The 88,195-nt window shown below is 69.1% G+C and carries 90 protein-coding genes and 1 pseudogene; 33 read left to right on the forward strand and 58 right to left on the reverse strand.

The genetic code is table 11. From position 1 onward, the window contains the following. Positions 1-26: 26 nt before the first annotated feature. The 3 genes from ACWIGI_RS35280 to ACWIGI_RS35290 are packed head-to-tail and all read right to left on the reverse strand — an operon-like array spanning position 27 to position 1,941. Positions 27-437 (reverse strand): arsenate reductase ArsC, encoded by a 411-nt coding sequence (locus ACWIGI_RS35280; RefSeq protein WP_454207810.1) that lies wholly within the window; start codon positions 435-437, stop codon positions 27-29. Further along, the gene (arsB, locus tag ACWIGI_RS35285; RefSeq protein ID WP_454207812.1) at positions 437-1,576 is read right to left on the reverse strand and encodes an ACR3 family arsenite efflux transporter; all 1,140 of its coding nucleotides are present in this window, start codon (positions 1,574-1,576) and stop codon (positions 437-439) included. Before arsB ends, ACWIGI_RS35280 begins: the two co-directional genes overlap by 1 nt. Further along, the gene (locus ACWIGI_RS35290; RefSeq protein WP_454207814.1) at positions 1,573-1,941 is read right to left on the reverse strand and encodes an ArsR/SmtB family transcription factor; all 369 of its coding nucleotides are present in this window, start codon (positions 1,939-1,941) and stop codon (positions 1,573-1,575) included. Before ACWIGI_RS35290 ends, arsB begins: the two co-directional genes overlap by 4 nt. Before the next feature lie 213 nt (positions 1,942-2,154). Between ACWIGI_RS35290 and ACWIGI_RS35295 the strand changes: the two genes are divergently transcribed. Then, the gene (locus tag ACWIGI_RS35295) at positions 2,155-3,102 is read left to right on the forward strand and encodes a helix-turn-helix transcriptional regulator (RefSeq protein ID WP_454207816.1); all 948 of its coding nucleotides are present in this window, start codon (positions 2,155-2,157) and stop codon (positions 3,100-3,102) included. Positions 3,103-3,259: 157 nt separating this feature from the next. Beyond that, on the forward strand, positions 3,260-3,943 hold the full coding sequence (locus ACWIGI_RS35300) for a PAS and ANTAR domain-containing protein (protein WP_454207818.1): 684 nt from the start codon (positions 3,260-3,262) through the stop codon (positions 3,941-3,943). A 36-nt stretch (positions 3,944-3,979) separates the two neighbouring features. On the opposite strand, the gene ACWIGI_RS35305 is transcribed toward ACWIGI_RS35300, so the two are convergent. Together ACWIGI_RS35305 and ACWIGI_RS35310 are read right to left on the reverse strand one after the other, a co-directional pair. Beyond that, on the reverse strand, positions 3,980-4,351 hold the full coding sequence (locus ACWIGI_RS35305; protein WP_454207821.1) for an ArsR/SmtB family transcription factor: 372 nt from the start codon (positions 4,349-4,351) through the stop codon (positions 3,980-3,982). Positions 4,352-4,355: 4 nt separating this feature from the next. Next, positions 4,356-5,600, reverse strand: coding sequence for an MFS transporter (locus ACWIGI_RS35310; RefSeq protein WP_454207823.1), 1,245 nt, complete (start codon positions 5,598-5,600; stop codon positions 4,356-4,358). A gap of 479 nt (positions 5,601-6,079) precedes the next feature. Here ACWIGI_RS35310 and ACWIGI_RS35315 point away from each other — a divergent pair, with 479 nt between their 5' ends. Then, positions 6,080-6,496 (forward strand): T6SS immunity protein Tdi1 domain-containing protein, encoded by a 417-nt coding sequence (locus ACWIGI_RS35315; RefSeq protein ID WP_454207824.1) that lies wholly within the window; start codon positions 6,080-6,082, stop codon positions 6,494-6,496. Between the two features lie 64 nt (positions 6,497-6,560). On the opposite strand, the gene ACWIGI_RS35320 is transcribed toward ACWIGI_RS35315, so the two are convergent. Both ACWIGI_RS35320 and ACWIGI_RS35325 read right to left on the reverse strand, forming a co-directional pair. Continuing rightward, positions 6,561-7,163, reverse strand: coding sequence for a GNAT family N-acetyltransferase (locus ACWIGI_RS35320; protein WP_454207826.1), 603 nt, complete (start codon positions 7,161-7,163; stop codon positions 6,561-6,563). Continuing rightward, the gene (locus tag ACWIGI_RS35325; RefSeq protein ID WP_454207828.1) at positions 7,160-8,488 is read right to left on the reverse strand and encodes a helix-turn-helix domain-containing protein; all 1,329 of its coding nucleotides are present in this window, start codon (positions 8,486-8,488) and stop codon (positions 7,160-7,162) included. The genes ACWIGI_RS35320 and ACWIGI_RS35325 overlap by 4 nt, the downstream gene beginning before the upstream one ends. A 478-nt stretch (positions 8,489-8,966) precedes the next feature. Between ACWIGI_RS35325 and ACWIGI_RS35330 the strand changes: the two genes are divergently transcribed. After that, positions 8,967-9,239 carry a hypothetical protein gene (locus ACWIGI_RS35330; protein WP_454207830.1) on the forward strand — a complete coding sequence of 91 codons (273 nt, stop codon included), beginning with the start codon at positions 8,967-8,969 and terminating at the stop codon, positions 9,237-9,239. Positions 9,240-10,116: 877 nt separating this feature from the next. Then, entirely contained in the window at positions 10,117-10,353 is a 237-nt protein-coding gene (locus ACWIGI_RS35335; protein WP_454207832.1) for a hypothetical protein, read from the forward strand. Between the two features lie 20 nt (positions 10,354-10,373). Here the strand turns inward: ACWIGI_RS35335 and ACWIGI_RS35340 are convergent, their stop codons facing one another. Both ACWIGI_RS35340 and ACWIGI_RS35345 read right to left on the reverse strand, forming a co-directional pair. After that, positions 10,374-11,615, reverse strand: coding sequence for an RNA polymerase sigma factor (locus tag ACWIGI_RS35340; protein WP_454207834.1), 1,242 nt, complete (start codon positions 11,613-11,615; stop codon positions 10,374-10,376). Then, on the reverse strand, positions 11,612-12,004 hold the full coding sequence (locus ACWIGI_RS35345; RefSeq protein WP_454207835.1) for a YciI family protein: 393 nt from the start codon (positions 12,002-12,004) through the stop codon (positions 11,612-11,614). Before ACWIGI_RS35345 ends, ACWIGI_RS35340 begins: the two co-directional genes overlap by 4 nt. A gap of 308 nt (positions 12,005-12,312) precedes the next feature. Here ACWIGI_RS35345 and ACWIGI_RS35350 point away from each other — a divergent pair, with 308 nt between their 5' ends. After that, complete coding sequence (locus ACWIGI_RS35350; protein ID WP_454207837.1) at positions 12,313-12,789, forward strand: hypothetical protein; 477 nt, start codon at positions 12,313-12,315, stop codon at positions 12,787-12,789. A 39-nt stretch (positions 12,790-12,828) separates the two neighbouring features. Here ACWIGI_RS35350 and ACWIGI_RS35355 read toward each other — a convergent pair whose 3' ends face one another. The 5 genes from ACWIGI_RS35355 to ACWIGI_RS35375 all read right to left on the reverse strand — a co-directional run bounded on the left by ACWIGI_RS35355 (position 12,829) and on the right by ACWIGI_RS35375 (position 19,268). Next, positions 12,829-14,547 carry a class I adenylate-forming enzyme family protein gene (locus ACWIGI_RS35355; RefSeq protein WP_454207839.1) on the reverse strand — a complete coding sequence of 573 codons (1,719 nt, stop codon included), beginning with the start codon at positions 14,545-14,547 and terminating at the stop codon, positions 12,829-12,831. 14 nt (positions 14,548-14,561) lie between these two features. Continuing rightward, positions 14,562-15,824 carry a MaoC family dehydratase gene (locus ACWIGI_RS35360; protein ID WP_454207841.1) on the reverse strand — a complete coding sequence of 421 codons (1,263 nt, stop codon included), beginning with the start codon at positions 15,822-15,824 and terminating at the stop codon, positions 14,562-14,564. A 12-nt stretch (positions 15,825-15,836) separates the two neighbouring features. After that, complete coding sequence (gene acuI / locus ACWIGI_RS35365) at positions 15,837-16,820, reverse strand: acrylyl-CoA reductase (NADPH) (RefSeq protein ID WP_454207843.1); 984 nt, start codon at positions 16,818-16,820, stop codon at positions 15,837-15,839. 165 nt (positions 16,821-16,985) lie between these two features. Beyond that, on the reverse strand, positions 16,986-17,768 hold the full coding sequence (locus ACWIGI_RS35370; protein WP_454207845.1) for an SDR family NAD(P)-dependent oxidoreductase: 783 nt from the start codon (positions 17,766-17,768) through the stop codon (positions 16,986-16,988). Between the two features lie 3 nt (positions 17,769-17,771). Further along, positions 17,772-19,268 (reverse strand): class I adenylate-forming enzyme family protein, encoded by a 1,497-nt coding sequence (locus ACWIGI_RS35375; RefSeq protein WP_454207847.1) that lies wholly within the window; start codon positions 19,266-19,268, stop codon positions 17,772-17,774. A 104-nt stretch (positions 19,269-19,372) separates the two neighbouring features. Here ACWIGI_RS35375 and ACWIGI_RS35380 point away from each other — a divergent pair, with 104 nt between their 5' ends. The 5 genes from ACWIGI_RS35380 (at position 19,373) to ACWIGI_RS35400 (ending at position 24,371) form a co-directional block, all read left to right on the forward strand. Beyond that, positions 19,373-20,551 (forward strand): CaiB/BaiF CoA transferase family protein, encoded by a 1,179-nt coding sequence (locus ACWIGI_RS35380; RefSeq protein ID WP_454207849.1) that lies wholly within the window; start codon positions 19,373-19,375, stop codon positions 20,549-20,551. Then, the gene (locus ACWIGI_RS35385; protein ID WP_454207851.1) at positions 20,551-21,438 is read left to right on the forward strand and encodes an HpcH/HpaI aldolase/citrate lyase family protein; all 888 of its coding nucleotides are present in this window, start codon (positions 20,551-20,553) and stop codon (positions 21,436-21,438) included. Before ACWIGI_RS35380 ends, ACWIGI_RS35385 begins: the two co-directional genes overlap by 1 nt. Next, complete coding sequence (locus tag ACWIGI_RS35390; protein WP_454207853.1) at positions 21,435-22,703, forward strand: acetyl-CoA hydrolase/transferase family protein; 1,269 nt, start codon at positions 21,435-21,437, stop codon at positions 22,701-22,703. The genes ACWIGI_RS35385 and ACWIGI_RS35390 overlap by 4 nt, the downstream gene beginning before the upstream one ends. Further along, positions 22,703-23,482 carry an enoyl-CoA hydratase/isomerase family protein gene (locus tag ACWIGI_RS35395; protein ID WP_454207855.1) on the forward strand — a complete coding sequence of 260 codons (780 nt, stop codon included), beginning with the start codon at positions 22,703-22,705 and terminating at the stop codon, positions 23,480-23,482. The genes ACWIGI_RS35390 and ACWIGI_RS35395 overlap by 1 nt, the downstream gene beginning before the upstream one ends. A 292-nt stretch (positions 23,483-23,774) precedes the next feature. Next, positions 23,775-24,371 (forward strand): hypothetical protein, encoded by a 597-nt coding sequence (locus ACWIGI_RS35400; protein WP_454207857.1) that lies wholly within the window; start codon positions 23,775-23,777, stop codon positions 24,369-24,371. A gap of 12 nt (positions 24,372-24,383) precedes the next feature. Here ACWIGI_RS35400 and ACWIGI_RS35405 read toward each other — a convergent pair whose 3' ends face one another. Both ACWIGI_RS35405 and ACWIGI_RS35410 read right to left on the reverse strand, forming a co-directional pair. Next, positions 24,384-25,616 carry an acyl-CoA dehydrogenase family protein gene (locus ACWIGI_RS35405; protein ID WP_454207859.1) on the reverse strand — a complete coding sequence of 411 codons (1,233 nt, stop codon included), beginning with the start codon at positions 25,614-25,616 and terminating at the stop codon, positions 24,384-24,386. 33 nt (positions 25,617-25,649) lie between these two features. Beyond that, positions 25,650-26,804, reverse strand: coding sequence for an acyl-CoA dehydrogenase family protein (locus ACWIGI_RS35410; RefSeq protein ID WP_454207861.1), 1,155 nt, complete (start codon positions 26,802-26,804; stop codon positions 25,650-25,652). 143 nt (positions 26,805-26,947) lie between these two features. Between ACWIGI_RS35410 and ACWIGI_RS35415 the strand changes: the two genes are divergently transcribed. Next, complete coding sequence (locus tag ACWIGI_RS35415; RefSeq protein ID WP_454207863.1) at positions 26,948-28,246, forward strand: cytochrome P450; 1,299 nt, start codon at positions 26,948-26,950, stop codon at positions 28,244-28,246. Then, complete coding sequence (locus ACWIGI_RS35420; protein WP_454207865.1) at positions 28,243-28,431, forward strand: ferredoxin; 189 nt, start codon at positions 28,243-28,245, stop codon at positions 28,429-28,431. Before ACWIGI_RS35415 ends, ACWIGI_RS35420 begins: the two co-directional genes overlap by 4 nt. 407 nt (positions 28,432-28,838) lie before the next feature. Here ACWIGI_RS35420 and ACWIGI_RS35425 read toward each other — a convergent pair whose 3' ends face one another. From ACWIGI_RS35425 to ACWIGI_RS35435, 3 genes are all read right to left on the reverse strand, one after another. After that, entirely contained in the window at positions 28,839-29,657 is an 819-nt protein-coding gene (locus ACWIGI_RS35425) for an NAD(P)-dependent oxidoreductase (protein WP_454207867.1), read from the reverse strand. Beyond that, positions 29,657-30,634: an alpha/beta hydrolase gene (locus ACWIGI_RS35430; RefSeq protein WP_454207869.1), complete on the reverse strand. Its 978-nt coding sequence runs from the start codon at positions 30,632-30,634 to the stop codon at positions 29,657-29,659. The genes ACWIGI_RS35425 and ACWIGI_RS35430 overlap by 1 nt, the downstream gene beginning before the upstream one ends. Positions 30,635-30,697: 63 nt before the next feature. Then, a complete protein-coding gene (locus ACWIGI_RS35435; protein ID WP_454207871.1) occupies positions 30,698-31,405 on the reverse strand; it encodes an SDR family NAD(P)-dependent oxidoreductase in 708 nt (235 codons plus the stop codon). A gap of 106 nt (positions 31,406-31,511) precedes the next feature. Here ACWIGI_RS35435 and ACWIGI_RS35440 point away from each other — a divergent pair, with 106 nt between their 5' ends. The 4 genes from ACWIGI_RS35440 (at position 31,512) to ACWIGI_RS35455 (ending at position 36,677) form a co-directional block, all read left to right on the forward strand. After that, positions 31,512-32,978, forward strand: a complete 1,467-nt coding sequence (locus tag ACWIGI_RS35440) for an aldehyde dehydrogenase family protein (RefSeq protein ID WP_454207873.1) — start codon at positions 31,512-31,514, stop codon at positions 32,976-32,978. After that, positions 32,975-34,183, forward strand: a complete 1,209-nt coding sequence (locus ACWIGI_RS35445) for a CaiB/BaiF CoA transferase family protein (RefSeq protein ID WP_454207875.1) — start codon at positions 32,975-32,977, stop codon at positions 34,181-34,183. Before ACWIGI_RS35440 ends, ACWIGI_RS35445 begins: the two co-directional genes overlap by 4 nt. Before the next feature lie 161 nt (positions 34,184-34,344). After that, on the forward strand, positions 34,345-35,523 hold the full coding sequence (locus ACWIGI_RS35450) for an OB-fold domain-containing protein (protein ID WP_454207877.1): 1,179 nt from the start codon (positions 34,345-34,347) through the stop codon (positions 35,521-35,523). After that, positions 35,520-36,677 carry a thiolase family protein gene (locus tag ACWIGI_RS35455; protein WP_454207879.1) on the forward strand — a complete coding sequence of 386 codons (1,158 nt, stop codon included), beginning with the start codon at positions 35,520-35,522 and terminating at the stop codon, positions 36,675-36,677. Before ACWIGI_RS35450 ends, ACWIGI_RS35455 begins: the two co-directional genes overlap by 4 nt. A 64-nt stretch (positions 36,678-36,741) precedes the next feature. Here ACWIGI_RS35455 and ACWIGI_RS35460 read toward each other — a convergent pair whose 3' ends face one another. The 7 genes from ACWIGI_RS35460 to ACWIGI_RS35490 all read right to left on the reverse strand — a co-directional run bounded on the left by ACWIGI_RS35460 (position 36,742) and on the right by ACWIGI_RS35490 (position 43,351). Further along, on the reverse strand, positions 36,742-37,608 hold the full coding sequence (locus ACWIGI_RS35460; RefSeq protein ID WP_454207881.1) for an esterase/lipase family protein: 867 nt from the start codon (positions 37,606-37,608) through the stop codon (positions 36,742-36,744). A 168-nt stretch (positions 37,609-37,776) separates the two neighbouring features. Next, positions 37,777-38,370, reverse strand: coding sequence for a QsdR family transcriptional regulator (locus ACWIGI_RS35465; RefSeq protein WP_454207882.1), 594 nt, complete (start codon positions 38,368-38,370; stop codon positions 37,777-37,779). 124 nt (positions 38,371-38,494) lie between these two features. After that, positions 38,495-38,890 (reverse strand): hypothetical protein, encoded by a 396-nt coding sequence (locus tag ACWIGI_RS35470; RefSeq protein ID WP_454207884.1) that lies wholly within the window; start codon positions 38,888-38,890, stop codon positions 38,495-38,497. Positions 38,891-39,022: 132 nt separating this feature from the next. Beyond that, positions 39,023-39,322: a hypothetical protein gene (locus tag ACWIGI_RS35475; RefSeq protein ID WP_454207886.1), complete on the reverse strand. Its 300-nt coding sequence runs from the start codon at positions 39,320-39,322 to the stop codon at positions 39,023-39,025. Positions 39,323-39,332: 10 nt separating this feature from the next. Next, positions 39,333-40,589 (reverse strand): amidohydrolase family protein, encoded by a 1,257-nt coding sequence (locus ACWIGI_RS35480; protein ID WP_454207888.1) that lies wholly within the window; start codon positions 40,587-40,589, stop codon positions 39,333-39,335. A 144-nt stretch (positions 40,590-40,733) separates the two neighbouring features. Beyond that, a complete protein-coding gene (locus ACWIGI_RS35485) occupies positions 40,734-42,173 on the reverse strand; it encodes a FadD3 family acyl-CoA ligase (protein ID WP_454207890.1) in 1,440 nt (479 codons plus the stop codon). Continuing rightward, complete coding sequence (locus ACWIGI_RS35490; protein WP_454207892.1) at positions 42,170-43,351, reverse strand: amidohydrolase family protein; 1,182 nt, start codon at positions 43,349-43,351, stop codon at positions 42,170-42,172. The genes ACWIGI_RS35485 and ACWIGI_RS35490 overlap by 4 nt, the downstream gene beginning before the upstream one ends. Before the next feature lie 257 nt (positions 43,352-43,608). Between ACWIGI_RS35490 and ACWIGI_RS35495 the strand changes: the two genes are divergently transcribed. The 3 genes from ACWIGI_RS35495 to ACWIGI_RS35505 all read left to right on the forward strand — a co-directional run bounded on the left by ACWIGI_RS35495 (position 43,609) and on the right by ACWIGI_RS35505 (position 46,452). Beyond that, positions 43,609-44,169 carry a hypothetical protein gene (locus ACWIGI_RS35495; RefSeq protein ID WP_454207894.1) on the forward strand — a complete coding sequence of 187 codons (561 nt, stop codon included), beginning with the start codon at positions 43,609-43,611 and terminating at the stop codon, positions 44,167-44,169. A gap of 118 nt (positions 44,170-44,287) precedes the next feature. Continuing rightward, positions 44,288-45,565 carry a cytochrome P450 gene (locus ACWIGI_RS35500; RefSeq protein WP_454207896.1) on the forward strand — a complete coding sequence of 426 codons (1,278 nt, stop codon included), beginning with the start codon at positions 44,288-44,290 and terminating at the stop codon, positions 45,563-45,565. 50 nt (positions 45,566-45,615) lie between these two features. Beyond that, positions 45,616-46,452: a mycofactocin-coupled SDR family oxidoreductase gene (locus tag ACWIGI_RS35505; protein ID WP_454207897.1), complete on the forward strand. Its 837-nt coding sequence runs from the start codon at positions 45,616-45,618 to the stop codon at positions 46,450-46,452. A 174-nt stretch (positions 46,453-46,626) separates the two neighbouring features. Here ACWIGI_RS35505 and ACWIGI_RS35510 read toward each other — a convergent pair whose 3' ends face one another. Continuing rightward, complete coding sequence (locus tag ACWIGI_RS35510; protein ID WP_454207898.1) at positions 46,627-47,247, reverse strand: TetR/AcrR family transcriptional regulator; 621 nt, start codon at positions 47,245-47,247, stop codon at positions 46,627-46,629. 129 nt (positions 47,248-47,376) lie between these two features. Here ACWIGI_RS35510 and ACWIGI_RS35515 point away from each other — a divergent pair, with 129 nt between their 5' ends. Continuing rightward, positions 47,377-47,817 carry a hypothetical protein gene (locus tag ACWIGI_RS35515; RefSeq protein WP_454207900.1) on the forward strand — a complete coding sequence of 147 codons (441 nt, stop codon included), beginning with the start codon at positions 47,377-47,379 and terminating at the stop codon, positions 47,815-47,817. 87 nt (positions 47,818-47,904) lie between these two features. Beyond that, a pseudogene (locus tag ACWIGI_RS35520) lies at positions 47,905-48,774 on the forward strand (LysR family transcriptional regulator); the annotation flags it as partial. Positions 48,775-48,795: 21 nt separating this feature from the next. Here the strand turns inward: ACWIGI_RS35520 and ACWIGI_RS35525 are convergent. From ACWIGI_RS35525 to mftA, 8 genes are all read right to left on the reverse strand, one after another. Further along, on the reverse strand, positions 48,796-49,290 hold the full coding sequence (locus ACWIGI_RS35525) for a DoxX family protein (RefSeq protein WP_454207902.1): 495 nt from the start codon (positions 49,288-49,290) through the stop codon (positions 48,796-48,798). A gap of 63 nt (positions 49,291-49,353) precedes the next feature. Continuing rightward, positions 49,354-50,100, reverse strand: a complete 747-nt coding sequence (gene mftE / locus ACWIGI_RS35530) for a mycofactocin biosynthesis peptidyl-dipeptidase MftE (RefSeq protein WP_454207904.1) — start codon at positions 50,098-50,100, stop codon at positions 49,354-49,356. Next, on the reverse strand, positions 50,097-51,419 hold the full coding sequence (mftF, locus tag ACWIGI_RS35535) for a mycofactocin biosynthesis glycosyltransferase MftF (protein WP_454207906.1): 1,323 nt from the start codon (positions 51,417-51,419) through the stop codon (positions 50,097-50,099). The genes mftE and mftF overlap by 4 nt, the downstream gene beginning before the upstream one ends. Continuing rightward, on the reverse strand, positions 51,416-52,207 hold the full coding sequence (locus tag ACWIGI_RS35540; protein ID WP_454207908.1) for a mycofactocin-coupled SDR family oxidoreductase: 792 nt from the start codon (positions 52,205-52,207) through the stop codon (positions 51,416-51,418). Before ACWIGI_RS35540 ends, mftF begins: the two co-directional genes overlap by 4 nt. Then, positions 52,207-53,379 (reverse strand): pre-mycofactocin synthase MftD, encoded by a 1,173-nt coding sequence (gene mftD, locus ACWIGI_RS35545; RefSeq protein WP_454207909.1) that lies wholly within the window; start codon positions 53,377-53,379, stop codon positions 52,207-52,209. Before mftD ends, ACWIGI_RS35540 begins: the two co-directional genes overlap by 1 nt. Before the next feature lie 30 nt (positions 53,380-53,409). Then, positions 53,410-54,585 (reverse strand): mycofactocin radical SAM maturase, encoded by a 1,176-nt coding sequence (gene mftC / locus ACWIGI_RS35550; RefSeq protein ID WP_454207911.1) that lies wholly within the window; start codon positions 54,583-54,585, stop codon positions 53,410-53,412. A 20-nt stretch (positions 54,586-54,605) separates the two neighbouring features. Then, entirely contained in the window at positions 54,606-54,896 is a 291-nt protein-coding gene (gene mftB / locus ACWIGI_RS35555; RefSeq protein ID WP_454207913.1) for a mycofactocin biosynthesis chaperone MftB, read from the reverse strand. Continuing rightward, complete coding sequence (mftA, locus tag ACWIGI_RS35560) at positions 54,886-54,993, reverse strand: mycofactocin precursor MftA (protein ID WP_454207916.1); 108 nt, start codon at positions 54,991-54,993, stop codon at positions 54,886-54,888. Before mftA ends, mftB begins: the two co-directional genes overlap by 11 nt. 74 nt (positions 54,994-55,067) lie before the next feature. On the opposite strand from mftA, the gene mftR reads away from it, so the two are divergent. Further along, the gene (mftR, locus tag ACWIGI_RS35565; protein ID WP_454207918.1) at positions 55,068-55,691 is read left to right on the forward strand and encodes a mycofactocin system transcriptional regulator; all 624 of its coding nucleotides are present in this window, start codon (positions 55,068-55,070) and stop codon (positions 55,689-55,691) included. Positions 55,692-55,728: 37 nt separating this feature from the next. Here the strand turns inward: mftR and ACWIGI_RS35570 are convergent, their stop codons facing one another. The 8 genes from ACWIGI_RS35570 to ACWIGI_RS35605 all read right to left on the reverse strand — a co-directional run bounded on the left by ACWIGI_RS35570 (position 55,729) and on the right by ACWIGI_RS35605 (position 63,977). Continuing rightward, positions 55,729-57,294, reverse strand: coding sequence for an SMI1/KNR4 family protein (locus ACWIGI_RS35570; RefSeq protein WP_454207920.1), 1,566 nt, complete (start codon positions 57,292-57,294; stop codon positions 55,729-55,731). A 170-nt stretch (positions 57,295-57,464) separates the two neighbouring features. After that, positions 57,465-58,865, reverse strand: a complete 1,401-nt coding sequence (locus ACWIGI_RS35575) for an amidohydrolase (protein ID WP_454207922.1) — start codon at positions 58,863-58,865, stop codon at positions 57,465-57,467. Further along, a complete protein-coding gene (locus ACWIGI_RS35580) occupies positions 58,862-59,848 on the reverse strand; it encodes a CoA transferase (protein WP_454207924.1) in 987 nt (328 codons plus the stop codon). The genes ACWIGI_RS35575 and ACWIGI_RS35580 overlap by 4 nt, the downstream gene beginning before the upstream one ends. Positions 59,849-60,114: 266 nt before the next feature. Next, positions 60,115-60,687 carry a TetR/AcrR family transcriptional regulator gene (locus ACWIGI_RS35585; RefSeq protein ID WP_454207926.1) on the reverse strand — a complete coding sequence of 191 codons (573 nt, stop codon included), beginning with the start codon at positions 60,685-60,687 and terminating at the stop codon, positions 60,115-60,117. Between the two features lie 380 nt (positions 60,688-61,067). Then, on the reverse strand, positions 61,068-61,199 hold the full coding sequence (locus ACWIGI_RS35590; protein WP_454207927.1) for a hypothetical protein: 132 nt from the start codon (positions 61,197-61,199) through the stop codon (positions 61,068-61,070). A gap of 178 nt (positions 61,200-61,377) precedes the next feature. Beyond that, positions 61,378-62,184 (reverse strand): TetR/AcrR family transcriptional regulator, encoded by an 807-nt coding sequence (locus ACWIGI_RS35595; RefSeq protein WP_454207929.1) that lies wholly within the window; start codon positions 62,182-62,184, stop codon positions 61,378-61,380. Positions 62,185-62,365: 181 nt separating this feature from the next. Then, positions 62,366-63,493, reverse strand: coding sequence for a phosphotransferase family protein (locus tag ACWIGI_RS35600; RefSeq protein WP_454207931.1), 1,128 nt, complete (start codon positions 63,491-63,493; stop codon positions 62,366-62,368). 37 nt (positions 63,494-63,530) lie between these two features. Beyond that, entirely contained in the window at positions 63,531-63,977 is a 447-nt protein-coding gene (locus ACWIGI_RS35605) for a hypothetical protein (RefSeq protein WP_454207933.1), read from the reverse strand. Between the two features lie 188 nt (positions 63,978-64,165). Here ACWIGI_RS35605 and ACWIGI_RS35610 point away from each other — a divergent pair, with 188 nt between their 5' ends. Continuing rightward, on the forward strand, positions 64,166-64,975 hold the full coding sequence (locus ACWIGI_RS35610; protein ID WP_454207935.1) for an NAD(P)-dependent oxidoreductase: 810 nt from the start codon (positions 64,166-64,168) through the stop codon (positions 64,973-64,975). A 32-nt stretch (positions 64,976-65,007) separates the two neighbouring features. On the opposite strand, the gene ACWIGI_RS35615 is transcribed toward ACWIGI_RS35610, so the two are convergent. Both ACWIGI_RS35615 and ACWIGI_RS35620 read right to left on the reverse strand, forming a co-directional pair. Further along, positions 65,008-65,394 carry a DUF427 domain-containing protein gene (locus ACWIGI_RS35615; protein ID WP_454207937.1) on the reverse strand — a complete coding sequence of 129 codons (387 nt, stop codon included), beginning with the start codon at positions 65,392-65,394 and terminating at the stop codon, positions 65,008-65,010. Positions 65,395-65,437: 43 nt separating this feature from the next. After that, positions 65,438-66,349 carry an acyl-CoA thioesterase gene (locus ACWIGI_RS35620; RefSeq protein WP_454207939.1) on the reverse strand — a complete coding sequence of 304 codons (912 nt, stop codon included), beginning with the start codon at positions 66,347-66,349 and terminating at the stop codon, positions 65,438-65,440. A gap of 150 nt (positions 66,350-66,499) precedes the next feature. Between ACWIGI_RS35620 and ACWIGI_RS35625 the strand changes: the two genes are divergently transcribed. Beyond that, positions 66,500-68,038 carry an AMP-binding protein gene (locus tag ACWIGI_RS35625; protein ID WP_454207941.1) on the forward strand — a complete coding sequence of 513 codons (1,539 nt, stop codon included), beginning with the start codon at positions 66,500-66,502 and terminating at the stop codon, positions 68,036-68,038. 34 nt (positions 68,039-68,072) lie between these two features. Continuing rightward, positions 68,073-69,266: an amidohydrolase family protein gene (locus ACWIGI_RS35630; protein ID WP_454207943.1), complete on the forward strand. Its 1,194-nt coding sequence runs from the start codon at positions 68,073-68,075 to the stop codon at positions 69,264-69,266. 44 nt (positions 69,267-69,310) lie between these two features. Here the strand turns inward: ACWIGI_RS35630 and ACWIGI_RS35635 are convergent, their stop codons facing one another. Further along, the gene (locus ACWIGI_RS35635) at positions 69,311-70,156 is read right to left on the reverse strand and encodes an LLM class flavin-dependent oxidoreductase (protein ID WP_454207945.1); all 846 of its coding nucleotides are present in this window, start codon (positions 70,154-70,156) and stop codon (positions 69,311-69,313) included. Between the two features lie 105 nt (positions 70,157-70,261). Between ACWIGI_RS35635 and ACWIGI_RS35640 the strand changes: the two genes are divergently transcribed. Further along, the gene (locus ACWIGI_RS35640; protein ID WP_454207946.1) at positions 70,262-70,609 is read left to right on the forward strand and encodes a hypothetical protein; all 348 of its coding nucleotides are present in this window, start codon (positions 70,262-70,264) and stop codon (positions 70,607-70,609) included. 35 nt (positions 70,610-70,644) lie between these two features. Continuing rightward, positions 70,645-72,294: a thiolase C-terminal domain-containing protein gene (locus tag ACWIGI_RS35645; protein WP_454207948.1), complete on the forward strand. Its 1,650-nt coding sequence runs from the start codon at positions 70,645-70,647 to the stop codon at positions 72,292-72,294. Here ACWIGI_RS35645 and ACWIGI_RS35650 read toward each other — a convergent pair whose 3' ends face one another. After that, positions 72,295-72,738, reverse strand: a complete 444-nt coding sequence (locus tag ACWIGI_RS35650; RefSeq protein ID WP_454207950.1) for an SRPBCC family protein — start codon at positions 72,736-72,738, stop codon at positions 72,295-72,297. A gap of 414 nt (positions 72,739-73,152) precedes the next feature. Then, positions 73,153-73,878, reverse strand: a complete 726-nt coding sequence (locus tag ACWIGI_RS35655; protein ID WP_454207952.1) for an SDR family NAD(P)-dependent oxidoreductase — start codon at positions 73,876-73,878, stop codon at positions 73,153-73,155. 106 nt (positions 73,879-73,984) lie between these two features. Here ACWIGI_RS35655 and ACWIGI_RS35660 point away from each other — a divergent pair, with 106 nt between their 5' ends. Next, on the forward strand, positions 73,985-74,824 hold the full coding sequence (locus tag ACWIGI_RS35660) for a LysR family transcriptional regulator (RefSeq protein ID WP_454207954.1): 840 nt from the start codon (positions 73,985-73,987) through the stop codon (positions 74,822-74,824). A 39-nt stretch (positions 74,825-74,863) separates the two neighbouring features. Here the strand turns inward: ACWIGI_RS35660 and ACWIGI_RS35665 are convergent, their stop codons facing one another. After that, complete coding sequence (locus ACWIGI_RS35665; protein WP_454207956.1) at positions 74,864-75,556, reverse strand: winged helix-turn-helix transcriptional regulator; 693 nt, start codon at positions 75,554-75,556, stop codon at positions 74,864-74,866. Positions 75,557-75,649: 93 nt separating this feature from the next. Here ACWIGI_RS35665 and ACWIGI_RS35670 point away from each other — a divergent pair, with 93 nt between their 5' ends. Further along, positions 75,650-76,594, forward strand: coding sequence for an enoyl-CoA hydratase/isomerase family protein (locus ACWIGI_RS35670; protein ID WP_454207957.1), 945 nt, complete (start codon positions 75,650-75,652; stop codon positions 76,592-76,594). Between the two features lies 1 nt (position 76,595). Here ACWIGI_RS35670 and ACWIGI_RS35675 read toward each other — a convergent pair whose 3' ends face one another. The 3 genes from ACWIGI_RS35675 to ACWIGI_RS35685 all read right to left on the reverse strand — a co-directional run bounded on the left by ACWIGI_RS35675 (position 76,596) and on the right by ACWIGI_RS35685 (position 79,048). Then, positions 76,596-77,243, reverse strand: a complete 648-nt coding sequence (locus ACWIGI_RS35675) for a TetR/AcrR family transcriptional regulator C-terminal domain-containing protein (protein ID WP_454207959.1) — start codon at positions 77,241-77,243, stop codon at positions 76,596-76,598. 6 nt (positions 77,244-77,249) lie between these two features. Beyond that, positions 77,250-78,311 (reverse strand): NAD(P)H-dependent amine dehydrogenase family protein, encoded by a 1,062-nt coding sequence (locus ACWIGI_RS35680; RefSeq protein ID WP_454207961.1) that lies wholly within the window; start codon positions 78,309-78,311, stop codon positions 77,250-77,252. A gap of 179 nt (positions 78,312-78,490) precedes the next feature. After that, complete coding sequence (locus tag ACWIGI_RS35685; protein WP_454207963.1) at positions 78,491-79,048, reverse strand: helix-turn-helix domain-containing protein; 558 nt, start codon at positions 79,046-79,048, stop codon at positions 78,491-78,493. 75 nt (positions 79,049-79,123) lie between these two features. On the opposite strand from ACWIGI_RS35685, the gene ACWIGI_RS35690 reads away from it, so the two are divergent. Then, complete coding sequence (locus ACWIGI_RS35690; protein WP_454207964.1) at positions 79,124-80,752, forward strand: FAD-dependent oxidoreductase; 1,629 nt, start codon at positions 79,124-79,126, stop codon at positions 80,750-80,752. A 108-nt stretch (positions 80,753-80,860) separates the two neighbouring features. Here ACWIGI_RS35690 and ACWIGI_RS35695 read toward each other — a convergent pair whose 3' ends face one another. From ACWIGI_RS35695 to ACWIGI_RS35715, 5 genes are all read right to left on the reverse strand, one after another. Then, complete coding sequence (locus ACWIGI_RS35695; RefSeq protein WP_454207966.1) at positions 80,861-81,514, reverse strand: TetR/AcrR family transcriptional regulator; 654 nt, start codon at positions 81,512-81,514, stop codon at positions 80,861-80,863. A 211-nt stretch (positions 81,515-81,725) separates the two neighbouring features. Continuing rightward, entirely contained in the window at positions 81,726-82,853 is a 1,128-nt protein-coding gene (gene dnaN, locus ACWIGI_RS35700; protein WP_454207968.1) for a DNA polymerase III subunit beta, read from the reverse strand. Next, entirely contained in the window at positions 82,850-83,224 is a 375-nt protein-coding gene (locus ACWIGI_RS35705) for a hypothetical protein (RefSeq protein WP_454207970.1), read from the reverse strand. Before ACWIGI_RS35705 ends, dnaN begins: the two co-directional genes overlap by 4 nt. 258 nt (positions 83,225-83,482) lie before the next feature. Next, positions 83,483-83,956: an adenylate kinase gene (locus tag ACWIGI_RS35710; RefSeq protein ID WP_454207972.1), complete on the reverse strand. Its 474-nt coding sequence runs from the start codon at positions 83,954-83,956 to the stop codon at positions 83,483-83,485. A 102-nt stretch (positions 83,957-84,058) separates the two neighbouring features. Further along, on the reverse strand, positions 84,059-85,201 hold the full coding sequence (locus tag ACWIGI_RS35715; RefSeq protein ID WP_454207973.1) for an epoxide hydrolase family protein: 1,143 nt from the start codon (positions 85,199-85,201) through the stop codon (positions 84,059-84,061). Positions 85,202-85,264: 63 nt separating this feature from the next. On the opposite strand from ACWIGI_RS35715, the gene ACWIGI_RS35720 reads away from it, so the two are divergent. Further along, on the forward strand, positions 85,265-86,218 hold the full coding sequence (locus tag ACWIGI_RS35720; RefSeq protein WP_454207974.1) for a helix-turn-helix transcriptional regulator: 954 nt from the start codon (positions 85,265-85,267) through the stop codon (positions 86,216-86,218). Between the two features lie 165 nt (positions 86,219-86,383). Here ACWIGI_RS35720 and ACWIGI_RS35725 read toward each other — a convergent pair whose 3' ends face one another. After that, the gene (locus ACWIGI_RS35725; protein ID WP_454207975.1) at positions 86,384-87,616 is read right to left on the reverse strand and encodes an MFS transporter; all 1,233 of its coding nucleotides are present in this window, start codon (positions 87,614-87,616) and stop codon (positions 86,384-86,386) included. An 83-nt stretch (positions 87,617-87,699) separates the two neighbouring features. Here ACWIGI_RS35725 and ACWIGI_RS35730 point away from each other — a divergent pair, with 83 nt between their 5' ends. Next, complete coding sequence (locus ACWIGI_RS35730) at positions 87,700-88,158, forward strand: winged helix-turn-helix transcriptional regulator (RefSeq protein WP_454207976.1); 459 nt, start codon at positions 87,700-87,702, stop codon at positions 88,156-88,158. Positions 88,159-88,195: the final 37 nt, after the last annotated feature.

Consider the following 88,195-nt stretch of genomic DNA (forward strand, 5'->3'; position numbering starts at 1 on the left):
CGCCATGTCGGTGCCCGCCCGCTCGCTCACTCCCGCCCCGGCACCAGCTCGGCGATCAATTCCGCTACCCGAGTGCGGATTTCATCGCGGATCGGTCGCACCGCCTCGATGCCCTGCCCGGCCGGATCGTCGAGCTTCCAGTCCCGGTAGTCCACACCCGGGAAGTACGGGCACGCGTCCCCGCAGCCCATGGTGATCACCACGGTCGAGGACTCGACGGTGTCCGGTCGCAGGACCTTCGGAGTCTGGCCGGTGATGTCGATGCCGACTTCGGCCATCGCGGCGACCGCGGCCGGGTTCAAGGACTCGCCCGGAGCGCTGCCCGCGGAGCGGACCTCGATCGAGTCCCCGGCGAGTGCGGCCAGGAACCCCTGCGCCATCTGTGAGCGGCCGGCGTTGTGCACGCACACGAACAACACACTCGGCTTGGAAATCATCAGCCTGCACGGCCTTTCGGAGAGGGGACGGTTTCGCCGGCTCGGTGGGTAGATCCCGTCGGTGTCCCGCTCGAGACCGCACCAACCCCGCCGTCGCGGAACCGGTCACGCAGGGCGAGGGAGACGTACACGAGCACGACCAGAACCGGGACTTCGATCAGCGGGCCGACCACCCCGGCGAGGGCCTGCCCCGAAGTCGCGCCGTACGTCGCGATGGCCACCGCGATGGCGAGTTCGAAGTTGTTGCCCGCGGCGGTGAACGCGAGGGTGGTGGTGCGCGCGTACCCGAGACCGAGAACCGCGCCGAGTAGGTAACCGCCGCCCCACATCACCGCGAAGTAGATCAGCAGCGGGATCGCGATCCGCACCACGTCCAGCGGCTGGGAGGTGATCTGCCTGCCCTGCAGGGCGAACAGGATCACGATCGTGAACAGCAAGCCGTACAGCGCCCACGGGCCGATCCTCGGCAGCAGCGTCGATTCGTACCAGTCGCGGCCCTTGGCGCGTTCGCCGAGTACGCGGGTCGCGAATCCCGCGAGCAGCGGAATGCCGAGGAAGATGACCACGGACTTGGCGATCTGCCAGGGCGAGGCGTCGATGGTGGTCTGCTCCAGGCCGAGCCAACCCGGCAGCACCGACAGGTAGAACCAGCCGAGCACGGCGAACATGATGACCTGGAAAACAGAGTTCAAGGCCACGAGCACCGCGGCGGCTTCGCGGTCGCCGCAGGCGAGGTCGTTCCAGATGATGACCATGGCGATGCAGCGCGCCAGCCCGACGATCATCAGACCGGTGCGGTATTCGTGCAGGTCCGGGAGCAGCAGCCAGGCCAGGGCGAACATCAGGGCCGGGCCCAGGACCCAGTTCAGGACCAGGGAGCTCAGCAGGAGTTTGCGGTCGCCGGTGACGGAGTCGAGACGGTCGTAGCGCACCTTGGCCAGCACCGGGTACATCATGATCAGCAGCCCGATCGCGATCGGCAGCGAGATGCCGTCGATCTCGACCGCGCTCAGCGCGTCGCCCAGGCCGGGGATCAGTCGCCCAAGCAGCAGACCCGCGGCCATGGCCACACCGATCCATACCGGCAGGAATCGATCCAGGGTGGATAGTCTGCCGACCACGCCGTCCACACCGCTCATGCGGAGGCTCCGGCGGTGTCATGCGCCAACGCCTGCGAAAGGCGTTGGAATGCTTCGGGAACCACGCGGTAGTACACCCAGGACGCGCGGCGTTCACTGGTGAGCAGCCCGGCCTCGCGCAACACCTTGAGGTGGTGGGAAATGGTCGGCTGGGTCAGGTCGATGCCCGCGGACAGGTCGCATACGCACGCCTCCTGGCCGGCGCGGCTCGCGATCGAGGACAGCAGGCGCAATCGCATGGGGTCCGACAGCGCCTTGAACACGGCCGCCAACTCGGCGGCGGCTTCGGCCGACAACGGCTCACGAACGAACGGTGCGGGATCGCACGCGGCGACGAGCGGGATCTCGACCGGTGACTTAGACATGTGTCGATATTGACAGATATCGAATCCGGAGGACAAACGAACCCCCGGTGAACTCTGCGGCCCGGGGAGATGGTTGCGAGCTGCTCGGCTGCCGGATCTACCTGTCGCGCCGGGAGCGCGGGGCAGTAATTTGGTCAGCCTGATGATGGGTGGCCGGATCGGGTCGCGGTGGTGCGCGGCCCGCACAAGTGGAGGTGCGTTGTGCATGCGCCGGTGCGTTCGGGGTTCGATACGCGCAACCGGGAGGAGGGGGAGGCGCTGGTCGCCGCCGCGTACGCCGAGAACCGGCTGCGGGTCACCGGCGGTAGCGACGGATTTCGAATGACCCAGGACCGCATCGATATCGGTGAGATCCAGTTCGACCACTACTCCAACACCCTCACGCACGACTTCGACGTGGATCCGCTCGAGACCCTGACCGTCCTTCGAGTGCTCGAGCGAACGGTGTCGATCGACACCGCCGCGCACTCGGCGCGTGCCTGCCCCGGTGACGTCATGCTCCTGACGCTGCCGGGGGAGTCGTACCGCACGGTGGTCGACGGCGCGCGAACGCAGGCGACGCTGCTGAGTTTCGGTCTGCTCGATCAGGTCGGCGACGAACCCGGCGCGGCCCTGGCACGTCGCTACCGGACAGATCCGATCGCGCCGGCCGCGGCCAAGCAGTGGGTGCGCACCGTCGACTACATCACCGAGACCGTGCTGTCCGCCGACGCGATCACGACGCCGCTGGTGCTCGATGCCGCGAGCCGCATGCTGTCGGCGACGTTCGTCGCGGTCTTCGATCCCGAAGCCGGGACCGTGCGCTCCGAAGATCGAGTCGATGCCGTCCCCGCGGCCGTGCGGCGCGCGACCGCGTTCATCGAGTCCAATCCGGACCTGGAGATCGGGGTCGCCGACATCGCCCGTGCCGCACATGTTTCGGTGCGCTCGCTGCAGCTGGCGTTCCGCCGCCACTTGCACACCACGCCGATGCGCTATCTGCGCAGAGTCCGCCTCGAGCTGGCCCGCGCCGATCTGCTGCGCGCGGTCGCCGGTGACGCGACGACGGTGACCGGGGTCGCGCTGCGGTGGGGTTTCGCGGATATGAGTCGTTTCGCGGCGGACTATCGCGCGGCCTACGGCGAACCTCCCCACCACACCCTGCGTCGGCTGGGCCACTAAACCCCGGCAGTTCGTTTTTCGCGTACCCACCTTGCGTGAAAGCCGGTAGACCGCACCCGTTCCCGATCGAGAAGCTGACTGTGATTGTCAACGACACGTCTGCTCCGTCGAATCGACGGGCCGTGAGCAGACCAAAGCCGGCCGAAAAAGGGGTGCAATGACCGACTTCGCTGTCGAGCCCACCACATCGCAAGGGCAGAACGCACCGGCGGTCGTGACCGGCCCGGGCTTCGGCAGCTTCCGGTTCTGGTTCGCCACCAAGCGCTGGGAGTGGTCCCCGGAGGTGTACCTGATGCACGGGTACGTCCCCGGTCAGGTCGAGCCCACGACCGAATTGCTGCTCTCGCACAAACATCCGGAGGACCGGGCCGTGGTGGCTGAGGCGATCACCCGGTCGCTGAACAACGGCAAACCGTTCTCGAGCAGGCACAGGTTCGTCGACACCCACGGCCGGATCCATCCCGTGCTGCTGATCTCGGACGGCATCACCGATCCCGACGGCAAGGTGGTCGGCACCACCGGCTACTACATCGACCTCACCGACACCCTGGCCGCGGCCGAGAAGGACACCCTGGACAGCGTGCTGCCCGAACTCCTCGAGGCGCGGGTGGTGATCGAACAGGCGAAGGGCGCGCTGATGGGCATCTACCGCATCACCGAGACCCAGGCGTTCGAGGTGCTGCGCTGGCGCTCACGCGAGACGAGCACGAAGCTGCGGGATCTGGCTCAGCAGTTGCTGTTCGACCTAACCCAGACGCCGGGGGCACCGGCTGATTGGGTGACCAGGGTGGATCACTTGTTGCTCACGGTGCATGAGCGCGTGGACCGCACGCGGTCGTGATCGTCGAGTTCCGACGTGAACCGAACTATCCGCCGATCAGCCGTGGGATGGTTCGCCGGTAACGATGTGGTCGGCCAGGTTCAGGCCCTCGTGGATGAGTCGTGCGAGGTGACCGTCGCGGATTTCGTAGATGATGTGCCGGCCTTCGCGGCGGGTCGTGACCATGCCGGTGAAGCGGAGTTTGGCCAGGTGCTGGCTGACGGCGGTGCGGGAGGCGCCGCAGGCTTCGGTGAGGGCTGTGACGTCGGCTTCGCCGTGGGTGAGCAGCCACAGGATGTGCAGGCGGGTGGGGTCCGACAGCATGCGGAACGCGTCGGTGGCCGCGGTGAGGCGAGCGTCATCGACCTCGAAACTGTGCTCCAGACTCGCGTGCGCGTCTGCAGCGGGGATCCGGCCGCTCCTGCCCATCCAGCTACCTCCCTGTCGCGGTCGTCGCCTCGATTCCCGAGGGAGTATCGACCGGCCACGCCTGTGCGGCGGTCAATCCGGCCAGTGTAGCCAGCAGGCTCGCGATGATCGCCGCGACGAGCTGGCCCATGCTCGCGCCGACCCAGCCCGCGATGGGGTAGGTGAGCAGGAAGCAGGCGTGCGACAGGGAGAACTGAGCGGTGAACACTGTTGTACGAGTGTCGGTGTCGGACTGAGCGCGCAGTAGCCGCGCGGACGGGGTGTTGATCAGGGAGGTGCCCGCGCCCAATGCCATCCACGCCCCGGCCAGCAGCGTCCAGCCCGCGATGGGCGCCGGGTCGAGTGCGGGGATCAGCGCCGCGGCCGCCAGCCCCGCCGGCAAAATCGCGCAGCCGGTGAGCATCAGTTGCCGGTCGGGCACGATGGTCAGCAGGCGGGGTACCCCGAGCGCGACGATCATCGAGCCCGCCCCGTAGCAGCCCAACGCGAGCGCGACCGCGGATTCGGGTCCGTGCAGCAGATCGCGCACGTACACGACGGTGTTCACCACGACCAGCGCGGTCGCTGCGGCCACCGCCAGATTCATCGCCAGCAAACCGCGTAGGACCGGGCGCGCGAACATGATTCGCGCGCCCTGGCTGATGCGCCGGACCAACGGAACCGAACGATCGGCCGGTGCCGGCCGGGGCAGCGGGGTGCCGAGCACCATGATCGCCGAAACGACGAATCCCGCGGCGGTGCCGACGAACAACAGGTTGTAGCTGATCAGCGTCAGCAGGGCGGCCGCGAGCACCGGGCTCAGCAGCGATTCCAGGTCGTAGGCCAGGCGCGAGAGCGACAGGCCCTTGGTGTACTGCTCCTCCCGCACCAGGATCGAGGGAATCACCGCCTGAAACGCCGGGGTGAAGGTCGCAGACGCCGCCTGCAGCACGAAGATCAGGACGTAGATCTGCCACACCTGAGCCACGAACGGGAGCGCGAGCGCGATCACCACGCGAATCGCGTCGGCGGACACCAGCAGCACGCGGCGAGGGACACGGTCGGTGAGCGCCGAGATCACCGGCGCGACAACGACATAGGCGATCATCTTGATTGCCAGCGCGGTACCGAGCACCGCGCTGGCGTCGCTGCCGGCCAGGTCGTAGGCGAGCAGGCCCAGCGCCACGGTGAGCAACCCGGTCCCGATCAGTGCCACCACCTGGGCGGTGAACATCCGGCGGAACCGCTGATGCCGCAGTACCTCGATCACGCTGGCCTCCCTGAGACAGCACCCGACCCCGCCACCGCGTGTCAATGGGTGCGCAGTTATGCACGTATAGTGGGCCGTCGTGTGCTTCCGGTCCTCGCACCAACCATCTCAGTTAGGTGCACAAGTACGCAACTATTGACCCGATAGTGCGTCGGACGACATCCGCCGCAGTCCTCACGCTCGTACTCCTGCCCGGTGAAAGAGGCTCTCGTTGCTGAAACCCAGCCCGAACCGACGACCCGCGCGATAACACGATGCAAAGAGCCGACGCGGGACTAGCTCGGCTCGTTGATCTTTGCTCCCGGGTTGGTCAATGCGATCAGCGCGCACAGCGGCGTGTGTGAATGTCGCTCGATGCGGCTCGGTGTCGAGCGTCTACAGGGACGAAGCTCCGTCGAACTGTGGCCCGTCCCGGGCCTCTAGATCGAAATCTGTTGCCTCGCATGCTTGAATGGCCTGTGACCGGCGACTGTTTCCGAATGATCGAACCCACTGCGATGGCCACAGCCATGCCACGTTGGGTACCGCACTTCCCCCAGTTCGACACGGTCGTGGGGTATTCGGATCTGGGTCATGTCTTCGTCGTCAATCGCGCAACCGGTGAACACGGCGTGTTGTATCCATACGACGCTGCCGGGAAGAACTACGGAGTGTTCCCCACGACGACGGAGTTCGTCGACACGATCGTGCGCGATTCCTATTTCACGTCGGTCATCCTGTTGTCCGGCCATGTCGGGAAGATCCGGAGAATTCTCGGTCCTCTCGATGATGAACAGGTCTACATCGCCACGCCGTACCCGTTTCTGGGCGGTAGCGAGGAGCCGGACACGTACGAGATCGGCGATATCTGGGTCTTTCTGGACGTCGTCGCACAGTTCTTGCTCGCGGAGGAGTGAAAGCCGAAGCGGCGCTGATGGTCATGCCGCGGATGGCCCAGCCCGGTGCGGTGTCGTCCAACGCCTATCGGCATGGGGATGCGTTGGGCGACACGAGACTACGAACCAGAACGTCGAAAGTGGGTGCGTCCGGCCAGTCCGGTCGCATCGTGCCGACTTTCCGCCAGCCCCAGCGCGAATAGCGTTCGTACGCGCGTGCGTTCTGCGGGTCGACGAGCAGTGTCGCGCGTTGTTCTCCACGGCCGCCGAGTAACTCGTCCTGTAGTGCGCGTGCGATCCCGCGCCCCGCGTATTCGCTGCACACCATGATCTCGCTCAACGCGAAAGTTCGGTCACCGGTTTCGGTGATGAATGCGGCCAGGTCGTCGTCGGCGATCTCGAGGCGAGATATCCTCCACCACACCGTGTCCGGTACCAGCGGCCAACCCCACGTTTGTCCTACGGCTTTGCCATCGAGGTAGGCGAACACGAGCTCGAAGTCACCCGCGCGCGTGGGGTTGGTGTACGCGTCGAAGCGGCGCATGAACTCCGCCGGCGCCTCGAACGGGTCACCGGCGTCGATCGCCTCCACGTACGAGCGGCGAAACACGTCCTCGACGGTTTCGCTTTGCTCCCGCGCTCGGGCAGCGGTCAGGTGCTGAAATCGCAGGCCCTCGGGCAGTGTCATGCGGTGATCACTTTCTCTGCCAGGGTGTCGAATTGGTGCCGGAAGTCTCCGCCGATCGCGAGCCGATCGACGGCGTGCCTGACAGGTTCGAGAACCCTCAGTGTTCGCGGCGAGGACAGATCCGCGAAGTCCGTGACAACGGGCAGGGCGTGATTCACCGCTTCGGTGAGATCGCCCCGGCGGACGTGGGTGACTGCCGTCCAGGCGCGCAGGTTCGCGTCGTTGCGGTCGTTGCCCTGTTCGGCGGCGACCGTGTCGAACAGTGTGAACGCGCGATCGAAGTCGCCGAGATCCGCGGATCCGCGGGCTTCGTGTCCGAGGATCTCCTGGTGATCGACGAACCGGAGCCACTGCGGGCAGGCATCGATCGGTTCGTGTGCGATCGCGTAGTCGAGTTCACGCCATGCCGTTCCGATCGCGCGCTCGAATGCGGGCCGATCCAGTAGCGCGGCGTATGCCTGCGCATCGCGAACGGCGATCAGTGCGTGGACGCGGCCCGGTGGCCCGCCGCGCACCAGGTTTCGGGCACGGTCGATGAGTTTGAGGGCGTGGAAAGGGCTTCCGGCGCCCGTGCGCGACAGTGTGATCATCTGCGTGGCGGAGGACAGGCAGGCGTGGGTGATGACGTTGGTGTCGTTCGCTTCCGCGCCCAGTGCGAGGGCGTCCGAGTAGCAGCGTCGCGCGACCCCGTGCCGGTCGGCGTCGTAGGCGAGCCAGCCTGCTTGGGCGGCGAGTTCGCCTACGGCGCTGGTATATGCGTTGCCCGTGGCGATGTCATAGGACCCGGTATCGAGCAGATGTTTGGCCTTGGATAGCTGTTTCAAAGCGAAGTCGACCAGTTGTCCGCCGCCGATGCGCTGATCTTCCTGGGTGAGAGCGGCAACGGCGTCCATGAGCCGTTGCACATCCGATCGGCCGATGTGGGGGGTATCGCTGCCGATAAAGGTCGTCGTGGCGCCGGCCGCGACCAGCTTGCCGAATTCCCGTCGCTTCACCGCGTCCCCGTCCTCACCCTGTGGGAGATCGAGCTCCTGAACACTCACTACGAGGTTGCCATCGATCGGGCTGGGACGCGTCTCCATCCGCAGCGGGAGCGAAATCGCCGCGGAGAACCGAGCGAGCTGCGCGGGGTCGAGCCGGGCCAGGATCGTGTCCAGCGCTTCGGCGGATCGGCCTGTAACCGGCCGACTTTCGGTTGAGCGCTCCCACTTCTTCACCGTCGGCGTGACATACCCGACGGTGTCGGCGAACTCCTCCTGGGTTTGCCGCAGTGCCGCCTTACGCAAGGCCCGGACCTCGGTCCGGGTCCACTGGTGCACGATCATCGCCACTCCCGCCTCGTGGCCGCAATGGTCTGTGTGCGAAGCGTATTCCTTCTGTACACCCGCCATGGCTGGGATAGCGAACTCGGTTTCGGGACCCTTGAATCAGGTTCGCCGTCGGACGGTTTCGACCGTTTCGTCCGAGTATTTCCGGCGGCGCGATTGGTGGAAGGTCGTGAGTCATGAGGCGGGAGCCGACAGCCCTGGGGTATGTGAACGACGATGTGACGGCCGCCGTTGGCTGGGATGAGGCGCAGTGTCGCAGACTCGCGCGCCGACTCGGGTATCAGTTGATCTGGGTGCCCGGGTACTGCGTCCTCGGTCTGGTCGAGACGGTGCGTGGGGCCGATGTGGACGCGGTGATCGTGCCGTCGAGTGCGCACCTGGACGAGTTGACCCTCGACCGGCTGATGCACTGCTGCGATGTGGAAACGGTTGCGCCTCGCCGGACCTATGCCCGGTATTTCGGTGGGAGACATGGATGCCCAGCGTGACGCCCTTGGCGCTGCTCGATTACGCGGTCCTGGGCGCGGTGAACGCGGCAGGTACCGCCGAGTCCGTCGACAGCCTGGCCGCCATGGTTGCCGCACCGGAACAGGGACCCGGTCTCTATCTGAGCCCGGAATCGGTGTGTCGCATCGTGACTCGGTTGCGGGCGCGCGGGTTGGTCGAGGACTGCGCCGAGGGCGGCTGGCGGCTGACGCACCGGGGGCGCGTGTTGTGGGCGACGAAGGGCGAGCGTTTCACGCTGTGACCCAGGAGTCTTCGCCTGGCTACAGAGTGCTTCGGTGCCGATGATTTCCAGGGCCGCGTCGATCCGGTCCTGGAGATCGGTCGCGCGCGCCGTCAATCTGCCCGGCGCGCACGGCAGTCGAACTCATGCAGGGTCTCGCACGGCTGTGCGGGATGGGCGGCCACTATCGGATAGCTCCCCCGAGATTGCCGCTGAACCCGCACTTCGGGCCGGTGCACCCGAGGGCACCACCGATTCCCGCACCGGCACCGCCGCCGCCCGCGACAGCACCACCACTCAACCCGCAGTTCGGGCCGGAGCAACCCATGCTGCCACCGATGCCGGCACCGCCCCCTGCGGAGCCCCCGAGACTGCCGCTCAACCCGCAGTTCGGGCCCGAGCACCCCAGGCCGCCGGAGAGTCCGAGGGACTGGGCGGAGGCCACGGACCCGCCGCCGATACATACCGCAGCCGCAACCACCACCGCGCCGATCCATCGTGAACACGTACTCATGTCGAACTCCTCACGTTGAAAACCATGTATGAGGCCAATCGAGTCGGCAAACGTGCTCGTTACCCGGAATTTCCCCGAGAAAACTGCTCTGAACTGTGAGTATTTAGAGACCTCGCGCTGATCTTCAACTGTCCGGAACCACTTAGCAAACACCCGCCTTGTTGGGATGCGCTGGTGAGCGGAACGCACCATATTGCCGCGTACCGCGCTGACCGAACCAGCCGGCGCTGAGCCCGCGAAAGGTCTAGCGGCCGTGCCGGTCCGAGGCCGGTGGAACGTCCGGAGCCGCCGAATATGGCTCTCACGGTGGCGAACACGATCGGTAACGCCGGTCAATAGCGCGGTGATACGGCAGGTGAACCCTCACGGTGATGGAGCATTGGGATGTCCGACCAGGCCGTAATGCATAGGCGGCGTATGTTTTACGCGTATCGGAAGGTCAGAACCCTGCTCGGTCTGATTGCCTCGATTTACAACCGGGTGCTCGAACTCTGCGCGCTCTACCTCTTGGGTATGGTCTTGGGATTCGCACTTCTCTGGTACTTCGGTGAGTTGCCGACCGAGCCCGTCAATCCAGAGCTTCCTCCCATTACCTCACCCCTGGCGCCTGCGCCTCGCTGAACGAAAACTTCTGAGAGCGGTCAGGTTTCGGTGGTGAGGCGGCGCACGCGACCGTTGAGGTAGCGCTGCTCGGGGACGCTCGTCGCCAATTGCGCGGCCCGGCGGTAGCTGTCCAGCGCGGCGGGATCGCCGCCCAGCATCTCCAGCAGGTGGGCGCGGACCGCGTGGGTGCGGTGGTGGCGGCGCATCGACGGGTTGTCGAGCAGGGGCGTGAGGAGGTCCAGGCCCTGTTGGGGGCCGAACGCCATGCCCACGGCGACGGCGCGGTTGAGGGTCACAATGGGGCCGGGGGCCACGCGGTCGAGCATCGCGTAGAGGATGCTGATCTGAGGCCAGTCCGTGTCTTCCCAGGTGGGGGACTCGGCGTGCACCGCGGCTATCGCCGCTTGCAGCTGGAACCGGCCGACGTGGCCGCGCGGTAGTACACGTTCCAGGATGGCGACACCTTCTGCGATCAGGTCGCGATCCCACTGCGACCGGTCCTGTTCGGCGAGCGGTACGAGGTCGCCGTCGGTCGTCCGGGTCGCCGCGCGAGCGTGGGTAAGCAGCATCAGGGCGAGCGCCCCGGACACCTCGTCGTGATCGGGTATCGCGCAATGCAATTGGCGGGTGAGCCGGATCGCCTCCTCGGTCAGCGACCAATCCGTCAGGTTGGCACCGGTGGAGCGGGTGTGGCCCTCGGTGAACAGCAGATGGCACACATCGAGAACCGCGGCGACCCGGTCGGGCAGATCAGTCCGGTTCGGCAGCTCGAACACCGCGCCGGTCGCGCGCAGGGTGAAGCGTGCTCGGGTCAGGCGCTGGGTCATGGTGCGCTGCGGAACGAGATAGGCAGCGGCGATCTCGGCGGTGCCCAGACCGCACACGGCATGCAGAGTAAGGGCCACCTGCGAGGGGCGGCTCAGGCTCGGGTGGCAGCACAGCACGAGCATGCGCAGCATGTCGTCATCGTCGGTGGCCGGCTGGTCCGCCGCGGGCGAGGTGTGCGCGTCACTCGGCTGTGCGACGGCGACGGCTTCCTCCCGTCCCACCCGGGCGCGGTCGGCCCGCATTCGGTCGATCATGCGTCGCGACGCCACGGTGATGAGCCAGCCGCGCGGATCCGAGGGAACCCCGTCGCGAGCCCATTGGACCGTTGCCGCCTCCGCCGCTTCCTGGGCCGCGTCCTCGCAGTCGCCGAAGTCGCCGTGCCTGCGCAGCAGAGCGGCCAGGACGTGCGGCGACTCACGCCGCCACACGTCCTGCACCACCCGGTCGCTCACTGGTCGTCGCCACCCGGCCACATCGCGGGCCGCAACTCGACCGTCTCTCCGGGACCGGCGAACTGCGCTGCGATCTCCTCCGCGCGAGCGTGGTTCTCGACGTCGATCAGGAAAAGTCCCGCCAGGTGTTCCTTGGACTCCGAGTACGGTCCGTCGGTCACCAGCGGCTTGCCGTCGCCCCACCGGTACAGCCGCGACGATTCCGGTGCTCCGAGCGCCTCGCCCGTCACCAGCTCGCCCTTCTCCTGCATCTCGCCGAGCAACTTCTCGAAATCGGAGTTCACCCGGTCCCGGTCCGCCTGCGACATCTCCCGGTACTCGGGCAGAAAGTCGCTCGTCGGATGACCCCACGGCTGCGGGTTGGAATGAATCAGGATCACGTACTTCATCACGGCTCCTTCGCCATCGCGGATGCGCCCGACCGACCCATCCTCACCTGAAACGTCGGAGCCGACACCCGGATGTCGACATCCGGGGTTTCTGGATCGCGAACTCGCGCCGGGCCAGGATCGAGCGCTCGTCGGGGCGTGCCCGATCGCGCGGTGCACGGGCGGTCACGTTCGAACTCGCCGGGTACTGCCCGAGCCGCGCCAGCGACTCTGGGGTCTTCGCAGGACAGCGGCGTATTGCTAGCTTCCGGTGTGGCCGGCGTCGTTCGACTTGAACGGTGGACTGTGTTGCGCCAATAGGGGATTCAATGACGCACGATGACACCGACGGATATGAGGACTGGTATCCGGTGGGTATCCAGGTCTGCACCACCCAGGGGGACGCTCGGACGTGGACGGTCAAGGTCGGCTGTCATGCAAGCCGCCGGGACTACCTGGTGTTCCTCGACGACGGCCGCGAGGGTGAGTGGCGAGGGGTCGGATTCAACGTGTTCGAGGCGTTCGCCGCCGCACGTTCCGAGCCCGAGGGACTCGGATTCCGATTCCTGGTCGTAGGCGCGCGACCGGAGTTCTGGCCCTCGGGCATGAGCAGCGACATGGGCGGGGGTGTCCTGCTCTACCGGCACTACCCGTCGGTGGTGCGCCGTGTCGTGGGCGAGCTCACCGATCTGGTGTTGCGGCGCAGCCCCCTCCACCACATGTTCGATCCGGCACCGCTGTCCAGAGTCGCGACGGCTGCGGAACAGAGGGCCTTCCGCGATGGAGGGAAGATGCCTCTCATCTGAGGGCGAGAACGCTCGGACGTGACGCCGTGCTGTTCCGCCCTACTCGGCCCCCGTCCCCGTCCGCAGGCGGGCGGCCGCCAGCTCCCGGAGGTCGGCGGTCTTGATCTTGGCGCTGCCAGTTAATTCGAAGTCGGTGTCGGCGAAGAACAGGACCTCGCGGGGGACCTTGTAGCTGGCCAGGTGTTCACGGAGGTACGTGCGGAGGGTTTCGGGGTCGGGGGTGTGGCCGGCGTGGGGAACCACGCAGGCGACGACGATCTCGCCGAGGGTTTCGTGTGGAATACCTACCGTGCGGGCTACTTTCACCTCGGGGTGGGTGGTCAGGGCCTCGTCTATCTCCAGGGGAGAGACGTTCGCGCCGCCGGTCTTGATGATGTCGGTCAGGCGGCCCTCCCAGTGCAGGCGGCCGGACTCGTCCAGGTAGCCGCCGTCACCGGTGCGGAAGAAACCCTCGGCGTCGAGCGTCTCGTCCAGGGGAGTGCCGAGGTAGCCGAGCATCAGGGTGGGGCCCTTGATGCCTATCTCGCCGCTCTCGCCGCGGGGGAGGATCTCGCCGGTCAGCGGGTTCACGATCTTCACGGTCACGCCGGGGAGGGCCTCGCCGCTGCTGCCGGCGATCACGTCCTCGGGGGTGTTCGCGGGGAAACACGTTGTGATCGTGAAGGTTTCGGTGCTGCCGTAGGCGTGGCCGGGTTCGGTGTACGTCGTGGTGACCGTGGGATGGGTGGCCGCGGGCAGCGAGCGGTCCACGAAGCGCAGGGCGCTCAGGTCCGTGGTCGGCCAGGTGGGGGCCGATTCGAGTTGAGCCCACTGGTGGGGCCAGGCCACGGGGAAGTTCACGCGCTCGGACTGCATCAGCTCGAGCGCCTCCTCCGCGTCGAAAGTCGGTTGCAGGACCAGGGATCCGCCCGCGGCCAGGGTCGCACCCAGCGCCATGCCGAAGTTGCCGGACCAGAAGAACCCGTTGGCCGTCCAGCAGCGCACCGCGTCGTCCGGGCCGAAGCCGTACATGCGGCGGAAGCGCCACATCTGCACGGCCACACCGCGATGCGCGCTGCGGATGCCCTTCGGCTTGCTCGTGGTGCCGGAGGAGAAGAAGACCACCGCGGTGTCACTCGGCGTCACCGCGGCCGCCGTCGCCTCGACGAGTTCGGCCGGTTCGGACCAGCCGCGGGCCAGGAACCCGGCCCAGCCCTCGATGACACCGCCCCGGACCGGCTCACCGATCATCGAAAGATGCCGCAGGAAGGGGTATTTCGCCGAGCGCAGCCCGCCCGGAGTCGAGAAGCCGATCGCAGGTTCGAGGTCGGTCAGCACCGCGGCGAAATCCCGTTTGGCCACCGACCGCTCGAACAGCAGCACCGACACCCCGGACACCCGGAGCAGATGATCCAGCTCGGCCGGCGTGGAGAAGGTGCTCAGCGTGACCGCCACCCCGCCCGCCATCCCGATCCCGAAGACCGCCGCCAGCCACTCGGGCCGGTTGGTCATGAGCACCCCGACCCGGCTGTCCTTACCGACCCCGCACGAGCGCAACGCTCGGGCCACCATGAGGGCGCGCTCGCGCAGATCCGTGTAGGTCCAGCGCGTCACCTCGCCGGCGGACCGGAAGACCAAAGCCTCACGGTCGCCGTATTTCTCGGCCACCTCGTCGAGAAATCCGGGCAGCGTCAACGCGCCCAGACCCGGCTCCTCGGACAGGGGCGGCCCCGTCGCGATCGCCGGTCGGGTGGTCACGTCGTGGGTCTGGGTGCTCATGGCGATCCGTTCGATCAGTACGGCAGTTCGACCTCGGCGGTGCAGTCCACCAGCACCCCGTTGTCCTGATTGGTGAGCCGGACCCGGACCTGCACCAGCGGCACGCCCCAGACCGAAGCCGGTTCCTTGCCGATGACCTCGGCGTCGAAGTAGGTCACATCGCCTTCGAAGGCGGGCAGCCGGAAATCGGCCTTGGTGTGCCGCACCATGCCGTCGTGCCCGGCCCAGTAGGAGAGATAGTCGGTGCACCACGCGCCCATGGTCGCGCCGTAGCCGTAGGCGCGCGCCATGCCGACCTCGTCGGCCTTGTCGCCGTCGATGTGCCCGCGTGAAGGCCCGACATACAGGCCGTCGCGTTTGCGCGGGTCGATCCGCGCGCCCTCCTCGTCGAACCCGAATCCCTCGGTCCAGCCCGGATCCTGGTTGATCCACGGATCAGCCACCCCGGCGGGCGCGGTCCAGTGGAAGGTGCCCCAGATGTTGAACAGGAAAGCGCGGTACTCGGTGGTGAAGGAGGCGATGCTGTGCGGCCCGATCACCCGGCGCGGCAATGTATCGCCGACCTTCACCTCGTCGAAATGCGGTGAGACACCGGCGCGATTGGACATCAGCCAGTCGTGCCGGAGCTGCTCGACCTCGAGCAGTTCGGCGGTGGTCCACTTCTTCAGTTCGCCGTACTGGTTGTTGTAGAAGCCGCGCTTGCGCGCCTCCTCGGCCAGATACCGCACGGCCGTGGATCGTTCGCGCGCCACCAGCACCCCGTGCTGATTGGTGTGCACGGTGTCACCGCGCGAGAGCATGGTGGGACCGGCGAACTTCGACTCCACGATCTTGTAGTCGTGAAAACGCCGTTCCTGCAACAGCTTGTCGCCGGGCCGGACCGGGCAGCCGTAGAACCACCACTCCTCGCCGCCGAAGATCAGGTGACTGCCGGGGATCCGCCCGACACAGGCGGGCTGGGCGCCGTGCCCGTAATCGAGCGCGACGGCGATCGATTGGGGCGCCACGATCCCGCCGAACCGCGTCTCGCGGGCGTATTCCTCGTCCCAGTGCAGGGGATTGGCGTAGTCCATCGCCATCACCCAGCGCCGGATGTCGGAGGAGCTGCACGGATCCCACAGCTGGCCGCCGCCGACCGGCTTGCCGACCCGATGGTCGACATCGGAGAGGTCCAGGGTCACCGCGGATTCCACGGCAGTGGCGCTCGCGGCCTTCTTCGCCGCACCGTTCTTCTTGGCCGCCGCGGCCTTCTTCGTCGCGGTCGCTTTCTCGCTCATCGCCGCTCCCGTTCAGCCGTTGACGTCGACGACCAGGCGACCGCGCACGGTCCCGTCGATCAGGGTGCCCGCGGCCTCGATGGCCGCGCCGAGGGTGATGTCCCGGGCGATGGCCTCGATAGCGCCGGCGTCCAGATCGCGGGCCAGTCGCGCCCAGGCGTCGAGTCGGCGCTGCTTGGGCGCCATGACGCTGTCCACGCCGAGCAGCGCGACCCCGCGCAGGATGAGCGGCGCGACCGAGCCCGGCAGATCCATGCCCTGGGCCAGACCGCACGCGGCGACCGCGCCGCCGTAGCGGGTCTGAGCCGCGGCGTTGACCAGCGCGTGGCTGCCGAGCGTGTCCACCACGCCCGCCCAGCGCTCCTTCTGCAGCGGCTTGCCGGGCGCGGTCAGCTCGGCCCGGTCGATGATCGTGCTCGCGCCCAGGCCCTTCAGATACGCGGCCTCGCCGGGCTTTCCGGTCGCGGCGGCCACGCCGTATCCCGCCTTGGTCAGCAGAGCGATGGCGACGCTGCCGACGCCGCCGGTCGCACCGGTCACCAGCACCTCGCCCTGATCGGGGGTGATGCCGTGCGCGAGGAGCGCGTCCACGCACAGGCTCGCGGTGTATCCGGCGGTGCCGATCGCCATCGCCTGGCGTGAGGTGAATTCGGCCGGGCGCGGCACCAGCCAGTCGCCGTTCAGCCTGGCCTGCTGGGCGAGTCCGCCCCAGTGGGTTTCGCCGACACCCCAGCCGTTGAGGACGACTGCGTCGCCGACGGACCAGTCCGCGTGCTCGCTCGCGGTGACCACACCCGCCAGGTCGATGCCCGGGACCATGGGGAACTTGCGCACGACCGGCGACTTTCCGGTAATGGCCAGGGCGTCCTTGTAATTGAGCGTGGAGTAGTCCACGGTCACGGTGACGTCACCCGCGGGGAGCGCGGTGTCGTCCAGTTCGGTCAGCGCGACCTTCGGGCCCGCGTCGCCCTTCTCGATGAGGATTGCCGAGAACATTCGGAGCGATTCCTTTCCGGCCCGGAGCGCGAGCCGACGCGTGCACAATTGGAGAATAGCATTCTCCAATATTGGAACGGATGTTTCCACGCACCTGTGACGCTGTCAACAGATTGTGATGGGAACGGGTAAGAAGAGTTGAAAAAGCTTGGGGGACAGCGGCACTCAGTGCGCCGTCCAGCCGCCGTCCACGACGATCGTCTGTCCCGTCACATAGCGCGCGGCATCGCCGGCGAGCCAGGCGATCGCGCCGACGAGATCCTGGGCCGTGCCTTCGGCGGGCAGCGGGATATTGCGCCGCAAATACGCCGCCCCCCGTTCGCTGTCGTAGAGGCTGTCGGTGATCTCGCTGCGGAAGAACCCGGGAGCCACGGTGTTCACCCGGATCGAATGCCGCGCCCACTGCACCGCTAATTCGGCGGTCAGTCCCGAGAGCCCGGCCTTGCTCGCGGCGTAGGACGCCTGCGGGATGCCCGGCACGCCGACCCGGCCGCTGATCGAGGACACGTGCACGATCGCCCCGCGCCCCACGGTCCGCATGTGCGGGAACACCGCCTGCGAGAGGCGCAGCGGCGCGACGAGATTCAAGTCCAGGGTGCGATGGATGTCCGCGAGCGGCTCGTCCTCCGCGCGCTCGGTGGTGAAGCGGTTGCCCGCGGCGTTGATCAGGATTTCCGGCGGCCCGAGGGCGCCGAGTACGGCCGGGATCACCGCGTCCACCTCGGCCGAGACGGCGAGATCCGCCGCGACGGCCACCCCGTCCAGTTCGGCCGCCAGGTCGGCGAGCCGGTCCTTGCGCCGCGCGACCAGCGCCACGCGCGCGCCCAGTCCCGCGAGCGTGCGGGCCACTTCGGCGCCGAGCCCGGAGGACGCGCCGGTCACGATGGCGACCCGCCCGGCCAGGTCGAACAGGCGCAGTGCGGGCGGTATCGGAGTCGGATCGGTCATGGCTCAGCCCTCCGCGACAGCCGGGGATCCGGTCACCAACTCGGTGAGCCGGGTGCGTTCGATCTTGCCCATGGCGTTGACCGGCAGCGCCGGTACCAGCCGCCAGATCTCGGGCACCTTGTAGCCCGCCAGCTCGCGCCGGCACAGGGCCGCCAGTGACTCCATATCCACAGTCTCCGAGGCGCTTTCGATGACCGCCGCGACCCGGTGCCCGAGTCGTTCGTCCGGCACCGCGCAGACCGCCGCCTTGGTGACGTCCGGGTGGGCGGCCAGGACCCGTTCCACCTCCAGGGGGTAGACGTTCGCGCCGCCGCGGATGATCACCATCTTCTTGCGGTCCAGCACGCGCAGCCAGCCCGCCTCGTCCACGGTCCCGATATCGCCGGTGGGGAAGGAGCCGGGTTCGATCGGACGCACCCGCCCCGCCTCCCAATACCCCAGCAGTGGCCGCCAGTCCCGGGCCCACGCGCCGGATTCGGCCGCGTTCAAGCGCAATTCGCCCAGCTCGCCGGGCGGGAGCTGGCGGCCGGAGTCGTCGTAGGCGGCGACCTCGTACTGCGGCAGCACCCGCCCGCTCGTCCCCGGCCGCCACTCCGTGCCGGGCGGGTCGATGGCCACCACCGTGGGCGCCTCGGACAGCCCGTAGGTGGCCCGCACCGAGATGCCGTGCGCGGCGGCGAAATCCCTGCGTACCTGGTCGGGGGTATCGCTGCCGCCGCTCCACACCTCGTGCAGCGAGCTCAGATCCGCGCCGGGACGGCGGGCCAGGTCGTAGAGCTGCGCGGGCGCGCCGTTCCACACCGTCACCCGATGCTCGCGAATCCAGTCCGCGACACCGTCGACATCGCGGCGGTTCATGATGATCGAACAGCCGTGGGCCTGTGCGGTCAGCAGCGTGGACAGCACCATCATGTTGAGGATGGTCAGCGGGAAGCTGTCGCCCTTGCGAAGTTCGGGCCCCCAGCCCCGGTTGGCGACCAGCACCGCGCCGGGCAGCAGCAGATTGCGCTGACTGTGCACGACCGCCTTGGGCCGGCCGGAAGTGCCGCTGGTGAAACCGATTCCGGCCGGCGCGTCGATATCGTGCTCGATCTCCGGCGGTGCGTCCGCCGCGTCGAGCAGCCGAGCCCAGCGGTCGGGATCGACACGACCGGCGGTGCTCAGCAGGCAGCGGGGGCCCGCCAGCACCACCGACGGTTCGCACTGGTCGTACAGCCCACGCTGCTCGGACTCGCTCAGCGCCTCGCCGATGCCCAGCCAGATCGCGCCGATCCGTTGCGCGCCATGGAAAGCCGCGACGATGTCGAGGTCGTTGGGCAGGCACGCGGCGACCCGATCGCCGGGCCGAACGCCCAGCGACCACAGCGCCCCGGCGGCCCGCCGGGCGTGTTCGTCGAGTTCGGCGTACGTCCACGCACCGGACGCGGCCACGATCGCTGGGGCCTCGGGGCGCGAGGCGAGGGCCGAATCCAGCACTCCGGCAATGGTGAGACTGTCCACGACCTCTTTGATAGCACTATCCTTGCAAAGATTCATCAGATAGGCTCGCGAACGCTGATCAGCGGGGTGATTTCATGAGCCGGAACCGGCCGAAAGGCATGCCGATGCGACACAGGGGTCCTTTGACCGGCGTGCGAATCGTGGATCTGACCGCCATGGTCATGGGCCCGTACTGCACCCAGATCCTCGCCGACATGGGCGCGGACGTCATCAAGATCGAGCCGCCGGGCGGCGACGACACCCGCCGGATATCGATCGGTCCCGAACCGGGCCTGGGCGGGGTGTTCGTGAACGTCAACCGGGGCAAGCGCAGTGCGGTACTGGACCTGCGGACCGAGGACGGGTGCGCCACCCTGCGCGGCCTGATCGCCGAGGCGGACGTGTTCATCCACTCCATGCGCGCCGGGGCGATCGCCCGGCTCGGATTCGACTACGCCGCGGTCGCCGCGCTCAATCCCGCCATCGTCTACACGAATTGCTACGGCTACGGCCGGCGCGGTCCCGACGCCGATCGCACCGCCTACGACGACACCATCCAGGCCGAGTGCGGGCTGCCGTTCGTGCAGGAAAAGCTCACCGGCACACCGGGTTACGTCGGCAGCATCGTTGCCGACAAGATCGCCGGGCTGACCGCGGTGTACGCCACGATGATGGCGCTGTTCCATCGCGAGCGCACCGGCGAGGGCCAGGAGGTCGAGGTGCCCATGTTCGAGACCATGGCCGCGTTCATGCTCGTCGAACACGCCAACGGCGCCATGTTCGACCCGCCGCTCGCCGCAGCCGGCTACCCCCGCGCCGTGACGCCCGAGCGAAAGCCGTACCGCACCAAGGACGGCCACCTCTCCGCGCTGGTCTACAACGACAAGCAGTGGAACGCGTTCGTGACGGCCGTGCGCCCGGCGTGGGCGGGGCCGCAGTACGCCACCCTCGCGCAGCGCGCGGCCCGGATCGACACCGTCTACGCCCTGCTCAGCGACACCTTCCTGGAGCGGACCACGGCCGAGTGGCTGGAACTGCTGCGCGCCCTGGACATTCCCGCCGCGCCCGTGCGCACCCTGGACGAACTCTTCGACAACGAGCACCTGACCGCCTCGGGGTTCTTCGAAACCGTGGACACCCCCTACGGGAAGGTGCGTTTCCCCGGACCACCAACGTGGTTCTCCCGCACACCCGGCGGGATCGCCGGGCCCGCGCCCCGACTCGGCGCCGACACCGACGAGATCGTGCACGAGTTCGGCCCCGCCACACCCGGCGGCGAACTCATCGACCATCTGGAGACGTAATGACCCACAGCGGCCGCCACGCGCGATCGTGGCTGTTCGCCCCCGGCGACAGCGAACGCAAGATGACCAAAGCCGCGGCGGGCCCGGCCGACATCGTGCTCATCGACCTCGAGGACGCCGTCGCCGAGAGCGCCAAACCCGCGGCCCGGCACGGCACCGCGGAATTCATCGCCGGACATCCCGACGCCGACCGCGGTCGGCTGTGGGTGCGGGTCAACCCCCTGGACGGACCGCACACCCTCGCCGATCTCGCCGCGGTCATGCCCGCGCGACCCGGCGGCATCATGGTGCCCAAGACTCGCGGTGGCGCAGACGTCGTGATCGTGGACCACTACCTGTCCGCGTTCGAGGCGGCCCACGGCATCGCACCGGGCAGCACCGAGATCATCGTGCTGTGCACCGAGACCGCCGAGGGCATGTTCACCACCGGAACCTACGGCGGGCTCCCGCGGTTGAGCGCGATGACCTGGGGCGCGGAGGATCTCGCGGACGCGGTCGGGGCGGCCTCGAACACCCGGCCCGGTGGTGGCTACGACTTCACCTACGAGCTCGCGCGCAGCCTGTGCCTGCTCGGCGCGGCCGCCGCCGGGGTGAGCGCGGTCGACACCATCCACGGGGACTTCCGCGACTCGGACGGCCTGCGGGAGCGGGTCGCGAAGGTGCGCCGCGACGGCTATCGCGGCATGCTCGCCATCCACCCGGACCAGGTCGAGATCATCAACGCCGGATTCACCCCCACCGCGGCGGAATTGGCGCAGGCCCGGGAGATCGTGGACCTGTTCGCCGCCAACCCGGGAGTCGGCGCTATCGGCCACAACGGGGCGATGCTGGACCGGCCGTACCTGGCCCGGGCGCAGGCGCTGCTGGCCGCGGGCGGGCGCGCGTGACCGTCATCTGCCCGCCCGGCGACCTGGATCTGACGCGGATCCTGCGCCGCGGCGACCGCATCGTGGCCGGGCAGGCATGCGGCGAGCCGAGCACCCTGCTGGAGGCTCTGCTCGAACAGGGCGAGAAGGTCGGTGAACTCGCGCTTTTCATCGCGACCAGCTTCTCGGGGCTCCTGACGGGGGAGTCCGGCGCCTTCACGCTGTCGAGCATGGGGGCGATAGGCGCCCTGCGCACCGCGGCCCGCGCCCACCGGCTGCGGGTGATCCCATGCCACGTGAGCCGCATCGGACCGATGATCGAGGACCGCACCCTCGGGTGCGACGTGGCCTTCGTCCAGGTGAGCCCGGCCGACGGCGAGGGCAGGCACAGCCTCGGGCTCATCGCCGATCACGTGCGCGCGGCTGTGAGCGTGGCGCGCACCGTGGTGGCCGAGGTCAACGATCAGGTGCCGTACACCTTCGGCGAGACGCTGCATGTCTCCGAAATCGACTACCTGGTACCGGTTTCGCGGCCGCCCGTCCAGGTTCCGGCCGGCGTCCCCGGCCCGGTGGACACCGCGATCGCCGCGCACGCCGCGCCCTACATCGGCGACGGCGCGGTCCTGCAGGTCGGCATCGGCGCGGTGCCGGACGCGCTGCTGGGACTGCTCGGTGATCGCACCGACCTCGGGGTGCATTCCGGCATGATCGGTGACGGGCTGGTGGACCTGGTCCAGGCGGGGGTGATCACCAACGCGCGCAAGAACATCGACCCCGGCGTCTCGATCACGGGGGCGCTCATAGGCACCGACCGCCTGTATCGATTCGCCGATCGCAATCGGGCCGTGCGCCTGCGCCCGGCCGCCTACACGCACGACCCGGCGGTGCTGGGCCGCCTCGACAACCTGGTGACGCTCAACTCCGCGCTCGAGGTCGACCTGACCGGTCAGGTGAACGCCGAACAGAGCGGCGAGTCCTACCTGGGCGGCACCGGGGGACAGGTCGATTTCGTGCGCGCGGGAGCGCGTTCCCCCGGCGGGCACGCGCTCATCGCGCTGCCGGCGACCGCCAAGGGCGGCACGCTGAGCCGCATCACCGCCGCGCTGTCCGGTCCGGTCACCACCGCGCGCACCGACGTCGATGTCATCGTCACCGAATTCGGCGCGGCCGAACTGCGCGGGCGCACGCTGGCCGAACGCGCCCGCCGGCTGATCGAGATCGCGCATCCGGATTTCCGCGAGGAACTGGCGCGCACCGCGCACGATATCGAGCGAAGAGGGTACTGATGGACGAAACAGCGAATGACGCGGTGCTTTTCGAGGCACGGCCGGACGGCATCGCGATCATCACCCTGAATCGGCCCGAGACCCGCAATTGCCTGTCGAAAGACGTGCGTGCGGGCCTGTTCGCGGCGTGGGATCGCTTCGAGCACGACCCGGCGCTGCGGGTCGCCATTCTGACCGGTGCGGGGACGAAGGCATTCTGCGCGGGCGGGGACCTCAAGGAAATGGTGGACACCGCCATGACGGTGCCGCCGCGCGAGATGTTTCCCGTGCCCTACGACACCATCGAATTGTCCAAACCCACCATCGCCGCGGTCAACGGCGTCGCGTACGCGGGCGGCTGGATGCTCGCGCAATCCTGCGATCTGTGCGTGGCCGCCAGCACCGCGCGATTCGCGGTGACCGAGGTCAAGGTGGGCCGCAGTTCGCCGTGGGCGGCGCCGCTGATCCACATGATTCCGCAACGGGTGATGATGGAGATCCTGCTGACGGGCAAACCCATCGACGCCGCGCGCGCGTACGAGATCGGTCTGGTCAATCGGATCGCCGACCCCGAGGCGCTCCTGCCCGCGGCGATCGAACTGGCCACCGAGATTCTTGCCGGATCTCCACACTCGGTACGGGCCGCCAGGGATACAGTGATGCTCGCGACCGAAATGGGACGGTCCGCCGCGCTGCAGGCCGCCCGGTTCGCGGCGGTGAGCTGCTATGAGAGCGCCGACGCGCAAGAAGGCCCGAAAGCTTTCGCGCAGAAGCGAATTCCGCGATGGCAGGGTCGATGAACCCGCTCCGAATCTTTCCGCTGGAACAACAGTTAGATCCACTGTTGACCTATCGGGAATGCGCGTGTTAACTATCTCACAGCACGTGGAACCGAGCGGTTGTTCGGTTCCCGACCATGTGTGGAACACGGTGCTAACAGCCCTGGCCCGAATTCCGCGAGGAGATCTTCCGTGTCCGAGTTCGATGTGACGTCCGGCGCCGATCTGCGATGGCGACGCACGGCACCACGGAATTTCGCCGCGGTAGACCATCCGTCGGGTCAGGTTCTACTCGTCAACGGGATGGACATTCATGACTGCTCGATACCTCGACACCCTGGACACGCCTGAAGACCTCGACGCCGTCGCGGCGTCGTTCGCGCATGCCCGCCAGCACGAACTGAGGTACAAGGTGGCCGTGGGTGCGCGAAATCCCGCCGAGGTCGTGCGTTTCGCCGGCGGCTGGCTCTTCGATCGCGTGCACGCCGGATGGGATGTGACCGTGGTGGTTTCCGAACACGGCGACACCCGGCCCCTGCAGATCCTGGGCGCGAACGTCCTGCACCTGGACGAATGTCTGGCCTGGGGTGCGTACGACCAGTGGCCGCACCTGCTGGTCCTGGACACCGCGCTGTTCGCCGCCGACCCGCGGGTGGCCTCGATCGTCATGGGCACCGTGGATTCCGGGCGCTCGGACGTCATGCTCTGGGGTGAGGTCGTGCCCGACGAGCTGAGCCGCCGAATGGGCTCGGTGAATCACCGATTGAGTTCGGCGGCAAAGGCTTTCAAGGCGCGCGCCTGTGCGGCCGCCGCCGTGCCGGCGGGCTCGGCCGAGCAGGAGGAGGTCTTCCGGATCGCCGCCTGGCCGGTGCTGGAGTTCCCGCGCGCCGACATCGGGCGCACGGGATAGCCCCGGCGGTCCTCAGCGGCCGCGCCGCACCTCGTTGAACGGCACGTCCCGGTCGGCGGCGAACTCGCGCGGCATGCCGAGAACCCGTTCGCCGATCACGTTGCGCGCCATTTCGGTACTGCCGCCGGCCAGACTCCACGCGGCGCGGAAGAGATAGTCGGTGGCGACGCGTTCGGTGTCGGCCGCGTCGCCGGGGCCGTGGGTGGCCACCGCCGCGCCCGCGATCCGCACCGCCAGATCGTTCTGCAGCCAGGCGTTCTCCGCGGTGAACAACCGGGCCAGCGCTCCCGCCGCGGGCGGGAGCGCCCCGGTGCCGATCGCGTGCCCGACGTGGTCGATGAGCTGATCGCGCACCACGTTCATCGCCCGCGCCTCACCGATGTCCTCCCGGACCCGGAAGTCGTCGAGTTGCCCGGTGGCCCGCGCCAATTCGAGCAGCACGGAGGCTTCGCCGCCCAGATGCGGGCGGGCGCCGCTGGTGTAGGGCGAGGTGCCGCCGAGCGCGGCCCGCTCGTGGAACAGCAACCGGGAGGCGGCATCCCAGCCACCGTCCACCTGCCCCAGCACCGCGTCCGCGCCGAGTTCGACGTCGTCGAAGAACTCCTGGCAGAACTCGGTCGAGCCGGTCACCTGCTTGATGCGCTGCACGGTGACCCCGGCCGCGCGTACCGGCACCAGGAACATCGTCAGCCCGCGGTGTTTGGGCACATCCCAATTGGTGCGGGCCAGGCACAGGCCGTAGTCGGCGGCGTACGCGCCCGAACTCCAGATCTTGGAGCCGTTGAGCAGCCACCGTTCACCGTCGAGATCGGCGCGCGTGGTCAAACCCGCCAGATCCGAGCCGCCGTTCGGTTCGGACAGGAACTGCGCGAGAACGGTATCCCCGCGCAGCACCGCGGGCAGGTGCGTGCGCTTCTGTTCCTCGGTGCCCAGGTCCAGCAGGGCCGCGGCGCAGATGGCCAGGCTCGGCACATTGAGCAGCAGCGGCATCGCGTAGGGCAGTGACTCCTCGGTGAAGGCGCGCTGGTGGGCGGCGGTCAACCCCAGTCCGCCGTACGCGGCCGGGAATCCGATGCCCGCGAAACCGGCGTCGTACAGCGTGCGCTGCAGCCGGCGGGCCTGCTCCCAGGCCGCCTCGCTGTAGTCCTCCTTGGCCTCGGGCGGGGGAGCGGGCGGCAGGTTCTCGCGCAGCCAGGCGCGGGCCCGTTCGCGGAAGGAATCGACGGATTCGGAGTCGGTGCTCATGACGGTGTTCTCCCAACGATCTCGGTACGCCCCTCAGGCGGCGTCGCGCTCGAGCAGGTCGGTGATGTGGCGGCGGTGTTCCTCGGGGGTGCCGTACAGCGCGCGGCCCAGCACGACCCGGCGCAGGTACAGGTGCAGATCGTGTTCCCAGGTGACCCCGATGCCGCCGTGCAGCTGGACGCAGTCCTGGACGATCACCGGGGTCTTCGCGCCCACATAGGATTTCGCGACGCTGACGAACTCGGCCGCGGTCTCGGGCTTCGCGTCGCGCGCGGCCGCTGCGGCGGTGGCCGTGGCGCGGCAGGCCTCGAGCCAGGTCTTGTTGTCCGCCATGCGATGTTTGAGCGCCTGGTACGACGCGAGCGGGCGGCCGAAGGTGTACCTGTCGGCCAGCCAGGTCTGGGTCGCGGTCAAGGCGCGATCGGTGGCGCCGACCGATTCGGCGGCGGTCAAGGTAGCCGCGGTCTGCCATTGCGCCCGCACCGCCGCGCTCGCCGCGGACCCGAGGTGCGTCACCGCTTCCTCGTTCACCGTGACGTCGGCGAACGAGACCTGCGCGGTGCGCCGGGTGAGGTCGAGGGTCCACGCGGAAGTGACTGTCACGCCGGGCATTTCGGCGGGAACGAGAATCTGGATGAGCCCGTCCGGGCTGTCCGCGGTGACCAGGAACAGATCGGCCTGATCGCCGGCCTCCACCCGATCCTTGACGCCGTTGAGCCGGTAGCCGCCGTCCACGTGTTCGGCGCACACCTCCGGGCGGGGGCTGCCGACGGTGTCCGCGGACAGGGCGTCGAAGCCGTGGCCCGGTTCGTAGACCGCCCAGGTCGCGATCGTGTCCCCGGCCAGGATCGAGGCGACGACCTCGCCGAATCGCGCCGGAGCAGTGGACAATCCGGCGAGTACGGCGTTCGTCGTGACGAAAGGTCCCGGCGCGCAAGCGCGTCCGAGTTCGGTGGCCACGAGAGCGAGTTCGGTGAGCGGGCGCCCGGAGATCGAGCCGCCGCCCAGCTCCGGCGCCACCAGCATCGCGGTCCAGCCGAGTTCGGCCGCGCGCCGCCACCACTCGCGGTCGAAGCCGCTGCCGCTATCGCCGAGCGCGCGAACCTGCTCCACGGTCATGGTCTCGGCCAGGAATTCTCGCGCCGTGGAGTGGAAAAGCCGCTGGTCGGCGGTGAGGTCGGGAGTCATGGGCGGTCCCTTCTGTTGACGCGCGGCACCCATTGTGGAAATCTCATACTCACAGATGAGAGTCATATTCTCAATCATGGAAGTGAACCGGCCGAATTCGGCTGTCGCGCAGCGTGCGGGCCGGATATCGAAGGGACCGTCGAGTGGTGGACAACCTCCAGGATCTGGACTTCTTCCTCGGGCAGGAATTGATCGCCGATCCGTACCCGTACTTCGACGCACTGCGCGCGCAGTGTCCGGTACTGCGGGAGAAGCATCAGAAGGTGATGATGGTGACCGGCTACGAGGAAGCGCTCGAGGTCTACAACGATGTCGGGCGGTTCTCCTCCTGCATCGCGGTGACCGGGCCCTTCCCCGGCTTCCCGGTGCCGCTGGCGGACGCCGAGGACGTCGACGCGCTGATCGCCGAGCATCGGGACTCACTGCCGATGAGCGATCAGCTGCCGACGCTCGACCCGCCGGTGCACACCGACCATCGGGCGCTGCTCATGCGGCTGATCACCCCGAAACGCTTGAAGGAGAACGAGGAAGCCATGTGGTCGATCGCCGACCGCATGCTCGACACCTACCTGGCCAACGGGCGCGGTGACTCCATCCGCGACTTCGCCGGCCCCTTCACGCTGTACGTGATCGCCGATCTGCTCGGGGTGCCGCCCGCCGACCAGGAGGAGTTCCTGCAGGCGCTGCAGCGCGGCCCGCACCGGGAGGGCTCGAGCGTCGGCAGCACCGACGGCGAGAACATGTCGCACAACCCGATCGAGTTTCTCTACGAACGGTTCTCGACCTATATCGAGGACCGCCGCCGGGAGCCGCGCGACGACGTGCTCACCAGCATGGCCGCGGCGACCTTCCCGGACGGGCGGGTGCCGGAGGTACTCGACGTGGTGCGGGTGGCGGCCAATCTGTTCTCGGCCGGCCAGGAAACCACTGTGCGCCTGCTGAGTTCGGCGTTCCGGACCATCGCCGAGAACCCGGAGATCCAGGCGTATCTGCGCGCGGATCGCAGCCGGATCCAGAACTTCATCGAGGAGTCGCTGCGGATGGAGAGCCCGGTCAAGGGTGACTTCCGCCTGGCCAAGACGACCTCCGAGGTCGGTGGCGTGCAGGTGGAGCAGGGCGATGTGCTGATGGTGGTCAACGGCGCGGCCAATCGCGACCCGCGCCGCTTCGACGACCCGACCACGTTCGATCCCGCGCGCTCGAACGCGCGCTCGCACCTGGCGTTCGGCCGGGGTGTGCACACCTGCCCGGGCGCTCCGCTCGCCCGGACCGAGGCGCGCGTCGCGATCGAGCGACTGCTGGACCGCACCACCGACATTCGGATCGACGAGTCCGTGCACGGCCCGGCCGACGCCCGCGACTTCCGGTACCTGCCGACCTTCATCCTGCGCGGGCTCACCCACCTGCACCTGGAATTCGACAGCAAGGAGAACGCCCGATGAAGGTCACCGTCGACGCCGACCGCTGCCGAGGCTTCGGCGTCTGCGTCTCGATCTGCCCCGAGGTCTTCACCCTCACCGAGTGGGGCTACGCCGAGGTCTCGAATCCCGATGTCCCCCCGGACCTCGAGGGCGCGGTGAGCGAGGCCATCGCCGCGTGCCCGGAACACGCGATCGAGACCCAGTAGCCCGGGATCGCCCGCGCGGCGGCACGGTCTCCACGTCGAACCCCCTCTGCGACATGGAGAACACCGTCGGCCGCCGTGCGGGCGAGTTCCCGGATCGCCGGTACGCGGGCCGGCTCCACGTGTGGCGCTTTCGTACGCGGCTGCTCGCCCCATGATCCGGTGCTGCCGAACCGATGTGCGCGCACGGCTGAAAACGCTGTGCGCGGCGCGAAATCGAGCCCGTTGCAACCGAATCCGAGCTATCTGGCTTCTTCTGCCACCGGCGAACCCGCACCTCCGAGACTCAGCTCGGCCGGCACGACCGGCTGCTGAAACCTGTGGCCCGGGACCCCCACACGGGGTCTCCGGGCCACAGTGACGTTCGGACCATCGTTGCGCCCGAAGCATAAGGGGCGCAACGGCATCGATCAGCGCGAGCGGTCCATCATGCTCAGGGTGGCGTCGGCGGTGCCGAGGACGACGCCGGGGACGACGCCCGCCTGGGAGGCCAGATCGGCGACGAGGCCGACGTCCTTGCGCAGCAGATCGCCCGCGTGCGCGGCCAGGCGCGTGAGGGTGCCGTCGCCGGCGACCAGGCGGCCCAGGGCGAAGCTGTTGGCCGTGCCGTGGGAGATGACCTCGCCCAGGCGTTCCGGGCTGATCCCGAGTTCCCGGCCCAGGGTCAGGGTGCTGACGGAAGTGGCCAGATTGGCGGTGAACAGCAGATTGTTCAGGAGCTTGGTCGTCTGGCCCGCGCCCACCCCGCCGAGGTGCACGATCGGGTCGGCGAACGTGCCGAAGACCGGGCGGCAGCGGTCCACCGCGTCGGCGGGCCCGCCCGCCATGACCAGCAGGGTGCCCGCCGCGGCGGCCGGACCACCGCCGCTGACCGGCGCGTCGATGAGCGTGACCCGCTGGGCGGCAGCGGTTTCGGCGAGCTCTCGGCACGTGTCCGGGTGCACGGTGGCGTGTACGGCGAGGATTCCGCCCGGGGCCAGGCCCGCCAGAATGCCCTGCTCGCCGAGCACCACCTGCCGCACGTCCGCGTCGCCCACCACGCACAGGCAGACCAGATCGCTCGCGGCGGCCAGGGCGGCGGGGGAGTCGGCCGTGGCGGCCGCGGTGTCCGCGAAGGGTTCCAGGCTCGCGGATCTGCGCGCCCACAGCGTGGTTCGATAGCCCGCCTCGATGATCCGGCGGGCCATGGGCCCGCCCTGGCTGCCGAGTCCGATGAATCCGACACGCATCAGCGGTGTCCCTCCGTCTGCGGCGCCGCCTCGGCGAAGCCGTCGAATTGTGTTGCCGGAGCGGAGAACGCGGCGTCGGCGCGGGCCGCGACGCACTCCTCGGCGAAGGCCAGCAGGCTCAGGTGGTAGGCGGCGGCGGTGTATCCGACGCTCAGGTTGTGCCCGGTGTTGGGGCGGTGGCTCAGCACCACCCGGGGCGCGGAGCGGAACATCGCGCCCACGGCGGTCAATTCCTCGGCGTCACTGCGCCATACGCGCTCGTGGTCGCCGATGGTGAACCGCACCGGAATCGGCACGCGCGCGGCCAGCAGCGGGAACTCGTGCTCGGCCCAGTGGGCCACGGTGCTCGATTCCAGGCGCGCACCCGAGGCCGCGATGCTCGCGCCGTACCGCACGTCGGGCGGATACAGCCGTTCCGGTCGCCACAGCAGATCGCCCAGGCCCGGTGGTCGTGTCCCGCCGTCGGAGTCCGGGCCCCACAGGGTTTCCTGCGCGAACGGCGGATGGTGGCGGCCGGTGCCGGCCAGTTCGACGCCGAGCAGTCCGGCGCCGCGCTCGTCGGCGGCCATTCGCATGATCATTTCGCAGCCCGCCGAATGCCCGACGAGCAGGATCCCGGCGCCGCGGTCGCGCGTACCCAGGTGCGCGTCGATGGCCCCGAACATCAGGTCCAGGCGCTGTTCCGGGGTCGCGAGGTCGGCGGCGAACGGGGTCGAGGCCCCGTAGCCGGGCCGATCCAGGGCGAGCACGGTGTAGCCGAGTCTTCGGCCCAGTCGCAGCAGCGAGAGCTCCGGGTGGCCGGGGCAGTCGTAGTAGATCGAGCTCGTGGAACCCCCGTGCAGGGCCACCAGGGTCGCGCGTGGCTCGCGCGTCGCGGCGAGCAGACCCGAGACGGGAATCCCGCCGACCTCGGCCAGGACCGGGATCGGCGCGGAATCGTCGTCCAGGGCGGCCAGTTCGGATTCGATGAGCGTCATGACGATCGGCCGATCGGGATCCGGCCGCGGGGTGCGAGGGTTGTCACGGGTGGCCCTTTCGGCTCAGGTGTTGCGGCCGCCGTTGACCCCGAGGATCTGGCCGGTGATGTACCCGGCTTCCTCCGAGATCAGGAACGAGCAGGCCGCGGCGATATCGGCGGGAGTTCCGATGCGCCGCACCGGCGTCCGCTCGATGTGGTCCTCGACGGTCCCGCCGAGCAGCCCCTTGTCCTCGGATTTGCGCAGCATCGGGGTGTCGATGAAGCCCGGGGGCACCGCGTTCACGGTGATGCCGGCCGGACCCAGTTCCAGCGCAAGGGATTTGGTCAGCCCGTTGATCGCGGATTTGGCCGCGACGTAGTGCGCCATGAACGGCTGCCCCGAATGCGCGCTCGAGGACGAGATATTGACGATGCGGCCCCAGCCCGCGCCGATCATGTCCGGCAGCACCGCCTGCACGCAGTGGAACGTGCCGTGCAGGTTGACGTCGATGACCCGCTGCCACTTCTCGAAGGTCAGCGCGGTGAAGCGCTGGAAGCCTTCGAGTCCGGCCGCGTTCACCAGGACGGTGACCGGACCGAAGCGGGCGCGGATCGCGGTGAGCGCGGCGGCGATCTGATCGGGCGCGGTGATGTCCGCCCGGTATTCGAGATCGTCGTTCTCGGGATTGTTCAGGTCCAGGGTGGCGACGGTGAATCCGTCACTGCGCAGGCGCTGGGCGATGGCCAGCCCTATGCCGGAGGCGCCTCCGGTGACCACTGCGGTCTTCACGACCGGATCTCCTCTCCAGCAAGGATTCTTGCTACCGTTCGCGGAATTGAATGTATCATTCTCGCCTAGTGAGAATGATGTTTCCACAATAGGGTGAGGAGCCGGGATGTCAACGCGGGAACAAGCGGTGAAGGTCGCGCGGCGACTGCTCATCGACGGGCAACTGGTCGAGACGGGACGCACGGTCGACTCGCTCAACCCCGCCACCGGCGAGGTGTACGGGCACGCGCCCGAAGCCGGAATCGCCGAAACCGACGCGGCTATCGCCGCCGCGCGGCGCGCCTTCGACACCACCGACTGGTCGACCAACGTCGAGCTGCGCATCCGGTGTCTCGACCAGCTGTATCAGGCCCTGCGCGACAACGTCGAGGACCTGCGCGAGGTGACCATCGCCGAGGTCGGGGCCACCCGGTTGCTCACCCAGGGCAACCAGCTCGAACAGCCCATCGAGATCGTGCGCTACTACGCGAACCTGCTGCGCGAGTACTCCTTCACCGAGGAGTACGGCGCGGTGGAGATCCGGGGCGCGCAACACCATCGCTGGACCGAAAAGGAAGCGACGGGCGTGGTTTCGGCCATCGCGGCCTACAACTACCCGCACCAGCTCGCCCTGGCCAAGCTCGCGCCGGCGCTGGCGGCCGGGTGCACCGTGGTGCTCAAGGGCGCGCCCGACACCCCGCTCGCCACCCTCGCGCTGGGCGAGGTCATCGCGAAGCACACCGACATTCCGGCGGGCGTGGTGAACGTGCTGACCTCCTCGGATATCGCGGTGGGCGAACGCATGACCACCCATCCCGATGTCGACGTGGTCAGCTTCACCGGCTCCACCGTTGTTGGCCGCAAGATCATGGCCGCGGCCGCGGGCTCGCTCAAGCGGGTGTTCCTCGAGCTCGGCGGCAAGTCGGCGATGATCCTGCTCGACGACGCCGATTTCACCCTGTCCGCGCTGTTCGCGGCGTTCAGCATCGTCACCCACGCCGGTCAGGGCTGCGCGCTCACCACGCGAATCCTGGTGCCGCAGAGCGAACACGACAAGCTCGCCGAACTCATCGCCGCCAACTTCGCCAACGTGTCCTACGGTGACCCCAACGACCCGAAGAACTACATGGGCCCGCTGATCAGCGAGCGCCAGCGCGAGAAGGTCGACGGTCTGGTCCAGCGCGCGGTGGCGGCCGGGGCGAAGCTGATCACCGGTGGCACCAAGACGGATCCGGGCTTCTTCTACGCGCCGACCCTGCTCGCGAACGTCGATCCCGACAGCGAGATCGCGCAGGAGGAAGTGTTCGGGCCCGTGCTCGCGCTCATCCCGTACGGCGACATCGACGAGGCCGTCGCCATCGCCAACAACTCGATCTACGGTCTGTCCGGCGCGGTGTTCGGCGCGGACGCCGAGCGCGCCAAAGCGGTCGCCAAGCGCATCCGCACCGGCACCATGAGCATCAACGGCGGCAACTACTTCCAGCCCGACGTGCCCTTCGGCGGCTACAAGCAGTCCGGCATCGGCCGGGAGATGGGCCGGGCCGGGCTCGAGGAGTTCCTCGAGACCAAGACCGTCGCGGAGGTGCGCGCATGAGCGGGCCCCTGGCCGGCATCACCGTCCTCGAGGTCGCCATGTACGGGTTCGTACCCTCGGCGGGCGCGGTGCTCGCCGACTGGGGCGCGAACGTCATCAAGGTCGAGCACGCGATCACCGGCGACCCGCAGCGCGGACTGCGCCAGGTCGGCCGGTTCAAGGTCGAGGGCGACGCCAATCCCAATGTCGAGCACGCCAATCGGGGCAAGCGCAGCATCGGGGTGGACATGTCCACCCCCGAGGGGCGCGAGGTGATCCACGATCTGGCTCGCACCGCCGATGTGTTCCTGACGAGCTTCCTGCCCGGCGCGCGCGCCAAGTTCGGCATCGACGTGGACGACATCCGCGGTGTGAATCCGTCGATCGTGTACGCACGCGGCAGTGCGCTCGGACCGCGCGGGGTCGAGTCCGATCGCGGCGGCTACGACATGACCGCGTTCTGGTGCCGCGCGGGCATCGCGGCCAGCCTCACCCCCGAGGGCATCGAGGGCATGATCAATCCGCCGGGACCGGCGTTCGGGGACACCATCTCCGGCACCAACCTCGCCGGCGGTATCGCGGCCGCCCTGCTCAAACGCGAACGCACCGGCGAAACTTCGGTGGTGGACGTGTCGCTGCTGGGCAGCGGACTGTGGTCGATGGGCCACGGCATCGCGCTGTCCGCGCACGTGGGCGAACCACTGTCCGCGCCCGCGCCGGGCGTGCACGGCGCGCCGACCAATCCGCTGTCCGGTCTCTACGCCACCTCCGACGGACGCTACCTGTCCTTCGTCATGCTGCAGCCGGGCAAGTTCTGGGCCGACGTGTGCCGGCACATCGAGCGGCCCGACCTCATCGAGGATCCGCGGTTCGCCGACGCCGCGCAGCTCAGCGCGAATACCGCGGCGGCCGTGGCGATTCTGCGCGAGGTGATCGGCGCCCGGCCGCTGGCCGAGTGGACCGAACGCTTCGCCACCCTCTCCGGGCCGTGGGCCCCGGTCCAGGACACCCGCCAGCTCGGGCAGGACGCCCAGGTGCGGGCGAACGAGTACCTGCTCACCGCGGGTGAATTGGAGCTGGTGTCCAGTCCCGTCCAATTCGACGTCGGTGCGCCGGAACTGCGCCCTGGGCCGGCGTTCGCCGCGCACACCGAGGAAGTGCTGCTCGAACTGGGGCTGGACTGGGATCGCATCATCGAGTTGAAGACCGCGGGCGCGATCTCCTGACGGTGGCGGGCGGCATCGCGTGCAAGGCCGCCAGCACTGCCGAAATCGGGTCCGGGGGCGCGTGATCGCGTCGCTCGTACCGAATCGTTGCCCTGCTCGCACCGAGATCGGCGCACCAGTCGCACGAAAACCTTTGCACCGCTCGCACAGAAAGGCGGCCCATGCCGTACATCGCGTCGATGGGGACGTACCTGCCGTGCTGGGGTGCGCCGCGTGCCCGGGTGGCCGGGGATGACGAGGACGCCATCACCCTGGCGGTGGCGGCGGGCCGGGCCGCGCTCGACCCCGGCGAGCCGGTGGAGCGGGTGGTGGTGGTCAGCCGGGATCTGCCGCTGACCGACACCAGCAACGCCGCGGTGCTGCTGGCCGGGCTCGGGCTGGATCCGGAGCTCGAGGTGATCGAGCGACTCGGCGGCGCACCGGCTGCCCTGGACGCGCTGACCTCGGCGCGACCGCGCACCCTCGTCATCGGGGTGGATATCGACCCCTCGGCGGGCGCGGCCGCGGCCCGGGTCTCCGATCACGGTCTGCACGTGCGGATCGCGGCCCGGGTGGCGCGTAGCCTGCCCGCGCGCACCCGCAATACCACCGGGGCCGTGCACGATTACGGTGATCCGCGGCTGCTGCACGAACGCGGTCCCGTCGCCTCGCTCTCGGCGGCCTGGCTCGACACCCCGACCGCGGTGGCGGGAATCGACCACGCCCAGGCCGAACGGCTGTGCCTGGGCCGCCCGCCCGAACTGCCGACGCTCGGCGCCGCCGCCGGGCTCTTCGCGCTCGCGGCGATGGCCGAATGGGATACCGCGGGACTGCTGGTCGGGGTCGAGCAGGCGAACCTCTCCGGGTTGATCGTCGCGCCCGGACCGGTGCGCGTGCGGCGCTGCGAGCCACCCGCGCGCGAACCACTCGAACGCGCCGAGACACCTGCCGCCGACCTGCCGCTGTCGCTGGCCGCCTACGAGCGGGCCTTCGAGGCCAAGGTGCGCTGGGAAGCCGGACAGCACAGCGGCAGTACCGAATTGGACTTCCCGCCGCGCTATCGGCTCGGGCCCGACGGCACCCTGCACACCGACTACACGCCGGTTCCGCTGCCGCGCACCGGCACCGTGTACACCGAGACCACCGTGCGGTTGCCGGTGCCCGGGCAGCGCACGCCGTACTCGCTCGTCGTGGTCGAGCTCGACGACGTCGGGGTGCGGGCGCTCGCGCCGGTCACCGGCGTCGACCCGGGCACCGTGGCCATCGGAGCGCGCGGCCGAATGGTGCTGCGGCGGGTGGCTTTACGCGCCGGGGTCCCGGACTACGGATACGCGTTCGAACCGGATCTGGAGGCATCGTGAGAAACGTCGCCGTTGTCGGCGCGGGCATGACGCCCTTCGCCGAGCACTTCGCCCTCGGCGTGAAAGACCTGCTGCCCATGGCGTTCGCGGCCTGCGCGGCCAGCGTCGACAAGGGCGTGCGCACCGCCGAGCTGCGCGCCGCCTGGTTCGGATCCACCGGTGCGACCGACGGGTTCCCGGCCGGCGTACTCTCGGACGCCCTCGGCCTGCCGGAGCTGGCCGTCACACATATCGACAACTCCTGCGCCACCGGCAACGACGCGGTCCGCAACGCGGTCTTCGCGATCGGTTCCGGCGCGGTGGATATCGCGCTGGTCATCGGGGCGGACAAACTCCGCGAGACCGCGCAGAAGGACCTGCTGCGCGAATGGGAGGCGATGGCCGGGGACAAGGTCTGGGACTACCCGCTGGGGTTGTTCGCGCCCGCCGGCTTCGCCCTGCACGTCAACCGCTACCTGCACGAAAGCCCGGCCACGCGTGAGCATCTGGCCATGGTGGCGGTCAAGAACCACCGGCACGGCGCGCGAAACCCGAAGGCGCGACTGCGGTTCGAGATCACCATGGATCAGGCCCTGAACGCGCCGATCGTGGCCGACCCCTTCGGCGTCTACGACTGCGTCCCCCAGAGCGACGGCGCGGCGGCCCTCCTACTGGCCGCCGAGGACGTGGTCGACCGCTACACCAACCGCCCCGTCTGGATTCGCGGCGTCGGCCTCGGCCTGGATTCGGTGATGCACCAGCACAAACGCGATATGACGACCTTCCCCGCGACCGTGCGCGCCGCCCAGCACGCCTACGCGATGGCGGGCCTGACCCCCGCCGACATAGACGTGGCCGAGGTGCACGACTTCTTCACCGGCATCGAGCTGATCAGCTACGAGGACCTCGGCTTCGCTCCGAAGCTGGAGGGCTACCGCCTGGTCGAGTCGGGCGCCACGACCCTGGGTGGGAGCCTGCCGGTCAACCCTAGCGGTGGCCTCAAGTCCAAGGGCCACCCACCCGGCGCGACCGGCATAGCCCAGTGCGTGGAGCTGTTCGAGCAGCTCCGTGGCACCGCGGTGAATCAGGTCCCGAATCCTCGCTACGCCCTGGCCCACAACATAGGCGGACCGACCGCGGTCGCCGCGGTCACGATTCTCGAAGGGCCCCGGTAGTTTTCGCCGCGGCCGTCGCGACAGGCCGGATGGCCCGCTCGGAAAGCCGAGCGGGCGGCGGCACTCAGATGCCCGGACCGTACCCGGTGCAAGTCGGGCGGAACCCAGGATCGTTGGGGCCCAGCAGGTTCACGATGTTCTGCATCGTGGGGCCGTCGTTGTACATGCCGATGTGGCCGACCGGGTCGGCGGGGCACTGGTCCTGCAGCAGGATGTTCGTGACGTTGTCGCCTTGGAGGAAGGCGTTGGTGTACGGGGTGATGACCGCGTCGTTTCTGGTTTGCACGACCGCGTAGCGCACCCCCGGCACGGTGTCGCCTTCGCTGTACACCTCCACCACGAGCGGTGCGGCGACGGACTGCTGGGCGAAGGCGGGGGTCTGCAGGACCCCGAACAGGTTGGCCACGGGGTCCACCAGGCCGAGTGCGGAGGCGAGGGTCGCGAGCCCGAAGGTGGTGGTGCCGTGGTTACTCGGCGCGATCGCGATCAGGGCGGCGACCTTGGCCGCGCCACCGAGGCGTTCGAGGTAGTAGTGCGGCAGGATTCCGCCACCCTGGGAATGCCCGACCACGTCGACCTTGTCGGCGCCGGTGGCGGCCAGCACCTGGTCCACGAACGCGGCCATCGTGTGTGCCGACGCGGGAATGTCGCCCAGGCCCTTGAAGATTCCGAGGGACGTCGCTGTTTCGCCGTAGTCGAAGGCGAACACGCAGTAGCCCTCCCGTGCCAGCAGCGGCGCGAGCGTGACCCAGTTGCCGGCGGCCGAACTTCCGGTGCCGTGCACCAGGACGACCGGGCGGGGATGGTCTCGGGTCGGCGTGCAGGACCAATCGTTCGCGTTCGGGGGAGCGAGGTCCGCGTGGGCGGGGGTGCAGAAGGCGAGGCAGGCGAGGGCGAGGGACGCGGCCAGCGCGCCGGTTCGGCGTTTCATGTTTTCTCACGGGGTGATCGCGGCCGATTCCGGGCGAGCGGAACCGGTCTGATTGACGACCGCACCGCGGGCCCTCGGTATGGTCTGGGTCACTCTATGAAACACATCCGGGATGTGTTTCACAAGAGGGCGCGATCGGATCCGGTTGCCCCCGAACGCCGCTCGGCGCTAGCGCGGAATCTGCACGGTCCCCTCGACGAGCTGCTGCAACAGCAGGGTTACCTTCGGAAAGTGCTCGGTGTGGCCCGCCATGATGTCCGAGTAGAACAGCGCGTCCGCCAGCCGGACGACGGCGAACGCCAGGGTCTCGAGATCGACCAGGGGGCTCAGCCCGGCGTCGGTGACATCACGGGTGAGCAGGTCCAGATGCGCGGCGATCAATCCCGGCTGTACGGCGCCTTCCGGATCCGTGAGCACGCGCATGGCGGTGAGGTGATCGTTCTCGAGCAGCCACGCGAAACCCTTGTCGCGCATGATCGCCAGGCCGTACTGCTCGAGGATCCACAGATACCGCAACCGCCCGGCGTCGTTGCGCACGACGCTACCGAATTCCCGCTCCCATCGGCTGCGCGCCCGGCCCAGCGCCCCCTGCGCCAGCCACCACAGTGCCGCCCCCATCAACGCCTCGCGATTACCCACCCGCCGGAACAGGGTCGAACGCGAGATCCCGAACCTGGCCGCGATCTCACGTGTGTCGAGCCGCTCGCGATCCTGGATGAGACCGGCGGCGTACTGAACGATCTCCTCGGCTGAAGCCTGCACCACCGCACCCTACGGCGTGGGTGCGGCAGGAGAGGACCGGCTTCGCGGCACCGCGGTGAACCAGGTCCCGCACCCCCGCTACGTCCCGGCTCACAACGTAGGCGGTCCGACCGCGGTCGCCGGGTCACGATTCGCGAAGGGCCCTGGTAGGTTTCGCCGCGCCGCCCTGGCCGTCCTCGGCAAGCTGCCCGGCTCGGGACTGCCGCAGGCTCTCCGGGGTGATGGTCGATTCGTCGCCGATCGGCTCGCCCTCTGCGTCGACCGGCGTGTAGTCGACACTGCAGTCCAACCCGTCGGCCACGGCGATCCGCACCAGGCCGGTCAACCGCTCGACCGGGTTCGCGTCAGAGGTTTCGATCACGCCCTCGACGAGGTAATAGGACCGGTACTCGCGACCACCCTGCGCCTCGTGGCAGTAGACATAGATCGAGTCGTCCTCGTAGGTCAGCTCGAATCCGAACATCCGGTCTTTGGCCTTGACCGCCGTTGTTCCCAACCACCGGGTGATGACGGCGGCCATTCGTGCGCTGTCACAGTGATCGAAACTGCCACAGAAGGATGTGCGATCCACCGTGCCGATTCTAAAGCCGTGATCGGTGGGGCGCGGCCACTCCGCCACGCCCCACCGATCACGCTGTCTCAGTGCGGGTTTCTACAGCTGCTGCCAGACCGTCATGCGCAGGCGCTGGGGATCGACCGAGGGGTTGAGGCGGAGGCGGCCGTCGGCGGAGCGGGCGCCTATCTCCTTCAGCACGGCGAGGGGGTCGCCGTCGACGTCGTAGACCGCGAGGTACTCCAGGTCCTCGGGGTCGGTGGGGTTCAGGCGGCGGTGGCGGGTGCAGGAACGGACGCCGGGAATCTCGAGCATGTCGGCGATGTGGATGTTCTCGTACCACTCGTTGTATTCGGCATCCATCCCGTCGCGCGGGGTGGAGAAGACCAGGATCGGCATGTGGGGACCTTCAGTGTGCGCGCCGGGCGAACGCCTCGGCGTATTCCTTACGGGACTTGGTGGAGGTGTCGACGTCGGCGGCCTTGGCGCGCAGCGCGCCGACGGTCGCCTGCTCCTTCGGGATGTGGGCGAAGGGGTCGAACCCGGTGAAGCGCAACGCGTTCTGCCACGTGATCTTGTCGATGTCGGTGTCGTCCGCGCCGGCCGCCTGCAGCTCCTCGAGCACGAACTCCGGTGCGTTGGGCCAGATCGAATCCGAATGCGGGTAGTCGCACTCCCAGGCGATGTTCTCGATCCCGATCTCGTGCCGGAACTTCAGCGAGGTCCGGTCGGTGACGTAGCAGGCCAGCACGTGCTCGCGGAACACCTCGCTGGGCAGCTTGCCGCCGAAGTCGCGGCGCAGCCAGCGCTGGTTGGTGTAGTGCCGGTCCGAGCGATCCAGGAAGAAGGGAATCCACCCGACCCCGCCCTCGGACAGCGCCACCTTCAGCTTCGGGAACGTGCGAAAAGCCGGTCCCCACAGCAGATCCTGGGCCGCGACCAGCGAAATGCTCGGCGCCAGCACCATGAGATTGTCGATGGGCGCGTCCGGGGCCAGGCGCAGCACGCCGAAACCCTGTCCGATGTGCAGGTTCATGACCATGTCGTGATCGGACAGGGCCGCGAAAACCGGTGCCCAGTAGTCGATGTCGTGATAGCTCGGCAGCCCGTCGATGTGCGGCAGCTCCGGCATCGTCACCGAGAAACAGCCCTTGGCCGCGACCCGCTCGATCTCGGCCACCGCGAGCGCGGGATCCCAGGTCGGCAGGATCGCGATCGGAATGAACCGGCCGGGATAGGCTCCCGCCCAGTCCTCGATGTGCCAGTCGTTGTACGCCGAGATCATCGCCACGGTGATCTCGTCCTGCCCGCCGCGACTCAGGTGACCCGCGCTGAAGCCGGCGAAGGTGGGGAAGCACATCGAGGCGAGCACGCCGTTGACATCCATGTCGCGCACCCGGTCGTGCACATCCCAGACCGCGGGCCGCATCTCGGCGTACCCCGCCGGATCGCGGCCCCACTCCTCGGGCGGCCAGGAGACGACGGCGTTGAGCCCCGCCACCCCGGTCGGGCGATCCCGGTAGATCCACCGGTCGACACCGTGCTCGTCGACGACGACCTTGGGTGCGAGATCGGCCCACTTCTTGGGTACGTGGCCGTCGAACATGTCGAGCGGTTCGACCACGTGGTCGTCGATGCTCACCAGGATCATGTCGTCGATGTTCACGGGTTTCCTCGCTGTTCCTGAGGGGCCGGACCCGGTCCGGCGCACTGGAGAGTATTGATCTCCAATCAAGAGAATCACACTCTCGTCTGGGTTGAAGATACACCGGGCGCGAAGCCGGGTCGACCGAACCCGCGCCCGGAGCAGTCAGTCGCCGGCGGGCAGCCGGTCCTTCATCACCTTCCCGGTGGCGTTCAAGGGCAACTCCGCCAGGAACCGCACCGAACGCGGAACCTTGTAGCCCGCCATGCGATCTCGGCTCCACGCGATCAATTCCGCTTCCGACACAGGCTCTTTCGCGACCACGAAGGCCATGCCGATCTGCCCCATCCGATCGTCGGGCACCCCGACGACCGCCGCCTGGGCCACGGCGGGATGCTCGAGCAGGAAGCCCTCGATCTCCGCCGGATAGGCGTTGAAGCCGCCGACGATGAACATGTCCTTCTTGCGGCCGATGATGCGCAACCGGCCGCCGTCGTCCAGCTCGCCGAGATCGCCGGTGTGCAGCCAGCCGTCGGGGTCGACGGCCTCGGCGGTCGCGCGCGGATCATCGAGATATCCGCGCATGACGCTGTACCCGCGCACGAGTACCTCGCCGTCCGCGGCGATCCGCACCTCGACCCCGTCGCACGGCCGGCCCACCGTGGTGGCGATCTGTTCGAAGGTGTCCCCGGGCCGGGACGCGGTCGCGGTGCCGGCCTCGGTCAGCCCGTATCCGGTCATGATGGTCTCGAACGGCAGTTCCTCGCGGATCCGCCGGATCAACTCCACCGGAATGTCCGCCGCACCGGTCACCGCGGCCCGCAACGAGGACAGATCGTGCGCGCCCCGAGCCTGCAGCAGCGAGTGATACAGGGTCGGCGGCCCGGGCAGCATGGTCACCCGCTCGCGTGCGACCAGCTCCAGCACCCGATCGACCTCGAACACCGGCACCGGCAGCATGGTCGCGCCGCGAATCAGCGAGGCTACGACACCGGCCTTGTAGCCGAAGGTGTGGAAGAAGGGATTCACCATCAGGTAGCGGTCGCCGGTCCGCAGATCCGCCAGCGCGCACCACTCCTCATAGAGCCGCAACGTCTGACGATGATTCATCATGACGCCCTTGGGTTTTCCGGTGGTGCCGGAGGTGAACACGATGTCGGCGATCGCGTCGCCGTCGACGTCGCGTTCGAACGGCGTTCCACCGGAGAGGAATCGGGACTTCAGGTCGATCACCGGCACGCCGGCGGGCGCGGAGTACTCCGCGCCCAGGAAACCCTGTTGCGCCAGCACCATCCGCGCGCCGCTGCGCGCGATCACATCGTGGGCCTCGGCGGCCTTGAACCGGGTGTTGACCGGAACCAGCACCCCGCCCGCGGTCACCAGCCCGCATGCGGCGATGATCCATTCGGCCGAGTTGGGAGCCCAGAGCGCGACCCGGTCACCCGCCTCGACCCCGGCGCTCGCGAACGCGCCGGCGGCGCGGCGGACCCGGTCCGCGAGTTCGGTGAAGCTCAGCCGCAGCTCGCCGTCGACGATGGCCTCCGCGTCACCGAAACGCGTTGCCGCGGAGGCGACCAGCTGCGGCAGGGTCTCCCACTCGCTCATACCGACAGCAGCCGTGCGAGGTTGCCACCCATGATCAGCTTCTGGTGTTCGAGCGGCATGTCCTTGATCTCGTTGACGTAGCGGGCGGGCTCGGCCAGGCCCTCCGGATGCGGGTAGTCCGAACCGAACAGCACCCGCTCCACGCCGATGAGGTCGGCGAGTGCGGCCAGATCCTCCTCCCAGAAGGGGCTCACGTGCACGCTGTTCTTGATCGCCGCCACCGGATCCTTGAATCCGAAGCCCTCGGGGGCCTTCTTGTAGACGTCGGCCAAGCCTTCGAGCAGCGGCGGGAGCCAGCTCGCGCCGTTCTCGATGACGGCGATCTTGAGCTCCGGGAACCGCAGCAGCGCACCGTGACACACCCAGGAGGCGACCGCGTCCTGAATGGGCCGCCACTCGTTGAGCATGCGGTAGGTGTTGGTCTGGAACGGCAGCATCTCGTCGCTGTTGCCCTCCCAGTCCGAGGAGTACTTGGCGTACCCGCTGTCCGAGGAGTGCATGGTGACCAGCACGTCCAGCTCCACGACCCGCTTCCAGAACGGGTCGAACTCCGGCAGCGCGAACGAGCGCGAACCGCCCAGGCCCGGAACCGGCGCGGGCCGCACCAGGATGGCCTTGGCGCCGCGCTCGACGCACCACTCGAGTTCCTCGATGGCCCGGTCCACGATCGGCAGACTGACCACCGGCACGGTGTAGATCCGGTCCTTGTAGTTGAACGACCAGGTCTCGTGCAGCCACTGGTTGAGCGCGTGGATCACCGCGTGGATGAGCTCGGGATTGTCGCTCATGCGCTCTTCGATGAGGCTCGCGAGCGTCGGGAACATCAGGGTGCGATGGATGTTCAGCTCGTCCATGAGCTCGAGCCGGGGCGCGGGCTCGCGGAACGCCGGGGTGGATTTGATCGCCGCGCCGAAGATCTCGCGCCGGCTCTTGCCTTCGGGGTTGCCGTTCTTGAAGTACTCCTCCATCGCGCCGGGCCGTGCCACGACCTCGAAGGTGGGATTCGGGATGTACTCGCTGATCTGACCGCGCACCGCGATCTTGGTGCGGCCGTTGACCTCGACGTACTGGATGGCGTTGGCGTACTTCTCCGGGAGGTACTTGGTCAGCGCCTCCTTGGTCTCGTACAGGTGGTTGTCGGCGTCGAAGAGTTGGTACGGCAGCTCCTGCTTACCCATGAGATCCTCCTTGTCGAATTGTGAGAATGATATTCTCGCAACCGTGCGCGGACAACCCTGCCGAGCTGAGAGCCGGAATCGGGTGGGGCGGCATGGGAGTCGCGCCGATCTGCCGGACAGGGGGATCGGCAACCCGCTGCTGCGAATGTCGTTTTTGTGTATGGTGAGATCGATCTCACAGAAAAAGAGAATCTCGTTTCCGTAGCGCGGGTGGGTACCTCGGCGCGTGGCGCGATTCCGTCAGGGAGGGAGCCCCGATGGCCGGGCAGTCCGCCGTTTCCAGCGATTTCGACTCCGAGGTGCCGGGCGCGCTTCCGCTCTCCGGCTGGCGGGCCAAGGCCCGTCGCCGTCCCATGCGATACCGGGTGGTCGTGGTCGCACCCCGGGCGGCCGACGTGGTGCGCTACGCCGGCGGCTGGCTCTTCGATCATGCCTCGGCGGGCTGGGAGGTGAGCGTGCTGCTGTCGGACCTGGAAGATGTTCGCGCCCTGGAGATTCTGGGCGCGACCAGCATGGATCTGCTGCCCGCGCGGCCACCGGCCGAGCCGGAGATCTGGCCGGACGTCATCGCCGTGACGGTCGAGGCGTACCTGGCGGACGAGCGCGTGCGCGCCGGCGTGCTGTCGTGCCTCGAGCGCGGCAGGTCTCGCGTGTTGCTCTGGGGTGCGGAGGTGCCCGAGGAACTGGCGGGCCGGATGCACCCGGGCGAGCACCGGGTGAGCACGGCCGCTCGGGCGTTCAAATCCTGTGCGCTGCGGGCCGCCGGATGTCCGGGGGAGTCCCCGGCGGCGGCGGAAGCCATGCTGGTCGGTCACTGACCTCGCGTCTCCGGATCCGGGCGATGGCCCATGCCTATCGGAGAACGCTATTCTCGTGAGAGAAGATCGCAATTATCATTCAGAGTGAATTCTCTAACCACGGCAGGAGCTGTCCAGGATGACTGACTTCGACACGGTCGACTACTTCACGGACCAGGCGCTGGTGCCGAATCCGCACCCGTACTACGACCACCTGCGCTCGAAGTGCCCGGTGACCGGGCTGCCGCACCACGGGGTCGTGGCGGTGACCGGATACGAGGAGACGGCCGAGGCCATGCGCAACGGGGACGCGCTGTCCTCGGTGATCGCGGTCGGCGGCCCGTTCCCGCCGCTGCCGTTCGAAGTCGAAGGCGACGACCTGGGCGCGCTGATCGCCGAGCACCGGCACAAGATGCCCATGTACGAGCACATGGTCACCATGGATCCGCCGGACCACACGGCGGCTCGATCCCTGCTCAACCGCCTGCTCACCCCGGCGCGGTTGAAGGAGAACGAGGAGTTCATGTGGCGGCTGGCCGACGCCCAGCTCGACGAGTTCGTCGCCGACGGCGCGTGCGACTTCCTCGCCGCGTACGCGAAACCCTTCTCGCTCCTGGTCGTCGCCGATGTGCTCGGCGTTCCGGAGGAGGACCACCAGCAGTTCCGGGTGGTGCTGGGTGCGGAGCGGCCCGGCGCGCGCGTCGGCGCCCTCGACGACGACATCGTCTCGAGCAACCCGCTCGAGTTCCTGGACGAGAAGTTCAGCGCCTACATCTCCGACCGCCGCGCGAACCCGCGTGACGACGTGCTGACCCAGCTCGCGCTGGCCAAGTACCCGGACGGGTCGACCCCCGAGGTCATCGACGTCGTGCGCTCGGCGACCTTCCTCTTCGCCGCCGGGCAGGAGACCACCGCCAAGCTGCTGACCTCCGCGCTCAAATTCCTCTGCGACACACCGGGTCTGCAGGAGGAGCTCCGGGCCGACCGCAGCAAGATCCCGGTGTTCATCGAGGAGACCCTGCGCATGGAGGCTCCCGTGAAGAGTCTGTTCCGACTGGCCAAGCAGGCCACCCAGCTCGGTGAGACCGAGGTGCCGATCGGAACCACCATCATGCTGTGCCCGGGTGCGGCCAACCGCGATCCGCGCCGCTTCGAGGACCCGCACGATTTCCGCCTCGATCGCCCGAACTCCCGGGAGCACATGGCTTTCGGGCGCGGCGTGCACACCTGCCCGGGCGGGCCGCTCGCTCGAGTCGAGGGCCGGGTGTCGATGGAGCGCATCCTCGATCGGATGCTCGACATCCGCATCGACGAGAACGAGCACGGCCCGATCGACGCGCGGCGCTACGACTACGAGCCCACCTACATCTTGCGCGGCCTGCAGAAGCTGCAGCTCGAATTCACCCCCAAGTCCTGAGTTCCCTACTCGGGCATGCCGATTCGGCGAACCAATGAAGTGAGGTAGTGATGACCGGACGGGTCGAAGGAAAGGTCGCATTCATCACGGGTGCGGCCCGCGGTCAGGGCCGCGCGCACGCGGTGCGCCTGGCGCAGGAGGGCGCCGACATCATCGCGATCGACGTCTGCAAGCAGCTGGACAACGTGCCGTTCGCGATGTCCACCCCCGAGGATCTGGCCACGACCGCGGAACTGGTCAAGGGCCTGGGCCGCCGCGTGGTCACCGCCGAGGTGGACGTGCGCGACTACGACGCGATGAAGGCCGCGGTGGACGGCGGCGTCGAACAGCTCGGCCGCCTGGACATCGTCGTGGCCAACGCCGGCATCGGCAACGAGGGCGGTCTGCTGACCGACCTGAAGGAAGAGCTGTGGGACGACATGATCGGGGTGAACCTCGGCGGCGTCTGGAAGACCGTGAAAGCCGCTGTCCCGCACATCGTCTCGGGTGAGCGCGGCGGCTCGATCATTCTCACCAGCTCGGTCGGCGGCCTCAAGGCGTACCCGAACGTCGGCCACTATGTCGCCGCCAAGCACGGCGTGGTCGGCCTCATGCGCACGTTCGCCGTCGAGCTCGGCCACCACTCGATCCGCGTGAACTCGGTGCACCCCACCCACGTGAACACCCCCATGGTGATGAACGAGGGCACCTACAAACTGTTCCGCCCCGACCTCGAGTCCCCCGGCCCCGCCGACCTGGAGCCGATCTGCCGCATGTTCCACACCCTCCCCGTGCCGTGGATGGAGCCCGAGGACATCAGCAACGCGGTCCTGTTCCTGGCCTCCGACGAGGCCCGCTACATCACCGGCGTCCCCCTCCCGATCGACGCGGGAAGCATGCTGAAGTAGTAACGCGCGCAACCCCTCTCGGCGTCAGCGGATGATCCGCTGACGCCGCGGTCGTTTCCGGGTGATGTCGCGTGCCCGGTTCGCCGGATCGAGACGCGCACCCCGGGTACGCCGCCCACGGTGATGACCGGGGCCCCGCTGATGACGAAGCCCGGTGCCCGAACGGGCGGCAGACTACCGCGTCAGCTCGAGCGCGCCCGGCACGGCGGCGAAGGCGTCACGCAGACCGTCGAGCAGGCCGGTGCGCCCACCCGCCCCGTCGGCGGCAACCCAGGCGCGGCCCGCGGTGCTCCAGGCTGTGGTGGTCATCTCCGCGAGAATGCGCGGGCGCAGGTCGCCGTCGGAGAGGGCGAGCTCAGCCGACAGGTGCTGGGCCACTTGGGTTTCCACGCGTGACCGCGAGTACTCGACGTGGCCGAGCAGACTCGGCGCGGTCAGCACCAGGCGGCGGGTGGCGATGTAGCGCTCGTCCCAGTCGTCGGGGAGCGCGGCGGCCGCGCCGGCGAGGGTGTCGCGCAGCGCGTCGAGGATCGGCCCGGTCAGTGCGTGCTCGGCCAGGGCGTCGAGATAGCCCGTCCACAACTCGGTTTCGGCCTCGATCGCCACGGCCTCTTTGGTGGGGAAGGCCCGGAAGAACGTGCTGCGTGAGACCTCCGCCGCGTCGACCAGTTCCTCCACGGTGGTGGCGGCGAAGCCCTTCTCCGTGAACAGCCGCAGTGCCACGTCCGCGAGTGCGCGGCGGGTGCGTATCCGTTTGCGTTCACGCAGCGGCAGTGCGCGGTCGTCTCGAGGCATGCCGAGATCCTACCCCCAAGCGAGCCTCAGGCACGAAAGATACTCAGTCGAAATTGACACTTGCGCATTTCTGGAACTGAGTGTCAGAATCTAACTCGTCACCGAGCACCACCGAACGAGGAGATCGCAATGACCGCCACCACCCAGCCCACCCTGAACCCCGCGATCGTCGGCCAGGCCGAGAAGCACCACGCCGCGATCCTGAACCGCGCGCTGGCCGGCACCACCCTCGACGAGCATCAGTGGATCGTGCTCAACCAGGCCCTGGCCGCCGGCGAACCGGTCGAGCCGGCCGCGTACATCGCCCGGATCGCCCGGATGACCCGGTGGAATCCCGCCGACGTCGAGACCGCGATCGACGCGCTGCTCGGCAGCGGTCTGCTCGCGACCACCCCGGAAGGCTCGGTCGAACCCACCGCCGCCGGCACCGCCCTCGCGGGCAGGATCCGCGCCGAGTCCGGTGCGATCGTGTCGGCCGCCTACGGCTCCGTCTCTCCCGAAGACCTGGCGATCGCGGCCCGCGTGCTGGCCACTGTCACCGCCCGCATGGCCGAGGAACTGGCCCGCTGAGCCGCGTGCGCCCGGCCATCGATCAGCCCGCTACCATGCCCGAGCCGCGGGAACGACCGGGACGGCCGCACGAGACGAGGATGAGCAATGCTGGAACGGTTGGAGCTCGAGGCCTTCCTCACCCTTGCCGAGGAACTGCACTTCGGCCGGACCGCGCAACGCCTGCGGGTGACGACCAGCCGGATCAGTCAGCTCATCCGCAAGGTCGAACGACAGGTCGGCGCGCCGCTCTTCGAGCGCAACAGCCGGACGGTGGCCCTGACGGTCGTCGGCGAACAGCTGCGCGACGAGCTGCGCCCCGCCTACGACCGGATCACCGCCGGACTCGCCGCGGCGAGTCTGGGCAACGCGGTGAAACCCGCCATCACGGCGGGGTTCTCGGCCCCATGGTGTGGAAATGTGATGGTGCGGGCGGCAGATCGGCTCCGCGCCCGCTATCCGGGGAGCGTCGTGCGGGTGGAGGAGATCCACATCGGCGATCCGCTGGGCCGGATGCGTTCGGGCGCAGTCGATCTGCAGCTCACCGAGTTGCCGATCGCCGAAGCCGACATCACGACCGGGCCGGTCCTGTTCTCCGAGCCACGAGCGTTGATGGTGCCCGAGGGGCATCCGTTCGCCCGCCGGGACTCGGTGTCCCTGGAGGATCTGGCCGACGCCACCCTGATCACCGTCGCCGGCGACCTCATACCGCGCTACTGGCTGGACCATTATTTCCCGCGCCGGACGCCGTCGGGACGCCCCGTGCCGCACGGGTCGGCGACGGCCTGCTGGTCCGAGATGCTCGTGCACGTGAGCCAGGGGATGGGCGTCGGTCCCGTGGCGGCGCGCGCGGACCAGTTCTTTTCCTATCCGGGCCTGGTCTTCGTGCCGTTCCGCGACGCACCGCCGATCGACTACGGCCTGATGTGGCCGACCGGCGGTACGAATCCGCTGCTGGCCCCGTTCATCTCGATGATCGAGGAGGCGGCCCGTCAGCCGCTACCGGGCTCCCGGGCGCCAGAACACCGCGAGCAGGCCGCCCGTCGCGACGACAGCCGCCCCGAGCGCGAGACCGCCGCCCGCCCAGCCGGTGATCTCGCTGCCCACGGCGTGGTCGAGTGAGATGCGGCCCGGGCCGAGCAGGGCCAGCGCCAGCGCCGTAGCCCCCAGGGCCAGAACGTATTCGTAGCCCTCCTTGAAGACGAAGAAGCCGTTGGCGCGATGCGCCAGCAGCCCGGCGACGAGCATGATCGAGATGGTGGCGGCGCAGGCCAGGGGCGTGAGCAGCCCCGCGATCAGCAGCACGCCCGCGCCGATCTCGGTGAGCACGCTGAGCCAGGCCTGCAGCACGCCGTTGCGCAGGCCGAGGCCGGTGAACCAGCGCGCGGTACCGGCGATCTTGCCGCCGCCGATCCAGTGGTTGACCCCATGGGCGATCATGATCGCGCCCAGAACCAGGCGGATCAGCAGGGTGGCGGCGTCGATGGGGTGCATGGATCTTCCTCCCGGGCCGGATGGCCGCGAATCACTGTGGGGGACAAGGGTGGCCGGAGCGGCTCAACCGGATATGGCGGTCGCCCCGTCCGGAACCGGGTCGTGCGGCGCCGGGCCGGGGCGGGGGAAATGGCGGGCGGTCTGCTCGGCGAGGGCGGTGGCCCAGCGTTCGAGCAGGCGTTCACCGTCCTCGGCGGTGGCTCGGGTGGGATCGCCGAGGACGCCGTTGGCGCTGACCGCCGCGACGCCGTGCCGGCGCAGTTGATCGATGATCTCACCCAGCGGACGGGTGTCGCCTGGTTCGAGTCGTTCCAGGGCAACCGATTCCGGGCGCAGGCGCAGCATCACCGAGGTCTCCGCGTGTCCGGCGTGACTGTCCCCGGGGTCGCCCGCCGGTGACCAGGCCAGTACGTCGCGACCCTCGTAGCGGGCGATGCGGGCCGCCGCGTGCAGCGAATCGAGGTTGCCGCCGTGGCCGTTGACCAGGATGACGCCCGCGAATTCGTCCGCCGAGCGCACCAATTCGACCAGCAGCACCCGCAGTGCATGCCTGCCGATGGACAGCGTGCCCGGGAAACCGGAGTGCTCGCCACTGGATCCGAACGGGATGGCCGGTGCGACAACGACATCCGGAACGCGCGCGGCCAGCCGATGGCACAGCTCGACCGCGATGGCGGTGTCGGTGTCCAGCGGCAGGTGCGGGCCGTGTTGTTCGGTCGCGCCCACCGGGACGGCCAGCAGCAGGCGCGGGCGCGCGCCGACCTCGGGGGAGCGGTGCGCGACGAGTTCGGCGGGCCACGGGCCGGTCATCGGCGGACTCGATCGGTCGAGCGAACCAGGCGCGGGAGCAGCGGCCGCGTGGTCGGCGTGCGCGCGCATCCGGCCCAGACGCCGAGCCCGTACGCGAAGTCGTCGGCCAATCGCAGTGCCGGATCGGTGTTCTCGGCGACCGCTTCCAGGGCGGCGACCGCGCAGGCCAGCCGCAGCACGGTGCGCCCGCGCGGGCTCCACAGCAGCAGCGGCCACCAGGTGCGGCGGATCGCGGCGGCCCACTGCCGCACGAGCGTGAGCTGCCCGGTCGCCACCAGTTCCGCCGCGACCGGAACAGGAACACCGCCCCGGAGCAGCACCCGCAGGGTCGTGGCGGCGGTGAACAAGCTCGGCGCCAGGGCCGCGGCCGGGAAGCCGCACACCGCGATGACCACCTGCGCCAGCGTGATCGGGGTCAGCACGGCGGGCGCGAGCAACTCCGGATGCCGGGTCGACAGCGGCCCGGCGGAGGTGCCGTAGTCGAAGCGCTGGCGCAGGAACTCGCTCAGGCTCGCGCGCGGTTCGTGGTGCACCGTCGACTCCGGTTGGTAGCGCACCGTATGTCCCGCGGCCAGCAGTCGCCACACCAAGTCGACGTCCTCACCGAAGCGCAGGCGCTCATCGAACCCGCCGACCGCGCGCAACGCGTCCACACGCACGACCAGCGCCGCCGAGGGGACATAGCGCACATGCCCGTCGGGGCGGACGGTCGCGGGCCGCCCACCCATGTCCAGGGCGGATCGGCGCTCTTCGTAGCGCCCGATCGGGCCGGTGGGCAGGCTGCGCACGCGCGGTGCGACCGCCGCCACCGCGGGATCCTCGAACAGCGGAACGATGGTGTCGAGCCAATCGGGAGCCGGGATCGTATCGGAATCCAGGAACGCCACCAGTGCGGTGTCCACACCGCGCAGGCCGGTATTGCGCGCCGCCGCCGGGCCGCGGGGGATGCGATGGCGCACGGTGGCATCCGGCAGCGGCGGCAGCGACCCGTCGTCGACGATCACGCATCGCGAGTCGCCGACGGTGGTCGAGGTCAAACGCGCCAGCCCGGCGGCGTTGTCCCGCACCGGGATGACGATCGTCACCGCGTGCCGCGCGCGCCGATCCGGTTCCGGCGCCGGGTGCACGATTCCGGCGTCCAACAGCCGCCGGGCCAGCGCACGGTGCGCCGGATCTCCGCCGACACCGGACCCCGCGAGCCAATCATCCAGCACGCGTGCGCCGTTCGCGCCCAGGCGCAGCAGTCGCGTCGGCGAACCGCCGAGCAGTCCGCGCCCGTCGGCGAACCGCCGCCCGCGTGGATCCAGGAGCACTCTCACGGCAGGAACCCTCCGTCGGCGTGTACGACAGTGCCGGTGACACAGGCGGATTCGGGCGCGCACAGCCACGCCACCACCCCGGCGACCTCCTCGGGCTCGAGGATCCGGTCCAGCATCTGGTGCGCGGCGAACGCCTCGACCGAGTCCAGGTCGTAGAGCCGAGCCGATTCGGCGAGCAGCGCGGTGCGGGTGCATCCGGGCGACACCGCGACCGCGGAGACGCCGGTGCCGCGCAGGTCGTGCGCGAGTCCGGCGACGAGCCCGACCACCGCGTGCTTGGCGGCGTTGTAGCCCGCCAGCCGCCACATTCCGTGGTGCCCGGCCGCCGAGGCGAGGGCGATGAAACGTCCTGCGCCCGTGCCTGTTCGGCGCAGCATGGCCGGAACGGCGGCTCGCGCCAGGTTCGCCACCCCGTGGACGCAGATGTCGAACATCGCGGTGTGGTCGCCGGCGTCCGTTTCCCACAGGGCCCGCCCGCCCCCGGTGATCACGCCAGCGGCGGCGACGGCGGCATCGACCCGTCCGAAGCGTTCCTCGGCCAGGCCCACCGCCGCCGCGAGCGCGTCGCGGTCGCGCACGTCGGCAACGACCGGCAGCACCGAATCGTCGTATTCCGCAGCGAGCGAATGCAATTGATCGAGCGTGGCGAGCGGGTACGGCACGGCCGGGTCGTCGGCGCAGCGATCGATCGCGACGACACCCCAGCCCCGCCCGGCCAGGGCGCGCACGGTCGCCGCCCCGATGCCGCGTGCGGCGCCGGTCACCACGGCGACGGGGGCGGTGTCCATCACAGGCCCCGGGTGAACCCGTCCGGCATGATCACATCGTCCCGGCCGAGGTCCGCGATGCTCGCGTGCCCGAGCCCGTAGAGCGTGGAATCGATGCCCTGGCGCAGGACTTCGAGCACGTTGTGGACCCCGCGTTCGCCCCCGGCGGCCATGCCCCACAGGTAGGGCCGCCCGATCATGACCGCCCGGGCGCCCAGCGCGAGCGCCTTGACCACGTCGCTGCCGCGCCGCACCCCGCCGTCGAGCAGGATTTCCACCTGCCCGCCCACGGTATCGACGATGCTCGGCAGCAGCCGGATGGAGGCGGGAGTCGAATCGAGGTTGTTGCCACCGTGATTGGACACCGAGATGGCGGTGGCGCCGACGTCCACGGCGCGCTTGGCGTCGTCGGGCCGCGAGATGCCCTTGATGAGGAAGGGCCCGTCCCACTGCTCGCGCAGCCAGGCCAGATCGTCCCAGGTGGGCGGCGGGGTGCCCATCCACTCGCCGTACGCGCCGAAGAAGGTAGGGCCGGTTTCCCCGCGGGCCACCAGGTTCGGGGTGCTCAGGTCCGGGAGCGCGCCCGATCGCGCGAAGCGCCACAGCCAGCCGGGCCGGGCCAGCACCTGGGGCGCGAACTTCACGGCCGTCTTGAAATCCACCCGTTCGGGCAGGGCGGGGCTGCCCCAGTCGCGGGCGGTGGCGAAAATCCAGTCCAGGGTGACGATCACGCCTTTGGCCCCGGCCTCGCGCGCCCGGTCGAGCCGGGCGACCATGGCCTCGCGGCTCCCCAGCCAGTACACCTGGAAGAAGGTCTTGTCGTTGGCGGCCACGACCTCCTCGATCGGTTTGGACCCGAACGAGGACAGCCCGAGCGCGGTGCCCGACTGTGCCGCGCCGCGGGCGACGCCGATCTCCCCGGCCGGATCGACCGCCTGCACCCCGGTGGGTGAGCAGATCACCGGCAGCGAAATCTCCTGTCCCAGCACGGTGGTGGACAGATCGCGGGTCGCGGGCAGGTCGGCGATGTGCGGGCGCATGCCGAGTTCGGCGAACGCGGCGGCGTTGTCATCGAGGGTGACCCCCGCCTCGGACCCGGCCAGCAGGGCCAGATACACGGCCTTGGGAACGCGCTTCTTGGCGCGGCGCTGGGCCTCGGCGACGGATTCGAACCAGTCGCTGGTGCTTGCCATCGTGTGGATATCCTTGTCTGGTAACGCGATTCAGCGCAGTCCGGCGAGCGGGCTGGTGTCGCAGGCGCGGTCGGGCACGGTGGCCCGGGCGAGGGTGGGGATGCCGAGCGTCACGGCCGAGCGCCGCTTCCGCGAGTGATCCTTGTCCGGGGTCGGCCGCTGCCCGGGCGTCGCGAGCCCGGATTCGGCGTTCCCGCGCACGCATTCGGGGTCGGGACCGTCCAGCGGCAGGCCGGTGAAGAACTTGGCCGCCATGCAGCCGCCGCGGCAGGCGTCGAAGGCCGAGCATTGCGCGCACGCGCCGGCGGCCTGGGGTTCACGCAGGCGGGTGAACAGGTCCGAACCGCGCCAGACGGTGTCGAAGCCGCCGGGGTCGCGCACGTTCCCGGCCAGGAATTCATCGTGGATGGCGAACGGGCAGGCGTAGACATCGCCGACCGGGTCGATCAGGCACACCACGCGGCCCGCGCCGCACAGGTTCAATCCCGGCAGCGCGGTGTCGCCGAGAGCGTTGAGGTGGAAGAAGGAATCACCGGTGAGCACCTGTTCGCCGTTGGCGACGAGCCAGTCGTAGATGGTCAGCTGTTGCTCGGCGGTCGGGTGCAGCTCGGGCCACACGTCCGCGCCGCGGCCGGACGGCCGCAGGCGGGTGATGCGCAGCTGCGCGCCGAAATGGTCGGCGATGGCTTTGAATTCGTCCAGCTGGCCGACATTGTGCCTGGTCATGACCACCGAGAGCTTGAAGCCGGTCTTGCCCGCGTCGGCCAGGTTCTGCATGGCGTTCCAGGCCGTGGCGAAGGACCCCGCACCGCGCACCGCGTCGTTGACCTCGGCGGTCGCGCCGTCCAGGGATATCTGGACATCGACGTAGTCACTGGCGGCCAGCACGCGGGCGCGGTCGGCGGTCAGGCGAATGCCGTTGGTGGAGAACTTCACCCCGACGCCGTGGTCGACGGCGTAGTCGATCAATTCCCAGAAGTCCGGGCGCACGGTGGGTTCGCCGCCGCCGATGTTGACGTAGAACACCTGCATGCGCTGCAGCTCGTCGATGACGGCCTTGCACTCGGCGGTGCTCAATTCGCGTGGGTCGCGGCGGCCCGAGGACGACAGGCAGTGTGTGCACGCCAGATTGCAGGCGTAGGTCAGCTCCCAGGTCAGGCAGATGGGGGAGTTGAGTCCGTGTTCGAAGTGGTCGACCAGTTTCATGGTTGCTCCCGGTTCGGGGCTCAGCCGCCGTGGCGCGGTGCGATGGTGCCGGAGGCGGCCAGTCCGGCCAGCGCATCCAGATAGCGCGAATGATCGGCCGCCGGAACCCCGGCGGCGACCAGGGTGGCGTGCACGTCGGGCTGGTACTCGAGCAGGCCGACGACCTGCACCAGCAGTGGGGTTTTCAGGAAGGACAGCCTGCGGGTGGCGTAGTCGTAGACCAGCGCGCCGAAGGGCTCGGGCCGCAGCGAGACCGACTCGGCCAGGCGATGCGGCCGGGCCGGGTCGAAGCCCGCGAGGTCAGTAGACACCGCACATGCCGTCGATCGAGACCTCTTCCACGAGCAGGTCTTCTTCGATGAGCACGCCGTCGTCGGCAGTGGGGGAACCGGCAGTGGTGGCAATCATGACTCTCCTCGGATGAGAATGGCATTTTCAGTCACGGACAGCATAATGGCACCGGGTGCCGAAAAGGAAGACCGATGACCGTGAAATCAGCCGCCACGCAGCCGAGTTCGACCGGCCCCGGCCGGCGGCGCTCCACCACCGCCCTCGCGCTCGAGCGCGCGGCTTTCGAACTCTTCGACCGGCACGGCTTCGATGCCACCACGGTCGAGGACATCGCACACGCCGCGGGCATCGGCCGGCGAACCTTCTTCCGCTACTTCGACTCCAAGAACGACGTGGTCTGGGGCGATTTCGACGCCCACCTGCGCACGATGCGCGAACGCTTCGCGGCCGTCGCCCCCGACGAGCACCCGATGGACGCGCTGCGCACGGTGGTGGTGGAGTTCAACCGCTTCGATCCCGCCGAGATCCCCTGGCATCGAGATCGGATGCGCCTGATCCTGGGCGTGCCGGCCCTGCAGGCCCACGCGGCGCTGCGCTATCGCGCGTGGCGGGCGGTGGTCGCCGACTTCGCGGCCGAACGCCTGGGCGGCCCGGCGTCGGATCTGGTGCCCCGGGCCCTCGCCCATGCCGCCCTCGGTGTCGCGATCGCGGCCTACGAGCACTGGCTCGCCGACGAGAACCGGGAGCTGACAGTCATTCTCGACGAGGCGTTCCGCAACCTCGCCGCGGGCTTCCGCGTCGAGGCGCGCGGGTGACGGACGCGGGCCGTGCGCTGTTTCGGGAGTCGGAAGGCTATCGACAGCTGTCGAGCCGGCGCTGACCCTCCCGGTGGGCTTCCCCGCGATCGCGCCACCGTTGTCCGGCAACGGCATTCAGCTGGTCGAAGACCTCACCGAGCCGGTCGGCGGCCACGGCGAGCGCGCACAGGCGTTCGGCGAGGCCGGGCGCCGGGGTGTCATCGGCGTGGAGCGCCCGGGTCAGCAGGACGGTGAGCGCCGTCCGATCCGATGCGGACGGGTCGGCGGCGAGCAGGGTGTCGAGGGCGTCCGGGGTGATGTCGATCGTGGCGATCTCGAGCAGCGGGGCGAGTTCGGCGGCGTCGGTCTCGGGGAGCAGGGTCACGAAGCGCCGCCGCAGGTCGGGCTCGGCCGGGGCGAGGGCGTCGAGCACCGCCCACCGGTCGAAGCCGGTTCGCTGCGGGCTCGCCGCGCCGGTGGCCGCCTGGAAACTCGGCTCGGTGTCGAGCATGGTCGCCGCGAGCGCCAGATTGACGGCGCTGCGGTCGGATTCGGGGAAGGCGCTCAGTTCGAAGTCGATCAGTTCCCGCCACCGCCGGGCGAGAATCAGCGCTACCGGCACGCCGGTCGGCGGCAACAGCGCGGACGCCCGTTCGAGGATCCGGTCGCCCGCGGTGGGTGCGGCGCCGAGCAGTTCGTCGCGCATCAACCGGCCGATGTAGCGCGTGAACTTCCCGTATCGGTGTCCCCTGGGATACCCGAAGTCGTGCGGTGCGTCCAGTCGCTCGCGCGCCTCGATCAACGTGGCGAGATCCAGCCCGTCGCAGATCTTTTCGGCCTCGGCCTGCCGCACCCGGTGTCGTAGCCATTCGATGGTCAGGTCCAGGAAGTCGCCGGGAGCGGGATCCAGCGGGCCGGCGGGCGCAGGCGGGAACCAGGCGGTCCCGGTGAGCGGCAGCCATTCTCCCGCGTCGAAGAACTCCCCGCGGGTGTCCCGGTAGCAGTACTCGCCCTCGGCCGGTTCCAGCAGAGCGCCGTCGTAGCCGGAGCTGTCGAACCACACCGACCCCGCCCACGGCCCGTTGATCACCAGCCGGGCGATGATGTGGCTGCGCGTGGCGCCCAGATCGACGGTGCCGTCCGTCGCTTCGGCGCCCGCGGGCAGATCGAAGAACGCGTCTCGCGGGTCCTCGAACTGCCCGTAGAACTCCCCGGGCCCGCAGTCGAAGAAGTCCTCGCCCTCCTCGTCTTCCCATTCGCTGATCTGCTCGGTCCATCCCGCCCACGGCCGGTCCAGCACGAACGGCTCCCCGGACCGCTCCCCGGCCTGCTCCGCGAAAGGCGTGGGCCCGTAACCCATCAGCCCGTGCGCGGGCTCCCCGAACTCGAGCAGATACCGCCGGTATCCCTCCGGCAGCCGCGAGCCCAGCCGCTGTTCGAGCTCGGCGACGACGTGTTCGTCGACCGGCGGCCAACAGCTCCGCCACGCTCGGGGGTCGCTGGGCCGCAATGCGGCCCACCGATCCAGGAGTTCCCGGATCAGCCCGATCCGCTCGTCGATCCGCCCGCTCTCCAGCGGCCGCCGCACACTGACGGGCTCGACCGTCGCACCTTCACGCACGGCGCGAATCTACTACCGCCGCATGGGGGTACGAGGACCAGCCCGTCCGGTCCCGGGACGCGGGCGCGCACCCGGAGGCGGCAGCGACCGGCCAGCCGTCGAGATTGCCACAGGAGACTGCGGGCCGGTGCGGCGGCGGCCGGAGCACTCCGCGCTCAGAGCCGTCGGAGTCAGTGGCGGGTCGTGTGCCAGCGGCCCTCGATCACGACCCCGCGTACCGCTGTGCCGTCGAGTTGTTCGAGGGCTGCCGACAGCGGGACGTCCAGGAGGCACAGGTCGGCGGGGGCGCCGGGGGTGACCGTGCGTGGGGGGCCGCCCGGATCGGAGGGAGCGCCGAGGTAGGCGGACAGGGCCGTTTTCGGGGACACCCGTTCGGATTTCGCCAGCACCTTCCCGGTGCGGGTTGTGCGGTCTACCGCGGCACGCATGTTCGCCCAGGGGTCCAGGGGGCCGTGGGGTGCGTCGCTGGACAGGGCCACCGGAACGCCCGCGCGGAGCAGGCGGGCGTGCGGGTAGAGGTGCTCCAGATCGTCGGGGGCGACCTCGCGCCGGTAGTGGTCGCCGCGATCGTGGAGGAAGCCGGGCTGGGTCACCACGGCCACGCCCAGGGACGCCATCCGGGCGGCCACGCCCTCGGGCACCACCGCCGCGTGCTCGATGCGATCTCCGGGCACGGTGCCGACATCGTCGAATACGGCCAGGGTCAACAGGAGTGAGATTCGGGTGACGCAGTGCACCGCGACGGGACGACCGATTCGGTGTGTGGCAGCGACCGTGGCGGCGAGCGAGTCGTAGTCGGGCAGGTCGTGGTCGCGCAGCAGCAGTTTGCGTGGACCGACCGTGAATCCCGGTCCGGTTGCCCGGTCCGTGCCGAGCAGCGTAACCTGTTGCGGCAGTGCGCTGTCGGCGCGGGCGGCGGTGAGAATCGTGAGGGCATCCGAGTCCAGATCGGGTGTCGCGTCGGTGACCCCGGTGATCCCCGCGCGGGTGAGCGCCCGCCCGACCGCGTGCAGCGCGGGTGGATCATCGGGGAGCGCCGCACGCAGGCGTCCGTCGTAGCGCCAGAGCCTGCCGGTGGGCTCTCCGTTCCCGTCGCGTTCCACGTCCGGAGAGTCGTCGAGCACGCCCGCCACCCGCTGCAGCGCAAGCGAGTTCAGCATCCACAGTGCCCCGCTGCGATGTTGGATCCGGACCGGCCGATCCTCACACAGCCGGTCGACGACATGACGGTCAAGGGTTCCGGCTACCGACTCGTGGTACCCGACGCCGCGCACCCACCCCGCCCCGCCGTCCCCCCGCAGCGCCGCGCGCAGGCCCCGCAGCCCGCGCACCGCTCGTGGCCCGCAGTCCACCGATCGCAGCGCGGCGGCCATGGCCAGCAGATGCACATGGTGGTCGTGCAACCCCGGCAGCAGCGCACCACCCGCCCCGTCGATCACTTCGTCGTACTGTCCCCGCGGCACCTGCCCAACCGTCACGACGTGCTCCCCGCGCACCAGGACGTCCGCGTGTGCGCCCGCGACCTCGACATCGCGAAACAGGATGGACCCCAGCGTGTTCGCCGCACTCATCGTCCGGCCACCTCGCGCCCGAACGCGGCGTTGTCCGCGCCGAGCGATCCGGCCGGGCCCGGGGCACGTCGGGCGCACGGTGGGTCGACCGGATACCGGCCCTCGGCCGATTCCACCCACCATCGCTCACCAGACCGGTACACGGAGTGCTCTTCGACGATGCCCGTTGCCGTTTCGGCCGAGACATGGAGCATCGAGACGTCGATCAAGCGGGCGTTCTCGGCCAGCAGTGCCGAGGCGGCCGCCTCGGCGGCGCATATACCGGTCAGCGGGTCCGCCAGCGCGTCCCCGCACGGCAGCACCGCGTCGTTGTCGGTGATGACGAGCCCGGCTGCGGCCGCCACGTCGTCGCCGAATCCGATGGCGTCGCTGTCGCGCCCGCGGGCGGTGATCGAGAGCCAGGACGTGCCCTGCGCGACGCAGGCGGCGGCGTCGATGCCTAGCTGGCGCAGTGCTCGCGGTCGGGAACCCTCCAGGACCAGATCCGCCGCTGCGATGAGACGCCGGAGCCGGTCGATATCGAGGGGGTCGCGAAAGTTCAAGCAGAGCATGGAATGTCCGTGACGAAGTAGGTCGAAGAACCCGGGTGCGCCTCGGCGTGCGCCGTCGGGTCGAGCGCGGCTCTCGACCTTGATCACGCGGGCGCCACCGAGTCCGAGCAGGTGCGCGCACAGCGGCCCGGCCCACAGCGCGGTCAGGTCCACCACGATCGGGTGGGTCCGGCGATGGGTGCGGCGCCCGAACTCGGTGACGAGTACCCCGGCACGAGAACGGCGTTCGGGCGCGGGCACCGCGGCGCCGGCCAACCCCAGCAGCCGCACCCGTGCCGCCGCGGCCTCGGTCGAGTGCTCGGCCGCCCATCGAGTGACCGCCTGCCACGGAGCATCGTCGGGCACCGCGTCTTCGGTCAACGCGGGAAGAAGATCGAGGTCCTCCGCACGCGGCAGCGACAGCCCCAGGTGCCCGTCCGCCGTCCGCAGCACACGGAAGGCCCCACCACACGATTCGGGCCCGCGCCGAGTCAAACCCGCGAGCGCCGCCCGCTCGCCGAGCACGCCGACACCGGGCAGATCCGGCCACTCTCCCGTTCGCTCCCAGGTCCATTGCCTCGTACTCGCCAGCGCCCGCTCTACCCGCTGAGCCGGTGCCCCGGGCACGCCGAGCGGTGGGCCACCGGGGAGCCCGGTGAGTTCCATCGCCCCGGAGGCCGCCCACGCCCGCAGTGGTGATCGCTCCGTCCCGAGGCCCGTCACGACAGGTCGAGCGGGGGAGTGAAGGCGGCGCCGAACAGCGCCCGGGCATCGTTCGCGACCCGGGCGCTCTGTGCCCGGTGACCGCATTTGCCGAGCGCGAGCGCGAGCATGGCGACGGCGAGCATGAGGTGCTCGGCGGTCAAATGGGGGCCGAGTTGGCCACTGGCCCGGGCCCGTTCGTAGATGCGGATGATGATCCGGCGGACCCGATCGTCGAGCCATGCCACGCGCGGATCGGCGCGATGGGTCATGAGCAACTCGGTCAGCGCGGCAGCGGACGTGGCGGCGGCGGTCACGATGTCGAGCAAATCGTCCAGGGTGCTGTCGCGGCGCGCGTCGAGCAGTTCGAAAGCCGTGATGTCTGATTCGAAGACCGCGACGGCCAATTCGATCCGGTCGGGGAAGTGGCGGTACATGGTGCCGTGCCCCACGCCCGCGCGTTTGGCGATCTCATTGAGCGAGGCGCCGAACCCTATCTCGGCGAACGCCTCTCGTGCGGCCCTGAGCAGCGCCCGCCGATTGGCAGGCGCGACGGCCGGTCCACGATTGCTCCGGTATCGACTCGGCACGAGGCTCAGCGTAGTACCGTTGCGGCCAATCCGGACGATACTGTCCGGATTGGCTCGGCGGCCACCGGCGCCGTTGCCGGTGCCCGGGGGGTGGTCGGTGACGAAGGTGCACGACCACCCCCCGAGGGTCCCGGTGGGGCGGCAAACCGGGACGCCGCCGCCATGCCGGCGTCCGGGACGCTCTGCAGGAAGAGCGAATCCGGAACTGGTTGCGGGGCCGGCACGGGCGGCGAGTTCCGAAGAACTCGGCGCAACCGGACAATGTTGTCCGGTTAGATGCGAGTCTGCTGCACGAAGTGCCGTGGCGTCAAGACCGAATTCGACTTCGCTTTCACCGGCACTCGAATCCCGCGCACGAGTGCGGGTTTCGCATCGAGCCCTCACCGGCCACGGCGGGCCGCTCGCGCGGTCGCGACAGCCGTCTTGACCTTGAATACGGCGGTCAGCACGCGCACGGTGACGGGCATGAGCACCCGCTGCAGGCGTTGGCCACGGGAGGGCTGATTCGTCATGACGGACTCCGATCTCGGCCGGATGCACGACATCCACGGCCGGTGAAAACAGAACAACTGGTAGTATTACAGTTACAGGTACAATACCTGTGGAGCCCTACTTTGGACAGCATGCGAATCGCCGGGCGACCCGTATCGGATCGCCCGGCGATGACGGCGGTTCGGTGCGACCGGCGGCCTATGTCGCGCTGACGGCCTTCTTCGTGGCGCGTGTGTGTGGCGAGGACTGCCGGGCCCGCGACGATGAAGCCGCCTTCGCGGGCTTGCGCGCGGGTGCGCCGGCGGTGAGAGATCGCTCGGCCTGTTCGAGGATGCAGTCGAGTCCGAATTCGAAGTTGTGGTCGTCGGGCATGCCGCTGTGCAGGCCTCGCTCCTCCGCCTCGGCCAGCAGGGGAGTGTCGCCGGGCGTGATCGTCAGCTGCTCGTAATATGCGCGAGGTTCCGCGTCCGCTTCGGGACTGCGATCTCGAAGTCGCTGCAGCACAACCGATCCGTGCACATGCAATTGAATCGCCGAATACGTGTCGACCGCGCCGTCCGAGGTGAATCCGGCCGCCACCAGTTCCGCGATCACCCGTTCGGTGGCCTGCGCGCCGAGCAGCGCGGCCTCCGAGCTGAGCGAGGAGCGGATCAGCACCAGATCGCACAGAATCGGATTGGCGCGGAACACATCCCGCATGGTGCGTGCGTGCTCGCCCAGCGCGGCCCGCCAGTTCCCGGATCGAATCCGGTTCGCGGCGAACAGTTCTTCCGCGTGTGTGCTCAGCGCGCTGTCGGTCATGGCGTTGAGCAGGTCGTCCTTCTTGCGGAAGTACCAGTAGATGCTGGTCACCCCGACGTCGAGATGTTTGCCGAGCATCGGCATGCTCAGCTTGTCGATCCCGACCTGTCCCGCGAGATCGAAAGCGCCGTCGAGGATATCGCCGGGGTTCAGCGAACCTCGCTCTCGCCGGGGCCGTTTCTCCACGGTTGCACGCTTCGCCATTACTTCGACCACCTCCATGAGGTCCTTCGTCACATCGGCACGACGCGCCCCGCAACAGGCTGTCCGATGCCGATCGTATGTATCACGGTAAATAGTACCGCTGCACCTTCGGTTAACTCGCGCCCAGGAGCCCCCACCGGTTCCGGCTCCTCGAATTGCGTTCTCCGCCTATCGATCGCGACTACAGCAGGCGCGCCAGCGTCCCGAACCCATCGTGCGCCTCGACCGCGGCTACCGCCCGTTCCACACCGACCCGCGAGACCGCCGCCGGCTGCATGCGATCACCTGCCTCGGCGGTGCACACGGCGGCGAGGAACAGCTCGGTGGTGGCCGCGCGGTAGCAGGTCCACAGCCACTGACCATCCACCCGGACCCCGTGCCGCGCCAGCCCTTGCTCGTACCGCTCGACCAGCTCACGCTCGATGCCACGCAACAGCTCGGGTTCCACCGAGGCGCAGGCGAAATAGGCGACATCGCGAATCCCGGCCCCGGCGCCGGCGATCTGCCAATCCAGGAAGCCCGGCTCGGCCCCCTGGAAGAACAGGTTGCCCAGATGCGGATCACCGTGCGTGAGGGTGCGCGGCTGGGCCGCCCAGAACGCGTCGATCTCCCCGGCGCGTTCGAAGAACATCCGTGCTCGGCGTTTCATCGGCGCGGGGATCAGATCGGCGGCGTGGCCCTTGATGTCGCGCAGGAAGACTCGGCGGATGAGGGTGCCCAAGCGGATCTCGGCGGCTGTGCGCCGGGTCAGCGGCGCCAGATCCGCGCCGAAGCGCGCGGACTCCCAGTAGCTCCCGTGCAGCGCGGCCATCGCGTCGGCAACAGCGAACGCCTCGGCCGCGCTGACCGATTCGCGCACCGTCCTGAATCGAGCCGATCCGGCCAGGTCCTCGAGGAGCAGGACGCTTCGACGGCCGCCCGCGCCTACCCCGGAATAGTGACAGCGCGGCACCCGCACGGGTGGAGTCTCGCCCAATGCCCGATAGGCGAGCACCTCCCGCACACCGAGCCCGAACAGATTCAGCAGCACGTGCTGGGTGTAGTCGCGCGGCGGCAGCTTCAGGAACAGGCTCGCCGGAACGTCGTCACCGTCGAGACCGATGCGGACCCGAGCCGCAGTGCCCGAATCCGCGTCGAGCACCCGGAATCCGCGAATCCCGTCCGCGCGCACTCCGAGTGCCGTGCACAACCACCGCGTGGTCAGCTCCTCGGCCCGCCGGGGCAGCTCACCCCCGCGGCCGGTCCGCTCGAACCCGGTCCGGACCACCTCGCGCCCGATGCCCGCCAACCCCAGGGCGGATCTCAGCATCGGACGCTCATCCCGGGAGTCCCGCTCCGCCGGGAATTCACGCGACCAGGCTGTCGGGCTCGAGCGGAGCGAAGAAGGCGCTCATTCCACTGCCGCTCAGCGCGTCCCCGAGTGCGACGAAATCGTAGGACTCCGGCTGCTTCACGGATCCGCGCCCCAGCCCGGCCAGCACTTCGTGGTGGCCCTCGGGCAGCAGCCTCGCCCGCATGCGTGCCATGTCGTAGTCGACCGCGTCGCGATACCGCTCCACGTACGCGCACATCAGGTGCAGGCACAGTTGCTGCGCGGGCGTGGCGGGGAACGGTTCGAGACCCTGTGCCAGCGTGTTTCGCGTCGCGTCGAAGGTCTGGGCGACGTAGTACATGAACACCGGCCGCGGGCTGTGCAGGATTTTCGCGCGGACCCCGTCGGCGAGGGTGTCCGCCGCGGTGATCAGCGCCTCGCGGATCCGCGGCCGGATGACGGTGAAGTTGTCGTCGCTCATGATCTCTCCCGATTACGACCATGTGATGCGCGCCGTGTACCCGGGAACCGGACACACCCGCGATCATCTATGGTATTACAAACTGTAAGACAGACAATTGACCCGTTCAAGGGTCTCTCGATCTCATCGAATCCCGGAACCGCCACTGCCGATCCGGGTTCGTTCGCCGAACGACAGGAGTGCCGCCCATGTCCGAGGTCATCGGTTTCGTCGGAGCGGGCCAGATGGGCGAACCGATGGTTGCCCGGCTGCTGCGCTCCGGACACGAGGTGGTGGCGTTCGCGCGCCGCACGTCCGTGCGAGAACGCTTGCGCGCCATGGGTGCCGACGTGGTCGACTCGGTGGCCGAGGTCGCGGTGCGCGGGAACATCATCATCGTCTGCGTGTACTCCGACGAACAGGTCACCGAAGTGCTCGGTGGTCCGGACGGAGTGCTCGCGCACGCCGCGCCCGAGGCCATGGTCGTCTCGCACACCACCGGATCCCCGTCCACCGTGCGCGAATTCGCCGCCGCGTGCCCCGACGGGCCGATCCTGCTGGACGGACCGGTCAGCGGTTCGCCCCTGGACATCGCCGAGGGCACGCTGACCGTGCTGCTCGGCGGGCCGGCCCCGGCGGTCGCCGCGGTCACCCCCGTGCTGGGCGCCTACGCGAGCACCATCGTGCCCACCGGCGGCCTGGGCAGCGCGTTGACGGTGAAACTGCTGAACAACGCCCTGTTCGCGGCCAACGCGCAGTTGGCCACCACCACCCTGCGGGTGGGCCGCGAACTCGGTATCGAGGAGGACGATCTGCTGCGCGCGCTGCTCGTGTGCAGCGGGCGCAGTCACGCGGCGGGCACCATCCATACCGCCGGGGGCACCACGGGTTTCGAGCACGTCGTGGTGCGGTACCTGCGCAAGGATGTCGCGGCCTGCTTCACCGCGGCCGCCGAACTCGGCATCGACCTCGGCCCGCTGGCCACCGCCATCGACGGTGGGCCGTTCCAGATGCGCTGAGCGCCCGCGCCGTACGCGCTCGCGGACGGCGTTCATGACGGTCGCTTGACCGCCGGAACCGCGACGCCGACCTCCACCCGCACCTGGTTCTGATAGAAGGCCAGGTGCCCGCGCAGTATCGCGACTTCGGTGTGCGGCTGTGGATACTCCCACGCGATGGGCTCGGTCCCGCCGATCTCGCGCCAGTACCGCGCCTCACCCTTGAACGGGCACCGCGAGGTGCCCACCGCGGGCTCGAGCAGATCGAAGCGCACATCGGCGGCGGGCAGATAGAACACGATGCCGTGATCCTGTTCGGCCACCAGCAGGGCGCTGCTCGACTCCGCCAGCACGATGCCGTCCCGGGTGGCCCGCACGAGATTGCGCACGCGGCTCACATCGACCCGGTAGTCCGGCCATTCGAGATACCCCGACTCCATCATCTCTCCCCTTCCGCCGGGCCGGCTTCCGGCCCGATGCTGTTCACAAACGAGTTCCCGAATCCGGTACGCCCGACGCGGGGAACGCCCGCACCATGGCGTGCACGCCGTAGGAGGCGACCAGCTCGCCCTGCTCGGTGTAGATCCGCCCGTCACCCTGGGCATGCCCGCGCCCGGCGTACACCACGCGGGTCGCGTACAGCAGCCATCGGCTCACATCGACGTCGTCGTGAAAGGTGATCGTGGCCATGGTGATTCCGGTGGAGATCGAATGGTGTGCCATGGCTTCGCTGAAACCGGCGTGCGGGCGCAGCGCCGCGGCCACGGTCCAGTGCGTTGTCGACTGCGCGAGCAGCGCGGCGTGCAGCTCCGGCCGGTCCGGCGCGTCCCGGAAACGCGTCCACACGAACAACTCCGCCGGACCGGTCTGCTCGCGGTACGGGTCGTAGGCGTCGTCCACCACCCGCATGTCCCGCCCGCGCACGACGCCGCCGGGAATGTCGAGCGGGCGCAACAGCTCCGGCGCGGTGACCCGCGGCATCGGTTCGGCCGAGCGGATCAGATCGGGCGCGCCCGCGTCCAGCAGCACCACGCCGGTGGCGCACTGTTTGTCGCCCTGGATCACCCGCGCCTGCGCGGTCGACAGCACCCGCCCGGCGTGCGGCACCTCGAGGGCCACGGTCAGCGGTTCATCATGTCGGGCGACCCGGGAGAACACCATCGACACCGAGGTGACCCGTTGCGCCGGAACGGCCTTCGCCGCGGCGACCACGGTCGCGCCCAGCAGCTGCCCGGCCTCGACGACATTGCGCTCGGTCGGCCCGTGCGCCGGGGCGAGATACCGGCCGCCGGGTTCGGGGCGCACGTCCATCAGCCGCAGCAGTTCGCCCTGATCCCACTCCCGGACGGGGGAGTTCGCACCGGCCCGGGGTGCGGAGTCTGTCCGGCCGGCCATGGTGCTCCTAGCTCCGAAGTTCGGCGAATGAATATCGGATTCTCATTCGTGAGAATAACATATCCATTCGGGTGTGCCCGCAAGTCGAGCCGCCCCTGACATCGATGCGCCCGGCGCATCGTTCGGTGCCGGATATGGGAGATCATCGAAATGCGCAAGGTGCCAACGGATCTGGTGGAGCGGTATCTGGCCGAGGGGTGGTGGACCGACGAATCACTGGGTGACCTGCTGGCCCGGGGCCTGGCCGCGGCCCCCGGGGAACGCTTCGAAGTGCATTCGGAGACGCGGCCGTGGTCCGGCCGGATCAGCGACGTCGAGACCGTCGCCCGGCGCCTGGCCGCCGGGCTCTCCGCGCGGGGTGTGAAGGCGGGGGACCGGGTCGCCTTCCAGCTCCCCAACTGGATGGAGGCCGCGGCGACCTTCTGGGCCTCGGCGCTGCTGGGCGCGGTGGTGGTGCCGATCGTGCACTTCTACGGCCGCAAGGAGGTCGGGTACATCCTCGAGACCACCCGCCCCAAGGCGTTCATCACCCTCGAACGGTTCGGCGCCCTCGAGTTCGACCCCGCCGTCTACGCGGACGTGCCCGTGGTGGGCGTGGTCGGCCGCGACTTCGACGATCTGCTCGCCGACGAGCCCATGATCGGCGTGGCGGCGGTCGATCCCGACGCGCCCGCGCTCATCGCCTTCACTTCCGGCACGACCCGGGATCCCAAGGGCGTCATCCACTCCCATCGCACCCTGGGCTTCGAGACCCGTCAGCTCGGCGGTCACTATCCCGACGACTTCGGCCCGCAGCTGACCGCCGCGCCCGTCGGGCACTTCATCGGCATGGTCAACGCGCTGCTCATCTCGGTGCTCAACGCGGCCCCGATCCACCTGCTCGACGTGTGGAACCCCGAACGCGCACTGGCGTTGATGACCGAATTCGGCGTGAACGTCGCCGGCGGCGTGCCGTACTACATGACGAGCCTGATCGATCATCCCGACTTCACCCCCGGCCACCTGCGCTACATGCGCTACGCGGGAATGGGCGGCGCCCCGGTGCCGGCCGCGGTGACCACCCGCCTGACCGACCTCGGCATCATCGTGTACCGCTCCTACGGCAGCACCGAGCACCCCTCGGTGACCGCGTCCAAACACACCGCGGCACTCGGCAAACGCCTGTACACCGACGGAGATCCCATGCCGGGGGTGGAGATTCGCCTCACCGAGGACGGGGAGATCGTGAGCCGGGGCCCGGACCTGTGCCTGGGCTACACCGACCCCGAGCTCACCGACCGCGCCTTCGACGCCGACGGCTGGTACCACACCGGCGACATCGGGGTCCTGGACGCGGACGGCTACCTGAGCATCACCGACCGCACCACCGACCTGATCATCCGCGGCGGCGAGAACATCAGCGCGGTGGAGGTCGAGGAGGTGCTCCTGGGGCTGCCCGCGGTGGCCGAGGCCGCCGTGGTCGCCGCCCCCGACGCCCGGCTCGGCGAGCACGCCGCCGCGGTGCTGCGCCTGCGCCCGGGCCGGGACGCCCCGACCCTCGACGAGGTCCGCGCGCACTTCGCCGCACAGGGCCTGGCGAAACAGAAATGGCCCGAGGAACTTCGGGTGGTCGACGACTTCCCGCGCACGCCCAGCGGCAAGGTGCAGAAGTTCCGCCTCCGGCAAGACATTGCCTCCGACCAAGCGTGAGAATACGATTCTCTGTGAAGCGAAGGAGATTCTCATGACCAAGGTCGATCTGCCGTATCAGTTGTTCGACGCCGACAACCACCTGTACGAGACCGAAGAGTCCCTGACCCGGTACCTCCCCAAGGAGTACGAGGGGGCCATCAAGTACGTGGAGATCAACGGCCGCAAGAAGATCGCCGTCCTGGGCCAGATCAGCGAATACATCCCCAACCCCACGTTCGACTACGTCGCCGCGCCCGGGGCCATGGAGGACTACTTCAAGAACGGCAATCCCGAGGGCAAGAGCAAGCGCGAGATCTTCGGCAGGGCCATCCCGGCGCAGGACGCGTTCCGCAATCCCGAAGCGCGCCTGAAGGTCATGGACGACCTCCAGCTGCATCGCGCGCTGATGTTCCCCACCCTGGCCAGCCTCATCGAAGAGCGCATGCGCGACTACCCGGATCTCATTCACGCCGTGGTGCATTCGCTCAACCGCTGGATGCTCGACGACTGGGGCCAGAACGGCAACTTCGTGCACTCGGACCGCATCTTCAACGTGCCGGTCATCAGCCTGCCGATCGTGGAGAAGGCGATCGAAGAGCTGGAATGGTGTGTCGAGCGCGGCGCCAAGGCGATTCTGGTGCGTCCCGCGCCGGTGCCGGGCCTGCGCGGCATGCGCTCGTTCGCGCTGCCGGAATTCGATCCCTTCTGGAAGAAGGTCGTCGAGCACGACGTGCTGGTCACCATGCACTCCTCGGATTCGGGGTACTCGCGCTACGGCGCGGAGTGGGACGGGACCAGCCTCGAGATGCTGCCCTTCCAGACCAACACGTTCCAGATGACCATGGCCTGGCGGCCGGTCACCGACGCGGTCGCGTCCTGGGTGTGTCACGGCGCGCTGTTCCGTTTCCCCGAACTCAAGATCGCCGTCATCGAGAACGGCTGCTCGTGGCTGGCGCCGCTGCTCGAGACGCTGCACGACACGCACAAGAAGGCGCCCGAGGGCTTCGGATTCAACGATCCGGTCGAGGCGCTCAAGCGCAGCCTGTACGTCAGCCCGTTCTGGGAAGAGGATCTGCAGGCGACCGCGGACATGATCGGCGCGGATCACGTGCTGTTCGGTTCGGACTGGCCGCACCCGGAGGGCCTGGCCGAACCGGCGCGCTACATCCACGAGATCAAGGACATGACGCTCGCCGATCAGCAGCTGATCATGGGCGGCAACCTGGCGCGACTGCTCAACGTGTGAGCCCGCGGGCCGGGCGGTCCGCACCGCCCGGCCCGGATCCGGCGTCAGCGCGGAAAGCCTGCGATGACCGAATCGCCGAACGCGGCCAGGGTTTTCGGGTCCGCGAAGTCGGCGAACCAGACGTAGAAGCGCTGCACGCCACGATCGGCGAGGGCGGTGAAATGTGCGCGCAGGACTTCGGCGTCACCGCACACCAGGCCGCCGCCGAGATAGCCGAACCGGCGTTCGGCGGTCTCACGCACCGAACTCTCCTGGGCGCCCGGGGCGACGAAGGCCACCATCTGCTGAATCGACACCCGGGCCGGGCCCACCCGGCCCGCCAGCTCGGTCAGCCGATCCAGGTGTGTCGCGGGCAGATTCCACCAGGTCGCGTGTTCGCGCGCCAGCTCGAGCAGGCGCGGCCCGGTGCCGCCGAGCACGAGCGGAATCGGCGTCGCCGGGCGCGGCGGCAGCTCCGGCTCCCGTGCCGGGTCCCAGTACCCCACCAGCAGGTCGATCGTCTGCTCCAGTCGCGTATGACGCTGTGCGGCAATCGCTTCGGTGATTCCGAACTGGACCAGCTCGGCGGGCACCGATCCGGAGCCGAGGCCGAGTTCGAATCGCCCGCCGGTCGCCTCCTGCAGGGTGACGGCCTGTTTGGCCAGCACCGCCGGATGCCGGAACGCGTCGCACAGCACCAGGTGGCCGATGCGCAGCCGGGTGGTGCGCGCGGCCACCCAGGTCGCGACCGTCATCGCCTCCCACATCGGCTGGGCGGGCGCGCCCGGGGCGACGAGGTGGTCGATGAAGGCCATCCCGTCGAATCCGGCATCCTCGGCGGCCCGGGCCCGATCGACGATATCCGTTATGCCCATGCGGATCTGGGGCAGGAACAGGAACCACTCGGTCATCGGCACATCCTCGGTGATCGGGAGACGGTCGGCGCGGGCCACCGTCCAGAAACGATATTTCCCATTCGAGAGAATGGCATATTCAGCGAGCGAAAGGCCGGGCCGATGTTCATGCACGTGACCTCCACCCCCTATCCGGACCGGGTGGACGAGTTCGACCACTGGTACTCGAGCGTGCACGTACCCGACATGCTCGCGGTCCCGGCGGTGAAGTCCTGCAGGCGCTTTCGCCTCGTGAGCGCCGACGGTCCGGTGCGGTTCCTGGCCGTCTACGAGTTCGACGGACACGACCCGGCCGCACTGCTGGCCGAGCTGGTGGCCAGATCCGCCGACGGCAGGATGCGCCCCGGCAGCGCCTCGGACCCGACCGCCGCCCTCGTCGAATTCTGGGAATCCTGCGCCGTGGAATCGGGTGCCGATGCCCTCGACTCCACGGCCCCCCGAAATCACTGAACGCCTTGATATCAGGGCCAACCGAAGGAGTACACGTGAGCACCGCGCACCGCCCCGTGCCGTCACTGACGCCCGAGAACGAATTCTTCTGGACCTCGGGCGCGGACGGGCGACTCCGGATCCAGGAGTGCCGGTCCTGCACGGCGCTCATCCATCCGCCGCAGCCGGTGTGCCGCTACTGCCACGGCCGGGACATGGGCGTGCGCGAGGTTTCCGGCCGGGCCACGCTCATCGGGTTCACCGAGAACCACCGCTTCTCGCTGCCCGGACTGCCCGCGCCCTACGTGGTCGCGCAGGTGGCGCTCGTGGAGGATGCGCGGGTTCGCCTGACCACCAACGTCATCGAGTGCGCGGCGGCGGATCTGGCCCTGGGCATGGCGATGGAGGTGGTCTTCGAACAGGTCGAACAGGTGTGGCTGCCGCTGTTCCGGCCCGGCGCCGGCGCGCCCGACCCGCTCCCGGTCGACGAGATCGAACCCACCGCGATGCGGGATCACGTGCGGCCCATGGCAAACCGAGAGAAGTTCGAGGACAGGGTCGCGCTGACCGGGATCGGCATGTCACCGATCGGACGCCGCCTCATGGTGAGTCCGCTCGCGCTCACCGTGCAGGCGGCCGAGGCCGCGGTCGCCGACGCTGGACTGCGGCTCGAGGACATCGACGGCCTGTCCACCTACCCGGGTCCGGGCCTGCCTGGGCCGTTCGGGGAGGGCGGCGTCACCGCGCTGGAGACCGCCCTGGGCATCCGGCCCACCTGGTACAACGGCGGACTGGACACCTTCGGGCCCGGCGGTTCGGTGATCGCGGCCATGCTCGCGGTGGCCTCCGGGCTGGCGCGGCACGTGCTGTGCTTCCGCACCGTCTGGGAGTCGACCTACGCGGAACTGATTCGCACCGGCCGGATGCCGGCGCCCGCCCCGCGCGCCGAGGGCTGGATCGCCCCGTTCGGGGCCACCTCGGCCGCGCACACCCTCGCCCAGAACGCCCAGCGGCACTTCCACCGCTACGGCACCGACCGCGAAACCCTGGGCTGGATCGCGCTCAATCAGCGCGCCAATGCCGCCCTGGACCCGACTGCGATCTACCGCGACCCGCTCACCATGGACGACTACCTGTCCGCCCGCCCGATCACCACGCCGTTCGGACTCTACGACTGCGACGTCCCCTGCGACGGCGCCGTCGCGGTCATCGTGTCGGCTCGCGAGGCCGCGGCCGACCTGGCGCAGCCCCCGGTTCTGGTCGAGGCGGTCGGCACCCAGATCATCGAACGCCTCGCCTGGGATCAGAGCACGCTCACCCACGAGCCGCAGGTTCTGGGCCAGGCCGCGCACCTGTGGTCGCGCACCGACCTGCGCCCCGCGGACGTCGACGTGGCCGAGCTCTACGACGGGTTCACCTTCAACTGCCTGTCCTGGATCGAAGCCCTCGGCTTCTGCGGTATCGGCGAGGCGAAAGACTTTCTCGCCCAAGGCAAGAACATCGCTCGTGACGGGGTGCTGCCGCTGAACACCCACGGCGGTCAGCTCTCGCACGGCAGAACACACGGCATGGGCCTGATCCACGAGGCCGTGGTCCAGCTGCGCGGCCAGGGCGGGCCGCGCCAGATTCCGGACGCCCGCGTCGCGGTCACCAGCAGTGGCGGCCTGACGCCGAGCGGGGTGCTGCTGCTGCGCGCCGATCGCTGATCAGCTCGCGAGCGCGCCCGCCATCGCCCCCAATTGCCCCAGGGTGCAATCCAATTGCGTGTGGCTGTGCTTCTCGACCAGCGGGGCGTCCTCACCCGTGAGGGTCGTCCCGGTCAGCACCACGCTCGCGGTGACCTCGGTGCCGTGCTCGGTCCCGGTCAGCCAGTAGGTCAGGTCGCAGTGCACGCCGGACCGCGCCGTGCCGTACAGCCGGACCTTGCGCGCCTCGTCCAGCCGCGCGACGACCCACTCGATCTCCTCGACCATCCCGTACAGCAGGATCTCGGCGGTGAAGCGCGCGCCCTCGTCCAGCCGCTCGGGCGGGGTGGTGAGGAACTCCCGATGCGTCGCGACCCAGTGTTCCCACGTCGCCGGCGTGGTGATGGTGGCGAACAACGCCTCGGGCGTACCCGGGACTTCCCGCGATATGACGATGGTGCGCACAGCTGCTCCTCGGAGTAGTTCGATGCAGCGGTCGACCAGTCGCCGATGACTGTGTCCCGCAACGTATTCGGATCATCGACTGACTCCCCCGAGCCGATGCGGGTGATCTTGACACACCGGAAACGGGAGTTCAAGGCCGGGTTTTGCGTGCGCGAACAAATGAAATCTCATCGGCAAGAATGGCATTCGCAATAATGCGAAAGCCCCACGAAGAAGGGTGTTGCGGTCCCGATTCGGGGGCTCTCGGGCCTGTTTCAGGGGCCGTGAAATTCGTTCGGAGAGACGTGATTTCAGCCCCTGAAACGCGCCGTCCGGAGGTTGCCGGCCACCCTCGCCGCAGTACCGACGGCGGCACGGGAGATTGGCGTCAAGAGCGGTTGCCGGAGGGCTCGCGTCGACGAACCGGTGCGCCCGTCACCAGGGCACGGTTCCTGCGTCATCGAAGAATCCGCCGCTCGGTCCATCGCCGGGCAGGGTCGCGAGCCGAATCGCGATGGCAGCGCCCTGTTCCGGTGTCCGCACGCCGGTGAAACCGTTGAGGTCGGTGGCGGTGAAGCCCGGGCAGGCGCAGTTGATCAGGATCCCGGTGTCGCCCAGTTCCCGGGCGTACTGGATCGTGAGGGCGTTGAGGAAGGTCTTCGAGGCCAGGTAGGCGACGGGAACCGGACCCATGTCACTGCCCGGCGCGGTCTGCAGCGCGAGCGACCCGACACTGCTGGACACGTTGACGATCCGCGGCGCGGACGAGACGCGCAGCATCGGCAACATCGCGTTGGTGACCCGGGCGACCCCGATCACGTTGGTCTCCACGACGGTTCGCACGGTCGCGGGATCGAGCGCGGCCGCGGTCTGCGGCAGCGCGCCGGTGATCGCGGCGTTGTTGACCAGAACGTCGAGTCCGCCGGCGCGCTCGGCGATCACCTCCGCCGCCGCGGCGACGCTGTCGTCGTCGGTCACGTCGAGCGGTACCCCGAACGCGTCGACGCCGGCCGCGCGCAGTTTCTCCACCGCGACGTCCCGGCGGTGCGAATCGCGCGCGCCCACACCGATACGCCAGCCGAGCGCTCCCAGCCCGGCGGCGATCTCGTATCCAATGCCCTTGTTCGCGCCGGTCACCAGCGCGGTCATCTGCTCACTCACGTCCCCGATCCTGCTGCGGCCCCGGCTGTTGCGTCCAAGACCGATCGGGTGATCGGCGATACCCCACGGGTATCGATCGTGTTCACGGCCGCGATAGCATCACCCGGTGGAGACGCGGGAGCTGCGCTATTTCGTCGCCGTCGCCGAGGAATTGCACTTCGGGCGGGCGGCGCGGCGGCTCGCGATCGCCCAGCCGCCCCTCTCGCGCGCCATCCAGCAGCTCGAGCGACGACTCGGAGTCCCGCTGCTGCACCGCACGTCTCGCACCATCGCCCTGACCGAGGCCGGTTCGGTGCTCCTGCGCGAGGCGCGCACCGCCCTCGACGCGGTCGAAGCCGCCGAACGGCGAACCCGCCGCGCCGCCGCCGACCGCCCCGGGCTGGTGCTGGCCGTGAAGGCGGGCGCGTCCAGCGACCTGCTGTCGAACCTGTTGCACGCCTACGCATCCGAACCCGATGCCGCCCCCATCGAGGTGATGCTGTGTGGTCCCGGCCAGCCGGAGGGCCTGCTGCGCACCGGCCGAGCCGATGTCGCCCTGCTGCACCGCCCCTACGACACGACGGCCGGGTTCGACACCGAGGATCTGCACACCGAGTCCCAGGTGGTCGTCCTGCCCGCCCGCCATCCCCTCGCCGACCGAGAACACCTGCCACTGGCCGAGGTTCGCGCCCTGACAGATCCGCCCCTACCGCGCTGGCCCCGATCCGACGGCACCTATGCGGAGGGCCCCGGCCCCCAGGTGCGCGACCACACCCAACTCCTCCAACTGATAGCCCTCGGCCGGGCCTGCGCGGTGGTCCCCGAGTCCCTGCGCACCCAACTCCGTGCCGACCACGTCGCCGTCCCCGTCCCGGACGCCCCACCCGTCACGACGGTGATCGCGTGGCCGCCGCACAGCAGGTCGAAGGCCGTCGCCGGCCTGGTCCGCATCGCGACCCGCCTCTGAACGTCGCGCTGCCCGCTCCCGACGGACCCGAGGTTCGAGTCAGCGATCGTTCGACGTCGGGGGAGCGGTGTCGACGAGTGGCGCGGGCATAGCCGTCAAAAGGCGTTGCAGCACAGCCGGATCGCCCTCGAAACTCACGCCGCCCTCGGCCATCGCGTCCAGGGCCGAGACCCGTCCCGCGCCGATCGCGGCCAGCGTCACGACGTCGGTTGTCACCGTCGCGTCGGCGGGTTGGACCGCCGGGCCCGGCTCGACGTTCGCCTGCCCGTCGCGCAGGTGCAGCTGGGCGACCGAGTCGTCGACGTGGAACTCGATCGTCGCGTGGGCCCCGGCGAGCTCGCCGCGGTCGAGCATGCCCGCGAGGAAGACCAGCCCCCACTCGGCCCGGGAGGTCTGACCCGGCGGCCGGGTGTCGGAAAGACGGTGCCGCACACCCCACATGGCCAGCGGCGTCATCGCCTCGGCCAGCTCCCACCCGGCCGGGGTGAGTTCGTAGACCAGAGAGGCCGCAGGTGGCGGTAGGTGGCGGCGGGACACGACGCCGTCCGCCTCCAGCAGCCGCAGCCGGGTCGCGAGCATGCTGGTGCCGATGCCGTCCAGGGTCGCGGCCAGGTCGGAATAGCGCTTGGGGCCCGACATCAACTCGCGGACCACCAGCAGACTCCAGCGTTCGCCGACGACGTCGAGCGCGCCGGCCAAGCCGCAGTACTGGTCATAGCTCCGTCGCGTCACGGGACCCACTGTAGCAGTGCGACTCTTGGTTTCCTCACTCACTACTTCTAAATCATATTGAGCTACTTCGATTTCTTATGTTAGCGTCCGGGTATGACGAAAGCAGCTCGGACGCGGAACGAATCCCGTTTGCTGACAGAACAATTCGGCCGGGTCCTCCTCGTTCGGTTCCACAACGCGCCGCACCATCTCTTCGACGAACAGACGAGCGTCGAACTCGACCGGCTCACGCGGTCGGTGACGCGTGACAGGTCCATCGGCGCGGTCGTGTTCACCGGTCAGGACACCGCGTTCACCCATCTCGATGTCGACGAACTGCTGCGCGGTGCGCGCCTGACGCCGTTCGCGGTTCCCTATGGCCCCGCTCGGCTGCTCACCACGGTGGCCTCCGCGGCCGGGCGCATCGGCGTGCTCGATCGCCTGCTGCGCCGCACCCGTGCTCGCGACCTCATGTTCCTGCCGCGCACCACGGCGGCGTTCGCGCGAATGAACACCAGCGACACCGTGTTCATCGCGGCGCTCAACGGCACGACGCTGGCCCTGGGGTGCGTGCTCGCGCTGGCTTGCGATATCCGGATCATGGCGCGGAGCGAGGACGCCGTCATCGGACTTCCGGAGAGCCTCATCGGACTGCTCGGGGGCGCGGGTGGAACGCAATATCTCGTACGTGCGGTCGGAACCGCCCGCGCCGTCGAACTGCTTCTGGAAGGCCGCGCCCTGACCGCGGACCAGGCTGCCGAGATCGGACTCGTCCATCGCGTGGTCGAGCCGGAATCCCTTCTCCCCGAGGCACTCACCACCGCCGAGCGGCTCGCGAACCGTTCCGCGCTCGCCAACCGGGAGATCAAACGCGCGGTCTACGACGCGGGCTCGCGCCCCCTGCGGACGGGATTGGGTATGGAGGCCGCGGGCCTGGCCGCTACGGTCTCGGCACGCGGCGCCGAGAAGACGTTCCTGGAGTTACAGCGCAGTCTCGCCGCGCCCGCGCAGCCGACCGGAAAGCTGCTGCGCACGGCATGGGATCGCTTCCGCGACTGAGTCATCCCAGTCGCGCTTCCAATGCAGTGATGAGCAGCGACAGCTCGAACTCGAACTGGGCGGCGGGCTTCGCGGCGTTGTTTCGCGCCGCCCGCGACAGCAGTGGAAGTCGCTCGGGTGCTTCGGTATTCAGCGCACGCAGAATGTCGCCCGCCTGCTGAGCGGCGGATTCTCCGGTCGCGCCCAGTGTTTCGTACGCGGCCGACCGGGCCAGCCGGGACATCAGCGTGATCACGCGGCCGGCGTCGTCGATGTCGAGACCGGCCTCGACGAGCCCGTGCAGGGTCTGTTCGATGCTGCCGAGTGCGGCGGTGTCGGTCATGCCCTCGAACCGGGCATGGGAGATCAGAACGCCTACGCTGACGAACGCCTCGCGCATCGCTTCGGCACACGAGCGAACCATGTTGCGCCAGTCCGGATCCCGGGGCGGATCCACCCGGCGGAACGCGGACTGGAACGCGTCGAGCGCGACCAGTTCCAACAGTCCGTCGCGGTCACTGACGTAGTAGTTGAGCGCCTTGCGGTCGACACCCAGCGCGGTGGCGACGGCCTGCATCGTGATGGCCTCGGGGGCCAATTGCCGTGCCGCCGCCAGAATTCGCTCACGGTCGATCTTGTTCGGGCGTCCCCGGCCGCGGGATTCGGTCACAGGCGGTCATTGTGCCCGTACGACCCCGCGCGGCACGGGCAGGGGCAGATCGACATAGGTGGCGATGCCCGGCGCGGCGCGCACGACCGCGGGGATGGCGTGGATGGGCGGCATCGCCGTCATGATGTGCCCGAGCACCATGAAGTCGGCGATGGTTTCGGCCTCGAAGTCCGCGGGCGGCGCGAATCCGACGGTCATGTTCACCGTGGGGCGGCCGTCGACGGTGATCTTCCAGCCGTCACCGTCGAGCTTCCAGTCCGGGTCCAGGGTCTGTCCCTTGCGCCAGCGCACCGTGAGCTCGATGACGGTGGTGTCGCCGACACGTCCCTGCCAGCTCACGAATACCCCGGCGACGCAACCTTTCTCGATGGTCCACGAGCCGAGGTCGAGATCGGCTGTGGTCTGCGCGTATTCGGCGACGCAGCGCACCTCGTCGAGCTCGGTGCCGAGTGCGGCGGCGACCAGCCGGACGGCCTCACCGAAGATCGCCGTCCCGTGCTCGGCGGCGCCGGCGAGGCTGGGATCGTCCATGCGGCGGCCGAATCCGACGGGACGCTCGGTGGCGGGGGAGTCGTAGAAGGTGGTGTCGGCGGATTCGGCGATGGTGATCTTGTCGATTCGGTCGCAGGCGGTGCCCGCGACAATGGCGAGCAGTTGCGCGAATCCGGGGCTGACCCCGGAACCGAACATCGTCGACCCGCCCTGTTCGCACGCGCGCTCGATGCGCTCGCGGTCGGCCGCGAGGTTGTGCCCGGTGATGAACGAGGCCGTCGAGACCACGTTCACGCCCGCCGACAGGATCGAGACGAGTTCCTCGGTGTCGGACCACATCGGGTTGTAGACAACGCAATCGGGCTTCAGCGCGAGCAACGCCTCGACGTCATCGGTGACCACGACCCCCGCTGCCGGTCCGCCTACGAGCTCGCCCACGTCCCGGCCCACCTTGTCCGGGGACCACGCGAAGCAACCGACGAGTTCGAGGTCGGGATGGGCGAGCAGCGCCCGCGCGGAACTGGTGCCGACGTTTCCCGTCGTCCACTGGACGACGCGGCAGGGAGTCGATGACATGGGGAACCTCATTCGCTCGGTGGGCCTGGACGGCCCGGCCGAACTCCTGCCTACACCCGAATCAGACTCGCCCGCAGGGTTTTCAGTGATTATTTCCCTGCGGGGAAAATACTTCGGCCCGACCGGACTACTCACCCGCCCGGAGTGGAACCGCGGCGATCCAACCCCGGGTGGGCATTTCACTGATGCACATGCGCGCGCTGCCCGTCACGGTCGAAGACCATGATCAGTTCGGCCGGACCCCACGGGGCCGTGATGGCGTGCGGGACCATCGTCGCGAACTCCGCCGCCTCGCCTGCCTCGACGTCGATCTGCCGCTCGCCCAGCCACAGTCGCACCCGTCCCTCGATCACGAGGAACCAGTCGTGTCCCGGGTGCACCCGTTGGTCGGGCCGCTCGTCGGACTGCTCGAGACGCATCTTCAACGCGACCGTGCGCCCGTTCGGCCGACTCAGCGGCCACGTGGTCCGCGTGCCGCTGCTGTGCGCCACCGGGCGGATGACGACGTCCTCGTCGGTGGGCACCTCGAAGAGCACATCGAGGCTCACCTGCAGGGCGTTGGCCAGCGGCACGAGCACGTCGATGCTCAGCGTGCGTTTGCCGGTCTCGACACGGCTGATGGTCGACGCGCTGAGGTTGGTGCGCTCGGCCAACTCGTCGAGGGAGTACCCCAGGGTGGTGCGAATGCTGCGCAGGCGCGATCGTGCCAGGGCCTCGATGTCGGCGACTTCGCTCATACGTCCATCCTGGCACGTCTTGCGAATTGCGCAAGATCCTTTGCCGATAAGTACAGAAGCCGTACCGTCGGATTCATGAGCGAACATCCCGAGCAGAGCCGGCACACGGCCCACTCCGAGCACGGCGGGCACCCAACCATGGTGCGGCACTGCGATGTCGCCGTCATCGGCGGCTCGGCCGCCGGTCTCGCCGCCGCCCTGCAGCTCGCCCGCCAGCGGCGCAGCGTCGTCGTGGTCGACGACGGCACCCCGCGCAATGCCCCGGCCGCGCACATGCACGGTTTCCTGGGACACGACGGCATCGCACCCGGCGAGCTGATGGCAACCGGGCGTGCGGAGGTGCGCGGCTACGGCGGCGAGGTGCTCGACGGCCGGGTCGTGGGCGTACACCGGCGCGACGACGGCACATTCCGCCTCGACCTCACCGGCGGGCACGCGCTGGTCGCCCGGCGTGTCCTCGCCGCGACCGGCCTCTCCGACGAGCTCCCCGCGATCGACGGCCTCGCGGAACAGTGGGGACGGGGCGTCATCCATTGCCCGTTCTGCCACGGCTTCGAGGTGCGTGACCAACGCCTGGTGCAGATCGTGACCCATCCCATGGGCCTGCACCCGAGCACCCTCTTCCGGCATCTGACGGACCGGCTGACCATCGTGCTGCACGATCCGGCTGGGATAGACGAGGCAGTCCTCGACGGTCTCGCCGCCTCGGGCGTGAACATCGTGCGCAGCGCTGTCCGGCGGGTCGTCACCACGCAGGACGGCGAGGTGTCCGGGGTCGAGCTCGACGACGGCCGTGTCCTCGAGGCCGACGCCGTGGTGGTCGGATCAGGGTTCCGCGCCCGCGCCGACGTGCTGGCCGGGGTCGGGCTCACCACCGCCCCGCACCCGAGCGGCGTCGGCGACGTCGTCGCGGTCGACCCGCGCGGCGAGACCTCGGTGCCCGGGCTGTACGCGGCCGGAAACCTCACCGATCCGAGCCTGCAGGTGCTGCCCTCGGCGGCCCAGGGCAGCCAGGTCGGCGCCATGATCGCCTTCAGTTTGGCCGAGGAGGACCTGCGTGCCGCCCGGCGCTCGGGCGAGGAGGCCGACTGGGACCACCGCTACACGGGTCCCGACCGAGCGTGGAGCGGCAACCCCAACGGAACACTGGTCCACGAGGTCACCGACCTGACCCCCGGACGGGCGCTCGACGTCGGCACCGGCGAGGGCGCCGATGCCCTCTGGCTGGCCGAACACGGCTGGAAGGTGACCGCCACGGATATCTCCGGCAACGCGCTCGACCGGCTGCGGGCCGAGTCCGAGCGCCGCGGGCTCGACGTCGACCTGGTGCGCGGCGACGCCAACGATCCCGCACCCTTCGGCACCGAGACCTTCGATCTGGTCTCCCTGCAGTACGGCTCGTTCAAGCGCACGCCCGACCAGCGCGGTCTGCGCAGCCTGCTCGACGCCGTCGCCCCCGGCGGCACGCTCTTGGCCGTGCACCACGACCTCGGTCCCCTGCGTGAGCCGGTGGACGTGGCGACCCAGACGCGGATGTACGACCCGAAGGCGTTCGTCGGCATCGACGAGATCGCCGCCGCACTCACCGCCGACCCCGGCACCTGGCACATCGAGATCAACGAGACCCGGCCGCGGCCACCCGGCGCGGTCAGCACCCACCATGTCGACGACGTCGTGCTGCGCGCGACTCGACGAGCCGTCTGATCACCCCGATACGACACCGCATCGCCGGTGCGGCACGCGGCGAAGATCCCGATCCGGTACGCGTCCACTGAACGCGGCCGATCGGATCTCGCCCCGAACCACTCCCGGTCACGCGGAACGGGACCGCAGCGGGACCGCGGCAAGCCCACCCCAGCACAGGGTGACGACTCCGGCCACGGCGTCGGCTTTGGGCATGCCGCGACCGGTGTCGAGCCAGTAGCGGGCCGCGACCTGGCTGGCGCCGACCAGTCCCGCCGCCATCAGGTGCGCCCGGGCGGGGGAGAGGTCGGAATCCTGGGCGATCGCGGCGGTGACGGCGCCGATGCACGCGTCGGTGGCCCGTCCGATCCGCCACTGCACGGAAGGCTCGTTCACCAGATCGGGGTCCAGGACCAGGCGGAACCCGGCGGGCTGCTGGTCGGCGAAGTCGAAATACGCCTGCACGGCGGCCTGTACGCGGTATCGGTTGGTCGTGTTCGAGCGCAGGGCCCGCTCGACCGACTGCGTCAGGTCGTCGATGTGCTCCTGCAGCACCGCCAGGTACAGGTCGAGTTTCCCCGAGAACTGCCGGTACACAATCGGTTTGCTCCACCCCGCCAGCGCCGCGATCTCGGCCATGGTGGCGGCGTGATAGCCGGCCGAGTCGAAGAGGCTGCTCGCGGCGCTGATCACCTGCTGCCTGCGCTGCGCCCTGCGCATTCGCGCCGCGGTGCCCCGCGAGGGCTGGGAGTCCGCGTCGTAATCCAGCAGTTCCGCTGTCATGGTCGACCTCCGTAGCGATGCCGGATTTGCGGGGAGCGTTTCCCCGAGGCGTAAGGAGGAGCGACGTTGATCTCGATCGCCGTAACGTGCTTCTCATTGTAGAAACCGTTGCCCTTTCGGCAACGTGATCGAAATCGCTTGAACCGCACCGTGGTTTGAGGTTTACCCGAGATCGCCGCGCAACGTCTCCCCGTCGCCGTGAGTTGTGTGCCTATCCGGCGAGCCGGACCGGCATGAGTACGTAGGTGAGCCCGTGACCTGTCTCGGAGTCGGGGCGGGCCGCGCGGAAGTGCGCCGCCCGCGTCGGGCCGTTCAAGGCGATCTCCACCGTGCCCGCGCGCAGAGCGGTGAGCCCGTCGAGCAGGTAGCGCGGGTTGAACGCGACAGTCAGTGGCTCACCGTCGAATTCGCAGCCCAGGGTCTCCTCGGCCTCGCCCGCGTTGTCACCGCCCGCCGCCAGCCTGGCCGCCGTCGCGGTGAGTGACAGCTGCACCTGTGCGCCGTGCGGCGAGAGCAGCGAAACGCGCTTGATCGCTTCGACCAACGCGGCGGCGTCGAGCCGGGCGGTCGCGGTCCGCTTGTCCTCGAGGTAGCTCCGGTACGGGGCGTAGGGCAGGTCCAGGGTCCGCACGGTGTGACTGCGACCCCCGGTTGCCAGGCCGAGAATGCTCCGTCCCGAGCCACCGGCGATGTCGATGCGCGGTCCGGACAGGCTCCTGGTGGTGTCGACCAGGGCTCGGGCGGGCACGAGCAGACCGGTGTCCGCGTCGCTGTCGATGGAACCTGCAGGCTGCCAGTCGAGTTCGCGGATCGCGATCCGGAACCGGTCGGTGCTGATCAATCGGAGGACGTCGGCGTGGAACTCGATCTTGATTCCGGTCAGCATCGGGAGCGTGTCGTCTTTCCCGGCGGCCACACCCACCTGTGCGACCGCCTCCGAGAACTCCGCGTGGTCTGCGGTACCGATGACCGGCGGCGCGGCCGGCAGTTCCGGATAGTCCTCGACGGGCAACAGCGGCAGCGCGAATCGCGACTGGCCACGGACGATTTCGAGCCGCTCGTCGTTGGCGGACAGCTCGACCGGCCGCGCGGGCAGCGCCTTCGCGATCTCGGCGAGCAATCGCCCCGAGACCAGCACGTCCCCCGGCTCCCGCACCTCCGCGCTTCCGATCCGCGCCTGCGAGGCGACCTCGTAGTCGAACCCGGCGACCGACACCGAATCCTCGTTCGCGCGGATCCGCATCCCCGCCAACACCGGAACCGCCGGTCGCCGCGGGATCGCGGGCGATACGACCGCGACGGCCTCGACCAGCCGGTCACGTTCGAGACGTAGTTTCATCGGTCTTCTTCCTCGTCCGGGTTGCGATGTTCGAGCCTGCGATGCAGCGCACTGGCTCGCGCGTGCGCGGCCTGCTTGGACCGGTGCCCGAACGCCTCGGCGATCCAGGTCCAGCTCCGCCCGTGGTCGCCGGCGGCCCGCATGAGTTCGAGCTCGAGCCGGTCCAGCTCGGTCCGCGCGGCCATCAACTGCACGACCGAGGCGTAGACGACGGCGTCTTCCAGCTCGCCGGAATGGCCACCGACCAGGCGTTCCAGCACGGCCCGCACCATGGCGGCCGGATCGTCACGTGGCGGTTCGACCGGCGGTATCGGCGTCGACCGCAACCACTCTCGGAGGAGTTCGGCTTCGGGTTGCTCGGGATCAGGCATGCGGTGAGCGTAGCGCATCGTCAAAACATTTTTGACGCAGCGGGTGGAGGAAGGTGACCGCTCGCAGTCCGAGACGAGCGAATCGGTGGCCGCCATATCGTTTCGTTCGTTACGTCATTCCCACACGAAACCAACGAAACGAAATCGCAGAATCGTCAAAATGATCGACCGCGCTCTGACCGCCGATAACCAAACGTTATCGGCGGTCAGATCGCGATTGCCGATCTTCGCGCGGGGGTGCTCGGAGCGCTCCGCAGCTCACGCAGATGGACGCGCGGCCCGGGCAAGAAAACCCGCGAGCTGGTCGGGCCCGCGCAGAACATGGATCTCGGCCGTCCCAGCGTGCTCCCGCAGCGCGGCCATGATCGCGGGAAGGCTGCGGCGCCGGTAGGTGACGACCCAGCTCCAGAAGGCCAGGCTCTCCTGTGAACGGCGAGCGGCTTGCCATGCGCAGCGCCACAGCGAAAAGTTCAGGACCACAACGGTATCGGCGGGTTCGAGGCGAACCTCGAGGGCGTCGTAGGGGCCGAGGTCGCCGTCGAGGATCCATGCCTCCTCGCTGACGAGCTGCTGCTGGATCTCGCGCCACCGGTGCGCGGGCAGGGGAGTGAGGTCCGGCGGCCAGAAGAGCTTGTCCAGTTCGATGACCGGCAAGCCCGTGACTGCCCCCAGCCGCGCGGCGAACCGCGACTTACCCGCGCCGCCTCGCCCCAGAACCACGACCCGCCGCATGCCGCCTCCCCGTTCGGAGAATGTGTGCTCGCCGCAATTCTCCCCGCCGAACCCGCCACCGGCCGAACGATGAACCGGCGACCCGCCGCGGCACCGACCGGGTCAGGAAAGACCGCGGAAGAAGGCGAGGATTTCGTCCGCGAGCAGCTCCGGCACCTCCATCGCGGGGAAATGCCCGCCTTCGGTGTACTCACTCCAGTGGCCGATCGCCTTCCAGGGGTCCATCGTTCGGCGCACGAGTGGGTGGGTACCGAACACCGCCCACCCGGCAGGCACGCCCGACGGCATGAGCAGGTCGAGTCCGGAGTGCTCGGCCTCGTAGTAGAACTGCGCGCTCGACTCACCGCTGCGCGTGAACCAGTACAGGCTGATGTTGGCGAGGAGTTGGTCGCGGTCGACCGATTCGTCCGGCGTCCGTTTGTCGCCGGCGGCCAAGGATTTGAACTTCTCGGCGATCCACGCGAGCTGCGCGACCGGTGAGTCGGTGAGCGCCGGGCCGATCGTGTCGGGGCGGTGGTTCTGCATCTCCAGATAGCCGCGCTCTGCGACGGCTTCCATACGCAGCGCCTCGAGTTGGGCGATCTCGTTCTCGGACAGACCATCCGGGACGGGGAACTTGACGCCGACCAACCCGAGCAACCTGGGATCCGCGCCGGTATGCGTGCCGATCACACGCTCCGGGTAGAGCGCGGCGAGGCGAGCGGTGATTCCGGAACCGAGGTCGGTGCCGTGGGCCGCGAACCTCTTGTAGCCCAGACGCGTCATGATCTCGGCGAAGGCGTCCGTCGTTCGCGCCAGCTCCCAGCCGGGCGCCGACAGCGGCGTCGAGAACCCGAAGCCGGGCGGCGACGCGATGACCACATGGAACTCGCCCGTCAGCAGCGGGATGAGCCGCTGGTACTCGACGAACGAGCCCGGCCACCCGTGGTTCAGCAGCAGCGGGGTGGCGTGCGGATTCTCCGATCGCACGTGGACGATATGGAATCTCTGGCCGTCGACGACCGTCGTGAACTGTTGGTACTCATTGAGTTCGGCTTCCCGGGCACGCCAGTCGAAGCCGTCCCGCCAGTACTCGGCGAGCTCCTGCAGATACACGAGCGGGATGCCCCGGCTGAAGTCGGCGCGATCGTCTCGCCCCGGCACGGCGACAGGCCACCGCGTACGAGTCAGACGGTCGTGAAGATCATCGATGTCGGCCTGCGCGACGGCGATACGGAACGGGGTGAGTGCGTTGGATTCGATCATGACGCCCACGGTCCCAGCTATTGCGGAAACATAGCTTCCGCAATAGCTGGGATGATCGAAAACATGTTGGAGACCTCGGCCCGGTTGCTCGAACTACTGTCATTGCTCCAGCTCAAACGGGATTGGACGAGCGCCGAGCTCGCGAACCGCCTGGAGGTGAGCACGCGGACCGTGCGCGCCGATATCGGTAGGTTGCGGTCGCTGGGCTATCCCGTGGACGCGCGCCCGGGCGTGACGGGCGGCTACCGGCTCGCGGCCGGGACTGCCATGCCCCCGCTGCTGCTCGATGACGACGAGGCCGTGGCCGTCGCGGTCGGACTGGGCGCGGTCGCGACCCAGGGGCTCGGGGTCGAGGAGACAGCGCTCACCGCGCTCGCGAAGCTGGAGCAGGTACTGCCGTCCCGCCTGCGGCGCCGCGTCGAGGCGGTACGCGAGGCGACGAGCGTCGTACCGGAGGCCGGTCCGCCCCTCGATCTCTCGGTGCTCGGCACGGTCGCCGCCGCGATCCGCGGCCACGAACGACTCCGGTTCGCGTACACCAGGTCCGGGGTCGGTCCGGTGGCCCGCCACATCGAACCACATCGGCTGGTGAGCTGGGGTCCGCTGTGGTACCTGCTCGCGTGGGATCTGGACCGCGACGACTGGCGGATCTTCCGCGTCGACCGCATGGGCCCGTCCACGCCGACGGGTGCGCGGTTCCGGCCGCGCGAGATCCCGCAGGATGATGCCGTCGCCTACGTTGTCGGTCGGGTCAGCAAGGCGGCCTGGACGTATCGCGCCCGGGTTCTGGTGCATGCGTCCGCCGCCGAGGTCGCTGCGAAGATCCCGATCCCGGTGGACATCGAGGTGGTTGACGAGTTCACATGTCGCGTCGAGATGGGTGCCACCGACCCGGATCGACTCGCGCTGTTGCTGACTCAACTCGACGCCGAATTCGAGGTGATCGACGGAGACGAGCTCGCGGAGGCGTTCGCCCGCCTGACAACGAGGTTCCATCGCGCGGTGGGTGGTGCATGAGGACAGGGGCCCGGTCAGACCTCGCCGAGCCCGAATCGATCTGGGCATTCGTCAACCGGCATGCCCTCTGCGGTGTTCGCCGACCGCTAATTTCGCTGTCGATAAGTTCCCCGCACAACCTACCGAGCCCGTCGGGGTCGCTCGAAAGCTCCGGGGGCTATTCCGCTACGTGTGGCTCGAGCAGTTCATTGCCGCCGACGGCCGACGCGTATCTGTTGCCTCGGGTCGAAAGTCCGCGCCGCCGACAGGGATTCGTCTATCAGTCGCCCACACAATCAGCGCACAAACGGCGAATCCGGCGCCGAGCAGGCTCGAGCCCATCCAGCCGTGGGCAGTGAACACGGCGGTGGTGGTGGCCGCGCCGAGGGCGGAGCCGAGGGAGTAGAAGACCATGTAGCCGCCGATGACGCTACTTAGGCGTTCCGGGAACGAGGCGGTGAGTACGTGCTGGTTGCTCACGTGCACGGCCTGAACCGCGAAGTCGAGCACCACGATTCCGATGACGAGGGTCCACAGGGACCATGCCAGCTGCGCGGTCGCTACCCACGAGCCGATGAGCAGGATGAGCGCGAGGCCGGAGACCAGGCGGGCCCGTCCCGCGTCCGCCCATCGTCCCGCGCGTGCGGCGCCGAGTGCGCCGGCTAGCCCGGCGAGGCCGAACAGGCCGATCTGCGTTTCGCTCAGCTGCCACCCCGCGCCCGACAGCGGCAAAGACAGTCCGCTCCACAGGGTTCCGAACGAGGCGAACAGGAAGAACGCGATGAGTCCGCGCGTCAGGAAGGTGCGGTTGCGGAACAGTCCGCCGAGTGAGACGACGGCTCTGCGGTATCCCGCGAGACGGTGCGGGCGCTCTTCCCGCGGCAATACGGCGGGAACGAGGGCCGCGAGTGCGAGTGAGAGCACCGCGAGCGCGACGTAGATGCTGCGCCAGCCCCACAGGTCGGCGAGCATGCCGGCGACGACCCGCGCGCCGAGGATCCCGACCACGACGCCCGAGGTCACGATGCCGATGGTGCGTCCACGTTCGGCCTGCGCGGAGACCGAGGCCGCGTAGGCCACGGTGGTCTGCACCACGACCGCGAACAACCCGGCCGCCGCCAGCCCCGCGAACGCCACCCACCCGGTCGACGCCGAGGCCGTCAGGATCATGCCCACCGCGGTGAGCGCCAGATGGACGGCCATGAGCCGACGTCTGTCGGCCACCACATCACCGAGCGGCACCAGCAGGACCAACCCGATCAGATAACCGAACTGGGCGATCGAGACGACCCACCCGGCGAGGCCGGGCGAGAGGCCGAGATCGTGTCCCATCGATGCCAGAACCGGTTGCGCGGCATAGATACTCGCCACGGCGACACCACAGACCGTGGCGAGCAGCAACCGACGCCACATGTTCATAACAGCCCTCAATCAGTAGCGAATTGCAACTGTTTCGAAGGTAAGTCATAATGGTTGCAATCCGCAACTCATCGGGAGGTGTCATGCCGCGCAGCCCCGTTCGCGCTCCCAACCTCGATTGGACCGACCCCGAGTGCCCCGCCGCTCGCGCGCTCGACCTGGTCGGCGACCGATGGAGCCTGCTGGTCATCCGCGACGCGATGGACGGGGTGCGGTCGTTCACCGAGTTTCAGCGACGCACCGGCATCGCCCGCAACATCCTCACCGACCGCCTGCACAAGCTGATCGCGCACGGGCTGCTGGCCCAGCGCACCGCGGCGTCGGGTCGTCGGCAGGAGTACGTGCTCACCGACGCCGGGCGCGACCTGTTCCCGGTCATTCTCACCCTGCGCCAATGGGGAGAACGCCACGCGTTCGCCCCCGGCGAGATCCACTCCGCTCTGGTCGACGAGCACGGCGCTCCCGTCCCGGACGTCGCGCCGGTCGGCGCCGACGGCACCGTCCTCGATGCGGGCAACACCCACGTTCAGAAGGTCCGGTAGCTGTTCACCCCGCGCAGGGTGTGCCAGTTATCGGCTG

Source organism: Nocardia sp. NPDC055321 (assembly GCF_053645575.1).

Bases quoted from the DNA above. Each gene is read 5' to 3' on its own strand.
- ACWIGI_RS35460 (WP_454207881.1), bottom strand. From the start codon at position 37,608: ATGAAACGCCGAACCGGCGCGCTGGCCGCGTCCCTCGCCCTCGCCTGC.
- ACWIGI_RS35505 (WP_454207897.1), top strand. From the start codon at position 45,616: ATGACCGGACGGGTCGAAGGAAAGGTCGCATTCATCACGGGTGCGGCC.
- ACWIGI_RS35495 (WP_454207894.1), top strand. From the start codon at position 43,609: ATGGCCGGGCAGTCCGCCGTTTCCAGCGATTTCGACTCCGAGGTGCCG.
- ACWIGI_RS35590 (WP_454207927.1), bottom strand. From the start codon at position 61,199: ATGACGAATCAGCCCTCCCGTGGCCAACGCCTGCAGCGGGTGCTCATG.
- ACWIGI_RS35670 (WP_454207957.1), top strand. From the start codon at position 75,650: ATGACGAAAGCAGCTCGGACGCGGAACGAATCCCGTTTGCTGACAGAA.
- ACWIGI_RS35445 (WP_454207875.1), top strand. From the start codon at position 32,975: ATGAGCGGGCCCCTGGCCGGCATCACCGTCCTCGAGGTCGCCATGTAC.
- ACWIGI_RS35335 (WP_454207832.1), top strand. From the start codon at position 10,117: ATGTCCGACCAGGCCGTAATGCATAGGCGGCGTATGTTTTACGCGTAT.
- ACWIGI_RS35325 (WP_454207828.1), bottom strand. From the start codon at position 8,488: ATGATCGTGCACCAGTGGACCCGGACCGAGGTCCGGGCCTTGCGTAAG.
- ACWIGI_RS35620 (WP_454207939.1), bottom strand. From the start codon at position 66,349: ATGGCCGGCCGGACAGACTCCGCACCCCGGGCCGGTGCGAACTCCCCC.
- ACWIGI_RS35430 (WP_454207869.1), bottom strand. From the start codon at position 30,634: ATGACGCTCATCGAATCCGAACTGGCCGCCCTGGACGACGATTCCGCG.
- ACWIGI_RS35290 (WP_454207814.1), bottom strand. From the start codon at position 1,941: ATGTCTAAGTCACCGGTCGAGATCCCGCTCGTCGCCGCGTGCGATCCC.
- ACWIGI_RS35410 (WP_454207861.1), bottom strand. From the start codon at position 26,804: ATGACTCCCGACCTCACCGCCGACCAGCGGCTTTTCCACTCCACGGCG.
- ACWIGI_RS35715 (WP_454207973.1), bottom strand. From the start codon at position 85,201: ATGATCGAATCCAACGCACTCACCCCGTTCCGTATCGCCGTCGCGCAG.
- ACWIGI_RS35710 (WP_454207972.1), bottom strand. From the start codon at position 83,956: ATGCGGCGGGTCGTGGTTCTGGGGCGAGGCGGCGCGGGTAAGTCGCGG.
- ACWIGI_RS35385 (WP_454207851.1), top strand. From the start codon at position 20,551: ATGACCCACAGCGGCCGCCACGCGCGATCGTGGCTGTTCGCCCCCGGC.
- ACWIGI_RS35705 (WP_454207970.1), bottom strand. From the start codon at position 83,224: ATGCCTGATCCCGAGCAACCCGAAGCCGAACTCCTCCGAGAGTGGTTG.
- ACWIGI_RS35400 (WP_454207857.1), top strand. From the start codon at position 23,775: ATGACTGCTCGATACCTCGACACCCTGGACACGCCTGAAGACCTCGAC.
- ACWIGI_RS35695 (WP_454207966.1), bottom strand. From the start codon at position 81,514: ATGACAGCGGAACTGCTGGATTACGACGCGGACTCCCAGCCCTCGCGG.
- ACWIGI_RS35610 (WP_454207935.1), top strand. From the start codon at position 64,166: ATGTCCGAGGTCATCGGTTTCGTCGGAGCGGGCCAGATGGGCGAACCG.
- ACWIGI_RS35690 (WP_454207964.1), top strand. From the start codon at position 79,124: ATGAGCGAACATCCCGAGCAGAGCCGGCACACGGCCCACTCCGAGCAC.
- mftD (WP_454207909.1), bottom strand. From the start codon at position 53,379: ATGGCAAGCACCAGCGACTGGTTCGAATCCGTCGCCGAGGCCCAGCGC.
- ACWIGI_RS35350 (WP_454207837.1), top strand. From the start codon at position 12,313: ATGACGCACGATGACACCGACGGATATGAGGACTGGTATCCGGTGGGT.
- ACWIGI_RS35510 (WP_454207898.1), bottom strand. From the start codon at position 47,247: ATGCCTCGAGACGACCGCGCACTGCCGCTGCGTGAACGCAAACGGATA.
- ACWIGI_RS35685 (WP_454207963.1), bottom strand. From the start codon at position 79,048: ATGAGCGAAGTCGCCGACATCGAGGCCCTGGCACGATCGCGCCTGCGC.
- ACWIGI_RS35405 (WP_454207859.1), bottom strand. From the start codon at position 25,616: ATGAGCACCGACTCCGAATCCGTCGATTCCTTCCGCGAACGGGCCCGC.
- mftA (WP_454207916.1), bottom strand. From the start codon at position 54,993: ATGATTGCCACCACTGCCGGTTCCCCCACTGCCGACGACGGCGTGCTC.
- mftR (WP_454207918.1), top strand. From the start codon at position 55,068: ATGACCGTGAAATCAGCCGCCACGCAGCCGAGTTCGACCGGCCCCGGC.
- ACWIGI_RS35725 (WP_454207975.1), bottom strand. From the start codon at position 87,616: ATGAACATGTGGCGTCGGTTGCTGCTCGCCACGGTCTGTGGTGTCGCC.
- mftE (WP_454207904.1), bottom strand. From the start codon at position 50,100: ATGACCGGCCCGTGGCCCGCCGAACTCGTCGCGCACCGCTCCCCCGAG.
- ACWIGI_RS35330 (WP_454207830.1), top strand. From the start codon at position 8,967: ATGCCCAGCGTGACGCCCTTGGCGCTGCTCGATTACGCGGTCCTGGGC.
- ACWIGI_RS35575 (WP_454207922.1), bottom strand. From the start codon at position 58,865: ATGAGTGCGGCGAACACGCTGGGGTCCATCCTGTTTCGCGATGTCGAG.
- ACWIGI_RS35440 (WP_454207873.1), top strand. From the start codon at position 31,512: ATGTCAACGCGGGAACAAGCGGTGAAGGTCGCGCGGCGACTGCTCATC.
- ACWIGI_RS35500 (WP_454207896.1), top strand. From the start codon at position 44,288: ATGACTGACTTCGACACGGTCGACTACTTCACGGACCAGGCGCTGGTG.
- ACWIGI_RS35515 (WP_454207900.1), top strand. From the start codon at position 47,377: ATGACCGCCACCACCCAGCCCACCCTGAACCCCGCGATCGTCGGCCAG.
- acuI (WP_454207843.1), bottom strand. From the start codon at position 16,820: ATGTTCTCGGCAATCCTCATCGAGAAGGGCGACGCGGGCCCGAAGGTC.
- ACWIGI_RS35720 (WP_454207974.1), top strand. From the start codon at position 85,265: ATGTTGGAGACCTCGGCCCGGTTGCTCGAACTACTGTCATTGCTCCAG.
- ACWIGI_RS35300 (WP_454207818.1), top strand. From the start codon at position 3,260: ATGACCGACTTCGCTGTCGAGCCCACCACATCGCAAGGGCAGAACGCA.
- ACWIGI_RS35315 (WP_454207824.1), top strand. From the start codon at position 6,080: ATGATCGAACCCACTGCGATGGCCACAGCCATGCCACGTTGGGTACCG.
- ACWIGI_RS35420 (WP_454207865.1), top strand. From the start codon at position 28,243: ATGAAGGTCACCGTCGACGCCGACCGCTGCCGAGGCTTCGGCGTCTGC.
- ACWIGI_RS35450 (WP_454207877.1), top strand. From the start codon at position 34,345: ATGCCGTACATCGCGTCGATGGGGACGTACCTGCCGTGCTGGGGTGCG.
- ACWIGI_RS35355 (WP_454207839.1), bottom strand. From the start codon at position 14,547: ATGAGCACCCAGACCCACGACGTGACCACCCGACCGGCGATCGCGACG.
- arsB (WP_454207812.1), bottom strand. From the start codon at position 1,576: ATGAGCGGTGTGGACGGCGTGGTCGGCAGACTATCCACCCTGGATCGA.
- ACWIGI_RS35280 (WP_454207810.1), bottom strand. From the start codon at position 437: ATGATTTCCAAGCCGAGTGTGTTGTTCGTGTGCGTGCACAACGCCGGC.
- ACWIGI_RS35635 (WP_454207945.1), bottom strand. From the start codon at position 70,156: ATGACCGAGTGGTTCCTGTTCCTGCCCCAGATCCGCATGGGCATAACG.
- ACWIGI_RS35475 (WP_454207886.1), bottom strand. From the start codon at position 39,322: ATGCCGATCCTGGTCTTCTCCACCCCGCGCGACGGGATGGATGCCGAA.
- dnaN (WP_454207968.1), bottom strand. From the start codon at position 82,853: ATGAAACTACGTCTCGAACGTGACCGGCTGGTCGAGGCCGTCGCGGTC.
- mftC (WP_454207911.1), bottom strand. From the start codon at position 54,585: ATGAAACTGGTCGACCACTTCGAACACGGACTCAACTCCCCCATCTGC.
- ACWIGI_RS35370 (WP_454207845.1), bottom strand. From the start codon at position 17,768: ATGACCGATCCGACTCCGATACCGCCCGCACTGCGCCTGTTCGACCTG.
- ACWIGI_RS35395 (WP_454207855.1), top strand. From the start codon at position 22,703: ATGGACGAAACAGCGAATGACGCGGTGCTTTTCGAGGCACGGCCGGAC.
- ACWIGI_RS35615 (WP_454207937.1), bottom strand. From the start codon at position 65,394: ATGGAGTCGGGGTATCTCGAATGGCCGGACTACCGGGTCGATGTGAGC.
- ACWIGI_RS35540 (WP_454207908.1), bottom strand. From the start codon at position 52,207: ATGGACACCGCCCCCGTCGCCGTGGTGACCGGCGCCGCACGCGGCATC.
- ACWIGI_RS35360 (WP_454207841.1), bottom strand. From the start codon at position 15,824: ATGAGCGAGAAAGCGACCGCGACGAAGAAGGCCGCGGCGGCCAAGAAG.
- ACWIGI_RS35320 (WP_454207826.1), bottom strand. From the start codon at position 7,163: ATGACACTGCCCGAGGGCCTGCGATTTCAGCACCTGACCGCTGCCCGA.
- ACWIGI_RS35525 (WP_454207902.1), bottom strand. From the start codon at position 49,290: ATGCACCCCATCGACGCCGCCACCCTGCTGATCCGCCTGGTTCTGGGC.
- ACWIGI_RS35595 (WP_454207929.1), bottom strand. From the start codon at position 62,184: ATGGCGAAGCGTGCAACCGTGGAGAAACGGCCCCGGCGAGAGCGAGGT.
- ACWIGI_RS35680 (WP_454207961.1), bottom strand. From the start codon at position 78,311: ATGTCATCGACTCCCTGCCGCGTCGTCCAGTGGACGACGGGAAACGTC.
- ACWIGI_RS35600 (WP_454207931.1), bottom strand. From the start codon at position 63,493: ATGCTGAGATCCGCCCTGGGGTTGGCGGGCATCGGGCGCGAGGTGGTC.
- ACWIGI_RS35640 (WP_454207946.1), top strand. From the start codon at position 70,262: ATGTTCATGCACGTGACCTCCACCCCCTATCCGGACCGGGTGGACGAG.
- ACWIGI_RS35425 (WP_454207867.1), bottom strand. From the start codon at position 29,657: ATGCGTGTCGGATTCATCGGACTCGGCAGCCAGGGCGGGCCCATGGCC.
- ACWIGI_RS35605 (WP_454207933.1), bottom strand. From the start codon at position 63,977: ATGAGCGACGACAACTTCACCGTCATCCGGCCGCGGATCCGCGAGGCG.
- ACWIGI_RS35380 (WP_454207849.1), top strand. From the start codon at position 19,373: ATGCGACACAGGGGTCCTTTGACCGGCGTGCGAATCGTGGATCTGACC.
- ACWIGI_RS35630 (WP_454207943.1), top strand. From the start codon at position 68,073: ATGACCAAGGTCGATCTGCCGTATCAGTTGTTCGACGCCGACAACCAC.
- ACWIGI_RS35625 (WP_454207941.1), top strand. From the start codon at position 66,500: ATGCGCAAGGTGCCAACGGATCTGGTGGAGCGGTATCTGGCCGAGGGG.
- ACWIGI_RS35730 (WP_454207976.1), top strand. From the start codon at position 87,700: ATGCCGCGCAGCCCCGTTCGCGCTCCCAACCTCGATTGGACCGACCCC.
- ACWIGI_RS35485 (WP_454207890.1), bottom strand. From the start codon at position 42,173: ATGAGCGAGTGGGAGACCCTGCCGCAGCTGGTCGCCTCCGCGGCAACG.
- ACWIGI_RS35345 (WP_454207835.1), bottom strand. From the start codon at position 12,004: ATGAAGTACGTGATCCTGATTCATTCCAACCCGCAGCCGTGGGGTCAT.
- ACWIGI_RS35470 (WP_454207884.1), bottom strand. From the start codon at position 38,890: ATGGCCGCCGTCATCACCCGGTGGTTGGGAACAACGGCGGTCAAGGCC.
- ACWIGI_RS35490 (WP_454207892.1), bottom strand. From the start codon at position 43,351: ATGGGTAAGCAGGAGCTGCCGTACCAACTCTTCGACGCCGACAACCAC.
- ACWIGI_RS35305 (WP_454207821.1), bottom strand. From the start codon at position 4,351: ATGGGCAGGAGCGGCCGGATCCCCGCTGCAGACGCGCACGCGAGTCTG.